Source organism: Pseudomonas sp. HD6422 (assembly GCF_025377065.1).
GTDB lineage: Bacteria > Pseudomonadota > Gammaproteobacteria > Pseudomonadales > Pseudomonadaceae > Aquipseudomonas > Aquipseudomonas putida_U.
Genome location: NZ_JAHWIW010000014.1, coordinates 1 through 115,343 on the forward strand (window position 1 = coordinate 1; position 115,343 = coordinate 115,343).

The 115,343-nt window shown below is 63.8% G+C and carries 97 protein-coding genes, 1 pseudogene and 2 riboswitches (1 of these 100 running past the window's edge); of the genes and pseudogenes, 53 read left to right on the forward strand and 45 right to left on the reverse strand.

Annotation, left to right across the window (positions count from 1 at the left end; genetic code table 11):
* Window positions 1–136: 136 nt before the first annotated feature.
* From phaZ to gshB, 12 genes are all read right to left on the reverse strand, one after another.
* A complete protein-coding gene (gene phaZ, locus KY379_RS12140) occupies window positions 137–988 on the reverse strand; it encodes a poly(3-hydroxyalkanoate) depolymerase (RefSeq protein ID WP_133324846.1) in 852 nt (283 codons plus the stop codon).
* A gap of 61 nt (window positions 989–1,049) precedes the next feature.
* A complete protein-coding gene (phaC, locus tag KY379_RS12145; protein ID WP_261238758.1) occupies window positions 1,050–2,729 on the reverse strand; it encodes a class II poly(R)-hydroxyalkanoic acid synthase in 1,680 nt (559 codons plus the stop codon).
* Window positions 2,730–2,958: 229 nt separating this feature from the next.
* Window positions 2,959–3,336 carry a DUF971 domain-containing protein gene (locus KY379_RS12150; RefSeq protein WP_261238759.1) on the reverse strand — a complete coding sequence of 126 codons (378 nt, stop codon included), beginning with the start codon at window positions 3,334–3,336 and terminating at the stop codon, window positions 2,959–2,961.
* A gap of 137 nt (window positions 3,337–3,473) precedes the next feature.
* Entirely contained in the window at window positions 3,474–4,817 is a 1,344-nt protein-coding gene (gene hslU / locus KY379_RS12155) for an ATP-dependent protease ATPase subunit HslU (RefSeq protein ID WP_133324840.1), read from the reverse strand.
* A gap of 74 nt (window positions 4,818–4,891) precedes the next feature.
* Entirely contained in the window at window positions 4,892–5,422 is a 531-nt protein-coding gene (gene hslV, locus KY379_RS12160; RefSeq protein ID WP_023533032.1) for an ATP-dependent protease subunit HslV, read from the reverse strand.
* A 152-nt stretch (window positions 5,423–5,574) separates the two neighbouring features.
* Window positions 5,575–6,846, reverse strand: coding sequence for a dihydroorotase (locus tag KY379_RS12165; protein ID WP_133324838.1), 1,272 nt, complete (start codon window positions 6,844–6,846; stop codon window positions 5,575–5,577).
* On the reverse strand, window positions 6,843–7,847 hold the full coding sequence (locus KY379_RS12170; RefSeq protein ID WP_133324836.1) for an aspartate carbamoyltransferase catalytic subunit: 1,005 nt from the start codon (window positions 7,845–7,847) through the stop codon (window positions 6,843–6,845). The genes KY379_RS12165 and KY379_RS12170 overlap by 4 nt, the downstream gene beginning before the upstream one ends.
* Before the next feature lie 14 nt (window positions 7,848–7,861).
* Window positions 7,862–8,380, reverse strand: a complete 519-nt coding sequence (pyrR, locus tag KY379_RS12175) for a bifunctional pyr operon transcriptional regulator/uracil phosphoribosyltransferase PyrR (RefSeq protein WP_133324834.1) — start codon at window positions 8,378–8,380, stop codon at window positions 7,862–7,864.
* A 54-nt stretch (window positions 8,381–8,434) separates the two neighbouring features.
* Entirely contained in the window at window positions 8,435–8,860 is a 426-nt protein-coding gene (gene ruvX / locus KY379_RS12180; protein WP_054900324.1) for a Holliday junction resolvase RuvX, read from the reverse strand.
* On the reverse strand, window positions 8,860–9,429 hold the full coding sequence (locus tag KY379_RS12185; protein WP_133324832.1) for a YqgE/AlgH family protein: 570 nt from the start codon (window positions 9,427–9,429) through the stop codon (window positions 8,860–8,862). Before KY379_RS12185 ends, ruvX begins: the two co-directional genes overlap by 1 nt.
* Window positions 9,430–9,552: 123 nt before the next feature.
* Window positions 9,553–10,455, reverse strand: coding sequence for an energy transducer TonB (locus KY379_RS12190; RefSeq protein ID WP_261238761.1), 903 nt, complete (start codon window positions 10,453–10,455; stop codon window positions 9,553–9,555).
* A 91-nt stretch (window positions 10,456–10,546) separates the two neighbouring features.
* Window positions 10,547–11,500 carry a glutathione synthase gene (gshB, locus tag KY379_RS12195; protein WP_133324828.1) on the reverse strand — a complete coding sequence of 318 codons (954 nt, stop codon included), beginning with the start codon at window positions 11,498–11,500 and terminating at the stop codon, window positions 10,547–10,549.
* Between the two features lie 241 nt (window positions 11,501–11,741).
* On the opposite strand from gshB, the gene KY379_RS12200 reads away from it, so the two are divergent.
* From KY379_RS12200 to trhA, 7 genes are all read left to right on the forward strand, one after another.
* On the forward strand, window positions 11,742–12,143 hold the full coding sequence (locus KY379_RS12200) for a PleD family two-component system response regulator (protein WP_133324826.1): 402 nt from the start codon (window positions 11,742–11,744) through the stop codon (window positions 12,141–12,143).
* 47 nt (window positions 12,144–12,190) lie between these two features.
* Entirely contained in the window at window positions 12,191–12,556 is a 366-nt protein-coding gene (gene pilH, locus KY379_RS12205; protein WP_133324824.1) for a twitching motility response regulator PilH, read from the forward strand.
* Window positions 12,553–13,107, forward strand: a complete 555-nt coding sequence (locus tag KY379_RS12210; RefSeq protein ID WP_133324822.1) for a chemotaxis protein CheW — start codon at window positions 12,553–12,555, stop codon at window positions 13,105–13,107. Before pilH ends, KY379_RS12210 begins: the two co-directional genes overlap by 4 nt.
* A 50-nt stretch (window positions 13,108–13,157) precedes the next feature.
* On the forward strand, window positions 13,158–15,182 hold the full coding sequence (locus KY379_RS12215; protein ID WP_230385187.1) for a methyl-accepting chemotaxis protein: 2,025 nt from the start codon (window positions 13,158–13,160) through the stop codon (window positions 15,180–15,182).
* Between the two features lie 10 nt (window positions 15,183–15,192).
* A complete protein-coding gene (locus KY379_RS12220; RefSeq protein WP_261238764.1) occupies window positions 15,193–19,701 on the forward strand; it encodes an Hpt domain-containing protein in 4,509 nt (1,502 codons plus the stop codon).
* Complete coding sequence (locus KY379_RS12225; protein WP_133324816.1) at window positions 19,694–20,167, forward strand: chemotaxis protein CheW; 474 nt, start codon at window positions 19,694–19,696, stop codon at window positions 20,165–20,167. The genes KY379_RS12220 and KY379_RS12225 overlap by 8 nt, the downstream gene beginning before the upstream one ends.
* Window positions 20,168–20,244: 77 nt before the next feature.
* Entirely contained in the window at window positions 20,245–20,862 is a 618-nt protein-coding gene (gene trhA, locus KY379_RS12230; protein ID WP_133324814.1) for a PAQR family membrane homeostasis protein TrhA, read from the forward strand.
* A gap of 10 nt (window positions 20,863–20,872) precedes the next feature.
* Here the strand turns inward: trhA and KY379_RS12235 are convergent, their stop codons facing one another.
* From KY379_RS12235 to KY379_RS12245, 3 genes are all read right to left on the reverse strand, one after another.
* Window positions 20,873–21,592: a 16S rRNA (uracil(1498)-N(3))-methyltransferase gene (locus KY379_RS12235; RefSeq protein ID WP_196171370.1), complete on the reverse strand. Its 720-nt coding sequence runs from the start codon at window positions 21,590–21,592 to the stop codon at window positions 20,873–20,875.
* A gap of 68 nt (window positions 21,593–21,660) precedes the next feature.
* A complete protein-coding gene (locus KY379_RS12240; protein WP_133324810.1) occupies window positions 21,661–23,067 on the reverse strand; it encodes an adenosylmethionine--8-amino-7-oxononanoate transaminase in 1,407 nt (468 codons plus the stop codon).
* A gap of 91 nt (window positions 23,068–23,158) precedes the next feature.
* The gene (locus tag KY379_RS12245) at window positions 23,159–23,656 is read right to left on the reverse strand and encodes a hypothetical protein (protein ID WP_196171371.1); all 498 of its coding nucleotides are present in this window, start codon (window positions 23,654–23,656) and stop codon (window positions 23,159–23,161) included.
* 205 nt (window positions 23,657–23,861) lie between these two features.
* Between KY379_RS12245 and KY379_RS12250 the strand changes: the two are divergent.
* The 3 genes and pseudogenes from KY379_RS12250 to KY379_RS12260 form a co-directional block, all read left to right on the forward strand.
* Window positions 23,862–25,514: pseudogene (locus KY379_RS12250) on the forward strand (FAD-dependent oxidoreductase); the annotation flags it as partial.
* Window positions 25,515–25,746: 232 nt separating this feature from the next.
* A complete protein-coding gene (locus tag KY379_RS12255) occupies window positions 25,747–26,298 on the forward strand; it encodes a cytochrome b (protein WP_196171372.1) in 552 nt (183 codons plus the stop codon).
* A gap of 33 nt (window positions 26,299–26,331) precedes the next feature.
* Entirely contained in the window at window positions 26,332–26,910 is a 579-nt protein-coding gene (locus KY379_RS12260; RefSeq protein ID WP_133324804.1) for a YceI family protein, read from the forward strand.
* A gap of 184 nt (window positions 26,911–27,094) precedes the next feature.
* On the opposite strand, the gene KY379_RS12265 is transcribed toward KY379_RS12260, so the two are convergent.
* The 3 genes from KY379_RS12265 to ahcY all read right to left on the reverse strand — a co-directional run bounded on the left by KY379_RS12265 (window position 27,095) and on the right by ahcY (window position 31,745).
* Window positions 27,095–28,984, reverse strand: coding sequence for a DEAD/DEAH box helicase (locus tag KY379_RS12265; RefSeq protein WP_196171373.1), 1,890 nt, complete (start codon window positions 28,982–28,984; stop codon window positions 27,095–27,097).
* Between the two features lie 341 nt (window positions 28,985–29,325).
* Window positions 29,326–30,252, reverse strand: coding sequence for a methylenetetrahydrofolate reductase [NAD(P)H] (gene metF, locus KY379_RS12270; protein ID WP_261238765.1), 927 nt, complete (start codon window positions 30,250–30,252; stop codon window positions 29,326–29,328).
* 83 nt (window positions 30,253–30,335) lie between these two features.
* On the reverse strand, window positions 30,336–31,745 hold the full coding sequence (ahcY, locus tag KY379_RS12275) for an adenosylhomocysteinase (RefSeq protein WP_133324800.1): 1,410 nt from the start codon (window positions 31,743–31,745) through the stop codon (window positions 30,336–30,338).
* Window positions 31,746–31,765: 20 nt separating this feature from the next.
* Window positions 31,766–31,862: riboswitch (S-adenosyl-L-homocysteine riboswitch) on the reverse strand.
* 186 nt (window positions 31,863–32,048) lie between these two features.
* Here ahcY and KY379_RS12280 point away from each other — a divergent pair.
* A complete protein-coding gene (locus KY379_RS12280) occupies window positions 32,049–32,450 on the forward strand; it encodes an acyl-CoA thioesterase (protein WP_133324798.1) in 402 nt (133 codons plus the stop codon).
* Between the two features lie 52 nt (window positions 32,451–32,502).
* Here the strand turns inward: KY379_RS12280 and KY379_RS12285 are convergent, their stop codons facing one another.
* Window positions 32,503–33,738, reverse strand: coding sequence for a cation:proton antiporter (locus KY379_RS12285; protein WP_133324796.1), 1,236 nt, complete (start codon window positions 33,736–33,738; stop codon window positions 32,503–32,505).
* Window positions 33,739–33,965: 227 nt separating this feature from the next.
* Between KY379_RS12285 and KY379_RS12290 the strand changes: the two genes are divergently transcribed.
* Together KY379_RS12290 and KY379_RS12295 are read left to right on the forward strand one after the other, a co-directional pair.
* A complete protein-coding gene (locus KY379_RS12290) occupies window positions 33,966–34,799 on the forward strand; it encodes an EamA family transporter (RefSeq protein WP_133324794.1) in 834 nt (277 codons plus the stop codon).
* A gap of 27 nt (window positions 34,800–34,826) precedes the next feature.
* A complete protein-coding gene (locus KY379_RS12295; protein ID WP_133324792.1) occupies window positions 34,827–35,213 on the forward strand; it encodes an MAPEG family protein in 387 nt (128 codons plus the stop codon).
* Between the two features lie 63 nt (window positions 35,214–35,276).
* Here KY379_RS12295 and KY379_RS12300 read toward each other — a convergent pair whose 3' ends face one another.
* Complete coding sequence (locus tag KY379_RS12300; protein WP_133324790.1) at window positions 35,277–36,428, reverse strand: murein transglycosylase A; 1,152 nt, start codon at window positions 36,426–36,428, stop codon at window positions 35,277–35,279.
* A 118-nt stretch (window positions 36,429–36,546) separates the two neighbouring features.
* Here KY379_RS12300 and KY379_RS12305 point away from each other — a divergent pair, with 118 nt between their 5' ends.
* On the forward strand, window positions 36,547–36,993 hold the full coding sequence (locus KY379_RS12305) for a c-type cytochrome (RefSeq protein ID WP_133324788.1): 447 nt from the start codon (window positions 36,547–36,549) through the stop codon (window positions 36,991–36,993).
* A 112-nt stretch (window positions 36,994–37,105) separates the two neighbouring features.
* Here KY379_RS12305 and KY379_RS12310 read toward each other — a convergent pair whose 3' ends face one another.
* The 4 genes from KY379_RS12310 to KY379_RS12325 form a co-directional block, all read right to left on the reverse strand.
* On the reverse strand, window positions 37,106–37,498 hold the full coding sequence (locus tag KY379_RS12310) for a DUF1090 domain-containing protein (RefSeq protein ID WP_133324786.1): 393 nt from the start codon (window positions 37,496–37,498) through the stop codon (window positions 37,106–37,108).
* Window positions 37,499–37,592: 94 nt separating this feature from the next.
* Complete coding sequence (gene ligB / locus KY379_RS12315) at window positions 37,593–39,323, reverse strand: NAD-dependent DNA ligase LigB (protein ID WP_261238770.1); 1,731 nt, start codon at window positions 39,321–39,323, stop codon at window positions 37,593–37,595.
* A gap of 144 nt (window positions 39,324–39,467) precedes the next feature.
* Window positions 39,468–40,658 (reverse strand): methionine adenosyltransferase, encoded by a 1,191-nt coding sequence (gene metK / locus KY379_RS12320; protein ID WP_196171377.1) that lies wholly within the window; start codon window positions 40,656–40,658, stop codon window positions 39,468–39,470.
* A 19-nt stretch (window positions 40,659–40,677) separates the two neighbouring features.
* Window positions 40,678–41,670 (reverse strand): ArsR/SmtB family transcription factor, encoded by a 993-nt coding sequence (locus KY379_RS12325; protein WP_133324780.1) that lies wholly within the window; start codon window positions 41,668–41,670, stop codon window positions 40,678–40,680.
* A gap of 258 nt (window positions 41,671–41,928) precedes the next feature.
* Here KY379_RS12325 and tkt point away from each other — a divergent pair, with 258 nt between their 5' ends.
* The 9 genes from tkt (at window position 41,929) to KY379_RS12370 (ending at window position 51,478) form a co-directional block, all read left to right on the forward strand.
* The gene (gene tkt / locus KY379_RS12330; protein WP_133324778.1) at window positions 41,929–43,926 is read left to right on the forward strand and encodes a transketolase; all 1,998 of its coding nucleotides are present in this window, start codon (window positions 41,929–41,931) and stop codon (window positions 43,924–43,926) included.
* Window positions 43,927–44,077: 151 nt separating this feature from the next.
* Entirely contained in the window at window positions 44,078–45,139 is a 1,062-nt protein-coding gene (epd, locus tag KY379_RS12335; RefSeq protein ID WP_133324776.1) for an erythrose-4-phosphate dehydrogenase, read from the forward strand.
* Window positions 45,140–45,151: 12 nt separating this feature from the next.
* The gene (locus tag KY379_RS12340) at window positions 45,152–46,315 is read left to right on the forward strand and encodes a phosphoglycerate kinase (protein ID WP_133324774.1); all 1,164 of its coding nucleotides are present in this window, start codon (window positions 45,152–45,154) and stop codon (window positions 46,313–46,315) included.
* On the forward strand, window positions 46,315–46,563 hold the full coding sequence (locus KY379_RS12345) for a hypothetical protein (RefSeq protein WP_409977268.1): 249 nt from the start codon (window positions 46,315–46,317) through the stop codon (window positions 46,561–46,563). The genes KY379_RS12340 and KY379_RS12345 overlap by 1 nt, the downstream gene beginning before the upstream one ends.
* A gap of 79 nt (window positions 46,564–46,642) precedes the next feature.
* The gene (locus tag KY379_RS12350; RefSeq protein ID WP_133324770.1) at window positions 46,643–46,972 is read left to right on the forward strand and encodes an MliC family protein; all 330 of its coding nucleotides are present in this window, start codon (window positions 46,643–46,645) and stop codon (window positions 46,970–46,972) included.
* A gap of 100 nt (window positions 46,973–47,072) precedes the next feature.
* Window positions 47,073–48,137, forward strand: a complete 1,065-nt coding sequence (gene fba / locus KY379_RS12355) for a class II fructose-bisphosphate aldolase (RefSeq protein WP_133324768.1) — start codon at window positions 47,073–47,075, stop codon at window positions 48,135–48,137.
* A 371-nt stretch (window positions 48,138–48,508) separates the two neighbouring features.
* Window positions 48,509–50,629, forward strand: coding sequence for a putative bifunctional diguanylate cyclase/phosphodiesterase (locus KY379_RS12360; RefSeq protein WP_261238776.1), 2,121 nt, complete (start codon window positions 48,509–48,511; stop codon window positions 50,627–50,629).
* 39 nt (window positions 50,630–50,668) lie between these two features.
* Window positions 50,669–51,169, forward strand: coding sequence for a M48 family metallopeptidase (locus tag KY379_RS12365; RefSeq protein WP_261238777.1), 501 nt, complete (start codon window positions 50,669–50,671; stop codon window positions 51,167–51,169).
* Window positions 51,170–51,181: 12 nt separating this feature from the next.
* Window positions 51,182–51,478, forward strand: coding sequence for a helix-turn-helix domain-containing protein (locus KY379_RS12370; protein WP_010955532.1), 297 nt, complete (start codon window positions 51,182–51,184; stop codon window positions 51,476–51,478).
* A 4-nt stretch (window positions 51,479–51,482) separates the two neighbouring features.
* On the opposite strand, the gene KY379_RS12375 is transcribed toward KY379_RS12370, so the two are convergent.
* Window positions 51,483–51,935 carry a GNAT family N-acetyltransferase gene (locus tag KY379_RS12375; RefSeq protein WP_133324762.1) on the reverse strand — a complete coding sequence of 151 codons (453 nt, stop codon included), beginning with the start codon at window positions 51,933–51,935 and terminating at the stop codon, window positions 51,483–51,485.
* A 221-nt stretch (window positions 51,936–52,156) separates the two neighbouring features.
* Between KY379_RS12375 and KY379_RS12380 the strand changes: the two genes are divergently transcribed.
* Entirely contained in the window at window positions 52,157–52,894 is a 738-nt protein-coding gene (locus KY379_RS12380; RefSeq protein WP_133324760.1) for a substrate-binding periplasmic protein, read from the forward strand.
* A gap of 15 nt (window positions 52,895–52,909) precedes the next feature.
* On the opposite strand, the gene yccS is transcribed toward KY379_RS12380, so the two are convergent.
* From yccS to putA, 8 genes are all read right to left on the reverse strand, one after another.
* On the reverse strand, window positions 52,910–55,093 hold the full coding sequence (yccS, locus tag KY379_RS12385) for a YccS family putative transporter (RefSeq protein WP_133324758.1): 2,184 nt from the start codon (window positions 55,091–55,093) through the stop codon (window positions 52,910–52,912).
* An 84-nt stretch (window positions 55,094–55,177) separates the two neighbouring features.
* Entirely contained in the window at window positions 55,178–56,359 is a 1,182-nt protein-coding gene (locus KY379_RS12390) for an NAD(P)/FAD-dependent oxidoreductase (protein ID WP_261238780.1), read from the reverse strand.
* A gap of 153 nt (window positions 56,360–56,512) precedes the next feature.
* Window positions 56,513–57,850, reverse strand: coding sequence for an ATP-dependent RNA helicase DbpA (gene dbpA / locus KY379_RS12395; RefSeq protein WP_261238920.1), 1,338 nt, complete (start codon window positions 57,848–57,850; stop codon window positions 56,513–56,515).
* A gap of 112 nt (window positions 57,851–57,962) precedes the next feature.
* The gene (mdtD, locus tag KY379_RS12400) at window positions 57,963–59,390 is read right to left on the reverse strand and encodes a multidrug transporter subunit MdtD (protein WP_196171380.1); all 1,428 of its coding nucleotides are present in this window, start codon (window positions 59,388–59,390) and stop codon (window positions 57,963–57,965) included.
* Between the two features lie 109 nt (window positions 59,391–59,499).
* Entirely contained in the window at window positions 59,500–60,831 is a 1,332-nt protein-coding gene (locus KY379_RS12405; protein ID WP_261238781.1) for a TldD/PmbA family protein, read from the reverse strand.
* The gene (locus tag KY379_RS12410; protein ID WP_261238782.1) at window positions 60,831–62,273 is read right to left on the reverse strand and encodes a TldD/PmbA family protein; all 1,443 of its coding nucleotides are present in this window, start codon (window positions 62,271–62,273) and stop codon (window positions 60,831–60,833) included. The genes KY379_RS12405 and KY379_RS12410 overlap by 1 nt, the downstream gene beginning before the upstream one ends.
* Before the next feature lie 32 nt (window positions 62,274–62,305).
* Window positions 62,306–64,108 carry an acyl-CoA dehydrogenase gene (locus KY379_RS12415; RefSeq protein ID WP_261238783.1) on the reverse strand — a complete coding sequence of 601 codons (1,803 nt, stop codon included), beginning with the start codon at window positions 64,106–64,108 and terminating at the stop codon, window positions 62,306–62,308.
* A 251-nt stretch (window positions 64,109–64,359) separates the two neighbouring features.
* Window positions 64,360–68,313 carry a trifunctional transcriptional regulator/proline dehydrogenase/L-glutamate gamma-semialdehyde dehydrogenase gene (gene putA / locus KY379_RS12420; protein ID WP_196171961.1) on the reverse strand — a complete coding sequence of 1,318 codons (3,954 nt, stop codon included), beginning with the start codon at window positions 68,311–68,313 and terminating at the stop codon, window positions 64,360–64,362.
* Between the two features lie 355 nt (window positions 68,314–68,668).
* On the opposite strand from putA, the gene putP reads away from it, so the two are divergent.
* From putP to KY379_RS12465, 9 genes are all read left to right on the forward strand, one after another.
* Window positions 68,669–70,147, forward strand: a complete 1,479-nt coding sequence (gene putP, locus KY379_RS12425; protein ID WP_133324742.1) for a sodium/proline symporter PutP — start codon at window positions 68,669–68,671, stop codon at window positions 70,145–70,147.
* A 106-nt stretch (window positions 70,148–70,253) separates the two neighbouring features.
* Window positions 70,254–71,090 carry a 23S rRNA (adenine(2030)-N(6))-methyltransferase RlmJ gene (locus tag KY379_RS12430; protein WP_133324740.1) on the forward strand — a complete coding sequence of 279 codons (837 nt, stop codon included), beginning with the start codon at window positions 70,254–70,256 and terminating at the stop codon, window positions 71,088–71,090.
* 139 nt (window positions 71,091–71,229) lie between these two features.
* Window positions 71,230–72,987: a carbamoyltransferase gene (locus KY379_RS12435; RefSeq protein WP_133324738.1), complete on the forward strand. Its 1,758-nt coding sequence runs from the start codon at window positions 71,230–71,232 to the stop codon at window positions 72,985–72,987.
* Window positions 72,971–74,101 carry a glycosyltransferase gene (locus KY379_RS12440; protein ID WP_261238784.1) on the forward strand — a complete coding sequence of 377 codons (1,131 nt, stop codon included), beginning with the start codon at window positions 72,971–72,973 and terminating at the stop codon, window positions 74,099–74,101. The genes KY379_RS12435 and KY379_RS12440 overlap by 17 nt, the downstream gene beginning before the upstream one ends.
* A complete protein-coding gene (locus KY379_RS12445; RefSeq protein WP_133325160.1) occupies window positions 74,101–74,997 on the forward strand; it encodes a GNAT family N-acetyltransferase in 897 nt (298 codons plus the stop codon). Before KY379_RS12440 ends, KY379_RS12445 begins: the two co-directional genes overlap by 1 nt.
* Window positions 74,994–76,409 (forward strand): PIG-L deacetylase family protein, encoded by a 1,416-nt coding sequence (locus KY379_RS12450; RefSeq protein WP_261238785.1) that lies wholly within the window; start codon window positions 74,994–74,996, stop codon window positions 76,407–76,409. Before KY379_RS12445 ends, KY379_RS12450 begins: the two co-directional genes overlap by 4 nt.
* Before the next feature lie 34 nt (window positions 76,410–76,443).
* Window positions 76,444–77,400 (forward strand): glycosyltransferase, encoded by a 957-nt coding sequence (locus KY379_RS12455; protein ID WP_133324732.1) that lies wholly within the window; start codon window positions 76,444–76,446, stop codon window positions 77,398–77,400.
* 65 nt (window positions 77,401–77,465) lie between these two features.
* Window positions 77,466–78,239 (forward strand): glycosyltransferase family 2 protein, encoded by a 774-nt coding sequence (locus KY379_RS12460; protein ID WP_261238786.1) that lies wholly within the window; start codon window positions 77,466–77,468, stop codon window positions 78,237–78,239.
* A gap of 45 nt (window positions 78,240–78,284) precedes the next feature.
* The gene (locus KY379_RS12465) at window positions 78,285–79,376 is read left to right on the forward strand and encodes a glycosyltransferase (RefSeq protein WP_261238787.1); all 1,092 of its coding nucleotides are present in this window, start codon (window positions 78,285–78,287) and stop codon (window positions 79,374–79,376) included.
* 2 nt (window positions 79,377–79,378) lie between these two features.
* Here KY379_RS12465 and KY379_RS12470 read toward each other — a convergent pair whose 3' ends face one another.
* The gene (locus tag KY379_RS12470; RefSeq protein ID WP_133324726.1) at window positions 79,379–79,984 is read right to left on the reverse strand and encodes a lipopolysaccharide kinase InaA family protein; all 606 of its coding nucleotides are present in this window, start codon (window positions 79,982–79,984) and stop codon (window positions 79,379–79,381) included.
* Window positions 79,985–80,085: 101 nt separating this feature from the next.
* Here KY379_RS12470 and KY379_RS12475 point away from each other — a divergent pair, with 101 nt between their 5' ends.
* From KY379_RS12475 to hldE, 3 genes are all read left to right on the forward strand, one after another.
* Window positions 80,086–81,261: an O-antigen ligase family protein gene (locus KY379_RS12475; RefSeq protein ID WP_261238790.1), complete on the forward strand. Its 1,176-nt coding sequence runs from the start codon at window positions 80,086–80,088 to the stop codon at window positions 81,259–81,261.
* A 15-nt stretch (window positions 81,262–81,276) separates the two neighbouring features.
* On the forward strand, window positions 81,277–83,085 hold the full coding sequence (msbA, locus tag KY379_RS12480; protein ID WP_133324722.1) for a lipid A export permease/ATP-binding protein MsbA: 1,809 nt from the start codon (window positions 81,277–81,279) through the stop codon (window positions 83,083–83,085).
* A gap of 129 nt (window positions 83,086–83,214) precedes the next feature.
* On the forward strand, window positions 83,215–84,636 hold the full coding sequence (gene hldE / locus KY379_RS12485) for a bifunctional D-glycero-beta-D-manno-heptose-7-phosphate kinase/D-glycero-beta-D-manno-heptose 1-phosphate adenylyltransferase HldE (protein WP_133324720.1): 1,422 nt from the start codon (window positions 83,215–83,217) through the stop codon (window positions 84,634–84,636).
* A gap of 31 nt (window positions 84,637–84,667) precedes the next feature.
* Here the strand turns inward: hldE and KY379_RS12490 are convergent, their stop codons facing one another.
* The 4 genes from KY379_RS12490 to KY379_RS12505 are packed head-to-tail and all read right to left on the reverse strand — an operon-like array spanning window position 84,668 to window position 88,047.
* Window positions 84,668–85,636 carry a metal ABC transporter ATPase gene (locus tag KY379_RS12490; RefSeq protein ID WP_133324718.1) on the reverse strand — a complete coding sequence of 323 codons (969 nt, stop codon included), beginning with the start codon at window positions 85,634–85,636 and terminating at the stop codon, window positions 84,668–84,670.
* A 40-nt stretch (window positions 85,637–85,676) separates the two neighbouring features.
* Window positions 85,677–86,489 (reverse strand): aldo/keto reductase, encoded by an 813-nt coding sequence (locus KY379_RS12495; protein ID WP_133324716.1) that lies wholly within the window; start codon window positions 86,487–86,489, stop codon window positions 85,677–85,679.
* On the reverse strand, window positions 86,486–87,661 hold the full coding sequence (locus KY379_RS12500) for an NAD(P)/FAD-dependent oxidoreductase (protein WP_196171964.1): 1,176 nt from the start codon (window positions 87,659–87,661) through the stop codon (window positions 86,486–86,488). The genes KY379_RS12495 and KY379_RS12500 overlap by 4 nt, the downstream gene beginning before the upstream one ends.
* A 53-nt stretch (window positions 87,662–87,714) precedes the next feature.
* Window positions 87,715–88,047, reverse strand: coding sequence for a DMT family transporter (locus tag KY379_RS12505; protein ID WP_133324712.1), 333 nt, complete (start codon window positions 88,045–88,047; stop codon window positions 87,715–87,717).
* Between the two features lie 86 nt (window positions 88,048–88,133).
* Between KY379_RS12505 and KY379_RS12510 the strand changes: the two genes are divergently transcribed.
* Window positions 88,134–89,024, forward strand: coding sequence for a LysR family transcriptional regulator (locus KY379_RS12510; RefSeq protein ID WP_133324710.1), 891 nt, complete (start codon window positions 88,134–88,136; stop codon window positions 89,022–89,024).
* Window positions 89,025–89,035: 11 nt separating this feature from the next.
* Window positions 89,036–90,307 (forward strand): lipid IV(A) 3-deoxy-D-manno-octulosonic acid transferase, encoded by a 1,272-nt coding sequence (gene waaA / locus KY379_RS12515; RefSeq protein ID WP_261238793.1) that lies wholly within the window; start codon window positions 89,036–89,038, stop codon window positions 90,305–90,307.
* Between the two features lie 5 nt (window positions 90,308–90,312).
* Here waaA and KY379_RS12520 read toward each other — a convergent pair whose 3' ends face one another.
* Complete coding sequence (locus KY379_RS12520; RefSeq protein WP_133324704.1) at window positions 90,313–91,749, reverse strand: TolC family outer membrane protein; 1,437 nt, start codon at window positions 91,747–91,749, stop codon at window positions 90,313–90,315.
* Window positions 91,750–91,909: 160 nt separating this feature from the next.
* Window positions 91,910–92,016, forward strand: a riboswitch (TPP riboswitch).
* A gap of 155 nt (window positions 92,017–92,171) precedes the next feature.
* On the opposite strand from KY379_RS12520, the gene thiC reads away from it, so the two are divergent.
* Window positions 92,172–94,052, forward strand: coding sequence for a phosphomethylpyrimidine synthase ThiC (gene thiC, locus KY379_RS12525; RefSeq protein ID WP_196171969.1), 1,881 nt, complete (start codon window positions 92,172–92,174; stop codon window positions 94,050–94,052).
* A 128-nt stretch (window positions 94,053–94,180) separates the two neighbouring features.
* Complete coding sequence (gene cytX / locus KY379_RS12530; RefSeq protein ID WP_261238794.1) at window positions 94,181–95,464, forward strand: putative hydroxymethylpyrimidine transporter CytX; 1,284 nt, start codon at window positions 94,181–94,183, stop codon at window positions 95,462–95,464.
* On the opposite strand, the gene KY379_RS12535 is transcribed toward cytX, so the two are convergent.
* Window positions 95,433–96,179: an RsiV family protein gene (locus tag KY379_RS12535; protein WP_133324698.1), complete on the reverse strand. Its 747-nt coding sequence runs from the start codon at window positions 96,177–96,179 to the stop codon at window positions 95,433–95,435. The genes cytX and KY379_RS12535 overlap by 32 nt on opposite strands.
* A 185-nt stretch (window positions 96,180–96,364) precedes the next feature.
* Here KY379_RS12535 and KY379_RS12540 point away from each other — a divergent pair, with 185 nt between their 5' ends.
* From KY379_RS12540 to KY379_RS12580, 9 genes are all read left to right on the forward strand, one after another.
* On the forward strand, window positions 96,365–96,982 hold the full coding sequence (locus KY379_RS12540) for an NUDIX domain-containing protein (protein WP_133324696.1): 618 nt from the start codon (window positions 96,365–96,367) through the stop codon (window positions 96,980–96,982).
* Window positions 96,973–97,425 carry a DUF1249 domain-containing protein gene (locus KY379_RS12545; RefSeq protein WP_261238797.1) on the forward strand — a complete coding sequence of 151 codons (453 nt, stop codon included), beginning with the start codon at window positions 96,973–96,975 and terminating at the stop codon, window positions 97,423–97,425. Before KY379_RS12540 ends, KY379_RS12545 begins: the two co-directional genes overlap by 10 nt.
* A gap of 98 nt (window positions 97,426–97,523) precedes the next feature.
* Window positions 97,524–98,327 carry a 3',5'-cyclic-AMP phosphodiesterase gene (gene cpdA, locus KY379_RS12550; protein WP_133324692.1) on the forward strand — a complete coding sequence of 268 codons (804 nt, stop codon included), beginning with the start codon at window positions 97,524–97,526 and terminating at the stop codon, window positions 98,325–98,327.
* Between the two features lie 156 nt (window positions 98,328–98,483).
* Window positions 98,484–99,092 carry a YqiA/YcfP family alpha/beta fold hydrolase gene (locus KY379_RS12555; protein ID WP_261238799.1) on the forward strand — a complete coding sequence of 203 codons (609 nt, stop codon included), beginning with the start codon at window positions 98,484–98,486 and terminating at the stop codon, window positions 99,090–99,092.
* A 35-nt stretch (window positions 99,093–99,127) separates the two neighbouring features.
* Window positions 99,128–101,032, forward strand: coding sequence for a DNA topoisomerase IV subunit B (parE, locus tag KY379_RS12560; protein WP_133324688.1), 1,905 nt, complete (start codon window positions 99,128–99,130; stop codon window positions 101,030–101,032).
* The gene (locus KY379_RS12565; RefSeq protein ID WP_261238801.1) at window positions 101,029–102,015 is read left to right on the forward strand and encodes an esterase-like activity of phytase family protein; all 987 of its coding nucleotides are present in this window, start codon (window positions 101,029–101,031) and stop codon (window positions 102,013–102,015) included. Before parE ends, KY379_RS12565 begins: the two co-directional genes overlap by 4 nt.
* On the forward strand, window positions 102,012–102,530 hold the full coding sequence (locus tag KY379_RS12570; RefSeq protein WP_133324684.1) for a TIGR02281 family clan AA aspartic protease: 519 nt from the start codon (window positions 102,012–102,014) through the stop codon (window positions 102,528–102,530). The genes KY379_RS12565 and KY379_RS12570 overlap by 4 nt, the downstream gene beginning before the upstream one ends.
* A 10-nt stretch (window positions 102,531–102,540) precedes the next feature.
* Window positions 102,541–104,799, forward strand: coding sequence for a DNA topoisomerase IV subunit A (gene parC, locus KY379_RS12575; RefSeq protein WP_261238803.1), 2,259 nt, complete (start codon window positions 102,541–102,543; stop codon window positions 104,797–104,799).
* 174 nt (window positions 104,800–104,973) lie between these two features.
* Window positions 104,974–105,681, forward strand: a complete 708-nt coding sequence (locus tag KY379_RS12580; RefSeq protein WP_261238804.1) for a membrane integrity-associated transporter subunit PqiC — start codon at window positions 104,974–104,976, stop codon at window positions 105,679–105,681.
* 103 nt (window positions 105,682–105,784) lie between these two features.
* Here the strand turns inward: KY379_RS12580 and KY379_RS12585 are convergent, their stop codons facing one another.
* Window positions 105,785–107,230: an AhpA/YtjB family protein gene (locus tag KY379_RS12585; protein ID WP_196171973.1), complete on the reverse strand. Its 1,446-nt coding sequence runs from the start codon at window positions 107,228–107,230 to the stop codon at window positions 105,785–105,787.
* Between the two features lie 135 nt (window positions 107,231–107,365).
* Between KY379_RS12585 and serB the strand changes: the two genes are divergently transcribed.
* Complete coding sequence (gene serB, locus KY379_RS12590; protein ID WP_165976028.1) at window positions 107,366–108,580, forward strand: phosphoserine phosphatase SerB; 1,215 nt, start codon at window positions 107,366–107,368, stop codon at window positions 108,578–108,580.
* Between the two features lie 92 nt (window positions 108,581–108,672).
* On the opposite strand, the gene asd is transcribed toward serB, so the two are convergent.
* From asd to KY379_RS12605, 3 genes are read right to left on the reverse strand one after another with little or no spacing between them, the layout of a single operon-like run.
* Window positions 108,673–109,536, reverse strand: a complete 864-nt coding sequence (gene asd, locus KY379_RS12595; RefSeq protein ID WP_261238806.1) for an archaetidylserine decarboxylase — start codon at window positions 109,534–109,536, stop codon at window positions 108,673–108,675.
* Window positions 109,537–109,545: 9 nt separating this feature from the next.
* A complete protein-coding gene (locus KY379_RS12600) occupies window positions 109,546–110,355 on the reverse strand; it encodes a rhodanese-like domain-containing protein (protein ID WP_196171974.1) in 810 nt (269 codons plus the stop codon).
* 44 nt (window positions 110,356–110,399) lie between these two features.
* A complete protein-coding gene (locus KY379_RS12605) occupies window positions 110,400–111,935 on the reverse strand; it encodes an HDOD domain-containing protein (protein ID WP_133324670.1) in 1,536 nt (511 codons plus the stop codon).
* 131 nt (window positions 111,936–112,066) lie between these two features.
* Here KY379_RS12605 and motA point away from each other — a divergent pair, with 131 nt between their 5' ends.
* Both motA and motB read left to right on the forward strand, forming a co-directional pair.
* Entirely contained in the window at window positions 112,067–112,918 is an 852-nt protein-coding gene (motA, locus tag KY379_RS12610; protein ID WP_133324668.1) for a flagellar motor stator protein MotA, read from the forward strand.
* A gap of 3 nt (window positions 112,919–112,921) precedes the next feature.
* On the forward strand, window positions 112,922–113,956 hold the full coding sequence (gene motB, locus KY379_RS12615; protein ID WP_133324666.1) for a flagellar motor protein MotB: 1,035 nt from the start codon (window positions 112,922–112,924) through the stop codon (window positions 113,954–113,956).
* A 73-nt stretch (window positions 113,957–114,029) separates the two neighbouring features.
* On the opposite strand, the gene rsgA is transcribed toward motB, so the two are convergent.
* A complete protein-coding gene (gene rsgA, locus KY379_RS12620; RefSeq protein ID WP_133324664.1) occupies window positions 114,030–115,061 on the reverse strand; it encodes a small ribosomal subunit biogenesis GTPase RsgA in 1,032 nt (343 codons plus the stop codon).
* Between the two features lie 144 nt (window positions 115,062–115,205).
* Here rsgA and orn point away from each other — a divergent pair, with 144 nt between their 5' ends.
* On the forward strand, window positions 115,206–115,343 hold the 5' end (the start) of the coding sequence (orn, locus tag KY379_RS12625) for an oligoribonuclease (RefSeq protein WP_133324662.1). Its footprint extends 405 nt past the window's final position; 138 of the gene's 543 nt are visible here — the first part of the coding sequence; it begins with the start codon at window positions 115,206–115,208; its stop codon lies off the right edge, out of view.

The window sequence follows — 115,343 nt, forward strand, 5'->3', positions numbered from 1 at the left end:
ACGACCGCGACATTAACGCGGCGAGGAACATTCTCGCGGTCGGGCATGGCCGTCTACCTGTAGGAATCCCCGTCCTTATAGGGCGGGGAGGATGTCAAGGCAACACTCCTTCGACTTCCCCGTTCTGCTTGCGGGTCTAGCCACCGGAAGCAGGGCGCGGGTGCATCACCGCCCGCTGACGCTCTTGCTGGAGAAACTTCATGATGATCGGCGCGACGGCCTCGGCGCGGGTAATCAGGAACAAATGACCGTCGTCGATAATATGTAGCTGGGCGTTGGGAATTCGCCAGGCCAGCAGGCGCATGTTGATCAAGGGAATCAGCGGGTCGTCGTCGCCTGCCAGCACCAGGGTCGGTTGGCGGATCTTGTGCAGCCAATGGATGCTGGTCCAGCCAAGGCCGGCGAACAGCTGCCAGTAATAGCCCATCTTGCCGCCCGAGCGGACCTTGGCTGCATGGTGCAGGGCCAGGTCCGGGTCACGGCGAAAGGCGCCACCGTAGATCAGCGGCGCGATGCGGATGACATGCGATGGCTGCACGTAGCGCCGCGGGCTAGCCATCATCCACAGTACCTTGGGCTTGCCCGGCACCATGAAGGCCCCGGCGGCGGTGGCGGCCAGCACCAGCTTCTTGCAGCGCTCGGGATAGTCGTGGGCGAACTGCTGAGCCAGGGCGCCGCCCCAGGACACCCCGACGGCATCGACCTGGCCGTAGTCGAGGTAGTCGAGCATGCGCGCGGTGAGCTTGGCCAAGCCCGGAAAGCGATAGGGATGGCGTGGTGTCGATGAGCCACCGACCCCCGGCACATCGAATGCGATGACCTCTAGATCAGGGTCGAGCGCTTCGATGAAGGGAAACACCAACTCCAGGTTGGCGCCGATACCATTGAAGATCAGCAGTGGCGTCAGGTGGGGCTTGCCGGGACGTACGGCGGTGCGAATGGATTGGCCATCCAGTTCGACGGTCCTGAAAACATAGGGTTGCGGCATGCACATGACTCTGTGTTGGGTAAAGCGCCGTGGCGCCGTTAGGCCACCACGGCGGCAAGGCTCAACGTTCGTGAACGTAGGTCCCTGGCGCGGACTCGCCGACGGTATAGGTGCGGTTACCCAAACGTGTCGGCGCTTTCTTCAGCTCACCGGCGCGTTCGCTCAGCCAGGCCTGCCAGTGCAGCCACCAGGAGTCGACGTGCTTGACGGCGTTCTCCTGCCAGGCCATCGGGTCGCCTGGGCGGTCGACGCCGGTCATGAAGCGTGCCTTGGGGTTGCCTGGCGGGTTGAGGATGCTCTGGATGTGACCGCTGTTGGACAGCACGAACTCGATCTTGCCGCCAAACAGGTGTGCTGAGCGATAGCACGACGGCCACGGGGTGATGTGGTCGTTGGTGCCGGCCACGCTATAGATGTCGCATTGCACCTGCTTCAGGTCGATGGCGGTGCCGCAGACTTCCAGCGCGTTGGCACGGGTCAGCGGGTTGCTCTTGAACATCTCGATCAGGTCGCCGTGGAAAGCGGCGGGCAGGCGCGTAGTGTCGTTGTTCCAGAACAGGATATCGAACACCGGTGGTTCGTTGCCCAGCAGATAGTTGTTGACCCAGTAGTTCCAGATCAGGTCATTGGGCCGCATCCAGGCGAACACCTTGGCCATGTCGCTGCCTTCCAGGACGCCGGCCTGGTAAGAGTGGCGTTTGGCCGCTTCCAAGGTCTGTTCATCGACGAACAGTGCCACCTCGGTGTCGATCGTGGTATCGAGCACGCTCACCAGCAAGGTCAGGGCGTTGACCTTGTTCTCGCCCAGGGCGGCGTAGTGGCCGACCAGTGCGGTGCAGGTGATGCCGCCCGAGCATGCGCCGAGGATGTTCAGGTCCTTGCTGCCGGTGATCGCCAGCACGGCATCGACTGCCTCCTTGAGGGCATCGATGTAGGTCGACAGACCCCATTCCCGCTGGGCTTTGGTTGGGTTGCGCCAGCTGATCATGAAGGTCTGCTGGCTGGAGCGCAGACAAAAGCGCGTCAGGCTTTTTTCCGGGCTCAGGTCGAAGACATAGAACTTGTTGATTTGCGGTGGCACCACCAACAAGGGGCGCGAATGCACTTGTTCGGTGATCGGTCGATACTGGATCAGCTCCAGCACGTCGTTGCGGAACACCACCGAACCTTCACTGGTGCCCAGGTTCTTGCCGACCTCGAAGGCATCCATGTTCACCTGGCTGGGCATGCCACCGTTGTTGACCAGGTCCTTGGCCAGGTTGGACAGGCCATCGAGCAGGCTCTTGCCACCGGTCTCGAAGAAGCGCTTGACGGCGGCCGGGTTGGACAAGGTATTGGTCGGCGCCAAGGCTTCGGTCATCAGATTGATGACGAACTGGCCACGGCTGATGTCCTGGGGCGGTAGGTCGCTATTGCCAATCCAGTCATGCAGTTCCTTGCGCCAGGCCAGGTAGGTCTGCAGGTAGCGGCGGTACAGAGGGTTGTGTGCCCACGCCGGGTCGCTGAAACGGCGGTCGTCGCCGGCAGGCTGCAGGCTCGACTTGCCCAGCAGCACGTTTTTCAGCTCTATGCCGAAATGCGCCGCGTGCTTGGCACTCAAGAGGGGCTGGCGTACGGCCTGACGCAGCACGGTGCGTGCCGAGCTGAGCAGGTCCTTGCGGCGGATGCCGATGATCGGGTTCAGGCCGAGAGTGTTCGCCGAGGCCTGCCGCTGCAACTCATCGTTGTTCTTGTTACTCATCTACGACGCTCCGTTGTCCTGAGACGAGTACCGGTCGTTCTGCCCGGTACTGCTACTCGGGTTACCAGTGATAAGAAACAGCGGTGTTACTGAGGATTCCGTACAGGACGGCAGGTGATTCCAGTTCCATTGGTTACCCGACTTTGCTCGAATGCGCAAGACTGCCTGTCTGTAAGGCATTCAAACAAATGGCATTAGAAAATGCGCTCTAAATTGAGAAACTGTTGTTTCAGAGCATCAGTTTGACGACCGATTCGGACGGATCGCGGGCCTTTCCGGCCTTGTGTAGTTCGTCGAGGTATTCGGCCCACAACTGTTCCTGGCGCAGGCACAACTGTTCGAGGTATTCCCAGGTGAACAGGCCGCTGTCGTGGCCATCATCGAAGGTCAGCTTGAGCGCGTACTGGCCGGCTGGCTCCAGGCCGCTGAGGCCGACGTTGAGCTTGCCGTATTGCAGGATCGGGTTGCCGTGGCCCTGGACCTCGGCGGAGGGAGAGTGCACGCGCAGGAATTCGGCGGGCAAGTGGTACACCTCGCCGGGGGCGTAGGTCAGCGTGAGGGTTTTCGAGGCTTTGTGCAGGTTGATGGCGGTGGGCAGGCGGGCCATGGGGATCTCTCCTGAGCGTCAAGCTACAAGCTTCAAGCTACAGGAAGTGATATTCAAGCGACCGTGAACATTTTTTGGAATCGAAGCGCTGCAAGCGACGCAGCCCAGCTTGTCGCTTGCAGCTCGCAGCTTGCCGCTTACAGGATGTAACGCGACAGGTCTTCGTTCTGCGCCAGTTCACCCAGGTGGCCGTTGACGTAGGCGGCATCGATGCGGATCGGTGCTTCATCGTGGGCGCTGGCCAGGTCACCGGCACTGAACGACACCTCTTCGAGCAGGCGCTCGAGCAGGGTGTGCAGGCGGCGGGCACCGATGTTCTCGGTCTTTTCGTTGACCTGATAGGCGATTTCGGCCAGACGCTTGATGCCATCCTCGGCGAATTCGATGTTCAGGCCTTCGGTCTTGAGCAAGGCCTGGTACTGTTCGGTCAGCGAGGCGTGCGGCTCTTGCAGGATGCGCTCGAAGTCTTCCGGAGTCAGGGCCTTGAGCTCGACGCGGATCGGCAGGCGACCTTGCAGTTCGGGCACCAGGTCGCTCGGCTTGCTCAGGTGGAAAGCACCCGAAGCGATGAACAGGATGTGGTCGGTCTTGACCATGCCCAGCTTGGTGTTGACCGTGCAGCCTTCGATCAGTGGCAGCAGGTCACGCTGAACGCCCTCGCGGGAGACATCGGCGCCGCCGACGTTGCCACGCTTGGCCACCTTGTCGATCTCGTCGATGAACACGATGCCATGCTGCTCGACCGCTTCCAGGGCCTTGGCCTTGAGCTCCTCGTCGTTGACCAGGCGGCTGGCTTCTTCGTCGCGGACCATCTTCAGCGCATCCTTGACCTTGAGCTTGCGCGCCTTGCGCTTGCCCTTGCCCATGTTGGCGAACAGGCTCTGCAGCTGGTTGGTCATCTCTTCCATGCCGGGTGGCGCGGCGATCTCGACGCCGACGTTGTCGGCGACTTCGATTTCGATTTCCTTGTCGTCCAGCTGGCCTTCGCGCAGACGCTTGCGGAACAGCTGGCGGGTGTTGGAGTCGGTGCTGGTCTGCGCGGCTTCCTCGCTGAAGCTGCTGACCCGGGCCTGGGGCAGCAGGGCGTCGAGGATGCGGTCCTCGGCGGCGTCTTCGGCGCGGTGGCGCACGCGGATGATTTCCTGCTCACGCAGCATCTTCAGCGCTGCGTCGGCCAGATCGCGGATGATCGACTCGACGTCGCGACCGACGTAGCCGACTTCGGTGAACTTGGTCGCTTCGACCTTGAGGAAAGGTGCGTTGGCCAGTTTGGCCAGGCGACGGGCGATCTCGGTCTTGCCGACACCGGTGGGGCCGATCATCAGGATGTTCTTGGGGGTCACCTCGGCGCGCAGCTCGACGGGAAGCTGCATGCGCCGCCAGCGGTTGCGCAGGGCGATGGCCACGGCGCGCTTGGCGTCATCCTGGCCGATGATGTGGCGGTTGAGTTCGTGGACGATCTCGCGGGGGGTCATGGACATGATGAAAATGGTCCTCGAGCGGAGTATTCAGTGTGGAAAAGTCCCGCTGCGAGCGGGACGCCAAAACAACTGATTTACTCGGCCAGGTCCTGCTCCTCGATGGTCAGGTTGTGGTTGGTGAACACGCAGATGTCACCAGCGATGTTCAGGGCGGTTTCGGCGATTTCCCGAGCCGAGAGATCGGTCTTGTTCAAAAGGGCGCGGGCCGCGGCCTGGGCGTAAGCGCCACCGGAACCCATGGCGATCAGGCCGTCCTCGGGCTCGACCACGTCACCGTTGCCGGTGATGATCAGCGAGGCGTCCTTGTTGGCCACTGCCAGCATGGCTTCCAGACGGCTCAGGGAACGGTCGGTACGCCATTCCTTGGCCAGTTCGACGGCGGCACGGATCAGGTGGCCCTGGTGTTTCTCGAGCTGTCCTTCGAAACGTTCGAACAGGGTGAAGGCGTCGGCGGTGGCACCGGCGAAACCGGCGATGACCTGGCCGTGGTACAGGCGACGGACCTTCTTGGCGTTGCCTTTCATCACGGTGTTGCCGAGGGATACCTGGCCGTCGCCGCCCATGACGACTTTGCCGTTACGGCGGACAGAAACGATGGTGGTCAAGGGAGAGTCTCCACGCAGCGGGGCGAAAATGCCTGATGCAGACTCATATGGGGGGAGGGGGGAAGAGTTTCAAGCTTCAAGCTGCAAGCACCAAGAAAAAGCAGATCGGCGGGACCGGCTTCTTCTTGCGGCTTGCAGCTTGCCGCTTCCCTTCAAGCCTCGTGGCAGATGTGCCCATCGACCAAGGTATAGCGCACCGCGCCCGGTAGGCAGTGGCCGATGAACGGGCAGTTCTCGCCGCGTGACAGCCAGCGTTCGCCGGCCACGGTGGACGCTTTGGCATCGAACAGCACCAGATCGGCCGGGCCGCCGACCTTGAGCTCGCCCGCCGGCAGGCGCATGGCTGCAGCCGGGCCGCTGCTAAGGCGGGCCAGCAGGGTCGGCAGGTCGAGCAGGCCGTCCTCGACCAGGGTCATGGCCAGCGGCAGTAGCAGCTCGACACTGCTGATGCCAGGCTCGGTGGCGCCGAACGGCGCTAGCTTGGCATCGCGCTCGTGGGGCTGGTGATGGCTGGCGATCGCCTGGATCACACCTGACTTCACCGCTTCGCGCAAGCCGTCACGGTCGGCAGCGGTGCGCAGTGGCGGTTGCACGTGGTACAGGCTGGAGAACTCACGCAGCGACTCGTCGGTGAGAATCAACTGATACAGCGCCACGTCGGCGGTCACAGGCAGGCCCAGTTCCTGGGCCTGGGCGATCAGCCGTGCGCCGCGGGCGCTGGTGATCTGGGTGAAATGCGCGCGGACGCCGGTTTGTTCGACCAGCAGCAGATTGCGCGCCAAGGCCACGGTTTCGGCGGTTTCGGGGATGCCCGGCAAGCCGAGGAAGCTGGCCATGGCGCCTTCGTGGGCCAGGCCACCCTGGGCCAGGTCGCGGTCCTGGGAGTGGAACACCACGGTCAGGTCGAACGTGGCGGCGTACTCCAGGGCCCGGGCCAGGGTGCGGTTGTTGGGGATTTCCTTGAGGCCGTTGCCGAAGGCCACGCAGCCGGTATCGCGCAGGGCTACCAGTTCGGCCAACTGCTCGCCTTCCAGGCCCTTGGTCAGCGCGCCAATCGGGTAGACCTTGCTGTTGCCGGCCTCGCGGGCGCGGTCGAGGATCAGCTCCGCTACCGCCGAGGTGTCCAGGATCGGTTTGGTCTGCGGCGGGCAGCACAGGCTGGTGACACCGCCGGCCACGGCGGCCCGGGTTTCGCTGGCGATGGTGCCCTTGCGGCTGTAGCCGGGCTCGCGCAGCGACACGCCCAGGTCGACCAGGCCGGGGGCGGCGATCAGGCCACTGGCCTCGATCGTGCGATGGGCGCTGAAACCGGCCGGGGCGGCGCCGATAGCGGTAATACGACCGCCATCGAGGTGCAGGTCGGTGACTTGGTCCAGGCCGCTGTTGGGATCGATGACCCGGGCGCCGAGAATACTGATGTTCACTGGGCGTTCTCCTGGTCGAACTGACGTTGTGCGTTTTGCCCGCTCATGGCCATCGACAGTACCGCCATGCGCACGGCGATGCCGTAGGTGACCTGGTTGAGGATCACCGAGTGGGCGCCGTCGGCCACCGCCGATTCGATTTCCACGCCGCGGTTGATCGGGCCGGGGTGCATGACGATGGCATCGGGCTTGGCCGCGGCCAGACGTGCGGTAGTCAGGCCGAACAGGCGGTAGAACTCGCCCTCGCTGGGCAGCAGGCCACCGGCCATGCGCTCACGCTGCAGGCGCAGCATGATCACCACGTCGACATCCTTGAGGCCTTCGGCGAGGTCGGTGAATACCTTCACGCCGTACTGCTCGATGCCGATCGGGATCAGGGTCTTCGGCCCGATCACGCGGATGTCCGGGCAACCCAGTGCCTTGAGCGCCAGCATGTCGGAGCGCGCCACCCGCGAATGCAGAATATCGCCGACGATCGCCACCGATAGATTCTCGAAGCTGCCCTTGTGCCGGCGAATGGTCAGCATGTCCAGCATGCCCTGGGTCGGGTGCGCGTGACGACCGTCACCGCCGTTGATCACAGCTACGTCGGGGCACACGTGCTCGGCGATGAAGTGCGCGGCACCGGAGTCGGAGTGGCGCACGACGAACATGTCGGCGGCCATGGCCTCAAGGTTACGCAAGGTGTCGAACAGGGTCTCGCCCTTGCTGGTCGAGGAGGTCGATACGTTGAGGCTGATCACGTCGGCGGACAGGCGTTGGGCTGCCAGCTCGAAGGTGGTGCGGGTACGGGTCGAGTTCTCGAAGAACACGTTGCACACGGTCTTGCCGCGCAGCAGCGGGACTTTTTTCACGGCCCGGGCGCCGACTTCGAGGAACGAGTCGGCGGTGTCGAGGATCTCGGTGAGCAGTTCGCGGGGCAAACCGTCGAGCGAGAGGAAGTGGCGCAGCTGGCCCTGGTCATTGAGCTGCAGCGGGCGCTTGGCGTCGATTGGCGTCATCGCGGGGGACTCTTTCAAAGGGCGGAGGCAGAAGCGAGGTCCTGGCGCTCGAGTGCGAGCGGCGTGGGGCCGGTCAATTTTACCCGCTCATGGGCAGCCAGCGACAGGGTGGCACCCAGCACATTGGGACGGATCGGCAGCTCGCCGGCGTCCAGGTCGAGCAGGCAGACCAGCGTCACGCTGGCCGGGCGCCCGTAGTCGAACAGCTCGTTGAGCGCGGCGCGGATGGTGCGTCCGCTCATCAGTACGTCATCGACCAGCACCAGGTGCTGGCCTTCCACCTCGAACGGCAGTTCCGAAGGTTGTACCTGCGGGTGCAAACCGTTCTGGCTGAAGTCGTCACGGTAGAACGATACGTCGAGCACGCCCATCGGGCTGCTGTCGGCCATCTCCTGCTGCAGGGCCTGGGCGACCCAGACGCCGCCGGTGCGGATGCCTATATAGCGGGGTTCGCCGATGCCGCGGCGGGCCAGGTGGGCGCGAAGGTCGACGGCCATCTGCCGGATCAGCTCGGCGGGATTGGGTAGGCTCATTGCGTGCGGGCTCCAGTAAGTGGTCGCGCGCCGGGGTGGCCCGGCGCCAGCGGATTAAGTATTGGCCTCCAACCAGCCCTGCAGCAGCAGGGCGGCGGCGATGGCATCGACCGGATTGTCGCGATAGCTGCCGCGCTGGCCGCCCCGGGCCAGGCGTTCGCCCTTGGCCTCGAAGGTGGTCAGGCGTTCGTCGTGGGTATGTACCGGCAGGTTGAAGCGGCCGTTGAGGCGGCGGGCGAACTTTTCGGCGCGGGCGCTCATTTCGCTGGGAGTGCCGTCCATGTTCAGCGGCAGCCCGACGACGATGGCGTCGGGTTTCCATTCAGCGATGAGTTTTTCCACCTGGGCCCAGTCGGGCACGCCGTTCTGGGCCTTGAGCGTGCACAGCTCACGGGCCTGGCCGGTGACCACCTGGCCGACGGCCACGCCAATCTGTTTGCTGCCATAGTCGAAGCCCAGCAGTAGGCGCAGTTCGGCCATCAGGCGTGACCTGCCTGGCTGGTCAGCAGGCTCAGATTGATGCCCAGACTGGCGGCGGCGGCGTCGAGGCGGCGGTCGCTGGCCAGGTCGAAGATGATCTCGGGGTCGAACGGGCAGTTGAGCCAGGCGTTGTCGGCCAGCTCAGCCTCCAGCTGGCCGGCTTCCCAACCGGCGTAGCCGAGGGTGATCAGGCTCTGCTTGGGGCCTACGCCTTCGGCGATGGCGAACAGCACGTCCTGGGAGGTCGACAGCGACAGGCCCTGTAGCTCGATGGTGGCCTGGTAGGAGCACTCGCTGGTGTGCAGCACGAAACCACGATCGGTCTGCACCGGGCCTCCCTGGTAGATCGGCACTTGCAAGGTGCCGACCGGCGGTGCTTCGTCCGGACGCAACTGCTCGAGAATATCGCCGAGATTCAGTTCCTGGGGACGATTGATTACCAGGCCCATGGCGCCATTGGCGTTGTGCTCGACGATGTACGTGAGGGTCTGGGCGAAGTTCGGATCGGCCATGTGCGGCATGGCGATCAGGAACTGATGCTTGAGATAGCTCGGCGTGAGGGTTTTCATGGGAGATAGTGTGGCGCCAGGTGGCGAGGCTGACAAGGTGGTTGTGCGGCGTTCGGCGGGAGGTCTGCGGCGCTCGATCTCTGCCCCACCGCAAACCTCATCCCGAACGCCCCAACCATTCAATCAGTTGCTCGACAACCGGTCCCCCCGGGCAAAGCGCCAGGTGCGGATGATCTCCAGGCGGTCGAACTCGGCCAGGTCCCCGGTGAACGGCGCGAACGGTGCCGCCAGTCGCACGATGCGCTGCGCTGCCTGGTCGAGCACTGGCTGCCCGGACGATTCCAGCACCAGCACCTCGTACAACGAGCCGTCGCGGTTGATCGACACCATCATCCGCAGGTTGCCGTAGATCTGCTGGCGGCGAGCTTCATCCGGGTAGTTCAGGTTGCCCACCCGCTCGACCTTCTTGCGCCACTCTTCCTTGTACCAGGCGCCCTTGTCGCGCATGGTCGAGGCGGCATTGATGCGATGAATGCGCGGGCGTTTGGCATATAGCTGTTGCTCGTTGGAAAGCTCCGCCTCTAGGCTGGCGATCTGGCTGGACAGCTGCGAGCTGTCAAAATCCGGCGTCGCCGCCGGCTTGGGTTGCGGCTTGCTTTCCTTGGGCTTGGTCTCGACCTTGTGCGGTTTCGCCGCCTGGGTCACCACGGCGGATTTCTTCGGCGTTGGCGGCGGAGCGACCTCGGGTCTGGGGGCCGGCGGCGGGGTGACCTTGTTGATCTTGCTGTCCTGGAACGGCGCCACCTCGGTGGTCTTGGGCACTGCCTTCTTCTCCAGCGTGCCGCTACCCTGCTGGTTGTCCTGGGCCTGGAAATCGGCCTTCTCGGGCGGTTTCTCGCTCTTCAAGGTGGCCAGGGTGATGTCCATGGTGTGACGGACCTGCGCCGGCTTGACCACGGCGAAGCCGACGCCAAGGATCAATGCCAGATGCACCAGCGCCGCCAGAAACAAGGTAAAGCCCAGCCGGTCCACCGGGCGAACGCGGGGTGGCAGCAGGTCGGCGGGGATATCGGCAGGCAGCGTCATCGGGTATCCAGCAACCGCAGGGCGGGGCAGTAGCTCAATCGAAAAGGACCGGCATCATACCCCACTCTGCGGTTTTGCTCCGCGTCGGTGGTCAGCGCGCCTGGAGCTTGCGATCAATGGCATCCATCAGCTTGCCACCGATATCGGTGTTGTAGGCGGCGTCGATCTCGCGGATGCAGGTGGGGCTGGTCACGTTGATTTCGGTGAGGTAATCGCCGATCACGTCGAGGCCGACGAACAGCAGGCCCTTCTCGCGCAAGGTCGGGCCGACCTGGGCGGCGATCCAGCGGTCGCGCTCGGTCAGCGGGCGAGCCTCGCCGCGACCGCCGGCAGCCAGGTTGCCGCGGGTCTCGCCGCTGGCCGGGATGCGCGCCAGGCAGTAGTCGACCGGCTCGCCGTCGATCATCAGGATACGTTTGTCGCCGTCGACGATCTGCGGCAGGTAGGCCTGCGCCATGATCTGCTGGCCGCCATGCTGGGTCAGGGTTTCGAGAATCACCGAGAGGTTGGGGTCGCCTGGGCGGTGGCGGAATACCGAGGTGCCGCCCATGCCATCGAGCGGTTTGAGGATCACATCGCCATGGGTGGTCGCGAATTCACGCAGAATGTCGGCGCGGCGGCTGACCAGGGTCGGCGCCATGCACTGCGGGAACTGGGTGGCGAACAGCTTCTCGTTGCAGTCGCGCAAGCTCTGCGGGCGGTTGACCACCAGCACCCCTTCGCGTTCGGCTTGCTCCAGCAGGTAGGTGCTGTAGACGAACTCCATGTCGAAGGGTGGGTCCTTGCGCATGAGGATCGCGTCCAGATCGGCCAGGGCGGCGTCCTGCTCCTCGCCCAGCTCGAACCAGCGTTGCGGGTCGGCGAACACCTTGAGCGGACGCATCTGCGCGCGGGCCTGGCCGGCGCCCAGGTAAAGGTCGCGCTGTTCCATGTAGAACAGGCTCCAGCCACGGGCCTGGGCGGCCAGCAGCATGGCCAGCGAACTGTCCTTCTTGTAGGAGATGGACGCGATGGGGTCCATGACAATGCCGAGGCGAACGCTCATGGGGTGGTTCCTCTTGGCGGCGCACGGCCGCGATCGATCGAAAGAAAAGTGGCTCAGGGTGGCGCCGTGGACGCCTCGGGTCAAGGGGCGCGGCAGATGGAATGGCCCCTCGGAGTGTGCTAAAAATGCAGCTGCAGGCTCTCAACCGCAAGCCTCGAGACAAGGGCCAGCCAAGCCCGGTGTGCTTTTTCTTGCAGATTGTCGCTTGCACCTTGCCGCTTATATCCACTGGTAGGCCTCTATGGAACAACCCCTGAAGGTGATGGTGATCGATGATTCCCGCACGATCCGCCGCACCGCGCAGATGTTGCTCGGCGAAGCGGGCTGCGAAGTGATCACCGCCAGCGATGGTTTCGATGCCCTGGCCAAGATCGTCGACCACCAGCCTCGGATCATCTTCGTCGATGTGCTGATGCCACGCCTGGATGGGTATCAGACCTGCGCCGTGATCAAGCACAACAGTACCTTCAAGGATATCCCGGTGATTCTCCTGTCCTCACGCGATGGCCTGTTCGACAAGGCCCGTGGCCGGGTGGTCGGCGCCGACCGGTTCCTGACCAAGCCCTTCGGCAAGGAAGAGCTGCTCGATGCGATCAGGGCCCACGTACCCGGTTTCGTCGCTCACGAACAACACGCACCCTGACCGCGCCCGCCCTGGCGCGGCCACTTTTTGCCTGATGGGGAAACAGCATGGCCCGAATTCTGATTGTCGACGACTCGCCGACAGAGATGTACCGACTGACCGCATGGCTGGAAAAGCACGGCCACCAAGTGTTCAAGGCCAACAACGGTGCCGACGGCGTGGCCTTGGCCCGCCAGGAGAAACCCGATGCGGTGCTCATGGACATCGTCATGCCTGGCATGAACGGTTTCCAGGCCACCCGCCAATTGAGCAAGGATCCGGAAACCAGCGCCATACCGGTGATCGTGGTCACCACCAAGGACCAGGAAACCGATCGCATCTGGGCCACGCGCCAGGGCGCCCGGGTATTCTTGACCAAACCGGTGGAAGAGGATGCGCTGATCGCCAAGCTCAAAGAGGTGCTGGGCGCTTGACCACCCGCCCCCAAGGCGCGTCGCTGACCGCCTTCGAGCTGTTGCTGGACATCGATCGGCGTTGTCGCCTGCTGGTGGCCGACCAGCCGCCCCAGGACACTCGGATGCAGAGCTGGAGCGGCATTGGTTTTCGTGTCGCCGGACAGTGGTTCGTCGCGCCCATGGGCGAGGTCGCCGAGGTCCTGCGCGAGCCGCGCAGCAGTCGGGTGCCAGGCGTGCAGCCCTGGGTCTGCGGGGTAGCCAACTTGCGTGGGCGATTGCTGCCGGTGATGGACCTGAGCAGTTTCTTCGGCCTTGGTCCGGCGGCGCCGGGCAAGCAGCGGCGGGTGTTGGTACTGGATCACGAAGATTTGTTCGTCGGCCTGCTGGTCGACGAGGTGCTGGGTCTGCAGCACTTCGCCCTCAGCAGCCTTGAGTTATCGCCCCCGCAGCCACTGCTGCGGGCTGCCGCACGCTTCGTCCAGGGCCACTTCGCCCGCGAGCGCAACTGGGCGATCTTCAGCCCCTTCGCCCTGGCCCAGGCCCCGGGCTTTCTCGACGTGGCGCTATAGGACCTACCAACGTGAACAAGCCGGCCCCCACCGTCGTCGCGCCCTCAGGCATGACCCCGCGCACACGCAGCATCGCGCAGATCACCGTATTGTTCGTGATCCTGATCCTGTCGATCATCCTGCTGTTCGCCAACTTCGCCTATCTCAACACCCAGTCCAATCACGACAAGCAGTACATCGGCCATGCCGGCGAACTACGGGTGTTGTCCCAACGCATCGCCAAGAACGCCACCGAGGCGGCAGCCGGCAAGTCTCTGGCGTTCCGCTTGCTGTCCGATGCGCGCAACGATTTCGAGCGGCGCTGGGGCTATCTGCGCGAAGGCGACAAGTCCACGGGCCTGCCGGCGGCGCCGCCTGCGGTTCGTGATGAGATGGAAGCGGTGGGCCGGGACTGGGAGAACCTGCGCAAGAACACCGACACCATTCTCGCCAGCGAACAGACCGTGCTGTCACTGCACCAGGTGGCCGCGACCCTGGCCGAGACGGTGCCGCAGTTGCAGGTCGAGTACGAAAAGGTGGTGGAGATCCTCTTGCAGAGCGGTGCTCCTGCCAGCCAGGTGGCGGTCGCCCAGCGTCAGTTGCTGCTGGCCGAGCGTATTCTCGGCTCGGTCAACACCGTGCTCGCAGGCGATGACAGCGCCGCCCAGGCTGCCGATGCCTTCGGGCGTGACGCCAGCCGCTTCGGTCAGGTGCTCGATGGCATGCTCAACGGCAATGCGGCCATCCAGGTGAGCCGGGTGGCGGATGCCGATGCGCGGGCGCGTCTGAGCGAGATCGCCGAGTTGTTCCAGTTCGTCGCAGGCTCGGTGGACGAGATCCTCGAGACCTCGCCGGAACTGTTCCGCGTGCGTGAGGCGGCCGGCAACATCTTCAGCCTGTCGCAAACCCTGCTCGACGAGGCCTCGCACCTGGCCAACGGCTTCGAGAACCTGGCCGGTGGGCGCACTCTCGACACCGTCGGCGGCTATGCCCTGGGTCTGCTGGCCCTGGCCTCGATCATCCTCATCGGCTTGGTGATGGTGCGCGCCACCCACCGCCAACTGCGCGAAACCGCCGAGAAGAACGAACGCAATCAGCAAGCGATCATGCGCCTGCTCGACGAAATCGAAGAACTGGCCGATGGCGACCTGACGGTGACGGTGTCGGTGACCGAGGACTTCACCGGCGCCATCGCCGACTCGATCAACTACTCGGTCGACCAGTTGCGCGATCTGGTCGCCACCATCAACCACAGTGCCGTGCAGGTCGCCGCCGCCGTGCAGGATACGCAGAACACCGCCCGCCAGTTGGCCAAGGCGTCCGAGCACCAGGCCGAGCAGATCAGCGAAGCCTCCGAGGCGGTGGGCGACATGGTCGAGTCGATCGACCGGGTCTCGGCGCACGCCTACGAGTCGGCCAAGGTCGCCGAGCGCTCGGTGGCCATCGCCAACAAGGGTAACGAGGTGGTGCACAACACCATCAACGGCATGGACAACATCCGCGAACAGATCCAGGACACGGCCAAGCGCATCAAGCGCCTGGGTGAATCCTCCCAGGAGATCGGCGATATCGTCAGCCTGATCGACGACATCGCCGATCAGACCAACATCCTCGCCCTCAACGCGGCAATCCAGGCCTCCCTGGCCGGCGAAGCCGGGCGCGGTTTTGCCGTGGTCGCCGACGAGGTGCAGCGCCTGGCCGAGCGTTCGTCCTCGGCCACGCGGCAGATCGAGGCGCTGGTGCGCACCATTCAGGCCGACACCAACGAGGCGGTGATCTCCATGGAGCAGACCACCGCCGAGGTGGTGCGTGGCGCGCGGTTGGCCCAGGACGCCGGGGTGGCCTTGGCCGAGATCGAGGGCGTGTCGCAGAACCTGGCCGAGCTGATCCACAGCATTTCCGACGCCGCGCAATTGCAGACTTCCTCGGCCGGGCAGATTTCCCACACCATGGCGGTGATCCAGCAAATCACCGCGCAGACCTCGGCCGGCTCTGGCGCCACTGCCGACAGCATCCGCCACCTGGCACGCATGGCCAGCGAGATGCGCCGTTCGGTGTCCGGTTTCACCTTGCCCCCGCCGCCCGAGCCCCGTTGAGGAGTCGCCCATGGCTGTCGCCGCTGTAAGCCTCGAGCGTCACGAAACGGTCGCCCTGGCCTGGACCAAGGATGCCCTCCTCGACTGCCTGGGGCAGGCCCGCCAGGCCTTGGAACGCTTTGCCGCTGATACCGGCGATCTGTCCATGCTGGCGTTCGTGGTGGACAACCTGCATCAGGTGCAGGGTTGCCTGCGGATGCTCGAGCTGCAGGGTGCCGCGCGCCTGGCCGACGAACTGGAGCAGCTCGCCCGGGCACTGGCAGATGGCCGGGTCAGCCCGCGTGGCGATTGCCTGGGGGCATTGTTTCGAGGCCTGGAGCAACTGCCGGCCTATCTGCAGCGACTGCGCGGGGCGCGCCACGACCTGCCTCTGGTGATGCTGCCGTTGATCAACCAGCTCAGGTCCTGCCGCGGCGTCGAGCCGATGGCCCAGGGCAGTCTGGTCGGCGAGGCCGCGCAACGCCTGGCTGGCGAGGATGACCTGGCCGACCTCGACCTGTCGCTGGGTGCCTGGCGTGAACAACTGCAGGCCGGACCCGGGCGTGATGCGTTGCGCTCGGTGGTGGTGGCGTTGTGCGACGATCTGATGCGCATCAAGGAGCGCCTCGACCAGCAACCCGCGCAGCTGGAGCAACTGCTGGCACCGCTGCGCCACGTTGCCGATACCCTGGCGGTACTGGGCTTCCAGCAACCGCGGCGGGTGATCATCGACCAGGTGTTGGCCTTGCAGGCGCTGGCCCAAACCGAACGCGAGCCCGGCGATGCGGTGCTGATGGACGTGGCGGGGGCGCTGCTCTACGTCGAAGCCACCCTCAACGGCATGGTCGGCCAGATGGAGCAGACTGGCCAAGGCAACCTGCCGGGCTCGGATTTGGTCGAGATCCGCCAGGTGGTGCTGGAAGAAGCGCTGGCCGTGCTGCATCAGGCCAAGGAGTTGATCGGCGATTGCCTGGAGTCCGGCTGGCCGCGCGAGCGCCTGCTGGCGCTACCGGGTTTGTTGCAGCAGGTGCGCGGAGCCCTGACGATGTTGATGCTGCCGGCTGCAGCGGAGCTGTTTGGCGGCTGCGCGTCCTGCGTGCAGGGCTGGTTGCAGCACCTCGAGGAGGAGCCGCCGGACGACGAGCTGACCCACTTGGCCGAGGCTCTCAGTGCCGGTGAGTGCTACCTGCAGTGGCGCGTCGCCGACCCCCTGGCCGATGGCCAGCCGTTCGTCGAGCGGGCTCGTGTCAGCCTGGCGGCCCTGGGCGTGCCGTGTCTGGTCGACAGCTCGATCGCCTTGCCGGCAGCGGGCAAGATCGCCACGCCGGATGCGCCAGAGCCGAGCGCCTCGATCGATGGGTTGGACCGGCAGTTGCTGGACATTTTCCGGCATGAGGCGCTGGGTCACCTGGCCAGTGTCGAGGCGTTCCTCGCCCAGGCCCACGGTGACGATGCTGCGGTCGACGATAGCCTGCAGCGTGCCCTGCACACGCTCAAGGGTAGCGCCGGCATGGCTGGGGTTTTGCCGATCGCCGAGTTGGCGGCCGCCTTCGACCGCTTGGTGCGGGAATATCGCAGCCACCAGGTGACATTGCACCAGGGCGAGCTCAAGTACTTGGCGGTGGCGCTCGATCTGTTCCAGGCTGGCCTGGAGCAACTGCACGTCACACCGTTGGCGCCGATTCCTGGGGCCGCCGAGTTGATCGAGCAGGTCGACCGGGCCCTGGAGGCGCACTTCGGTACGTCTACCGAAACCCGTACCGAGAAGCGCCGTCGCGACCCGCAGCAGACGGCACGATTCCTTGGCCAGGCCATGGACATCCTTCTCGATGCCGAATCACTGTTGTCCGATTGGCAGGAGCAACCCGGCCAACGCCAGGCACTGGAGCCGCTGCTGGAGCAGTTGACGACCTTGGGGCATGCGGCTCACCTGGCCGATCTGTGGGCGATGGATGAAGTCTGCGAAGCGTTGCTCGACCTCTATGGCGCGGTGGAAGAGGGCAGCCTGGCCGCCGACGCTCGGTTCTTCGCCCAGGCCCAGCAAGCGCACGAGACACTGATCGACATGCTCGACGAGCTGGCTGCCGGTCAGGAGCCGACGATGCGCAGGGCCACTGTAGAGGCCCTGCGCGGGCTGCTCGACGAGGGGTTGGCGCCAGATGCGATGGGCGTGGTCGGTGCGACTGGCGTGACTTCGCTCGACCCCATCGATGGCGTTGCCCAAGTCATTGACGAGGACCCGCAGAATCCAGGTGACAAGGCGTTGATGGATGTCTTCCTGGAAGAGAGCGCCGACATCGTGGAGAGCGCCGCGAGTGCGCTGGCGCGTTGGCAGGCCGACCCACGCAATGGCGCCGAGGTAGAGAACCTCATGCGCGACCTGCACACCCTCAAAGGCGTGGCGCGCATGGTCGAGATCAGCGCCATTGGCGATCTTGCCCACGAACTGGAGTTTCTCTACGAGCTGCTGGCGGCGGGTCGCCTGCCGCCGACCCCGGCGCTGTTCTCGTTGCTGCAGAACTGCCATGACCGCCTGGCGCACATGCTCGATGCTGTGCGCCTGGGGCAGCCGTTACACGCTGCCACGGCGCTGATCGACTACATCCGCAACTTCAGCAGCGCCGCCCTGGCCGACAGCGTGGCGGCCCAGGCACCGACCGAGGCGGCACCTGCCGAAGCCCCGACGACATCGCCCGAGCGCGCGGCCGGTGACATGGTCAAGGTCGATGCCGAGTTGCTCGACGATCTGGGCAACCTGGCTGGTGAGCACTCGGTGATTCGCGGGCGCATCGAGCAGCAGGTCAACGATGCGCAGTTCGCCCTCAGCGAAATGGATACCACCCTCGAGCGCATGCGCGACCAGCTGCTGCGCCTGGACATCGAGACCCAAGGCCGCATCACCAGCCGTCAGCCCTTCGAAAGCGATGCCTACGAAGACTTCGACCCGTTGGAGATGGATCGCCATTCGCAGTTGCAGCAATTGTCGCGGGCACTGTTCGAGTCGGCGTCTGACCTTATCGAACTGAAGGAAACCCTGGCTCAGCGCGCTCAGGAAACACAAGGCCTGTTGCAGCAGCAGGCGCGGGTCAACAGCCAGTTGCAGGAGGGCCTGACCGCCACCTTGATGGTGCCGTTCGAGCGCCTGGTCCCGCGCCTGCAGCGGGTGGTGCGGCAGGTGGCCAGCGAGCTGGGCAAGCAGGTCGAACTGGTGGTCGGCAACGCCGAGGGCGAGCTGGACCGCAGCGTGCTCGAACGCATGGTCGCGCCCCTCGAACACATGCTGCGCAATGCCGTCGACCATGGCCTGGAGTCGCGACAGGCGCGCTTGGCGGCGGGCAAGCCGGAGCAGGGCACCATCCACTTGAACCTGCTGCACGAGGGCGCCGACATCGTCATCGAGATGATCGACGATGGCGCCGGCGTGCCGCTGGAGGCCGTGCGCCGCAAGGCGATCAAGCGTGGCCTGCTGGATCCGGCGGCGCAGCTGAGTGACCACGAGATCCTTCAGTTCATCCTGCGCCCAGGCTTCTCCACCGCGGAGAAGATCACCCAGATCTCCGGTCGTGGTCTGGGCATGGACGTGGTGCACGAGGAGGTCAAGCAACTGGGCGGCTCGATGACCATCGAGTCGGCCCAGGGCAAGGGGGCGCGCTTTCTGATTCGCCTGCCGTTCACGGTTTCGATCAACCGTGCCGTGATGGTGCACCTGGGCGAAGAGCAATACGCCATCCCGCTCAACACCATCGAGGGCATCGTGCGGGTGCCGCCTGGCGAGCTCGAAGCCTGCTACCAGCTGGACTCGCCGCGCTACACCTACGCCGGTTACGAGTACCAGCTGCGTTACCTGGGCGAGCTGGTGCAGGGTGTGCCTAGGCCGACCCTGTTGGGCCAGCGCGTGCCATTGCCGGTGCTGCTGGTGCATTCCCAGGAGCAGTCGTTCGCCATCCAGGTCGACAGCCTGTCACCGAGCCGGGAAATCGTGGTCAAGAGTCTGGGGCCGCAGTTCGCTGCCGTTGCCGGGTTGTCTGGCGCGACCTTGCTGGGGGATGGTCGGGTGGTGCTGATTCTCGACCTGCTCGGTCAGTTGCGTGGCCAGCAGCGCCGGCTGGCACGCCTGCCCGGTGGCAGCGGGGTGCAGCGCACGCTGTTCGGGCCGGCGCCACGGCGGCCGTTGTTGGTGATGGTGGTGGATGACTCGGTGACCGTGCGCAAGGTCACCAGCCGGCTGCTCGAGCGCCATGGCATGAGCGTGCTGACGGCCAAGGACGGCGTCGACGCCATGGCGCAATTGGATGTCCATCGCCCCGATATACTGCTGCTGGATATCGAGATGCCGCGCATGGACGGCTTCGAGGTGGCGACGCGCATTCGTGGTGATGCCCGCCTCAAGGACCTGCCGATCATCATGATCACCTCGCGTACCGGCCAGAAGCACCGTGAGCGGGCCATGGCCATCGGCGTCAACGACTACCTCGGCAAGCCCTACCAGGAATCGGTGCTGTTGCAGAGCATCGCCCATTGGAGTCAGCAGCATGCTTGAAATGATCGCCGGTCAGCGCAGCACCCTCACCGGTCTGTTGCTGCCGCTGGGTGACCGCACTCTGGTATTGCCGAACGTCGCCGTGGCCGAGTTGATCGGCCAGCGCAATCTGGCATGCCAGCCAGGGCAGCCGGCCTGGCACCTGGGCTGGATCGACTGGCGGCAGCAGCGCCTGCCGCTGATCGGTTTCGAAACCGCATGCGGTGGCGAGACGCCTTGCGGCGAGCGGGCCCGTATCGTCGTGCTCAATGCCCTGGGCGACACGGGACTGCGCTACCTGGCCGTGCTACTGCAGGACATCCCGCGCTCGTGCAAACTCGACAGCCAGCTCAACTATGTGGATGTGGCGTTGGGCAGCCTTGAGCTGGCGGCGGTGCAGGTGGGCGACCAGATTGCGCGAGTGCCGGATCTGGTGGGCTTGGAAAGATTGGTGCGTGACGCGGATCTGCAATCTGGGTTTGGGTAGGATGGGGTCTGTGCGGGCCTCTTCGCGGGCACGCTCCATGTCAGGAACCCAGCCCATCTCAGGAGGTCTGTGTTTGCATGTACTACGGTGAACGCTTCAATGCCTGGACCCACCTGGTCGGTGCCGTCCTGGCCTGTATCGGGGCAAGCTGGCTGATCGTCGTCGCGGGCTTGCAAGGCGATCCCTGGAAGATCGTCAGCTTCTCCATCTACGGCAGCACCTTGCTGCTGCTCTACAGCATCTCCACGCTCTACCACAGCACTCGCGGGCGGGCGAAGGTGATCATGCGCAAGCTCGATCACCTGTCGATCTACCTGCTCATCGCCGGCAGCTATACCCCTTTTTGCCTGGTCAGCCTGCGCGGCCCCTGGGGTTGGAGCCTGTTCGGCGTGGTCTGGGGATTGGCGGTGATCGGCATGTTGCAGGAGATCAAACCGCGTTCGGAAGCGCGGATCCTGTCGATCATCATCTACGCGGTGATGGGCTGGGTGGTGCTGGTGGCGGTCAAGCCGCTGTTGCACACCCTGGGTGCCGCCGGCTTCGCCTGGTTGGCAGCCGGCGGCTTGTTCTACACCATCGGCATCATCTTCTTCGCCCTCGACAGCCGCCTGCGCCACGCCCATGGCATCTGGCACCTGTTCGTGATCACCGGCAGCCTGCTGCACTTCGTCGCTGTTTCGGTCTACGTGCGCTAGTGCTGGAGGGCTAGAAATCGCCCCACAGTTGCTGCGCCACCGAAAGGGCCACCACCGGCGCGGTTTCGGTGCGCAGCACGCGCGGGCCCAGGCGTGCGGCATGGAAACCCGCAGCCTTGGCCTGATCGACTTCCGCTTCGCTCAGACCACCTTCCGGGCCGATCAAGAACGCCAGCTTGGCCGGCTTGGCATGGCTGGTCAGCGGTTCTGCCACCGGGTGCAGCACCAGTTTGAGCTCGGCCTCGCTGCCCTTGAGCCATTCGGCCAGGGTCAGCGGTGGGTGGATCACTGGCAAGGTCGAGCGTCCGCACTGCTCGCAGGCGCTGATCGCCACTTGGCGCCAATGGGCCAGACGCTTGTCGGCGCGCTCGTCCTTCAGACGCACTTCGCAGCGTTCGCTGACGATCGGGGTGATTTCGTTGGCGCCCAGTTCGGTGGCCTTCTGGATCGCCCAGTCCATGCGTTCGCCGCGGGACAGGCCCTGGCCGAGATGAATCTGCAAGGGCGAGTCGGGCTGGCCGGCAAGCGCCTGGTCAAGGCTGACCCGGACGTTTTTCTTGCCCACCTCGAGCAACTGGCCAAGGTACTCCTGGCCGCTGCCGTCGAACAGTTGCACGGCATCGCCGGGGCCCATGCGCAACACGCGGCCGATGTAATGGGCCTGGGCTTCGGGCAGGTCGTGCTGGCCAAGGCTCAGGGGGGCGTCGATGAAGAAGCGGGACAGTCTCATGGTTCAGCTCGAAATATGGAAGGACGCATGCCCCCTGTGGGAGCGGGTGGGACCGTGGGGAAGCGGGTTCAACCCGGATCGCGAAAGTCGGGATGGAAGTCTGCTGGCACTGCCACGCTCACGCTGCTGCGGGTGGCGATGTCGATGCCTTCGCTGGCCACCTCGGCCAGGAAGTCGATCTGCTCGGGGGTGATCACATAGGGCGGCAGGAAGTACACCACGCTGCCCAGCGGTCGCAGCAGAGCGCCTCGGGTCAGGGCATGCTCGAAGACCTTCAGGCCGCGCCGCTCCTGCCACGGATAGGCGGTCTTGCTGGCTTTGTCCTGGACCATTTCGATGGCCAGGGCCATGCCGGTCTGGCGGATCTCGGCGACATGGGCATGTTCGGCCAGGTGCGCGGTGGCGCTGGCCATGCGCGTGGCGAGTGCTTTGTTGGCCTCGATCACGTTGTCCTGCTCGAAAATGTCCAGAGTCGCCAGGGCGGCCGCGCAGGCCAGCGGGTTGCCGGTGTAACTGTGCGAGTGGAGGAAGGCCCGCAGGGTCGGGTAGTCGTCGTAGAACGCCTGGTACACGGTGTCGGTGGTCAGGCAGGCGGCCAGGGGCAGGTAGCCGCCGGTGAGCGCCTTGGACAGGCACAGGAAGTCCGGGCGGATGCCGGCCTGTTCGCAGGCGAACATCGTGCCGGTGCGGCCGAAGCCCACGGCGATCTCGTCATGGATCAGGTGCACGCCGTAACGGTCACAGGCTTCGCGCAGCAGCTTGAGGTAGACCGGGTGGTACATGCGCATGCCGCCGGCACCCTGGATCAGCGGTTCGATGATCACGGCGGCGATGGTTTGGTGATGCTCCGCCAGGGTCTGCTCCATGGCCGCGAACATGTTGCGCGAATGCTCTTCCCAGCCCATGCCTTCAGGGCGCTGGTAGCAGTCGGGGCTCGGTACCTTGAGGGTGTCGAGCAGCAATGCCTTGTAGGTTTCGGTGAACAGCGGCACATCGCCCACCGACATGGCCGCGATGGTTTCGCCGTGATAGCTGTTGGTGAGGGTGACGAAGCGTTTCTTCGCCGGCTGGCCGATGTTCTGCCAGTAGTGGAAGCTCATCTTCAGGGCGACTTCGATGCATGATGAGCCATTGTCGGCATAGAACACCCGGTCGAGCCCGGCCGGCGTCATGGCGACCAGGCGCTCGGACAGCTCGATCACCGGTTGGTGGCTGAAACCGGCCAGGATCACGTGTTCCAGCTGGTCGACCTGATCCTTGATGCGCTGGTTGATGCGCGGGTTGGCGTGGCCGAAGACGTTGACCCACCAGCTGCTCACGGCATCCAGGTAGCGCTTGCCCTCGAAATCCTCGAGCCATACGCCTTCGCCGCGCTTGATCGGGATCAGCGGCAGTTGCTCGTGGTCTTTCATCTGGGTGCAGGGGTGCCACAGGACCTTGAGGTCACGTTGCATCCACTGATCGTTGAGGCCCATGGGCACTTCTCCTGGCGACGCGGCTTGATTGACCGCGTAAGCCTAAGCAATGCCGGGAGGCAGGACAACCGCCATGGTTCGCTGGGCGTGTTCAGTGGCGGCAGGTAGGCGTCCACCGCAGTCTGCGGATGTGCACGGTGCCGGCCTGAGAGGTGGAGATGGTCAGGCGACGAAACGGCCCCAGGAGCAGATGGCTGGAAGGGCGGCTGAACACGGGGCCGGGGAGGAATTCGGTGTAGCCACTGCCGGTGAGCGTGATCCAGTAGAAGTAGCTCAGCGGTGCCAGTTGCGGATCGCCCTCCAGGCCCTGCGCGTCGGCCAGGTCCCTTAGCTCGCCCTCCCGGTCGCTGACCACGTACAACTCCAGGTGCAGTTGTTCGACCTCCTGATTGAAAGCGATTTCCACGTCGCAGTTCTCGCCAATCACCAGTTCGGTGCCATCCTCGCCGCGGAAGGCCTCGTGCAGGCCGGCGCCGGCGGTGCTGTTGGCGCGGATGCTCAGGCCCGAGTCGGTATGCAACGCCTGACACGGCACGAGACTCTGCTGGCCGACGTGGTCGAAGTCTTCGAACTGCTCCTTGTAGCGCATGCTCCACCCCCCTTTGTTCGGTTGGCAGCCTGTGGGCCAGCATCGCCCGCATGGTCTGTCTGCGCTACTGACAAAAATGCCAGTTGCCAAAGGCACTTGTTGCCGCTGCGCTGGCGAGGTGCCGGTACCTGACGTATTCTTAACGCATCGTCTTTCGAGACCCAGATCTCCCTTTTTTCGCTATTTCAACTCGGAGTTCGCCGACATGGCTGCTGCTTGGGTGCGCCTGTGCGCGTTGGTATTGATCGGTGTGTCCAGCGGCGCCGCGCTGGCGAAGGACAAGACACCCTCGGCAATCGTCGTCGGCGGCGGCCTGGCGGGCTTGACCGCTGCCTATGAGCTGCAGAGCAAAGGCTGGCAGGTGACCTTGCTGGAGGCCAAGTCGGGCATGGGCGGGCGATCGGGCCTGGCCACCAGCGAGTGGATCGGCAACAGCAAGGCGCAGCCGGTGCTCAACCAGTACCTGGACCGTTTCAAGCTTGAAACACTGCCGGCACCTGAGTTCGTTCGGACCCCGGGTTATCTGATCGATGGCGAATACTTCAGCGCCACCGACCTTGCCACCAAACAACCGGCTACCGCCGAAGCGCTCAAGCGCTACGAGAAGACCCTCGATGACCTGGCGCGCTCCATCGACGACCCGCTCAAGCCCCAGGCCAACAGCACGCTGTTCGCCCTTGATCAGATCAACGTTTCCACCTGGCTCGACAAGTTGCAGCTGCCCGCCACCGCCCGCCAGTTGATCAATCAGCAGATCCGTACCCGCTACGACGAGCCTTCACGTCTGTCCCTGCTTTACTTCGCTCAGCAGAACCGTGTCTATCGCGGCGTCAGCGATCGCGACTTGCGCGCCGCGCGCTTGCCGGGCGGCAGTCCGGTGCTGGCCCAGGCCTTCGTCAAGCAGCTCAAGACCATCAAGACCAACTCGCCGGTCACCTCCGTCGTTCAGGACAAGGACGGCGTGACGGTCAAGGTCGGCAGTGTCGGTTACCAGGCCGATTACCTGGTCATGGCCGTGCCACTGCGCGCCCTGGCCAAGATCCAGATGATCCCTGGGCTGGACAGCCAGCATCTGGCGGCACTCAAAGGGACCAACTACGGGTGGCGCGACCAGTTGATGCTCAAGTTCAAGAAGCCAGTCTGGGAAAGCCGTGCGCGCATGTCCGGCGAAATCTTCAGCAACGCAGGCTTGGGCATGTTGTGGATCGAACCGGCGCTCAAAGGCGGCGCCAATGTGGTGATCAACCTGTCCGGCGATAACGCTCGCCTGTTGCAGGCATTTGGTGACAAGCAGATGGTCGACCAGGTGCTCATCCGCCTGCATGCCTTCTATCCACAGGCCCGCGGCTCGTTCACCGGCTACGAGGTCAAGCGCTACAGCACCGATGCGGGTACCGGGGGTGCCTACCTGGCCTATGGGCCGGGGCAGATCAGCAAGTATTGGCGGCTGTGGGAGCGACCGGTGCAACGCGTGGCGTTCGCCGGTGAGCACACCGACGCCATGTACCCGGGAACCCTGGAGGGCGCCCTGCGCAGTGGCCAGCGCGCAGCCGGCCAGGTCCAGGACTTGCTTGCCGGCAAGTCGTTCGAGCCGGAGAAAGCCGCTCCGGTGGCCGCCACGCCAGCCGCCAACGCAGCCAAGGGCAAGGGTGGTTTCTTCTCCAACTTGTTCGGGAGTGATTCAGAGCCGGAAGGCAAGGCCGACAAGGCTGACAAGGCGCCTGCCAAGGCCGAGCCTGCCAAGCGCGAAGAAGCCCAGCGCGAGGAGTCCCGGCAGGAGAAGCCAGGGTTCTTCTCGCGGCTGTTCGGCACAGCCGACAAACCTGAGGCCAAGCCTGCGCCGGTCACCCCGGCCAAAGCCAGCTGATCGCTCCTCGCCCCGGCGCCTGCAAGCCTTGTCAGGTGCCGGTTCGGTGGGGATGAGGCGGTACTGGCAACCTCATTTCCCAGCGCTATCGTTAATGTTTCCTTAACGGGACACCTGCAGACTTGCTATCGGATTTCTTGATGATCCGAAGCAGTTTTTTCCGCTTTTATTCGATACGTTTCGCGTTAGTCTGTGCACAGCTTTCACGGGGAAACAGGTCAACATGCAACTGCGCAATTCACCCTCTCGCTACGGCGTGGTCAGTATCGTCCTGCACTGGGGCGTGGCTCTGGCGGTCTTCGGCCTGTTCGGCCTGGGCCTGTGGATGGTCGGGCTCGACTACTACAGCCCCTGGCGCAAGGCCGGCCCGGATCTGCACAAGAGCATCGGCCTGGTGTTGTTGGCGGTAATGACGCTGCGTGTGGTCTGGCGCTTCATCACCCCGCCGCCGCCGGCACCGGCCAACCATGGGGCATTCACCCGTGTGGCGGCCAAGCTGGGGCACCTGGCGCTGTACCTGGGGCTGTTCGCGGTGATGATCGCCGGTTATCTGATCTCAACCGCCGATGGCGTTGGCATCCCGGTATTCGGATTGTTCGAGGTCCCTGCGCTGATCAGTGATCTGCCTGACCAGGCCGACCTGGCCGGTGAGATCCACTTGTACCTGGCCTGGGCGTTGGTGATCTTCGCCGTGCTCCACGCCCTGGCTGCCCTAAAGCACCACTTCATCGACCGTGACGCGACCCTGACCCGCATGCTGGGCCGCAAAGCTTGATTCTCAACTCAATTGCATAGGAAGGAAGTAAGGATGTTGAAAAAGACTTTTGCCGCTCTGGCGCTCGGTACCGCACTGCTCTCGGCTGGCCAGGCCATGGCTGCCGAGTACAAGATCGACAAGGAAGGCCAGCACGCTTTCGTCGACTGGAAGATCAGCCACCTGGGCTACAGCTTCATCCATGGCACCTTCAAGGACTTCGACGGCACCTTCAGCTGGGACAGCGCCAAGCCAGAAGCCAGCAAGATCAGCGTCGATCTGAAAACCGCCAGCCTGTGGTCGAACCATGCCGAGCGTGACAAGCACATCGCCAGCGCCGACTTCCTCGACGTGAAGAAGTATCCTGAGGCCAAGTTCGTCTCCACCGCTGTCAAATCGACCGGCGACAAGACCGCTGACGTGACTGGCGACCTGACCTTGCATGGCGTGACCAAGCCGGTCACCTTCAAGGCCACCTTCAACGGCGAAGGCAAGGATCCATGGGGCGGCGAGCGTGCAGGCTTCAACGCCACCACCACGCTGAACCTGAACGACTTCGGCATCAAGGGCCCAGGCCCGACCTCGCAGACCCTGGACCTGGATATCAGCCTCGAAGGCGTGAAGCAGAAGTGACATTGCCTCGGCAATGAAAAACGCCGCCCATTGGGCGGCGTTTTCGTTGGTCCTGGAACCGTTGGCATCGTTATCCGGCCTTTCGCGGGCAAACCACACAAGTACAGTGCCGACCTCAAGGCGTGCACGCACCTGCGGGAGCGGCCTTGCCCGCGAAGGGCTGCGAAGCAGCCCCGGTTACCTGTCAGCCCTTGCGGGTAAGCAGCGCAGGACGCTCGCCGCGTGGGCGGCTCGGCAGGTCGTCCAGTTGCTCAGGCGTCGGATAACGATCGAGCTTGGATTCCTTGCGGATAATCACGGGTTGATGCTGCTCGCGACCACTGCGTACCGCTGGCTCCTGGCGCGAGGCCTCGTCGCGACCCGCCGGACGGTTGCGACCGCCGCCACCATCGCGACGGGCACCGCCGCCGGTGTTGTTGCGAGGACGTTTGTCACCGCCGCCGCTGCGTGCCTGACCACCGCCGTTGCGGCCCTGGCCACCGCCGTTCTTGGCGCGTTGACCGCCGCCCTGCGATTGACCCTGGCCTTGACCTTGACCGCCTGGACGACGGTTGCGGCCTTGGTTCTTGGCATTCTGGTAGGGGCTGACGTAATCGGCGCGGTTACCGAAGTTATCGATCTCGTCATCCAGGAACTCCTCCGGATCTCGATCGGCTGGCACCTTGGGCAGCCCGGCCTGGGCGCTCTGCTGCTGCTGGCGGGGCTTCTTGTCACGCGGTTTGCGTTGTTGCGCTGGTTTGTCGCCAGACTTTTCCTTCTCGGCGGGCTTGTCGGCAGCCTGCTGCTTGGCTTTGCCTTTGTCCTTGCCCTTGTCCTTGCGGCCACCGTTGGCTTCTTTACCGCCGTCACCGCGTGCCTGCTGGTTGCGACCGCGGCCGTTGTTCTGCGGACGCTCACGGACTTCAGGCTTCTCGGCTTCGACCTGGCTGGCATCGAAGCCCATCAGGTCGCCGTCGGCGATTTTCTGCTTGGTGACGCGCTCGATGCTCTTGAGCAGCTTTTCTTCATCCGGCGCCACCAGCGAAATCGCCTCGCCCGAACGACCGGCACGGCCGGTGCGGCCGATACGGTGAACGTAATCCTCCTCGACGTTGGGCAGCTCGAAGTTGACCACATGGGGCAACTGGTCGATGTCCAGGCCGCGGGCGGCGATGTCGGTCGCCACCAGTACACGCACGCTGTTGGCCTTGAAGTCGGCCAGTGCCTTGGTGCGGGCGTTCTGGCTCTTGTTACCGTGAATCGCGGCGGCGGTCAGGCCGTGCTTTTCCAGGTACTCGGCCAGGCGATTGGCGCCGTGCTTGGTTCGGGTGAACACCAGCACCTGTTCCCAGGCACCAAGGGTGATCAGGTGCGCCAGCAGTGCACGTTTGTGACTGGCTGGCAGACGGTAGACACGCTGTTCGATGCGCTCGACGGTGGTGTTCGGCGGCGTGACCTCGATGCGCTCCGGGTTGTGCAGGAGCTTGTCGGCCAGGTCGGTGATGTCCTTGGAGAAGGTCGCCGAGAACAGCAGGTTCTGGCGTTTGGCCGGCAGGCGGGCAAGGACCTTCTTGACGTCGTGGATGAAGCCCATGTCGAGCATGCGGTCGGCTTCGTCGAGTACCAGGATTTCCACATGGGCCAGGTCGACCTTGCCTTGACCGGCCAGGTCGAGCAGACGGCCCGGGCAGGCGACCAACACGTCGACACCCTTGGCGATGGCCTGGATCTGCGGGTTCATGCCGACGCCGCCGAAGATGCAGGCGCTGACCAATGGCAGGTCACGGGCATAGACCTTGAAACTGTCGTGGACCTGGGCGGCCAGTTCGCGGGTCGGGGTCAGGACCAGTACGCGCGGTTGGCGCGGGCCGTGACGCTGGGATTTGTCAGGGTGGCCGTCCGGGAACAGGCGCTCGAGGATCGGCAGGGCGAAGCCGCCGGTTTTACCAGTACCTGTCTGTGCGGCAACCATCAGGTCGCGGCCTTGCAACACGGCGGGAATCGCCCGCTGTTGCACCGGAGTCGGCTGGGTGTAGCCCGCAGCCTCGATAGCGCGGACAAGAGCCTCGGAGAGACCGAGGGAAGCAAAGGACATGGGCAATCCTGTTCTCGTGTGGGCTGGGCCCGTAGGGATGTTCTGCCTGGCGCGACGGGCATCGGTGGGATGCGATCGCGTCCGGTCCAGCTGGGCTTTCACTGCGCATCCGGGAAGCGGAGGGCGGACGCAGGCTGCGTCGCTGCTGATCGGGATGCCTGTTGCTAGGCCGAGCGTCCGGGCGTGAGCCGGGCGGGAAGGCCCGAGTATAACAGAGCTATCGGGCTGTGCTGCGTTCCTGCTGCTCAACGGCGACAGGAAGTTCGCCAACAGCGTCACTGGCCGCGGCAGTATGGGCGACAATGGCCCTGGCGCGGGGCCAGGACCCTTGCCGGGGTCGCTTAGCGCGGCAGCTTCAGGTTGTTCCAGATTGCCAGGCTCGGCTCGGCCTGGTTCAGGGTGTAGAAGTGCAGTCCTGGAGCTCCGCCCTGCAGCAACTGTTCGCACATGCGGGTGATGACTTCCTCGCCGAAGGCCTGGATGCTGGCGGTGTCGTCGCCGTAGGCTTCCAGTTGCTTGCGGATCCAGCGTGGGATCTCGGCGCCGCAGGCGTCGGAGAAGCGTGCCAGCTTGCTGTAGTTGGTGATCGGCATGATGCCGGGCACCACCGGAATGTCCACGCCCAGCTTCTGTGCCCGCTCGACGAAATAGAAGTAGCTGTCGGCGTTGAAGAAATACTGGGTGATGGCGCTATCGGCACCGGCCTTGACCTTGTGCGCGAAGTTGGCGAGGTCGCTTTCGAAATTGCGCGCCTGTGGGTGCATCTCGGGGTAGGCGGCGACTTCCAGGTGGAAGTGATCGGCCGTTTCCTGGCGGATGAATTCGACCAGGTCGCTGGCATAACGCAGTTCGCCGCTGGCCATGCCCATGCCCGAAGGCAGGTCGCCACGCAGGGCGACGATGCGCTTGATGCCAGCGGCCTTGTACTCGGCCAGCAGCGCGCGCAGATCGTCCTTGCTGTCGCCGACGCACGACAGGTGCGGGGCGGCAGGGACTTTCACCTCATTTTCCAGCTGCAGCACGGTGTTCAGCGTGCGGTCGCGGGTAGAGCCCCCGGCACCGTAGGTGCAGGAGAAGAAGTCGGGGTTGTAGGTGGCCAGTTGGCGGGCGACACCCATCAGTTTTTCGTGACCGGCATCGGTCTTGGTCGGGAAAAACTCGAAACTGTAGCGGCGTTCCTGGGACATCAGGTGTTCCTCTAGCAGCAAGCTTGAAGCGGCAAGCTGCAAGTAAAAGCCAGGTCGGTGAAGGCCGACCTGGCTTGGCATGATTCAAGATTTCGGAGTTCGGGCATCAAGTGGCAATGGCATGAGCTGCCTTGGCTTGCCGCTTGAAGCTTCGAGCTTGCCGCTTAGTAGCGGTAAGCGTCCGGCTTGAACGGGCCTTCGACGGTGACGCCGATGTACTCGGCCTGCTGCGGGGTCAGCTGGGTGACCACGCCGCCGAAGCCGCGGACCATTTCCAGGGCCACTTCCTCGTCGAGTTTCTTCGGCAGCACTTCCACGGTCAGGCGCTCGGCTTTCTTGGCGGCTGGCAGTTCGGCGAACTTCTGCTCGAACAGGAAGATCTGGGCCAGTACCTGGTTGGCGAACGAGCCGTCCATGATGCGGCTTGGGTGACCGGTGGCGTTGCCCAGGTTCACCAGGCGGCCTTCGGCCAGCAGGATCAGGTAGTCGTCGTTCTGCGGATCGAAGGTGCCAGCACCGGTACGGTGGATCTTGTGCACCTGCGGCTTGACCTCTTCCCAGGCCCAGTTCTTGCGCATGAAGGCGGTGTCGATCTCGTTGTCGAAGTGGCCGATGTTGCAGACCACGGCACGCTTTTTCAGGGCCTTGAGCATGTTGGCATCGCAGACGTTGACGTTACCGGTGGTGGTGACGATCAGGTCGATGCGGCCCAGCAGGTCGGCGTTGATGCCGGCTTCGGTACCGGTGTTGATGCCGTCCTTGAACGGCGAGACGACTTCGAAGCCGTCCATGCAGGCCTGCATGGCGCAGATCGGGTCGACTTCGGTGACCTTGACGATCATGCCTTCCTGACGCAGCGACTGGGCCGAGCCCTTGCCCACGTCACCGTAGCCGATCACCAGGGCCTGCTTGCCGGACAGCAGGTGGTCGGTGCCACGCTTGATGGCGTCGTTGAGGCTGTGACGGCAACCGTACTTGTTGTCGTTCTTGCTCTTGGTGACCGAATCGTTGACGTTGATCGCCGGGACTTTCAGCTCGCCTTTGGCCAGCATGTCCAGCAGACGGTGCACGCCGGTGGTGGTTTCTTCGGTCACGCCGTGGATCTTTTCCAGCATGGCCGGGTATTTCTTGTGCAGGATCTCGGTCAGGTCACCGCCGTCGTCCAGTACCATGTTGGCATCCCATGGCTGGCCATCCTTGAGGATGGTCTGCTCGATGCACCACTCGTATTCCTGCTCGGTTTCACCTTTCCAGGCGAACACCGGGATGCCTGCGGCGGCGATGGCGGCAGCGGCCTGGTCCTGGGTCGAGAAGATGTTGCAGGACGACCAGCGGACCTCGGCACCCAGGGCGACCAGGGTTTCGATCAGTACGGCGGTCTGGATGGTCATGTGGATGCAGCCCAGGATCTTTGCGCCCTTGAGCGGTTGCTCGGCTTGATACTTGCGGCGCAGGCCCATCAGCGCGGGCATTTCCGATTCGGCGATGATGACTTCCTTGCGGCCCCAGTCGGCCAGGGAAATGTCGGCGACCTTGAAGTCGGAAAAACCTGCAGGCGTGTTTACAGCGCTCATGAGAGCCTCCATTCGTAGTGTGCGAATGGGCGCCGTTGTGCGTTAAGCGTCCGCGTGAGCGGACAACGCCCCATCCGAGCCTGACAGGCCGAGCCTGCTGCAGCGCCCCTCGGGTGGGTGGCGGGCATGGCCGCGCCCAGCCGAGGGGCGTCGCCATGTGAAACGGCAGGGATTATAGCCGCGCCGTCGGCCAAGCCCAAGGTTTTCCGTCGATTAATCGAGACGATAGTCGATCTTCAATGGAGTGCTGGCGACGGCTCTGCCATCATGGTTGCATGTCAGGCAAGCAGGTCAGGAGAACAGATGAACTTTCATACCCGCAAATGGGTTAAACCCGAAGACCTCAACCCCAACGGCACCCTGTTCGGCGGCAGCCTGTTGCGTTGGATCGACGAGGAAGCGGCGATCTACGCCATCGTCCAGCTAGGCAATCAGCGCGTGGTCACCAAGTACATCTCGGAGATCAACTTCGTCAGCGCCTCGCGCCAGGGCGACATCATCGAGTTGGGCATCACCGCCACCGAGTTCGGTCGCACCTCCATCAGCCTCAAGTGCGAAGTGCGCAACAAGATCACTCGCAGGCCCATTCTCACGGTCGACAAGATGGTCTTCGTCAATCTCGGCGAGGACGGCCTGCCGGCGCCACACGGGCGCACCGAGATCAAGTACATCCAGGACCAGTTCCCGGACTCCGCCGTGGAGTGACGTCCGCCCATGGCGCTTCGCGGGCAAGCCCGCGAAGAGACCAGAACCTATCTCAGGGCTGGGCGCTGACGTTGCGTACCACGCGGCCGATGCTCAGGCCCTGCACCAGGATCGACGACAGCACCACGATGTAGGTGATCGACAACAGCAGGTCGCGTTCCTCGCCCTGGGGTAGCGACAGCGCCAGGGCCACCGACACTCCGCCGCGCAGGCCTCCCCAGGTCAGCACCCGGATCGTGCCCTTGGGCACCGAACGCCAGCGGCGCAGCAGAACGATCGCCGGTGCCACGGTGAGCAGGCGCGACAGCAGCACCGCCACCGCCAGCACACCGCCTGCCGCCAGGTGCAACCAGTTGAACGGCAGCAGCAACAGTTCCAGGCCGATCAAGGCGAACAGCAAGGCGTTGAGCATGTCGTCGATCAATTCCCAGAAGCCATCCATGTAGCGCCGGGTCATGTCGTTCATCGCCAGGTTGCGCCCCAGGTTGCCGATGATGAGGCCGGCCACCACCATGGCGATCGGTGCCGATACGTGCAGCTCATAGCACATCGCCGAGCCGCCGATGACCAGGGCCAGGGTCAGCATGACTTCGACCTGGTATTGCTCGACACTCTTGATCATGCGGTAGGTGGCATAGCCGATCAGGCCACCGAACGCGACGCCGCCGATGGCTTCGTGGGCGAACAGCAGTGCCGTTTCGCCGATAGTGGGGGTTTCGCCGAGTTGGACGATGCCCAGCAGTACGGTGAACACCACCACCGCTGTGCCATCGTTGAACAGCGACTCGCCGACGATCGTGGTCTTCAGCGGTTTCGACGCGTTCGCCGTGCGCAACGCGCCCAGTACGGCGATCGGGTCGGTTGGCGAGATCAGGGCGCCGAACAGCAAGCAGTAGATGAGCGGTACCTGCCAGCCGAACAGGGCGAACACCCAGTGCGCGAGAAAACCGATCACCACGGTGGCGATCAGCACCCCGAGCGTCGCCAGCAAGCCAATCGGCCAACGGTAGCTGCGCAGGTCGGAGAGGTTGACGTGCAGGGCGCCGGCGAACAGCAGGAAGGCCAGCATCCAGTGCATCAGCAGGTCATTGAAGTCGATCTGGTTCATCAACCCTTCGACCCGCGCCTCCAGACCTGGGAAACCGACCAGGCTCAAGCCCTGGAGAATCAGAGAGAACAGCAGCGCCGTGACCATCACGCCGATGGCAGGCGGTAGGCCGATGAAGCGGTAGTTGACGTAGGTGAGAAGGGTGGTGAGGCAGATAAACGCAGCAACGAGTTCGAGCATCCCAAGTCCTGTAACAGTGGCTTCCAAGTCATAGCCCGAATCGCTCGGGCAGTTCTTTGATGATCTGGCGAAGGGACCGGGACACACGATTTGACCGGATTTGTTGGAAACGTTCTGTTTGGCGCTCGATCTCAAACGCGGCGAGGGCCTCTCGCCGTGCTCGCGGAAGCACCACCCACCCGAACGCTATATATTCACCTCTCCAAACGTCACAAGGACCCGCAGACGTGCTGGCAACTTCCCTGGTCTTGGTCGCCGCCCTGTTGCACGCGACCTGGAATACCTTGATCAAATTCAGCGGCGAGCGTTTGCTGGTGATTGCCAGCATGGATTCGGTGGCGCTGGTCTTCGCCGTCATCGCCGTGGCCTTCGTCGATCTGCCGCCGGCGGAGATCTGGCCGTGGCTCCTGGCCTCGGCGTTTGCCGAACAGCTCTACCGTTTTCTGCTGATCCAGGCGTATCGGGTGGGGGACCTTGGTCTGGTCTATCCTCTGATGCGCGGGCTGTCGCCGCTGGTGGTGCTGGGCTTGACCCTGACCTTTGCCGGCGAATCACTCAGCGGTCAGCAGATCATTGGCATCCTGCTCATCCCGTGTGGCATGGCTTGCCTGTTGTGGCAGGGCGGGGGTGGAGATCGGTTGCCGTGGTCGATGCTGCCGGTGGTGGCCCTGATTGGCCTGTGCATCGGTTGCTATACCTGGTTCGACGGCCAGGCCGTTCGTTTGTGGGGCAAGCCTTGGGATTACCTGGTGTGGCTAACCCTGCTCAGTGCCTGGCCGTTTCCAGTGTTGGCCTGCGTCGCACGGCGCGCGCCGTTCGTGCTGTTCTGGCGTACCCAATGGCGCCTGGGCGTGGCGGTCGGTGTATGCGTATTGTTCAGCTATGCCCTGGTCCTTTGGGCCATGCACCTTGGCTCGGTGGCGGAAGCTGCGGCGCTGCGCGAGCTGAGTGTGATCCTGGTGGTACTGCTGGGCATGCGTTATCTCAAAGAACCTTTCGGCGGCCCCAGACTCCTAGCTTGCGGGCTGGTCCTGGCAGGCATGCTGGTGATGAAGCTCTAACCCATTATCCAACAAGGAGTCCTGAGCATGACCGTCGCCCTGTGGTGCATTCTGATCGCGCTGCTGTTGAACCCCCTGTGTGCCTTGATCGCCAAGGTGAGCAGCGGCCGCTTCGGCCTCAAGGACAACCACGACCCGCGAGCCTTCCTCGACACCTTGTCAGGGCTGCCTCGGCGTGCCCATGCCGCCCAGCAGAACGGTTACGAGGCGTTTCCGGCGTTTGCCGCTGCGGTGCTGGTCGCCGATATCGTCGGCAATGCCGAGCAGGTGACCCAGGATGTGCTCGGCGTGCTGTATATCACCAGCCGCTTGCTGTACATCATCTGTTACCTGGCGGACTGGGCGGCGTTGCGCTCGCTGACCTGGTTTGCCGGGTTGGCGTTGATCGTATCGTTCTTCGTGGTTTCCATCTGAATCGCGGCGCTCTGTTCGCGGGCTTGTCGGAGCGCCGAACCGCCGCGAACAGAGCGACACGACTCAAAGTACTTTAGGTACTTCCGGCAGCGGCTTGCCTTTTGGCCACAGCATCCAGATCTGGCCTTGCTGCTTCATGTTACCGGCCAGTTCACCGGCCTCTGGTCCGGTTCCCCAGAACAGGTCCGCACGCACCTCGCCGCTGATCGCGCCGCCGGTGTCCTGGGCGCCTACCGGGCGAACCACGGGCGAGCCGTCGGGGCGTGTCGTCGATAGCCACAGCAGGCTGCCCAATGGGATCACCTTGCGGTCGATGGCCACGCTGTAGCCAGCGGTCAGTGGCACGTTGAGCGAGCCACGAGGCCCTTCGTTGCTGTCCGGGCGAGTGCTGAAGAACACGTAGCTGGGGTTGCTGGCCAGCAGCTCGGGGACGCGCTGCGGGTTGGCCTCGGCCCAGGCATGGATGCTGCCCATGCTGACGTCTTCTTTTTTCAGCAGACCTTGTTCCACCAGCCAGCGCCCGATGGGCCGATAGGGGTGTCCGTTCTGGTCGGCATAGCCCACGCGCAGTTGCCGGCCATCTTCCAGTTGGATCCGCCCCGATCCCTGGATCTGCAGAAACTGCAGGTCCATCGGGTCGGTCAGCCAGGCCAGCACCGGGGCCTTGGCACCTTCGCGGTTGATCACCTCGGCGGTGTCGTATGGCTTGAGTACGCGGCCTTCCAGTCGCCCACGCAGGCGTTTGCCCTTGAGCTCCGGATAGACGCTGGCCAGGTCCACCACGATCATGTCGTCCGGCACGCCATAGACCGCCACATGCGCGGTTTCGCTGCGGGTCAGGCTGCCCGGGTAGACTGGCTCGTAGTAACCGGTGATCAGACCGTTGGCATCGTTCTGTGCCGAACGCAGGCCGTACACTTCCAGGCGCTCCTGCAGGAAGCTGCGCACCTGCTGGGCGTCCACTGGCAGGTCGGCAGCGGCGGTGCAGGTCTCGGCCCACACTGCGTCGCGTTTGAGTTTCTCGCAGCCATTGCGCCAGGCTTGGAAACCGGCGACCAGGTCGCTGTCGCTGACGCTCGGTAAGTCTTGCCAGGTGGCGTGGCTATAGGTGGCGACGGCGTGAGGCTCGGGTTTGGCTTTGTCGCTGCCATTGCAGCCCGCCAGCAGGGCCAGGGCCGGGAGTGTCCAGGCAAGGTGACGCAAGGCTGATTTCATGTCGGTGTTCCTGTGCGTGGCGAAGATGAAGATTCGCCCCTGTTATTCATATGGCTATTGGCCTTTGGCTGCTTGCCAGCGATACTGGCCGCCCTTTGCCCAGGCCTGGATGACCGTGATGTTCAAGCGATTGACCGTGATACTGCTCGCCGCGCTGAGCCTGGCTGCCTGTGGCGGTGTCGACCCGAACTCGCCCCTGGGCAAGCGCAAGGCGATCTTCAAGGCCATGCTCCATACCAGCGAGGACATGGGCGGCATGTTACGCGGTCGCCTGCCATTCGATGGGGTGAAGTTCGCCGAAGGCGCGCTGAAGCTCGATGGTCTGGCCCATGAGCCCTGGCAGCATTTTCCGCAGGTGAAGGATACCGGTGAAAGCAGTGCTCGTGCCGAGGTGTGGGAAAAGCAGGCACGGTTTCAGGAACTCGCCCGGCAACTGGAAAGCGTAACCGGTGAGTTGGTCGAGGTGACGCGTGAGCAGCCGCTGCTGGCGTCCGAGATGAAAGCGCCGATGGACAAGGTCGAGGCGGCTTGCAAGGCCTGTCATCGTGAGTTTCGTAATCATTGAGCAGTTGCACGATCGCCGGCAGCCTGCCCCCAGAACTGCGTAGGCTTCGAGCGCGCCGCAGTCGTTGGGGGCCAGCTTGCCGGCGATGAGAGCCTGATGGCTGGAGCCTGCTTCAGCGGTCCAGATCGTCGACCGCTTCCTGCAGCTCTTTACGGGCCTCGGCAAGCTTGTCCTTGCGCTTGTTGATCTTCTCGGCGTCGCCTTTCTTTTCAGCCTTCTTCAGATCGTATTCACGCTCGGCCACCTCGTGGCGCGCTTCTAGAACCTTCTGCTCGCGTTCTTTGCGCAGGCTGCTGTCGGTGCAGTGCTTGACGCCGTCCAGAGCCTTTTCGAGGCCGTCGACCTGGGCGTCGTTGTCAGCGGCGCGGGCCTCTTTCAGCTGGTTCTCGATAGCGCTGCGCTTGGCGGCGCAACCGGTCAGGCCGGGGTCGGGCTGGGCGGCTTGAGCCAGGCCAGCGGCGAGCCCGAGGGCAGTCAGCAGGACGAAAGTGGAAATACGTTTCATAGGGCCTCCTTGACGGGGCGGTGCAAAAAAGTGGGGAAATCCTGCCTGGGTTTTGCTGATTTAGGAACCCTTGGTGGGCATTTGGAGTGAAGATTCAGAATTTTCCTAGCTCTCTTGTAGGAACTGATGGCTTGGTCCTGAGCTGCTTCTGTTGGAATCCGTCGACACCCTGTTCACCTAGCGCAAGCGCGATGGCTTGCACCGACGGTTCGGCGAAAAATGCCGCCAGCCGGGCCGCACGGGACTGACCGATACCTGGCAAGGTTTGCCAGTCCTGTACGCTGCGTTGGGCGAGCTGCTGCCAATCGCCCTGCAGCACACTGTTTCGCGGCAGGGGGACACCGAGGCCGCGCAGCCACTGCTCGAATGGACGCGCGCGGGCGAGCTCGGCCAGTGCCTGCAGCTTGGCTGCGCGGGCGCTGTCGAAACCCGCCAGCGTTGCCAGGTGCTGGCTGTCGAGCGTCAGCCAGTCGGTCATGTCCGTCACTTGCCCGGCTTGTACCAGGTGCCGCCAGGTGCCCTGGCCCAAGCCGGGCAATGCCAGCCCCTGCTTACCACTGAGCCAGGTCAAACGGGCTATGAACTGGGCTTCGCAGCGCTCGCTGGTTTGCCAGCAGGTAAGAGCGCCATGCTGCGTGGGGTCGGGCGATGCGACTGGCTGGCGCTCGCTGGCGCGGTGCACCACCTGCTCGAAACGGGGGATGGTCAATCCGGCCAAGCTGACGGCGACCTGATCGCCGGGGCGGATGTCGAGCGCCTGCCAGCGGGCCAGCGAACCCAAGCTGACCTGGCTGATGCGGCGGTCATCCAGCATCACGGGCTTGAGCTTCAAAACCGGGGTGATCTGCCCGGTGCGACCGATGCGAAAGTCGACGTCACCGACTTCGGCCAGGGCCTGGGCGAAGGGGTACTTCCAGGCTGCGATCCAGTATGGGGCGCGGGCCTGCCAGCGCTGTGCGGGAGGCCGGCTGTCCTGGCGCAGAATCACCCCGTCGGTGGCGAAAGGCAGCGCTGACCGGTACCAGTGCTGGCGCCACTCAGCGGCCTCTTGTGGGGTGCTGATGGCCCTGCTGTAACGCAGGCTGTCGGCAAACCCCAGGGTGGCCAGTTGTGTCAGGCGCTCGGCCTGGTTGTCCGGCCCGTGTGGCCAATCCCAGACGAACAGGCCGATGCGCGTACCTTGCTCGTGCCCCAAGCGCTTGCGGGCCAGTAACCCTGCCACGCTGCCGCGGGCGTTGGCACTGCCGGCCTGGGCCTGGACATGCGCCTGCAGGCGCAGATAGAGCTCGCCTTGCAGCACGAGGTCCAACGCCTGCGGCAATTGCCGGGGCAGGGTGCCGAGGTCGCCGATATGGCGGCTCCAGTCATGGCCGTGAACTCCATCGCCGCGGCTGAGCAGGCTTTCCAGCCTACCCTTGCGATAGATCAGGGTGACAGCGACGCCATCGACCTTGGGCTGAATCCAGACGCCTTTCTTGCCGGCCATCCAGCGCTCCACGGCCTGGCTGTCGGGCAGCTTGTCGACCCCGGTGTGTACGACCGGATGGCTGATCGGGCCGCCGGCGCTGGCCAGAGGTGGCCGTGCGCCAGCGAGGCTGAAGCAGCGTTGTAGTTGCCGCAGGCGGCTCTGGCTCTGGTCGTAGATGTCGTCGGGCACCTTGGATAGCCCCAGGCGATGGTATTGGTCGTCCCAGTAGCCCAGGGTTTCGCGCAGCCGTCCGGCCTCGGCTTCGGCCTGTTCGGGGGTGTGCTCGGGGCATTGTGTGGCATGGGCGCTGAGCAGCGGCAGCATCAGCAGAAGGCACAACAGAAGTGACAGTGGCATTGCCTGCGTCCTTGCATGGCGGGTGGAACCGTCAGACTAGGCGGTCGCCCGGGGACAAGGTCGGCAGCTTTGTCAGCCGATATGTCATGAAAAAAGCCCCTGCCAATTGCTTGGCAGGGGCTTTCTCAGGCGGCTGTAGGAAACTTACAGGCCGGCTGCATCACGCAGCGCCTGGGCACGGTCGGTGCGCTCCCAGGTGAAGGTGGTGAAGGTGTCGTCGCCCACGGTCTTCTGCTGTGGGGTACGGCCGAAGTGGCCGTAGGCGGCCGTCTCCTGGTACATCGGGTGGAGCAGGTCGAGCATGTTGGTGATGGCGTATGGGCGCAGGTCGAAGCACTCGCGGACCAGTTGCACGATCTTGTCGTCGGAGACCTTGCCGGTGCCGAAGGTGTTGATCGAAATGGAGGTCGGCTGGGCCACGCCGATGGCGTAGGACACTTGGATCTCGCAACGCTCGGCCAGTCCGGCGGCGACGATGTTCTTGGCGACATAGCGGCCAGCATAGGCAGCGGAGCGATCGACCTTGGACGGGTCCTTGCCGGAGAACGCGCCACCGCCGTGGCGGGCCATGCCGCCGTAGGAGTCGACGATGATCTTGCGACCGGTCAGGCCACAGTCGCCCACCGGGCCGCCGATGATGAAGTTACCGGTCGGGTTGATGTGGTACTGGGTGTCCTTGTGCAGCAGTTCGGCTGGCAGGGTGTGCTTGACGATCAGTTCCATGACCGCTTCCTGCAGGTCTTTCTGCGAGACCTCGGGGTTGTGCTGGGTCGACAGGACCACCGCGTCGATGCCGACCACCTTGCCGTTCTCGTAGCGGCAGGTGACCTGCGACTTGGCATCCGGGCGCAGCCAGGGCAGCAGCTTGGATTTGCGGGCTTCGGCCTGGCGCTCGACCAGACGGTGCGAGAAGCAGATGGGCGCGGGCATCAGCACGTCGGTTTCGTTGCTGGCGTAGCCGAACATCAGGCCCTGGTCGCCTGCACCCTGGTCTTCCGGCTTGGAGCGGTCGACGCCCTGGGCGATGTCCACCGACTGCTTGCCGATGATGTTCATCACGGCGCAGGTGGCACCGTCGAAGCCGACGTCGGAGCTGTTGTAGCCGATGTCGATGATCACCTTGCGGACCAGCTCTTCCAGGTCGACCCAGGCCGAAGTGGTGACTTCGCCGGCGATGATGGCGACACCGGTCTTGACCAGGGTTTCACAGGCAACGCGGGCATATTTGTCCTGGGTGATGATAGCGTCCAGGACCGCGTCGGAAATCTGGTCGGCGATCTTGTCCGGATGCCCTTCGGACACGGACTCGGAGGTGAAAAGGGAGTATTCGCTCATCTCGACGGGTTCCTAAAATTTACCGGTGGTGAGTGTCGCCAGCCGTCCGCTGAAAATGGCGGACCTGGATCTGGAAACCGTTACGCAAGCCCACATAGAGGCTGTCCCCGGGGGCTAGCCCCGCTGCGTTGGCCCAGCGGGCCAGTTCGTCCTGCTCGAAGCCCAGCCAGAGATCGCCGCAGGCATCCCGCGCCCAGCTCTGGTCATGGCTGCACAGCTCGGTGATCAGCAGGCTGCCGCCCGCCGCCACCCGTTTGGCCAGCAGGCGCAGGGCCAGGGCCGGGTCGCTGAAATGGTGCAGCACCATGTTCAGCACAACGCAGTCGGCTTGCACATCCGTTGCACCCAGTGCATCGGCCAACTGCAGGTTTACGTTTGCCAGGTTCTCGCGTTCGCACACCTGGCGTGCCAGCTCGAGCATGGTCGGACTGTTGTCCAGCGCGGTCACCTGGGCGAAGCGGCGGGCCAGGTCCGGCAGGAAACCGCCGTCACCCGGGCCGACCTCCAAGGCGCTGGCGGTCGGTGCGAAGCTCAGGTTGTCGAGCAGCGCCAAGAGGCTCTCGCGGTACTGCGGCAGCCCGGCGATCAGGTCCTGCTGGGCGCGGAATTTCTCCTCGACGCGCAGGAAGAAGTCCTGGCTGGTGGCCGCGCGGCGCTGCTGCACCTGGGCGATCCGGGCCTGGACGTCTTCGGGCAGGACCAGCTCGTCGACCTCTTCGAGCAGCGCCGCATGCAGGCGGCCGCCCAGGCGCAGGCTATCGGGCAGCGCACGGCGGTAGAAGATGGCATTGCCCTCGCGGCGGGTGGCCACCAACTCGGCCTGGGCCAGCACTTTCAGGTGGTGGCTCATGCCAGACTGGCCGACGCCGAAGATCTGCGCCAGCTCCAGCACGCCGAACGAATCGCTGGCCAGCGCGCGCAGGACGTTCAGGCGCAACTCGTCGCCACTGGCCTTGCACAGGGCGGCCAGTGCGTCGCTTTGCTGGGGGGCAGGGTGCGCACGAAGGTTCATGAGGCGGCAGTCTAGTCAGGCCGCGTGGGCGCTGCAAGGCCAATATCAAAAAGTTTTGATATTGCGCGATGGGTGGCATCGAAGAAGGCTTCATTGGCTGTCAATATGTATCGCCAGAGACTTTTCTTACAGATTCCGCTGAAATCACAGGAAAATCGCCCAACCGCGACCATCCGTCATTGCCCCCAGGCCCGCTGTGGGCGAAAATGGCGACCTTTTTTCGTTTCACTACCTCATTCAAGCCCCAGGAGATTAGCGATGCCCAGCCGTCGTGAGCGTGCCAACGCCATTCGTGCCCTCAGCATGGATGCCGTGCAAAAGGCCAACAGCGGCCATCCAGGTGCCCCCATGGGCATGGCGGATATCGCCGAAGTGCTTTGGCGCGACTATCTGAAGCACAACCCGAGCAACCCGGATTTCGCCGACCGTGACCGTTTCGTGCTGTCCAACGGCCACGGCTCGATGCTGATCTATTCGCTGCTGCACCTGACCGGCTACGACCTGTCGATCGACGATCTGAAGAGCTTCCGCCAGTTGCACAGCCGCACCCCGGGTCACCCGGAATACGGCTATACCCCAGGTGTCGAGACCACCACCGGCCCGCTTGGCCAGGGCATCGCCAACGCCGTGGGCTTCGCCCTGGCGGAAAAGGTCCTGGCGGCTCAGTTCAACCGTGAAGGCCACACCATCGTCGACCACCACACCTACGTGTTCCTTGGCGACGGCTGCATGATGGAAGGCATCTCCCACGAAGTCGCGTCGTTGGCTGGCACCCTGGGGCTGAACAAGCTGATCGCCTTCTACGACGACAACGGCATCTCCATCGACGGTGAAGTGCATGGCTGGTTCACCGACAACACGCCGGCGCGCTTCGAAGCGTACAACTGGCAGGTGATCCGCAACGTCAACGGTCACGATGCCGACGAGATCAAGATGGCCATCGAGACGGCGCGCAAGAGCGACCGTCCGACCCTGATCTGCTGCAAGACCATCATCGGTTTCGGCTCGCCGAACAAGCAGGGCAAGGAAGACTGCCACGGCGCGCCACTGGGCAACGACGAAATCGCTCTGGCCCGCAAGGAACTGAACTGGAACTACGGCCCGTTCGAAGTTCCGGCAGAAATCTACGCCGAGTGGGACGCCAAGGCCGCCGGTGCCAAGGCCGAAGCCGAGTGGAACCAGCGCTTCGAAGCCTATGCCAAGGCCTACCCGGAACTGGCGGCGGAGTTCAAGCGCCGTGACAGCGGCGAGCTGCCGGCCGACTTCAGCGAAAAGGCCCAGGCCTATATCAATGAAGTCGCTGCCAAGGGCGAGACCATCGCCAGCCGCAAGGCCAGCCAGAACACCCTGAATGCATTCGGCCCGCTGCTGCCCGAGTTCCTCGGCGGCTCCGCCGACCTGGCCGGCTCCAACCTGACCCTGTGGAAAGGTTGCAAGGGCGTCGAAGCCAATGACGCCAGCGGCAACTACGTGTTCTATGGCGTGCGTGAATTCGGCATGACCGCGATCATGAACGGCGTTGCCCTGCACGGCGGTCTGGTGCCTTACGGCGCGACCTTCCTGATGTTCATGGAATACGCCCGCAATGCCGTGCGTATGTCGGCACTGATGAAGCAGCGCGTCATCCACGTCTACACCCACGACTCCATCGGTCTGGGCGAAGATGGCCCGACCCACCAGCCGATCGAGCAGCTGACCAGCCTGCGCAGCACCCCGAATCTGGACACCTGGCGTCCAGCCGACGCGGTCGAGTCGGCCGTGTCCTGGAAACACGCCCTGGAGCGCAAGGACGGCCCATCGGCGCTGATCTTCTCGCGCCAGAACCTGCAACATCAACCACGCGATGCCCAGCAGATCGCCGATATCAGCCGCGGTGGATACGTGCTCAAGGATTGCGCGGGCGAGCCTGAGCTGATCCTGATCGCCACCGGTTCGGAAGTGGGGCTGGCCGTCCAGGCCCAGGCCAAGCTGACCGAGCAGGGTCGCAAGGTACGTGTGGTGTCGATGCCGTGCACCAGCGTATTCGACGCCCAGGATGCGGCCTACAAGCAGTCGGTACTGCCGGTGGAAGTCGGTGCGCGCATCGCCATCGAAGCAGCGCATGCCGACTTCTGGTACAAGTACGTCGGCCTCGAAGGTCGTATCATCGGTATGACCACTTATGGCGAGTCGGCCCCGGCTGCCGCGCTGTTCGAGGAATTCGGCTTCACCCTGGAGAACATCCTGGGCACCGCCGAAGAGCTGCTGGAAGACTGATGTAAAGATCTGCGAGCGGTGTCGCTCCTGTTCGCGGGCAAGCCCGCTCCCACAGGGTTTCTTGCAACCTCTGTGGGAGCGGGCTTGCCCGCGAATGCGACACCACAAATGCTGCAGACAACCCACAACGATCTGTTCCGCGAGCCAACGAATGCCCCACCCGCGTCCCTATAAAGTTGCACTCAACGGTTACGGCCGCATCGGTCGTTGTGTCCTGCGCGCACTGTTCGAGCGAGGGGCGAAGGCCGGATTCGAGATCGTCGCACTGAATGACCTGGCCGATCAGGCCAGCATCGAATACCTGACTCGCTTCGACTCCACCCATGGGCGTTTCCCCGGTGAGGTGAAGGTCGATGGCGATTGTCTGCATATCAATGGCGACTGCGTGAAAGTGTTGCGCAGCGCCACGCCAGAGGGCGTCGACTGGGCGGGCCTGGACATCGACCTGGTGCTGGAGTGCTCCGGCGCCTACCACACTCGCGCCGATGGTCAGCGTTTCCTGGAGGCCGGCGCACCGCGCGTCCTGTTCTCCCAGCCCATGGCCAGCGAGGCCGATGTCGATGCCACGGTGGTCTACGGAATCAACCAGGATTGCCTGAACGGTAGCGAGCGTCTGGTCTCCAACGCCTCCTGTACCACCAACTGCGGCGTGCCGTTGCTGCGGGTGCTGGATCAGGCGTTCGGCATCGAGTACGTGCAGATCACCACCATCCACTCGGCGATGAACGACCAGCCGGTGATCGACGCCTATCACCACGAAGACCTGCGCCGCACGCGCTCTGCCTTCCAGTCGGTGATTCCGGTCTCGACGGGGCTTGCGCGCGGCATCGAGCGCCTGCTTCCGGAACTTGCCGGGCGAATCCAGGCCAAAGCGGTACGCGTACCGACCGTCAACGTCTCGTGCCTGGATATCACCCTGCAGACTGCGCGTGACACCAGCGCCGCCGAAGTGAACCAGGTACTGCGCGAGGCTGCGCTGCATGGCCCGCTGCAAGGTCTGCTGGCCTACACCGAGCTGCCGCATGCCAGCTGTGATTTCAACCACGACCCGCATTCGGCGATCGTCGATGCCAGCCAGACCCGCGTCTCCGGCCCACGCCTGGTGAACCTGCTGGCTTGGTTCGACAACGAATGGGGGTTCGCCAACCGTATGCTCGACGTTGCACAGCACTACCTGCACGTCGTCAACCCAACCCGCACCAAACAGCCCTGAAGGACTGCATTCATGACCGTGTTGAAGATGACCGACCTCGACCTGCAAGGTAAGCGCGTACTGATCCGCGAAGACCTCAACGTACCTGTGAAGGACGGCGTGGTCGCCAGCGACGCGCGTATCCAGGCCGCGCTGCCGACCATCAAGCTGGCCCTGGAGAAGGGCGCGGCGGTCATGGTCTGCTCGCACCTGGGTCGCCCGACCGAAGGCGAGTTCTCGGCCGAGAACAGCCTCAAGCCAGTGGCCGAGTACCTGACCAAGGCCTTGGGCCGTGAAGTACCGCTGGTTGCCGATTACCTCGAAGGCGTCGAGGTCAAGGCCGGTGACCTGGTGCTGTTCGAGAACGTGCGCTTCAACAAGGGCGAGAAGAAGAACGCCGACGAGCTGGCACAGAAGTACGCCGCCTTGTGCGACGTATTCGTCATGGACGCCTTCGGCACCGCGCACCGCGCCGAAGGTTCGACCCACGGCGTGGCCAAGTTCGCCAAGGTCGCTGCTGCCGGTCCGCTGCTGGCGGCCGAGCTGGACGCACTGGGCAAGGCACTGAAGGCGCCGGCCAAGCCGATGGCGGCCATCGTCGCCGGTTCCAAGGTGTCGACCAAATTGGACGTGCTGAACAGCCTGAGCTCGGTCTGTGACCAGCTGATCGTCGGTGGCGGCATCGCCAACACCTTCCTCGCCGCCGCCGGTCACCCGGTCGGCAAGTCGCTGTACGAAGCCGACCTGGTCGACACGGCCAAGGCCATCGCCGCCAAGGTCAGCGTGCCGCTGCCGGTCGATGTGGTAGTCGCCAAGGAATTCGCCGAGAGCGCCGAGGCTACCGTCAAGGCCATCGCCGACGTTGCCGCCGACGACATGATCCTCGACATCGGCCCACAGACCGCCGCCAACTTCGCCGAGCTGCTGAAGTCGTCCAAGACCATTCTGTGGAACGGCCCGGTCGGCGTGTTCGAGTTCGACCAGTTCGGCAACGGCACCCGGGTGCTGGCCAAGGCCATTGCCGAAAGCGCTGCGTTCTCCATCGCCGGGGGTGGCGATACCCTGGCCGCTATCGACAAGTATGGCGTGGGCGCGGATATCTCCTACATTTCTACCGGTGGCGGTGCGTTCCTCGAGTTCGTCGAGGGCAAGGTTCTGCCTGCCGTGGCAATCCTGGAAGAACGGGCCAAGGCCTGATAATGGCAGCGCCTGGCAAAGGGAGCGACCTGATGGTCAAGCTGTTGCCTTTGATGATCACCGCCGGTCTGCTGGGCGCTTGCTCCGGCAGACCGCCCGCGGAAGACTCGGCACATCCGCCCAAGGGCGGTTGCTACCAGTCGCAGTGGCAGGCCGAGACCGTGCCGGTGATCAACAAGCGCGTGGGCCCGGAGGGCCTGGAAAAGTACGATGAAGAACACCAGCGCCAGGCCCCGGGTTGCCCTTGATCGGTAACCGGGCAACCTAATCGGCATTTGGTGGTCTTGAACACAGGGGCCGCACCGCAGCCCCCAGCGGAGTAATGTGATGAAAGCGCTACTGGCCTCGATGGCCCTGGCGACATTGGCAGGATGCTCGCTGCTGCAGCCGGCGCCAGAAGCACCGGCTGACGATTGGACCCGCTGGGTCTGCGACACCCAGGCTGAAGTGCTTTGGCGCTTCGCCGACGCGCAACGCGACGCGGTCGACGTGCGCCTCGGCGGCGGCGACCAGGTCTATCGGCTCAAGTCCGAGCCGGGCGCTTCGGGCGCGCTGTACAGCGATGGCGTGCTGGCGTTCCACACCAAGGGTGAGGAAGGCCTGGTCTACTGGGTGGCGACCAACGATCTGATTGGGCGGGGCTGCAAGGCACCGTGACTGGCCGGGCCGTATCGATGGCCCACACTACTTGAACAGCAACCGCCCCTGCGGCAGGCTTGCACGAAACAAACGACGCTTGTCGGGAGAGAGATACACAATGGCACTCATTAGCATGCGCCAGATGCTGGACCACGCCGCCGAGTTCGGTTACGGCGTTCCAGCTTTCAACGTCAACAACCTCGAGCAAATGCGCGCCATCATGGAAGCCGCCGACAAGACCGACTCCCCGGTCATCGTCCAGGCGTCGGCCGGTGCGCGCAAATACGCCGGTGCGCCGTTCCTGCGCCACCTGATCCTGGCGGCCATCGAGGAATTCCCGCACATCCCGGTGTGCATGCACCAGGACCACGGCACCAGCCCTGACGTGTGCCAGCGCTCCATCCAGCTGGGCTTCAGCTCGGTGATGATGGACGGTTCGCTGAAGGAAGACGGCAAGACCCCGTCCGACTACGACTACAACGTCCGTGTGACTCAGCAGACCGTGGCGTTCGCCCACGCCTGTGGCGTGTCGGTAGAGGGCGAGCTGGGCTGCCTGGGTAGCCTGGAAACCGGCCAGGCTGGCGAAGAGGACGGTATCGGCGCCGAAGGCACCCTGGACCACAGCCAGATGCTGACCGATCCGGAAGAGGCCGCCGACTTCGTCAAGAAGACTCAGGTCGACGCCCTGGCCATCGCCATCGGCACCAGCCACGGTGCCTACAAGTTCACCAAGCCACCCACCGGTGACATCCTGGCGATCGACCGCATCAAGGAAATCCACAAGCGCATCCCCAACACGCACCTGGTGATGCATGGTTCGTCCTCGGTACCGCAGGACTGGCTGGCGATCATCAACGAGTACGGTGGCCAGATCAAGGAAACCTACGGCGTACCGGTCGAAGAAATCGTCGAAGGCATCAAGTACGGCGTACGCAAGGTCAACATCGATACCGACCTGCGCCTGGCCTCGACCGGTGCCATTCGCCGTTACATGGCCCAGCATCCGAGCGAGTTCGACCCACGTAAGTTCTTCGCCGAAACCGTGAAGGCCATGCGTGACGTGTGCATCGCCCGTTACGAAGCCTTCGGCACCGCCGGCAATGCCTCGAAGATCAAGCCGATCTCCCTGGAAGGCATGTTCCAGCGTTACGCCAAAGGTGAACTGGCCGCCAAGGTCAACTGATCGGCTCTCGCCGCTCAGACCCCGAAAACCCGCAGCGATGCGGGTTTTTTTTGGGCTCTTCACGGAATGTTGGGAAAGAGTGGCGGCGATTGGCTTAGCGGCAGATTGGTGAGAGCCACCAGGTGCTTGTCTTGGGGGTTGAGGCGGCGCTCGATCTCACAGGCGCCAAATACCTTACGGCAGGCATTAAATAGGTTTCTTCCGCGCAAATGGATTGCACCAACATGAAGTTGGCAAGCTGACCGTTAGTCGGCTAATTTCATAGTTGATGGCGGATTGCCATTTGGTCGCGTTGCGAGTTTCCTGGCCACCGCTAAAGTAAACAATCGGATCCAATTGCAAGTCGAAGTCGATCTAACAAGAGACGCAGCATGGATGGCGCTAACCCTCACCCCCCGGAAAACCGTTCGGTCCTTCTGGTGGTAGACGATTACCCCGAGAACCTCATCAGCATGCAGGCTTTGCTCGCCCGTCAGGATTGGCAGGTGGTAACCGCCAGCTCAGGTATGGAAGCCCTGAGCGCATTGCTCGAATATGAGGTCGATCTGGTATTGCTGGATGTACAGATGCCGGAAATGGACGGCTTCGAAGTCGCCCGGTTGATGCGCGGCAGCCAGCGCACCCAGCTCACCCCAATCATCTTCCTCACCGCCAACGAGCAGTCCGAGGCCGCCGTGCGCAAGGGTTACGCCAATGGCGCGGTGGATTACGTATTCAAACCCTTCGACCCGCAAATCCTCAAACCGAAGGTGCAGGCCCTGCTGGATCAGCAGCGCAACAGACGCATGCTGCAGCGGCTCACCCGCGAGCTGGAGGCAGCGCACGCCTTCAATGCCTCGATTCTGGACAACGCTGCCGAGGGCATCCTGGTCGTCGATGTGCAAGGCACCATCGGCTTTGCCAATCCCGCGATCTGCAGGCTGCTGGACACGTCCGTGGAGCAGCTCCGGGGCAGCCACCTGCTGAGCCTGTTGCCGGTACCGGAAGGGACTGCCTGGAGCGAATCGGACTTCTTCAGGGCCTTCCAGGCTCAGCAGATCTTCCGGGTGCATGATGCCCAGTTGCGCACCCGGAGCGGGCAACTGGCGCCAGTAGCGTTGTCGTGCGCACCGTTGCCGGCCGAGCAGCGAGCGATGGTGGTGACCGTGCTCGACATGTCGGCGGTACGCAACCTGCACCAGCAACTGGAGTATCAGGCGGTGACCGATCCGCTGACCGGTCTGCTCAACCGAAGAGGCTTCTACCAAGCGGCCGAGGGCGTGTTGCTGCGCAACGAGCGTTCGGAAAAAGCGCAGGCGTTGATGTACATGGACCTGGACGGTTTCAAGCGGATCAACGATTCGCTTGGCCATGAGACCGGCGATCACGTGTTGCGCTGGGTTGCCGAGCAGTTCAAGGACTGCCTGGGCAGCGAGGCTCTGCTGGCGCGAATGGGCGGTGACGAATTCACCGCACTGTTCGATGGCCTGCCGTACCCCGAGCTGGCCGGTCGATACGCCGAAAAACTGCTCGAGCGCATGTCGGTGTGCCAGCAGGTCAATGGGCTGGAGCTCAGCCTTGGTGTCAGTATCGGCATCGCCACTTATCCGGACTGCGGTGCCACGGTCGAGGGCTTGTTGCGTGCGGCCGACGCCGCCATGTACGCGGCCAAGCAGGCCGGGCGCCAGCAGTATCGCTTCTATGACCAGGAACTCAACGGCCGCGCGCGTTCGCGGCTGATGCTCGAGACCAGCGTGCGCAGCGCCATCGAGCAGCACGACTTCAGCCTGGTCTATCAGCCCCAGGTGGGCTTTGCCGATGGTCGCCTGCGCGGCTTCGAAGCCTTGTTGCGTTGGCAGCATCCGAGTGTCGGCGATGTGCCGCCGGGGCTGTTCATCCCCTTGCTGGAGGAAGCGCGGCTGATCAGCCGCCTGGCCAGCTGGATCTACCGCCAGGGGGCTGCGCAGCGACAGGCCTGGTGCGAGCGCTTTCCAGCGGATCTGGTGCTGGGCATCAGTTTGAGCAGAGCACAGTTCACCATGCCCAACCTGGTGGAGGAGCTGCGTCAGGTCATCGAGACATGTGACTTGGTGCCGTCGCAGCTGGAAGTCGAGATTGCCGAGACCTCGTTGATGTACAACATCGATGCTGCGGTGAAGCAGGTGCATCGCCTGCGCGACCTGGGGGTGCGGGTCGCGCTGGACGATTTCGGCGCTGGCGACTGTTCGCTGCGTATGATCCGCGACCTGCCCATCGACACCCTCAAGCTCGACCGCCATCTGGTGGCCCGGCTGCCGGATTCGGAGTTGGACACTGCACTGGCGCGCAGCGTCATCGGCCTGTGTGACGAGTACCGCATCACGGTGATCGCCGAAGGCGTGGAGACACCGGCCCAGGCTGCCTGGCTCAAGGCCAATGGCTGTGCCTACGTGCAGGGCTTCCTCGTTGCCCACCCGTTGACCGCCGTGGATGCCGGCAACTTTGCGCCGATTTTCCCCTGGCCAGCCTGCTAGTTGGATAAACTCGCGTCTGTTATCCAAGAACGTCGGGCCATGACCGTCTTACGCTATTTGCAAGCCTACCCGCCGCACCTTCAGGAGCAGGTCCGCCAGATGATCGACAACGATCGACTGGGCGAGTACCTGCAGCGGCGCTATTTCGAGCGTCACGACGTGCAGAGCGACCGGGCGTTGTACGAGTATGCCCAGGGCCTGCGCCAGCAGTACCTGCGCAGCGCGCCGAACCTCGACAAGGTGCTGTTCGACAATCGTCTGGACCTCACCCACCGGGCCCTGGGGTTGAATACCGCGGTGTCGCGTGTGCAGGGCGGCAAGCTCAGAGCCAAGAAGGAAATCCGTATCGCCTCGCTGTTCAAGGAGGCCGCGCCACAGTTTCTGCGCATGATCGTCGTGCATGAACTGGCCCACCTGCGCGAGCGCGATCACAACAAGGCGTTCTACCAGCTTTGCCAGCACATGGAGCCGGACTACCACCAACTGGAATTCGACCTGCGCATCTACCTGACCTATCGGGAACTGCCGGGCCACGCTTGAGGACCACGCAGCATGGAAGTGAGCAAGACCAAGAGCAGTTTCTATCGGCGCCTTTACGTGGCCTGGCTCATCGATAGTCAGACTGCGACCAGTGTGCCGGCGCTGATGGAGGCCACCGGCATGCCGCGGCGCACGGCGCAAGACACCATCGTCGCGCTGGCCGACCTGGACATCGTCTGCGAGTTCGAGCAGCAGGAGGGCGCGCGCAATCACGCCGGGCACTACCGCATCCATGATTGGGGGGCGATCGACAAGCAATGGATCATCCGGCACCTGCGGCAGATCCGCGAGGTGCTGGGCTACCCGTGAACGCTTAGCCTTTGCGCATGCCGATGTGGGGGATGCCGTCCTCGAGGTATTCCTCGCCAGCCACTTCGAATCCATGTTGGGCATAGAAGCCCTTCAGGTGGGCCTGGGCCGAGAGATAGACCGGCGTGCCGGGCCAGCAGTGCCCGGCGGCTTCCAGGCCCTTGAGCAACAGCGGATGACCGAGCTTTTCGCCTCGTGCCCGCGGTGACGTCACCACCCGGCCAATGACCACATCGCCACCCTGGGACTGCGGGTCGAGCAGGCGCAGGTAGGCCACCAGTTGGTCATCCTGCCAACCCATCAGGTGCAGGGTATCGCCGGTCAGGTCCTGGCCGTCGACTTCCTGGTAGGCGCAGTGTTGTTCGACCACGAAGACTTCGGTGCGCAATTGCAGAATGGCATAGAGCTGTTCCTTGCTCAGGTCGGTGTGATGCTTGCAGATCCATTCAGTGGACATTGAAGTAACTCCTCGGAAAGACGAGCGATCATCGCAAATCGAGGCGGCGACGACGAGCCGATCGGTGCTTCAAGCCATGTCGATCCAGGGCCGGACAACGAGTCGGCCAAAATAGAGGCTAATTGACATTAATGGCCGCTGCCCAACGGGATGGCTTTGTGTAACCTCGTGGTCTGGCGTTTCCCTCCACAGCATCTCCCCTGTTGCAAAAGGACTTGAACATGAAGTCACTGCTTTGTGTATTGGGCCTGTTGAGCATAATGCTGTCGCCTCCGGCTCCGGCCAGCGACACGCTGCGGCTGGTGGCAGATAACTGGCCGCCGTTCACCGATGCCAGTATGCCAGGTGGTGGTTTGGCCACCCGCATCGTCAGCACGGCGCTGACCCGCGCGGGGTATACCTGCGTCACCGAGGAAGTGCCTTGGGCGCGGGCGCTGATGGGCATCGGCGAAGGCCGTTACGATGTACTGGTCAATGCTTGGTACAACGATTCGCGTACCCGTATCGGGCACTTCTCCAAGGCGTACCTGAGCAACCGGGTCCGTCTGCTCAAGCGCAAGGGTGACAGCTTCCTTTATCGACGCCCGGCCGACCTGTATCCGCACAGCATCGCCGTGGTTCGTGACTACGCCTACACGACACAATTCGACGGTGATGCCCGGTTACGCAAGGTCGAGGTGCGCTCATTCTCGTCCGCCGTGCGCATGCTGGCGGCTGGGCGTGTCGATCTGGCGGTGGAGGATGAGCAGGTTGCCCGTTTCCATTTGCAGCGCGAGCCGGCCTGGGTGCGCGATGCGGTCGAGTTGGTGGAGCCGCCGCTGGCGGAGAATACCCTGCATATCCTGGTGAGCCTGAAGCACCCGGGGCACGAGGAGATCATCGAGCGCTTCGAGCGGGCCATCGCTGCAATGAAGGCCGATGGCAGCTACGCGCGGTTGTCGCGCCAGTACGGCTTCTGATTGATGTCCGCTTTTTCAAGTCGGCGCACTTTCCTTGATCAGGTGCGCAGCCATGGTGCGCAGCGGCGCCAATTGTCGACAGATCAATGCCAGCTGGGTCTGCACCAGGCGTTGATGCTCATCCAGCTCATCGGGCATCTGCTCCAGCTGATTGGCCAAGGCTTCTTCGGCATCGCTGTGGATCGCTACCGGCAAGCGCGCCGCCAGGCCATTGGCGATCTCATCGAGGCTGTTGGCCAGGCTCTGCGCCGCGCCATCGATCAACTGTTCCTGGACCTCGGCCGGTAGCGCCGTATCGCGGTGGGCGCCAAGGCCGGAAAGATAGCTGAGCAAGGTATGCGACAGCACCAGGAAGCGGAAACCGACGTCGGCTTCCTTGCGGAAGTGCCCAGGCTCCATGAGCATGTTGGCCAACGTGGTGGACAGCGCCGCGTCGGCGTTGTGGGCGTTGCGTCGGGCCAGGCGGTAGGCCAGGTCGTCGCGTTTGCCATGGGCGTACTGCTGCATGATCTGGCGCAGGTACACGCTGGCGCAGGCGAGGGTGTTGGCCAGCGCCTTGTTCAGGCGCCGTCCCTGCCAGTCGGGCAGGAACAGGAACACCGCCAGGATGGCGATCAGACTGCCGACCAAGGTATCGAACAGCCGCGGCAGGAACAGGCCGTAGCCATCGCCGATCTGGTTGAAGCAGAACAGCACCATCAGCGTGATCGCGGCGGTAGCCAGGGTATAGCGGGTGGTACGGTTGACGAAGAACACCACCCCTGCGACCACGGCGAACAGCGACTGGATGATCGGATTGGGGAACAGGTCGAACAGCGCCCAGCCCACGGTCAGGCCGATGGCCGTGCCGAACACCCGCTGCACCAGCTTGCGCCGGGTGGCGCCGTAGTTGGGTTGGCAGACGAACAGCGTGGTGAGGATGATCCAGTAGCCCTGGGTCGGGTGGATCAGATGCACCATGCCATAGCCGATCGACAGCGCCAATGGCAGGCGCAAGGCATGCCTGAACAATAGCGAAGTGGGAGTGAGCTGGGTGCGTAGACGCGTCCAGACGTCCTTGAGGGTGCGCGGCGAACGGTCCAGCAGGCTGCTGTCGCTGGCGTCGGCGAGGCTGTCGGGGTTGCTGGCGGCACTGAGCAGGCGGTCGAGGGTGGCCAGGTTGGCTGCCAGTGCGCGCAGCGAGCGCAACAAACCCCGCCAGGCGGGATTGTTCTGTTGGCGTAGGTGTTCGAGTGAGGCGTTGAGGTCTTCCAGGGCATCGGCGAAGCGGGAGTCGAGGACGAACGGCTGACGCAGGCGGATCGACCGCCCCAGCTCCTGGCAAGCCGAGCCCTGCTGGCGCAGCAGGCGCTGGCAGCGGAACATCACGTCGCTGTGGAAGAACGCCTCGGCCAGGGCGTTGTAGGGATAGTGCGAGGCGCTGACCCGCTCATGGATGTCCTGGGCCAGAAAGTACAGTTTCAGGTAGCGGCTGACCTTGGAGTTGGGCTGGCTGTTGCCGACGCGGTGCAGAATGATTTCCTTGGCGGCGTTGAGCGCCGCCACCACCTTGCCGTTCTGCTGTGCCAACTCCAGGCGCCGAGCCTCGAGGTCAAGGTTGCGGATCGGTTCGAACAGATTGGCCTTGAGCTTGAGGTACAGGCCCAGCTCCTGGAACAGCTTGGCCAGGCTCTGCTGCACCGGTTGATTGGAAAACAACAGTTGCCACACTACCGACAGCAGGCCGTACCAGGCTGCGCCGGCCACCAGCAGCATCGGCTCGTGCCAGAAATCGCTGACCTGGCCGCCCCGCTGGTCCACGCCGATCATGGTGTATACCGAGGTGATCAGTGTGGCCGAAGCGATCGCCCCATAGCGTTCGCCGAGCGCGCCGAGCATGGTCAGGCCGAATGCGGCCAGGGCCAGGGCGATGACGAAGATCCAGGGGTAGGGGAACAACAACTCCACCGCCAGGGCGGCGATGGCGAAGCACACCAGAGTCACGGCCAGGGCGCTGAGACGCCCTTGCCAGCTGTCGTCGGTTTCGGCCAGGGCGCTGGCGATGATGCCCAGGAACAAGGGAATCAGCAGCCCCATCTCGTCCTGGTACCAGCACAGCGCCATGCTGCCGGTAAGCGCAACCGTTACCCGGATGCTGTAGCTGAACTTGTCTTGGCCCCACAGGCGACGCAGTGACTGACGGAACGAGCTCGATGACATGATGGCCTGCTGGGCAGTGATCGATTGAATGCATGAGCGCACAGACCAGCAAGAAGCGTTCCGTGCTGCTCGATGGACTCTACTCTACACGAACTGCGCGGCGGCGTTGGCAGAGGCCCAGGCCCACTGGAAATTGAAACCGCCCAAGTGGCCGGTGACGTCGAGCACTTCGCCGATGAAGTACAGGCCCGGGCTCTTCAGCGACTCCATGGTCTTGGACGACACCTCGCGGGTATCGACGCCGCCGAGGGTCACTTCGGCGGTGCGGTAGCCTTCGGTGCCGGCCGGCACCAGTTGCCACGCGGCCAGTTTATCGGCGATCTGCGTCAGCTCTGCCGGGGTGTACTGCTTCATCGGCCGCGAGTCGAACCACTGTTCGGCCAGCAGGTTGGCCAACTTGCGGGTGAACACCTCGCCGAGCACCGTCTTCAGCTCGCTGTTGCCTCGTTCGGCCTGCTGTTGTTGCAGCCATTGCAGGGCGTCGTGGTCAGGCAGCAGGTTGAGCTCCAGCGTGTCGCCTGCTTCCCAGAACGACGAGATCTGCAGGATCGCCGGACCGCTGAGGCCGCGGTGGGTGAACAGCAGGTTTTCCCGGAAACTGGTGCCATTGCAGCTGGCGATGCAGTCCAGCGAGGTGCCGGAAAGCTCTGTGCACATTGCCTTGAGTTGCGGCTCGGTGATGGTGAACGGCACCAGTCCTGCGCGGGTCGGCAGCAGTGTATGGCCGAACTGGCGCGCCACTTGATAACCGAAACCGGTGGCGCCGAGGGTCGGAATCGACAGACCGCCGGTGGCGATCACCAGTGACTGGCAGGCGAACGGGCCGACGCTGGTCTGTAGCAGGTAACCGGCTTCGGTTTTTTCGATGTGCTCGATGCTGGTGTGCATGCGCAACTGCGCACCGGCCTCGTCGCATTCGCTCAGCAGCATGTCGAGGATGTCGCCGGCCTTGTTGTCGCAGAACAGCTGGCCGAGCTTCTTCTCGTGATACGGCACCCCGTGCTTGGCTACCAGCTCGATGAAGTCCCACTGGGTGTAGCGGGCCAGGGCCGACTTGCAGAAGTGCGCGTTGTGCGAGAGGAAGTTGCCGGGTTCGGTGTACAGATTGGTGAAGTTGCAGCGCCCGCCGCCGGACATGAGGATTTTCTTGCCAGGCTTGTTGGCGTGGTCGAGCAGCAGTACCCGGCGGCCACGGCGGGCGCTTAGCTGAGCGCACATCAGGCCCGCGGCGCCAGCGCCGATGATGATCACGTCGGTGGTGTGCACGGTGTTACCTCTTGAATGTTTCTGGGGCTGCTGTGCCGCCCATTCGCGGGGCAAGCCCGCTCCCACAGGATCTCAATGATCCTTCAGACGGGGGAGTACCTGTGGGAGCGGGCTTGTCCCGCGAATGGCCCGTGCAGCGGCCGCAAAGAATGATCAGACGATACGAACCTTCAGCGATCGACCCTTGATCTTGCCGCTGTTGAGTCGCTGCATGGCCTGTTTGGCCAGCGCGCGCTCGACGGCGACAAAGGCCTGGAAGTCGAAGATGGCGATCTTGCCGACCTGCTTGCCGGGGATATCGGCGTCGCCGGTCAACGCACCGAGGATGTCGCCTGGGCGCAGCTTGTCCTTGCGCCCGGCAGCGATGCACAGGGTGCTCATGACCGGCAGCAACGGCTCACCACCCTTGTTCTTCAGGCTCTCAAGCGGGTCCCAGCGCAGCGGACTCTTCTGCAGGTCTTCGATGGCCTGGGCGCGGTGCCCTTCGGCCGGGGCCACCAGGCTGATGGCGATGCCTTTCTCGCCGGCACGGCCGGTACGGCCGACACGGTGCACATGAATTTCGGCATCGCGGGCCAACTCGACGTTGATGACCATGTCCAGACCGTCGATGTCCAGGCCACGGGCGGCCACGTCGGTGGCCACCAGCACCGAGCTGCTGCGATTGGCGAACATGGTCAGCACCTGGTCGCGATCACGTTGTTCCAGGTCGCCATGCAGGGCCTGGGCGACGATGCCTTTGGCCGTCAGGTGAGCGACAACATCTTCGCACTGCTGCTTGGTGAAGCAGAACGCCACGCACGATTGCGGGCGGTAGTGGCCGAGCACCCGGGTGACAGCCTCGAGGCGCTGCTGCGGGTCGATCTCGATGAAGCGCTGTTCGATCTGGTTGTCGGCGTGCAGGCTCTCGACCTTGACCTGCTGCGGCTTGCGCATGAAATCGGCGGCCAGTTGCTCGATACCGGCCGGATAGGTGGCGGAGAACAGCAGGGTCTGGCGGCGCGACGGGGTCTTGCCGATGATGCTGGCGATGGCATCGAAGAAGCCCATGTCGAGCATGCGGTCGGCTTCATCGAGCACCAGGGTGTTGAGTCCATCGAGCACCAGGGTGCCCTTGTCCAGGTGTTGCTGGATACGCCCTGGCGTGCCGACGATGATGTGCGCACCGTGCTCCAGAGAGGCGATCTGGGGGCCGAGCGAGACACCGCCGCACAGGGTCAGGATCTTGATGTTGTCTTCGGCGCGGGCCAGGCGGCGCAGCTCCTTGGCGACCTGGTCGGCCAGCTCGCGAGTAGGGCACAGCACCAGGGCCTGGCAACCGAAGTAGCGTGGGTTGATCGGATTGAGCAGACCGATGCCGAATGCCGCGGTCTTGCCGCTGCCGGTCTTGGCCTGGGCGATCAGGTCCTGGCCCTTGAGAATGACCGGCAGGCTTTGCGCCTGAATCGGTGTCATCGAGGCATAGCCGAGGGCGTCCAGGTTGGCCAGCATGGCGGCGGACAGCGGCAGGGAGGCGAAGGCGGTGGAGTCGGTGGTCACGAGGCGGGCCTGCGGTGCGAAGCGAAAAATCTCGCACAGTCTACCAGCCTCATGGCCATTCGCCCTACGATTCCATGTGCGCTTCCGGACGACGGGCACGCCTTCCGTCCGTCGGCGACAACTGCAGGAAGATCGCCGCTGCCAGCATGGCCATGACGCCGATGGTCACGAAGGTCAGTTGGAAGGCCCCCAGCGTGCTATCCACACCTTCGGCGCTGCCGGCTGCGGTGAACCCTCCGAGCAGTGCACCGGCGCACGCCACACCGAGGCTCAGCGACAGCTGCGCGACCACCGACAGCAGGCTGTTTCCGCTGCTGGCGTGTGCATCGTCGAGGTCGATCAGGGTCACCGTGTTCATGGCCGTGAACTGCATCGAGTTGACCGCGCCGAGCAGGCCGAGATGGATGAGCAGCACGGCATAGGGCGTTTGCTCGTCCACCAGCCCGAGGCTGGCCAGGAGCATACCGAGCAGCAAGGTATTGGCGGTGAGGATGATGCGGTAGCCGAAGCGCTCGATCAGTGGCCGGGCTATGGACTTGGCGACCATCGCCGCCGCCGCCAGCGGGATCATGCTCATGCCAGCCTGGGCCGGCGAGTAGCCCAGCGCCACCTGCAGCAGCAGCGGAACCAGGAAGGGCAGGGCGCCGCTGCCCAGACGGGCGAACAGGTTGCCGAGGATGCCGATGGCGAAGGTCCGTACGCGGAACAGGCTGGGCGAGAACAGCGGTTGGGGATCGCGCCCGGCGCGCAGCCAATAGGCCGCCAGGCAGGCCATGCCGGCGAACAGCAGCAGCATCACCCGCAGGTGCGGCAGGTGCAGTTCGCCCAGGCCCTCCATGGCGATGGTGATCAGCACCATCGCCGCGCCGAACAGCAGGAACCCTGGGCCGTCGAAGGTGGTACGTTCGGCGCCGCGCAGGTCAGGGATGAACTTCCACACGGCATAGCAGCCCAGGACGCCGACCGGCAGGTTGAGCAGGAAGATCCAGTGCCAGCTGAGAATCTCCACCAGCCAGCCGCCCACCGTAGGGCCCAGCAGTGGCCCGAGCAGGCCGGGGATGGTGATGAAGCTCATGATCCGCACCAGGTCGCTGCGGGGGTAGGCGCGCAACACCACCAGGCGCCCGACCGGAAGCATCAGCGCCCCGCCCAGACCCTGCACGACCCGCGCGAAGATCAGAAAACCCAGGCTGTTGGCGGCGGCGCACAGCAGCGAGCCGAAGCTGAACAGCAAGATCGCGCTGAAGAAGATGCGCTTGGTGCCGAAGCGGTCGGCGATCCAGCCAGAGGCCGGGATGAGCAGCGCTACGGTGAGCATGTAGGCGATGATCACCCCCTGCATGCGCAGCGGGTCTTCAGCCAGCGAGCGAGCCATGGCCGGCAGCGCGGTGTTGAGGATGGTGCCGTCCAGCGATTGCATGAAGAAGGCGATGGCCACCACCCAGGGGATCCAGCGGGCAGTGACAGGGTCTAGCGGCGTGCGTTCGGGCATGACGTCCTCGTTTGTCAGTGCCGGCCCTTTCGCGGGGCAAGCCCGCTCCTACATGGATTGCGTGATCATCCTGGAGCGGGCTTGCCCGCGAAAGGGCCGGTGGTGCCAATCACAATGTCAGGGTCAGCCCTTTGACCAATGCCCCCGGCAAATGACTCGATCCGGTACTGCGCTGTCCATAGGTACTGGTCGACAGAATCATCTCGCGCTCCTGGGTCAGCGCTTCCAGCTCGCTGCCCAGCAGGTTGTACAGGCTGTCATCGAAGCGCATGGTGCTCACCGGCCCCTGGATCTGCCCGTTCTCGACCCAGAAGGTGGCGAAACGGGTCAGCCCGGTCATGCGCGCGGCGGGTAGGTCCGAGTAATTGAGGTACCAGAGGTTGCTGATGTACAAACCGGTGCCGAGTCGCTCGAGTATCTCGGCGTTAAGCAGATTGCCTGCGGCCAGGCTCAGTGCGCAAGGCGATTCGTAGCGGTCGGCGCCATTGCCCTGCAGTGCGAACTCGGCGGCGCTGCGGGCACTGATCAGTCGTTCGTGGGCCTGGCCGTGGTCGATCAGAGAGACGTCCAGACGTGGCGAGCCTTCGTCGGAAAACGCCGGGCTCAGCGACCCACTGACCTGCTCGGCGAAGCTGACCTGCGGGCTGAGCGTCGCATCGCCGTTGTACAGGCGCTGCAAGGCGCTGTTGCCGGTGGCCAGGGCCTGTGCCGAAAACCCGCCCCAGCACAGCATGCCGGCGATTTCGTCCATGGCCGCCGGGGCCAGGTAGGCGCGGTAACTGCCGGGTTTCAGAGTGATGGCTGCAAGGCCGAGGAAGCCCAGTTGTTCGCGCGCCTGACGCAACCTCGCGGTGAAGTCCACGGCGTTCCAGGCCTGGCCGGCATAGTTGGCTTTAACGGCTTGGCCATTGGCGTGGAACAGGCTCCAATCGAAGTTGAAGCTGTTCGCCTGGTGCCAGCCGAAGGCTCCGAACGAACTGGCGAAGCCGCGGCAGATCGGGCCCGCTGCATAGATGCCGACCAGATCAAGGTCGCCGGCCTCGCGCTCGACCAGTGCCAGCACCTCGTCCAGCTCGGGCAGCGGGTGCTGCTGCTGGCTGTGGGTGTGCCAGGCACTCTCGTTCAGACTCAGGTAAGGGTCGAGCGCCAGCAGTAGCAGGGTCTGGCGCAGCTGCTGCAACGCGTCGTCCAGACGCTGCCGGTCCAGTTGCGCGTCGTCGCTCAAGGTCACCTGCTGCTGCGCCTGGCGCCCCTCGCGCACCAGCCGCAGTTGGGCGCTGGCCTGGGCAACCGTGCCGGCCTGGCGCACCTTGGCGTGGTTGAAGCGGACGAACTGCGACTGCTCGGCACTGAAGCCGAGGGTGAACTGCTCGCCTGGAAGCAGGGCCGCGTGCAGTGCGCTGACCAGTGCTTCGAAGCGGTGGCGTGGGGTGTCGCTCATCAGGCGTCTCCTCCGAATACATCGATCTGGCGGAATACGCAGGCGGGCGAGGCGTGGCCGACGCGCACCACCTGGTTGGGTTCGCCCTTGCCGCAATTGGGTGTGCCGAGCACTTCGAAGGTGCTGTGGTCGCCGACTGCCGTCAGGTTGCGCCAGAACTGCGCGGAGATGCCGCGGTAGTTGGGGTTCTTGACGATACCCTTGAGCTCGCCGTCCTCGATCACTTGACCCCACTCGCAACCGAACTGGAACTTGTTGCGGGCATCGTCGATGGACCAGGAGCGGTTGTTGCTCATCAGGATGCCGTGTTCGATGTCCTCGATCAGCTGTTGTAAGGTCCGATCGCCGGGTTCGAGGTTGAGGTTGGCCATACGGTCGATCGGCGCCCGGTTCCAGCCACAGGCGCGGCTGTTGGCCACGCCGCCCAGGCCGGAGCGCAACTGCGACAGCGCACCACCCAGGGGACGTACCAGCAGGCCGTCACGGATCAGGAACTGCTTGCTGGCCGGCGTGCCGTCATCGTCGTAGCTGTAGCTGGCCAATTCCTGCTCCAGGGTCGGGTCGAAGGTGACGTTGAGCAGATCGGAACCGTAGCGCAGGTGGCCGAAGTCGCTGGCCTTGACGAAGCTGGTGCCGGCGTAGTTGCGCTCGTCGCCGAGAATGCGGTCCATCTCCAGCGGGTGGCCGATGGATTCATGGATCTGCAGCATCATCTGATCGGGCATCAGCAGCAGATCGCGCGGGCCGCTTGGCGTATTGGGCGCCAGCAGCAGTTGCAGGGCCTGGTCGGCAATCCGCGGGGCGGCGCCGATCAGGCCGCAGCGGTGGATGACCTCGAAGCCACCTTGCTGGCCGAAGTTGCTCAGCCCCAGGCTGCGACTCTGGCTGTCCTTGCCATCACTGGCGGTCACGCTCAGGCCGGGGAACAGGAAGCGATGGGCATGGCGCAACTCGGCGCCGGCGGAGTTGAGGTAGGTCTGTTCGACCAGGCTGATGTCCAGGCTCGCCAGCCAGTCCACCAGGCGGCTGTCCCTGGGCACGCTGGCCGACTCGCTGGCCAGCAGGCCAAGGCAATCGGCGATGCCGGGCACGGCCTGGTCGAGGTTAGGCGAAAGGTGGTCGTGACGGGCACTGGTTACCGCTTGTCCGCGCAGGTCGAGCAGGCTGTGTCTGGCGATCTGCCGGGCCAGTGCCTCGGCCTGTTCCAGCGCCCGCTGCAAACCTGCCTGAGACAGATCGGCGGTGGCCGCATAGGCCTCGACGCCATCGACCCGCACCGTCAGCATGGCGCCTTCGTCCTGGCTGAACGAGGGCGGTTCGGCGACATTGCGCCGCACACAGAGTGCCTGATGCGATTGTTTGACGTGACGTAGGGAAAACACTTCGGCCTTGCTGCGCAGCGCGTTGAAGCGCTGGCGCAGCAGGGCGCCGGAATCGAACATGGGACAAGCCTCCGTCTACACGGTGGCTCCCCCTAGAACCACCCGTCTTGCATTTCGAGACAAGTGTCGTCGCGGGCCTCGAGCAATGCCAGGTCATTATGGCAGCCAGGCACCTCCCAGGTCAGGAAATAACGCGCGGCCTGCAGCTTGCCCAGGTAGAAATCGCGATCGGCGTCGTTGCCCTGAAGCAGGCCGAGTTCGGCGTGGATCGCTTGCTGCAGCCAGCGCCAGCCGATCACGCAATGACCAAATGCCTTGAGGTACAGGGCGGCGTTGGCCAATGTCGCGCTGACCTTGCCCTGTCCCAGGTCGCCCAGCAGGGCCAGGGTCACGCCTTGCAGGCGATTGACCAGCTGTTCCAGGGGCCGGCGCAGGGCGTCCAGGTTGGGGTGGTGGCTGGCGCGCTCGGCGGTGGCGGCGATCAGGCGGATCAGTTGCTTGAGCCCGGCCCCGTCACGCTGAGCCAGTTTGCGGCCGAGCAGGTCGAGTGCCTGGATGCCCTCGGTGCCTTCATGGATCGGGTTCAAGCGGTTGTCGCGGTAGTACTGCTCCACCGGATACTCGCGGGTGTAGCCGTGGCCACCGAGGATCTGGATGGCCAGTTCGTTGGCTTTCAGGCAATAGGCCGAGGGCCAGGACTTGACGATGGGCGTCAGCAGATCGAGCAATACCTGGGCTTGCTGGCGTTCGGTCAGGTCGGCCGCGGTGTGCGTGTCATCGAACAGACGCGCAGCGTAGAGGCCCAGGTCGAAGGCGCCTTCGACGTAGGCTTTCTGCGCCAGCAGCATGCGCTTGACGTCGGCATGCTCACTGATCGCCACCGGCGGGCTTTGCGGGTCCTTGTTGTCCGGCAGGCGGCCTTGCGGCCGTTGACGGGCGTACTCCAGCGAGTAGAGGTAGCCGGCATAGCCGAGCATCACTGCACCCATGCCGACACCGATACGGGCCTCGTTCATCATCTGGAACATGCAGGCCAGGCCCTGGTGCGGCTGGCCGACCAGATAGCCGACGCACTGGCCGTCGTCACCGAAGTTCAGCGCCGTGGAGGTCGTGCCGCGCCAGCCCATCTTGTGGAACAACCCGGCCAGCACTACGTCGTTGCGCGGGCCGAGGCTGCCATCGGCGTTGACCCGATACTTGGGCACGATGAACAGCGAGATGCCTTTGACCCCGGGCGGGGCGTCCGGAAGCTTGGCCAGGACCATGTGGACGATGTTCTCCGACAGTTCGTGGTCGCCGCCGGAGATGAAGATCTTGTTGCCCTTGATGTGGTAGGTCCCATCGCCCAGCGGTTCGGCGCGCGTGCGGATATCGGCCAGCGAGGATCCGGCGTGCGGCTCGGTCAGGGCCATGGTGCCGAAGTAGCGACCCTCGATCATGGGCTGCAGGAACAGACGCTTCTGTTCATCGCTGCCGAAGCTCTCGATCAGATTGGCCGCGCCCATGGTCAGGAACGGGTAGGCCGTTGTGCCGGCGTTGGCGGCCTGGAAGTGAGCGAAGCAGGCCTGGGAGACCAGGCTGGGCAGTTGCATGCCGCCGACGTCGAAGTCGCGGTTGGCGTTGAGGAAGCCGGCGTCGAGAAACGCTTCGATGGCCGGCTTGACCTCGGCAATCAGCTCGGCCCGGCCCTCGACGTAGCGAGGCTCGTTTTCATCGGCCTTGCGGTTGTGCGGGGCGAAGTACTTTTCGGCGACGGTGCGGGCAGTCGCCAGCGCTGCGTCGAAGGTTTCGCGGCTGTGCTCGGCGAAACGCGGGCGCTGGGTGAGGGTTTGGGCGTCGAGAACTTCGTAGAGTTCGAAGGCCAGGTTGCGGGCGCTGAGCAGGGTCTCGGGCATGGGAGCGGTCCTGGGACGGGGATGCTACGAGTCTAGGCGGGGCGTGGAGGCAGGGGGAGGTTAATAGGTTTGGGTGATATGGGTATAGAAAGGGTGGGGCATGCAGGTGCATGCCTTGATGCTTTCAGCGCCTGTGAAATCGAGCGCCGCGCGGGCGGCGCTCGATCTGGCAGGCGCCAAACCTCTCAAGGCGTACACCATGAAAAAGGAGAGCCGAAGCTCTCCTTTCTCTGTCCAGCAACCGCCCACCATCAACCGATGGTCATCAGGCTCGCGTTCCCGCCAGCGGCCGCGGTGTTCACACTCACCGCGCGCTCGATGACCAACCGCTCCAGCGCAATCTGGTGATCGCCGCTGGACAGCCCATGCACACCGACGATGGCACCGGCGCGCTTGGCCACCTGCTGGCAAACGCGGCGCAGTTGGTCCGAGTCGCCATGATGGAGCACAGCGTCGAATGCCACTTCGTCCTTGTTCCAGTCCGCTACCAGCTTGACCTTGGCCTGCAGCTCCTTCGGCAGGCGGCCACGCAGAGCCTTGCCGGGCTCGCCGTCGACCCATACTGCCGAGCTGCCCACCGCCAGTACGGCGGCGAACTGCGCCAGCAGATCAGCCTCGTTGTCTGCCAGGCACAACACGTGCTCGCGGGGCAGGATGGTGTAGCTGTTGCGCTCGCCGGTCGGACCGGGGAGCAGGCGGGCGATGCCGCTCTGCGACTGGCCGGCGAACTGATCGCACAATGCGGCCAGGTCGGCTTGCTGGTTGCTCTGCGCCCAGTCCTTGAGGACGTGCAGCGGCTTGATCAGTTGATCGTGCAGGGCGCGATCCGGCTGGCCGGCGCCGTCCTGTTGCTGGAAGTGGCGACCGATCGCGTCCGCCGGGCGGGTCGACAGCAGGCGGTACAGGTACAGCGGGCCACCTGCTTTCGGACCGGTGCCGGACAGACCTTCACCGCCAAACGGCTGCACGCCGACGACCGCACCGACGATGTTGCGGTTGACGTACATGTTGCCGGCGTTGGCTTTCTCCACCACCTTGGCGATGGTCTCGTCGATGCGGGTATGCACGCCGAGGGTCAGGCCGTAGCCGGAGTCGTTGATCTGCTGGATCAGTTGGTCCAGGTTGCGGCGGTTGTAGCGCACCACGTGGAGGACAGGGCCGAAGATCTCGCGCTTGAGCTCGTCGAAGCTCTCCAGTTCGATCAGGGTCGGCATGACGAAGGTGCCGCGCTTGACCTCGGCGGCATCGGCGATGGCTACCTGGTAGACCGAGCGACCTTTTTCGCGCATGCCCTGGATGTGCTTCTCGATGCCAGCCTTGGCTTCGGCATCGATCACCGGGCCAATGTCCACGGCCAGGCGGTCGGGATTGCCCAGGCGGCTTTCGGCCATGGCGCCCTTGAGCATCTCGATCACGCGGTCGGCGGAATCTTCCTGCAGGCACAGCACGCGTAGGGCCGAGCAGCGCTGACCGGCGCTGTCGAAGGCCGACGACACCACGTCGATGACCACTTGCTCGGTGAGTGCCGAGGAGTCGACGATCATCGCGTTCTGGCCACCGGTTTCGGCGATCAACGGGATCGGACGGCCCTGGTTGTCCAGGCGGCCGGCGACATTGCGTTGCAGCAGACGGGCGACTTCGGTGGAACCTGTGAACATCACGCCTTTGACGCGCTCGTCACCGACCAGGCCGGCACCGACGCTTTCGCCCTGGCCTGGCAGCAGTTGCAGCACGCCCTCGGGAATGCCGGCTTCGAGCAGCAGGCGCACTGCTTGGGCAGCGATCAGCGGGGTCTGTTCGGCAGGCTTGGCCAGTACCGGGTTGCCCGCGGCCAGTGCGGCCGCGACCTGGCCGGTGAAGATCGCCAGTGGGAAGTTCCACGGACTGATGCACACCACTGGACCCAGTGGGCGATGCGCGTCATTGCTGAAGTCGTTGCGTGCCTGCACAGCGTAGTAACGCAGGAAGTCCACTGCCTCGCGCACTTCGGCGATGGCGTTGGCGAAGGTCTTGCCGGCTTCGCGGATCAGCAGGCCCATCAGCGGCTGGATCTCCGCTTCCATCAGGTCGGCGGTACGCTCGAGGATCGCGGCACGCTCGGCCGGTGGAGTGGCCTGCCAGATCGGTGCGGCGTTGAGCGCGCACTGGATGGCATTGTCGACGTCGGCCACGGTGGCTTCGTGCACGTGGCCGACCACGTCACGGTGATCTGCAGGGTTGAGTACCGCAATTGCTGGGCTTTCGCTGGCGGCGCACGCCAGCAGCGGGGCGGCTTTCCAGTCGTTGTGAGCGGTGGCCAGCATGGCGCAGGACAGCGACGCCAGGCGGTGTTCGTTGGCCATGTCGATGCCCGCCGAGTTGGCCCGTTCGCTGCCGTACAGCTCGCGAGGCAGCGGAATGCGTGGGTGCGGCAGGCCGATGCCGCCTTCCTGGGTAGCCATGCGTTCGATGCTGACGACCGGATCGGCCACCAGCTCCTGAATGGAGATCGAGTGGTCGGCGATACGGTTGACGAACGAGGTGTTGGCGCCGTTTTCCAGCAGACGGCGAACCAGGTAGGCCAGCAGCGTTTCGTGAGTGCCCACCGGGGCGTAGACGCGGCAGGGGCGGTTCAGTTTGCCTTCGGAGACCTTGCCGACCACTTGTTCGTACAGCGGTTCGCCCATGCCGTGCAGGCACTGGAACTCGTACTGGCCGGGGTAGTAGTTCTGCCCGGCGATATGGTAGATCGCCGACAGGGTGTGGGCGTTGTGGGTGGCGAACTGCGGGTAGATGGATTCCGGCACGGCCAGCAGTTTGCGGGCGCAGGCCACATAGGACACGTCGGTGTAAACCTTGCGGGTGTAGACCGGATAGCCTTCCAAGCCCTCGACCTGCGCGCGCTTGATCTCGCTGTCCCAGTAGGCGCCTTTGACCAGGCGGATCATCAGACGGTGACGGCTGCGCTTGGCCAGGTCGATGACGTAGTCGATGACGTACGGGCAGCGCTTCTGGTAGGCCTGGATGACGAAGCCGATACCGTTCCAGCCAGCCAGAGACGGCTCGAAGCACAGGCGCTCGAGCAGGTCGAGCGACAATTCCAGGCGGTCGGCCTCCTCGGCATCGATGTTCAGGCCGATGTCATATTGCTTGGCCAGCAGGGTCAGCGACAGCAGGCGCGGGTACAGCTCTTCCATCACGCGCTCGTACTGCGCGCGGCTGTAGCGCGGGTGCAGGGCGGAGAGCTTGATGGAGATGCCTGGACCTTCATAGATGCCACGGCCATGGGAGGCCTTGCCAATCGAGTGGATCGCTTGCTCGTAGGAGGCCAGGTACTTCTGTGCATCCTGTTCGGTCAGCGCGGCTTCGCCGAGCATGTCGTAGGAGTAGCGGAAGCCCTTGGATTCGAAGCGGCTGGCGTTGGCCAGGGCTTCGGCGATGGTTTCGCCGGTGACGAACTGTTCGCCCATCAGGCGCATGGCCATGTCGACGCCCTTGCGGATCATCGGTTCGCCACTCTTGCCGATGATCCGCGTGAGCGAAGCGGACAGGCCGGATTCGTTGTGGGTGGAGACCAGCTTGCCGGTCAGCAGCAGACCCCAGGTCGCGGCGTTGACGAACAGCGACGGGCTGTTGCCCAGGTGTGGCTGCCAGTTACCGTTGCTGATCTTGTCGCGGATCAGGGCGTCGCGGGTGCCCTTGTCGGGGATGCGCAGCAGTGCTTCGGCCAGGCACATCAGCGCCACGCCTTCCTGGGACGACAGGGAGAACTCCTGCAACAGCCCCTGGACGATGCCGGCACGTCCACCGGCGCTCTTCTGATTGCGCAGCTTCTCGGCAATGCCGGCGGCCAGCTTGTTGGTGGCCTCGGCCTGCGCCGTGGTCAGTCGCGCCTGCTCCAGAAGCATGGGCACCACTTCCTGCTCGGGGCGGCGATAGGCGGCGGTGATGGCCGAGCGCAGGACCGACTGCGGCAGGATGCTCTCGGCGAACTCGAGGAAGCACTGATGGCCATGGTCCGGCTGGATGTCACCGACATCGTCGGCTAGGCTGCTGGCATGGCCATCGAGTTCAGACAGAGTGGCGCCACCCTCGAGCTTTTCCAGGTAGTTGAAGATCGCTTGCTTGATCAACCAGTGTGGTGTGCGGTCGATGGATTGTGCAGCGGTCTTGAGTCGCTCACGGGTGGGGTCGTCGAGTTTGACACCCAGGGTGGTCGTCGCCATGTCTTATCCTCGTTATTGCCACGGCTGTGGCCTTAGCTGGCGCCAAGATTAGCGGGAGGCGAATTCGGGTGCAACTAGGTGCAACCGGAAATTTTGACGGTCGGGGTGCAACTCGTCAGTTGCCTCAATCTACAACGGAAAAATGCTCAGGCTCAGTGCGTTTTTTTCTTAAAAACACCTTTTTTGCTCCATAAAGGAGCAAAAAGTAGGTTATTTCGGAAAAAATGCTTACGGTGCAACTGCTTGTAGAAAAGGGGTTGCACCTTGTTTGCGTTGTTGCATAGGATGCGCCGCCTGGGTGCAACCATCCTCAGGTGGTTGTACGTGAGATAAAAACAAACGCCAGGGCACACGTATGGGCAATCCACTCACGATCACCTTCGTGATCTACATCGCGGCAATGGTGCTGATCGGCTTCGCGGCCTATCGCTCCACCAAGAACCTTTCCGACTATATTCTCGGCGGTCGTAGCCTCGGCAGCGTGGTTACCGCGCTCTCCGCCGGCGCTTCCGACATGAGCGGCTGGCTGCTGATGGGCCTGCCGGGGGCCATCTACTTCTCCGGCCTGTCCGAAGCCTGGATCGCCATCGGCCTGACCGTCGGCGCCTATCTGAACTGGCTGTTCGTCGCCGGGCGCCTGCGCGTGCAGACCGAGCACAACGGTGATGCACTGACTCTGCCGGACTACTTCGCCAGCCGTTTCGAAGACAGCAGTGGCCTGCTGCGCATCATTTCGGCGGTGGTCATCCTGGTATTCTTCACCATCTACTGCGCCTCGGGCATCGTGGCTGGTGCGCGCCTGTTCGAAAGCACCTTCGGCATGTCCTACGAAACAGCCCTTTGGGCGGGTGCGGCGGCGACCATCGCCTATACCTTCATCGGTGGTTTCCTGGCGGTGAGCTGGACCGACACCGTGCAGGCGACGCTGATGATCTTCGCGCTGATTCTCACCCCGATCATCGTACTGATCTCCACTGGCGGCTTCGACACCACCATGCTGGCGATCGAGGCGCAGAATCCGGCGAACTTCGACATGCTCAAGGGCGCCACTTTCATCGGCATCATTTCGCTGATGGGCTGGGGTCTTGGCTACTTTGGCCAGCCGCACATCCTGGCGCGTTTCATGGCCGCCGATTCGGTCAAGTCGATCGCCAAGGCGCGTCGCATTTCCATGACCTGGATGATCCTGTGCCTGGCCGGTACCTGTGCCGTTGGCTTCTTCGGTATCGCCTACTTCTCGGCGAACCCTGAGCTGGCCGGTCCGGTGACCGAAAACCACGAACGCGTGTTCATCGAACTGGCGAAGATCCTGTTCAACCCGTGGGTCGCGGGTGTGCTGCTGTCGGCGATCCTGGCGGCGGTCATGAGCACCCTGAGCTGCCAGCTGCTGGTCTGCTCCAGTGCGCTGACCGAGGACTTCTACAAGGCCTTCCTGCGCAAGAACGCGACCCAGGGCGAGCTGGTCTGGGTAGGTCGCCTGATGGTGCTGGCCGTGGCGCTGATCGCCATTGCCCTGGCCGCCAACCCAGAGAACCGCGTTTTGGGCCTGGTGGCCTATGCCTGGGCCGGCTTCGGCGCAGCGTTCGGTCCGGTGGTGCTGATTTCGGTGCTGTGGAAAGGCATGACCCGCAACGGCGCCTTGGCCGGTATCGTGGTCGGTGCGGTCACCGTGATCCTGTGGAAGCAGTTCGACACCCTGGGGCTGTACGAAATCATTCCTGGCTTCCTGTTCGCCAGCATCGCCATCGTGCTGGTCAGCAAGCTGGGCAGCCCGTCGCAGTCGATGGTGCAGCGCTTCGAAGCGGCGGATACCGCCTATCACGCTGACAAGTAACTCACGCTGAACGGCGGCGGCCCCATCCAGGGGCGCCGCCGATCGGCAGCCAGGCCTGACTCCGCCTGCAAGGCAAGGTAAACTTGCCCTCCCCGCAGGAGTTGCCATGAACTATCGTCACGCCTTCCACGCCGGCAATCACGCCGACGTTCTCAAGCACATCGTGCTGACCCGCCTCATCGCCCTGATGTCGCGCAAGGAACAACCGTTCGCCTACCTCGATACCCATGCCGGCCTGGGTCTTTATGACCTGCAAGGCGATCAGGCGACCCGCACCGGTGAGTACCTGGAAGGTGTCGCACGGTTGTGGAATCGCGACGACTTGCCGGCGATGACCGCTGACTATCTGCGCATCATCAAACGTCTGAACGCCGACGGCGAGTTGCGTTACTACCCCGGTTCGCCCGAGTTGGCGCGGCGCCTGATGCGTCAGCAAGACCGAGCCCTGCTCAACGAGAAGCATCCCGAAGACGGGCCGCTGCTCAAGGAGAACATGAAGAAGGATCCTCGCGTGGTCGTGCACCTGGGCGAGGGCTGGCACGTGCCGCGGGCATTGCTGCCTGTGCAGGAAAAGCGCGCGATCATGCTCATCGACCCACCGTTCGAGCAGGCCGACGAGCTCAAGCGCTGCACGCTGGCGATGAAGGAAGCGATCGGCCGCATGCGTCAGACCGTCGTCGCCATCTGGTACCCGATCAAGGATCAGCGCACGCTGACCCGTTTCTACCAGGACCTGACCAGCACCGGTGCGCCCAAGCTGCTGCGGGCCGAACTGTACGTGCATCACCAGGACAGTCCACAGGGCCTCAACGGTTCCGGCCTGGCCATCGCCAACCCGCCTTGGGGGCTGGAAGAGGAACTGCGCGAGTTGCTGCCCTGGTTGGCCAAGGAGCTGGCGCAGAGCGCTGGCAGCTTCCGCATGGACTGGTTGATCGCCGAATGATCCACCACTGAAGCTCCGATGGGGCGGGCTCGCCGTAAAGCAGTGTCTCCGCTGATCTTTGCGTTATAATCCCGCTCTTTAGCCGCCACCCGCCCAAGAGGCCGCTGGCGCATCTCTACCGAATGAAGAGGCTCATCCCTTGGCATTGACGATTCTTGGCCTGTCCGGCGCCCTTAGCCATGACCCTTCCGCGGCGCTGTACATCGACGGCAAGCTGATTGCCGCCGCCGAAGAAGAGCGCTTCGTGCGTGACAAGCATGCGAAGAACCGCATGCCCTACGAGTCGGCGAAGTTCTGCCTGGAGCAGGCCGGCATCAAGCCGTCCGACGTCGACGTGGTGGCCATTCCGTTCGCCCCGATCAGTCTGTTCGGCAAGGCCCGTTGGCACTATGCCAAGCGTTACTGGTATGCCCCGGATCGCGCGCTCGACGCCATCCTGATGGGCAATCGTCGTTACAAACGCTACCGCAAGAAGATCGTCTGGTGCCTGGAGCAGCTCGGCTTCGACCCGAAGAAGGTCAAGATCGAGCCGGTCGAGCACCACCTTGCCCATGCGTCCAGCGCCTACCACTGTTCCGGTTTCAAGGAAAAGACCGCGATCCTCGGTATCGACGGCAAGGGTGAGTACGCCACCACCTTCTTCGGCTACGGCGAGAACGGCAAGATCCACAAGATCAAGGAATTCTTCGACCCGGATTCGCTGGGTGGCCTGTATGGCGCGATCACCGAGTTCCTTGGCTTCGAAATGCTCGATGGCGAGTTCAAGGTCATGGGCATGGCCCCGTACGGCGATGCCAGCAAGTACGATTTCTCCCGTTTGGCCAGCTTCGAGAACGGCGAGCTGGTGATCAACACCGAGTACGCCAACGTCATCGGCCTGCGTCGTTATAAAGAGAAGGGCAAGGGTTTCTACTTCTCGCCCAAGCTGATCGAATGGCTGGGGCCCAAGCGCGAAGGCGACATCGCCGACGAGCCTTACATCCATTACGCGGCGAGCATGCAGGCGCTGTTCGAGAAGCTGGCGCTGCAGATGATCGATCACTACCTGGGCGATACCCTGCGTGAAACCGGCAAGCTGGCGTTCGCCGGTGGCTGCGCGCTGAACGTCAAGCTGAACCAGAAGATCATCGCTCGTTCGGACGTCAAGGAGCTGTTCGTCCAGCCGGCCTCCGGCGATGCCGGTACTGCGGTCGGCGCTGCGGCCTATGTATCCCACGCCCGTGGCGTACCGGTCGAGAAGATGGAGCATGTCTATCTCGGCCCTGCCTACTCTAACGAAGACGTGATCGCCGCCTGTGCCCGTCATCCGAACGCGCCGAAGTGGCGCAAGCTGGACGACATGCCGCAGCGCATCGCCAAGATCATGGTCGACGGCAACCCGGTGGCCTGGTTCCAAGGGCGCATGGAGTTTGGTCCGCGCGCACTGGGCGGTCGCTCGATCATCGGTTGCCCGAGCGTGCCGGGCGTGGCCGATCGCATCAACGAGCAGATCAAGTTCCGTGAGCGCTGGAGGCCTTTCTGCCCGTCGATGCTCGACACCGTCGCCCCGCAGATGATCAAGGTCGACCATCCGGCACCGTTCATGACCTTCACCTTCGAAGTCGCCGAAGAATGGAAGACCCGGGTACCGGAAGTGGTCCACGAGGACGGTACTTCGCGCGCCCAGGTGCTCAAGCGCGAGTACAACCCGCGTTACTACGACATGATGAAGGCGTTGGAAGACCTGACCGGTAACGGTGTGTCGCTGAACACCTCGCTCAACCGCCGGGGCGAGCCGATGATCTGCTCGCCGACCGATGCGTTGAACATGTTCTTCGGTTCGGACCTGCAGTACCTGATCATGGAAGACATCCTGGTGGTCAAGGACGGCGCGGCCCTGTATGACCAGCCGCTCTGAACCGCGCGTCCTGCAGTTCTGCCATGGCTACGACGGGCCGTTCCTCGACTGCGCCCGTCAGTACGCCAGCCTGTTCCAGGGCAGCGGCTACAAGGTCACCACGGTGTTTCTCACCGGCGCTGCCGACCCGCAGGTAGCCGCAGGCTGTGCCTCGGATGAGGTGCTGTTCCTCGAATTCAGCTCCAAGGCCGTGCGCGGCCTGAAGCTGGGGGCGATTCGTGCATTGCGCAAGATTGCCGCCGAGCGCAACTTCAACTTCTGTATCGCCCATCGTTTCAAGCCCATCTACGTGGCCTTGTTGGCCACCCGCCTGCCGGTGATCGGCGTGCACCATGCCTTCGGTGACTACCAGCGCAAAGGCCGTCAGGTATTCGCCAACCTGTTCCGTCAGCGCCTGAGCCTGCTCGGTGTGTCGGATGCAGTGCGTGACGACATGCGCCGGTGCCTGGCGCAATGGCCGGCTGAGCGGATTCAGACGTTGTACAACCGCATCGACATCCGGGCGCTGCAGGCCAGCCTGGTGTCCCGTGCCGAAGCGCGTGCCGCGTTGGGCCTGGATACCCAGGCGTGGGTGGTCGGCAACGTCGGGCGTCTGCACCCGGACAAGGACCAGGCGACCTTGCTGCACGGTTTCGCCCAGGCCTTGCCCGAGTTACCGACCGGCGCTCGACTGGCGATACTGGGTCAGGGGCGCCTGGAGGACAAACTCAAGGCCCTGGCCATGGAGCTGGGCATCGCCGGCCAAGTCGATTTCTTTGGCCAGGTGCCCGATGCACGACGCTATTTCCAGGCGTTCGACGTGTTCGCCCTGAGTTCGGATCATGAGCCGTTCGGCATGGTCTTGCTCGAAGCCATGGTGGCCGGTGTGCCGCTGCTGGCCACTGCTTGCGGTGGAGCGCGTGAGGTGGTCGAAGGCGTTGGCGTGCTGTTCCCGCTGGGCGATGCCGCGCAATTGGCCCAGGGTTTGGTGCACATGTCGGGGCTGGATGCCGAGCAACGTCAGCTCTGTGCCGAGCGCATGCTGCAGCGTCTGCAGGAGCGTTTTTCCGACCATGCCGTGCGGGAAGCCTTCTGGCAACTGCCGCAGGTGCGTGCGCTGGTGGACCAGGCATGATGCTCAATCGTCTGCAAGCGTTTCGCGAGCGCGGCTGGACGCCGATCGATGCGGCGGCCTATGCCGATGCCTGGGCGCGTTTTGGCGGCAGTGTCGCCAGCCATCCACTGGTGGTCGAGGAGCTAGCCAATCTGGCGCAGATTCCGGTGCGCTACCTGGGCTGGTTCCAGTCGGGTGAGCTGAAGGCTGCGCTGCCTGCCTGGGGGCGTCACTTGGCGTTGTCCAAGGAGGTGCTCAAGCGCGCCGGCAAGAAAGGCCTGTTCGATCTCGGCAACGCCGAAATCATTCTCCCGGCAGCGCCCCAGGCCGCTGCGCCGTTGCGCCATGCCGGACGCTATCTGTCCGAGCTGAACCAGGGGCGTTTCGTCGGCCTCAAGCCGCAGGCCGAGCAACTGGCCATGGCGCGCGCCCATGAAGACCTGTCGAAGAAGTTTCGCTATAACCAGCGTCGCGAATTGCGCCTGCTCGAAGAAGCCGGCGGGATGGTCAAACCGATCGGTGATTTCAGCGCTGCCGAGATTGCTGCGATGTACTGCGATCTGTTCCAGCGCCGCTGGGGCTTCCCGGCAACCGGAGCCGAGCGCATGGCTGAGGTGGTGGAGCGTTTGCGTGCCTTGCTGATCGGTTCGGTGCTGTTGCTCGAAGACAGGGCCATCGCCATCCAGCTGGTGTATCGCGTCGAGGCGCCGGAGTGGATCAGCGTCGAGTACGTCAATGGCGGGGTCGATCCCGAGACCAAGGCGTTCAGCCCCGGCAGCGTGCTGAGCTTCCTCAATACCCAGGCGGCCTGGGAAGACGCCCGGGCATGCAGCAAACCGTTGCGGTTCTCCTTCGGTCGTGCCGATCGCGAGTACAAGGACCGTTGGTGCAACCCTGTGCCGGTGTTTCAGGTGTGAATCGCAAGCAGCAACTCCTCAAGCGCCACCGGCGCAATAAACGCCTGGGCCTGCTCGCGGCGCTGCTCGCGTTAGGGTTGCTCGGCGTGTTCGGCGGGTGGTGGTTGCCGGTGTTGCTTGTGCCGTTGCTCTGGGCAGCGCATGAGGCCTGGTTCGCCGATCACCTGTTTTACGCGCCTGGCGAGGACTATGCCTACGATTTCGGCGAGCAGAGTGTCGAGTCTGCGGTGAGCCTGCGCGATGGCAGGCTCATTACCGACGTCGCGCTCTCGGGTGAAGAAACCCTGGTGCTGGCACTGCGGGTGAAGAGCACGTGGCTGGGGCGTTTCCTCGATCCGCGTGTCGAACTACTGGCCGGCACCGAGGGTGACCGGCAGACTTTCGAGCGTGGCGTCGACGGCCTCCGCTATCTGAACCTCACCGGCCTGGGCGCACCACTGCAGGCCGGTGAGCTGCGCCTGCGCGGTCGTCACTGTCGGCTGCTGGGCGAGCCGCGGCTATGGGTCACCCCGGGCGTCGAGCTGCGCCGCCGGCGGGTGATGGTCATCGCGCCCCATGCCGATGATGCCGAACTGGCGGCCTATGGGCTGTACAGCCAGGCCGAGGAAACCTGGGTGGTCACACTGACAGCCGGTGAGATCGAGGCCGAGCACTACCAGCGCATGGGCTTGGACAGCGCCGATGCCGCGCGGCTCAAGGGCCGTTTACGCGCCTGGGACAGCATCGCGGTGCCTCGCTGGGCCGGCGTGCCGGAGTCGCGTTGTATCCAGCTGGGCTACTTCTGCCTGCAACTACCGACCATGCAGGCCGCGCCCGACGTCCCAGCCGCTTCACGTGAAGCCGAGTTGGGCGATATCCGTGCGTTTCGCCAGTTCAACCCGTTCCCGCTGCCAGGTGATGCCGATGGCGCCCCGACCTGGAACAACCTGCTGGCCGACCTGCGCGCCTTGCTGGCCTTGGCCAAGCCGCAGGTGCTGGTGATGCCGCACCCGCAGCTCGACCCGCATCCCGACCATGTCTGTGCCCAGGCGGCGGTGCTCGAGGCCCTGCAAGGTCTGGCCTGGCAGCCGCAGACACTGCTCTGCTACGCCAATCACCTGCACGACAACGACCGCTGGCCGATGGGTGATAGTGGTGACGGTGTGGCCCTGCCGCCTCAGCTTGAGGCTGTGCAGCCCTGGGCGCCGTGCAGTCTGGTCCTGAATCTGGCCACCCAGCGTGACAAGGCAATGGCCTTGGGCATGATGCACGATTTGCAACCACCGGCTCCGTTCAAGCGTCGGTTGCGTCGCTTGCTTCAGCGCTGGCTGGCAGGCCGTCGCGCGTCGCCCTACGGTGAGAATGAGTTTTTCCGCAAAGCCGTGCGTCGCCACGAACTGTTCTGGCGGCGCGATGTGAACAACGACCTTTGATTGACCGCGATGGCGTGAGTGCCCAAGGAATGCAATGAGAGTCCTATTTCTGGTGCAGCAGGAGCAACGGGCGATTCTCGACCGTTTGTACGATGGCGTCGCGGCCAACTGCGAATGCGACATCCGTTGGGTCAGTGACGAAGACCAGCGTAACCTGCGTCGCTATTTCAAGCGTGAGGTCGACGTAGCGCGTTACGACCGCATCTTGTTCTTCCTGCGTTTCAAGAAGGAAATGCGCCAGGCGTCGTTCATCAGCACCGTGCCCAACCTGGTGATTCTCGAGCACGATGCCTACCAGAACTACATCCCTTGCAAGTACACCGGCAAGTTCAGCGCGCACTACCGCAAGATGCCATGGGCGCGGGTGATCAGCTCTGGCTATAACGTCAGCGAGCGGCTGCGCCGGGAGGGCTTCGATGCGGTGTTCGTGCCCAAGGGCTACGACGAGCAGTTGCTCAGCGACCAGGGACGCGAGCGTGACATCGAGCTGGCGTTCGTCGGCAGTACCGGTAGCGTCGCCTACAGTGGCCGCAAGGCGCTGCTCGATGAGCTGGGTCGTGTGGAAGACCTGGTGGTGACCAAGACCAATTCGGGTGAAGACTACTGCAACACCCTCAACCGCATCCGCTTCTTCGTCAGTGCCGATGTGGGCATGGGCGAGTACATGATCAAGAACTTCGAAGCCATGGCCTGCGGTTGCGTGTTGTTCGCCTTCGACCAGGGCGAGGAGGAAAACCGTGCCCTGGGCTTGCAGGACATGCACAACATCGTTTTTTACAAAGATATTCCTACGCTACAACAGAAACTTCGTACACTGCGTTCGGATTTAGGCCTGGCTCAGCAGATTGCAGAGAATGGTCGCCGTTTGGCAGTATCTCGGTTTGCGTTCGGCCAGGTCGGTCGTAGTATCGTTGAACATATGCGCCCCGACCTGAGGCCGCATCCGCCACTCTCGGCCTGGCAGCGCCTGCGCCTGCGCCTGGGAGTCTGATAACAGTGCTTTGATGCCCACGGACTGGGTATACAAAGTCGCCTGCTGTAACTCGGAGGGAGTCCGTGCGTTTTTCTGATGACAGTGACATCACGCTGGTGGTCACCAGCTGTGGCCGCTTCGACCTGCTCAAGGACACCTTGGCCAGCTTCGATCGTTACAATACGGCACCGATCCGGGAGGTGTTCATCACCGAGGATTCCGGGGACGATGCGGTGCATGCGGCTGTCCCGGAACACTGGAAAAACCACTGCACGGTGTTCGTCAATCGACCCAAACTGGGTCAGCTGCCTTCCATCGACCTGGCCTACAGCCACGTCAAGACCCCCTATATTTTCCATTGCGAGGACGACTGGCAGTTCTATCGCCAGGGTTTCGTCGAGGACTCGCGGGCGATTCTCGAGGTCAGCCCGAACCTGCTGCAGGTGTGGCTGCGCAGCCATGCCCATGACCTGGCGATACATAGCCCGTATATCCACCTGGGCGACCGGCAGGTCATTGCCGGTGTCCCTTGCTACCCACTGCTGTCCGAGAAGGCCGACTGGCAGGCTTTCTCGCTCAACCCGGGCCTGCGCCGTTTGAGCGATTACCAGCGCTGCGCGCCATTTGCCGCCTATGCTGGTGAGAAGGCACTTTCCCGACGCTATTCGGAGCTGCAACTGACGGCGGTCACCCTGGAAGGTGATGCGGTGTTGCACACGGGGTTCGGTAACCATGTGACCTTGCCGGAAGAGGTGCAGCGCAAGGCCAAGCGGCGTCAACGCGATCGGATCAAGTTGGCGGCAACGTTGGTGGTCGGTGCGCTGATCGGTACGGGAATCACCCTTCTTGTTCAATGAATATGCTGTCCCACCTGGCTTGTGCGGGAGAGGGGCGCTGACCCCATGAACATCGTCAACGTGATGTGGGCGGGTGGCTCGCCCTACATGTCGGTGCACAAGGTGCATCGCCAGGTGTTGTCACTGGTCGGCTCGGACGTGCGGATCAGCAATTGGCTGCTGACCGGCGAGGGCTTGTGCCATGGCCTGGGCTCGACGCTGGAGTGGCGCATGCCGCAACGAGCGCTCAAGGGGCGAGGCATGTGGCGCCTGATCCGGCCGTGGCTGCGGTATCGCCTGGGCAAGGCGCTGATCGAAGCCAAGGCCGATGTGGTACTGATCGACGGGGTGGGGGTTGCCCGCATGGTGCTGCCATTGCTGCGGCGCCTTCCTGACCTGCGCGCCAAAGTCATGTTCCATGGCGAAACGCGCCTGAGTCCGGGTGATGTACGTCTGATCAACGGCCTTCCGCCCGGGCGCGTGGCGCTGGCGGCCGTTTCACGGACCTTGGCCGAACACCTCGGCCAGATCCTGCAACGCCCGGTGCAGACCTTGCGCATGGCTCACGAGCCGCGGGCATTCAGCGCCAGCCTGATGAGCCGCGAGCAGGCGCGCCAGGCACTCGAACTACCCCTGGAAGGCGGTCCGGTGTTCGGCGCTGTCGGGCGGCTGGTGGAGAGCAAGGGCTTCGAGATGCTCATCCAGGCATTCGCCCTGGCGCATGCACGGCTTCCGGATATGCGCCTGGTAGTGCTCGGTGATGGCAATGAGCGGGCTCGTCTGCAGGCCTGCATCGAGGCACGGGGGATGGCTGATTGCATCACCCTGCACGGTCATCGCAAGGACATGCAGCAGCTCTACCGTGCCTTCGACTGGTTGCTGGTACCATCCCGGGCCGAAGGTCTGGGTCTGGTGGTGCAGGAGGCGGTGTTAGCCGATGTGCCGGTGATCTGCAGCGAACTGCCGGTATTTCGCGAGCAGTTGCAGGATGGCGGGTGCTACCTGCCGGTCGGCGATGTGCAGGCCTGGGCCGGGGCGATCCTGCAGGCGGTCGAGCGCCGTCCGCAGGAGTGTGTCCGTCAGCAGCGCCAAGCCCTGGACCCTGAGGCGTCGTGGCAAGCGTTCCGGGAAGGCTCCGAGCGCTTGCTGCGGGATTGAGCTCAGGCGCCCAGCAAGGCTGCCTGGAAGTCGGCGAGCGGAAAGCGTTCGCCGAGTCTCTCGCGCTCGATGTAGCGCACCATGTGTTGCACGTTGCGGCGAATCATGCGGGCGGGCAACGGCGCGCGCAGGAAGCGCATATCGGCGACATCGATCAGGCCCAGGCGATCGTCGGGCGTCACCACGACGTTGCCCAGGTGCAACGAGCGGAAATACACCCCTGAACGGTGCAGTTGGCGAATCAGCTCGACCAGCCGTGGCAGGTATACCTCCCAGCTGAAACTTTCTTCCCGGGCCATCTGCAGCAGTGTCCGTCCAGGAAGCGGACGATACAGCACCGCGGTGCGGCCTGGCAGGTCGAGCTTGTGATGGCTGATCACTTCCAGGGTCGGGATGCCCAGTTGCGTCAGACGCTGGGCGTTATCGATGAAGCGCTGCGAGTAGGGACGCAACAGGGCGGATGAAAATAAGCGTTTGCGACGAAAAACCTTGAGGATATTGCCATCGCCAAGCAGGTAGACTTTGGCGCCGTAACTATCCGCCTCCAGAATCTGGGCGCCAAGTGTCAGCTGATCGAAGTCGACCTGAGGTAGCCGGGAGCATTGCATGGATAGGGGCCTTGTCTCTGGCAAGCAAATTGACCGGCAATAATGCCGAAAATAACGCGGCAGCACCATGATGGTGTCTTGATGATTCACCGGGGGGATGGATGTTGTATCAAAAGAGCTGGGCGCGTGCTTGGCTAGGATTCGGCTTGGTATGGTTCCTGGGTGCGATCGCTTTGGCACCCAGCAACAAGATCTACCAACAGGGCATCATTCTTTTCCTGTGGTTACCGACCTTGATCATGGCGTGGTCAGGCAGGCGAGTGCTTTTACAGGCCTGGCGATTGCAACCAGCCTTGTGGGCCAGCGTTTTGCTTTTGTTGGTCTGGAGCGCCCTGAGTTTGCTCTGGTCGGCGACAGATGAAGGTGGACGCGACGGCAAGCGCCTGGTCTACATACTCCTGTTCCTGATGGCATTCCCCTTGCTGGCCCAAGCCGGGCTTTCGCGGGTACGTTGTCTGCTTCAGGTCGGCGCCGGGCTGCTTGCCATCGCCGCATTGGTGTCCATTGTTCTGTTCTATGGCATCCATGGACGGGCCTGGCTGGCGCGGCTCCAGGGAATCGGCGAAATTTCCCATCCCATTCTCGGCGCCTACGTGATCGCGGCAGCGGTGCTTTGTTTGCTCCATAAACTGCCTCGCCAACGTGGCGCCCAGCTTGCCTGGGGATTGGCACTTGCAGCGCTGGGGGCTTTCGTGGTGCTGAGCCAGAGCCGGGGTGCGGCTGTCGCGTTGGTACTGACGACGATGGCCAGACCGCTTTGGTATCGCAACCGTCAGAGCCAGGTATTTGCCGGATTGGCCATCGTTGCCACCTGTATCGCGTTCTTCCTGATGTCTGACGTGATCTTGAGACGTGGTGCTTCTCACCGGCCAGAGATCTTCGAGGCTGCGCTGCAGATGATTGGGCAGCATCCCTGGGGTGGCTTGGGACTGGGCAGCGTTTATCAGGTCGTCGTCGGCCGATCTCAGTTCGATCACACCCACAATATGTTCACCCACGCGGCAGTGGAGTTGGGGGTGCCGGGAATGGTGCTCTGGGTAGCGGTGTGGTTGTTCGCGTTTGCAGAAATCGTCCGAGCCCGTCATACGGGTATGGGTAAGGCCTTGCTAGGCCTGTGGCTGTACTCAACCCTGGCCATGCAGTTCGACGCCGCGAGCCTTACCGATACGCCACGCGCCGAATGGTTCATCAGTTGGTTGCCGGTTGGTCTGGTCATGCTATTGCCATGGGGGCGTGCCGAAAACAAAGCCTGTGGTAAAATTTCCGGTTCAACCTGAACAGCGAGCTCGATGATGGCCGAAACACCGCGACCGGCGGAGCACAACTCCAGCCTGAAGATCTATTTCCGGCTGTTGAGCTACGTGAAACCCTATGTCGGCATTTTCCTGCTGAGCATCATCGGTTTCGTGATCTTCGCCTCGACCCAGCCGATGCTGGCCGGGATCCTCAAATATTTCGTCGATGGCCTGAGCAATCCGCAGGCGGTCCTGTTCCCCAACGTGCCTTACCTGCGTGACCTGCAGCTGCTGCAGGCCGTGCCTTTGCTGATCATTCTGATCGCTGCCTGGCAAGGCTTCGGTTCGTTCCTCGGAAACTATTTCCTGGCCAAGGTCTCCCTGGGCCTGGTGCACGACCTGCGTGTGGAGTTGTTCAACAAACTGTTGGTGCTGCCCAATCGCTACTTCGACAACCATAACTCCGGGCATCTGATCTCGCGGATCACCTTCAACGTGACCATGGTCACCGGTGCTGCCACCGATGCGATCAAGGTGGTCATCCGAGAGGGACTGACCGTGGTGTTCCTGTTCGGCTACCTGGTGTGGATGAACTGGCAGCTGACCATGGTGATGCTCGCCATCCTGCCGGTCATCGCGATCATGGTCAGCGTGGCCAGCAAGAAATTCCGCAAGCAGAGCAAGAAGATCCAGGTAGCCATGGGCGATGTCACCCACGTTGCCTCGGAAACCATCCAGGGTTATCGGGTGGTGCGCAGTTTCGGCGGTGAAACCTACGAGCAGAAGCGCTTCCAGCGTGCCAGCCAGAGCAACACCGACAAACAGCTGAAGATGACCAAGACCGGCGCCCTGTATACCCCCATGCTGCAGTTGGTGATCTACACCGCCATGGCTGCGCTGATGTTCCTGGTGCTGTTCATGCGTGGCGATTCGTCGGCCGGTGAACTGGTGGCCTACATCACCGCCGCCGGCCTGCTGCCCAAGCCGATCCGCCAGCTTTCCGAGGTCAGCTCGACCATTCAGAAAGGCCTTGCCGGCGCCGAGAGCATCTTCGAGCAGCTCGACGAAGCCCCTGAGGTGGATACCGGCACGGTCGAGAAGGACCGCGTGGAAGGCCGCCTGGAAGTGCGCAACCTGAGCTTCAGCTACCCCGGCACCGACCGTGAAGTGCTCAGCGACATCAGCTTCGTGGCCGAGCCCGGACAGATGATCGCGCTGGTGGGCCGCTCAGGCAGCGGCAAGTCGACCCTGGCAGCGTTGATTCCGCGCTTCTATCACCATGACCAGGGACAGATCCTGCTCGATGGCCTGGAAATATCCAAGTACCGACTGCGCAACCTGCGGCGCCATGTGTCCCAGGTGACCCAGCATGTCACGCTGTTCAACGACACCGTGGCCAATAACATCGCTTACGGTGACCTGGCCGGAGCTCCGCGTGCCGATATCGAGGCGGCAGCGGCCGATGCCTATGCCAAGGAGTTCGTCGACAAACTGCCCAAGGGCTTCGACACCGAAGTGGGCGAGAACGGCGTGCTGCTGTCCGGTGGTCAACGCCAGCGTCTGGCGATTGCCCGGGCTCTGCTGAAGAATTCGCCGTTGTTGATCCTCGACGAGGCCACCTCGGCCCTGGATACCGAGTCCGAGCGACATATCCAGGCCGCCCTGGATCACGTGATGAAGGGCCGCACCACGTTGGTGATCGCCCACCGCCTGTCGACCATCGAGAAGGCCGACCTGATCCTGGTCATGGACCAGGGGCGTCTGGTGGAACGCGGCACCCATGCCGAGTTGCTGCAGGCCAACGGTCACTACGCCCGTCTGCACGCCATGGGGCTGGACGAGCCGGAAAAGGCCGACATCACCTGAAGCATCATTACGGGGCCGGAACACGGCCCCGATCGTCACCGGGAGTTTCCACAGCCCAACAGCCAGTAAGGCTTGCGCCGGCCCTGTGCTAATATCCTGCCCCTGTTCATTATTTCTTTTGGGTTGCCCATGAAGTTGTCCATGCCGCGTTTCGATCAAGCCCCGGTACTGGTGGTCGGCGATGTCATGCTCGACCGCTACTGGCATGGCGGTACTTCGCGTATTTCGCCGGAAGCGCCGGTGCCGGTGGTCAAGGTCGATCAAATCGAGGACCGCCCCGGTGGCGCGGCCAACGTCGCCTTGAACATCGCTGCCCTCGGTGCGCCGGCCTCACTGGTTGGCGTCACCGGCCAGGACGAGGCCGCCGAAAGTCTGGCCAACAGCCTCCAGGCCGCTGGCGTTCGCTCGTTGTTCCAGCGCATTGCGCATCAGCCGACGATCGTCAAGCTGCGGGTCATGAGCCGTCATCAGCAACTGCTGCGCATTGATTTCGAGCAGCCGTTCGCCACTGATGCGGTGTCATTGGGCACCCAGGTCGACAGCTTGCTCGAAGGCGTCAAGGTGCTGGTGCTGTCCGACTACGGCAAAGGCGCCCTGAAAGACCCACAGGGCCTGATCGAGGCGGCCCGCGCCCGTGGTATTCCGGTGCTGGCCGACCCCAAGGGCAAGGACTTCACCATCTACCGTGGTGCGAGCCTCATCACTCCGAACCTCAGCGAGTTCGAAACCATCGTCGGTCGTTGCGCCGACGAGAACGAGTTGGTCGCCAAGGGCCTTCAACTGCTGCAGGATCTCGACCTGGGCGCACTGCTGGTGACCCGCGGCGAACATGGCATGACCCTGCTGCGTACCGGTCAACCCGCATTGCACCTGCCGGCGCGGGCCCGTGAAGTGTTCGATGTCACCGGTGCCGGCGATACCGTCATCTCCACCCTCGCCGTGGCCATCGCGGCTGGCGAGGACCTGCCCCATGCCGTCGCCCTGGCCAACCTGGCTGCGGGAATCGTGGTCGGCAAACTGGGTACCGCGGCCATCAGCGCCCCGGAGTTGCGCCGCGCGATCCAGCGCGAAGAGGGCTCCGAGCGCGGGGTGCTGGGTCTGGAGCAACTGCTGCTGGCGATCGACGATGCGCGCGCGCACAACGAGAAGATCGTGTTCACCAATGGTTGCTTCGACATCCTCCACGCCGGGCATGTGACCTACCTGGAGCAAGCTCGTGCCCAGGGAGATCGCCTGATCGTCGCGGTCAACGACGACGCTTCCGTCAGCCGCCTCAAGGGGCCAGGTCGTCCGATCAACAGTGTCGATCGGCGCATGGCCGTGCTGGCTGGACTGGGAGCGGTGGACTGGGTCATCAGCTTCCCCGAGGACACCCCGGAAAATCTGCTGGCCGAGGTCAAGCCCGATGTGCTGGTCAAGGGCGGCGACTACGGCATCGACCAGGTGGTCGGGGCTGATCTGGTGAAGGGCTATGGCGGTACCGTGAAGGTGCTGGGGCTGGTTGAAAACAGCTCGACCACGGCCATCGTCGAGAAAATCCGCAAGAACTGACGCTATCGGGGCCGCGCAGCGGCCCCGACGTTCATTTGTGTATCGAAGTCCGCGCTCGCGCCAGCAGTGCCCGAGCCTTGTCGCCAAAGCGTTGCAGGTGCGACGAGCGATTCGGCTTGGGTTCTTCCAGCCCTTGCTGCTTCACCCAGTCCTTCCAGCGAATCCGCTCATCCTCGACCACCCACCCCTCCTGCCGGGCAAAGCTTTCGGCCAGGTACAGCCCGCGTGTGCTGGCGCGTACCAATTCGTCCCGGCGCAAGGTATACAGCTCGGCAAGCGGCTGTCCGTCCTTGAGCGGCATCAGGTACAGGTCAGGGCGTTTGCGATTGAGGCGGGCCACCAGTTGATCGCCTTCCAGGCGTTCGTCGACGTGAAACAGGCTGAGCTTCTTGGCCTCCCGTGGCACCTGCAAGCGCATGTCGTAGATCAGCTGCAGTGACGCCGTAGGCAGATGAACGTAGGCCCGTGGTCGTTCCAGCAACATCAGGTTGGCGCAGTGCACGGGACGGGCGGCGCCGGACTGGGGCGTCAGCACGAAAGGCAGGGTTTCACGGTAATGCAGGGCCGCGGCATAGGGGGCAGGCAGCCAAGTGTCATTGAAGCGACCGCCCAGCCAGCCTTCAGGTGTCTCCAGCAGGCATTCTTCGGCCACCTCCTGCACGGCTGTGTGCAGTGGCAGGTTCAACTCCTGAGCCGGGACGTAGCCGGAAATCAGCTTGAGCACCACGTCGCCTCGGTCCTGGCGCCGCTGGCGGACCAGCACCCAGAAGTCGCGGTTTTGCCAGTGCAGGGTCAGACGCACGGAAACCCCAAGGTTGGCCAATTCGGTGACGAAGCGTTGTGGATCGGGCAGTTGGATGGCACGCCGGCGTTGCTGGGTCTGGCTGAAATTCAGCGGCATGCCGATGCTCTGGTAGGCCAGTCCTTCCGGGGTAGCCTCGACATGCAGAGGCAGGGTCTTGAAATTGCTCGGATTCTTGCGGATCAACGTTCGCGGCACGAGGCTCCTCCTTGCGTCGGTGCGCCCTGGCGGGCGCGGCTCAATGCTGGCCCAGGATGCGGGCGACGGTGGCCACGTTATGGGCCAGATGCAGCGGATTGATGGTGCCGACGATAGCACTGCTGACGCCTGGATGGGAGAACAGCAACTCGAAGCTGGCCTGTACCGGGTCCACTCCCGGCGCCAGGCAGATGTGTCCGCTGGCCAGAGCCTTCTTTACCAGAATGGCCTTACCGTGCGCGGCAGCGTAGTCCAGTACCGGTCGCTCGGCCTGCTCGTTGAGGTTGTAGGTAACCATGGCGCAATCACCCTGTTCCAGTGCCTTGAGGCCTCCTGCGGCGGTTTTGCCGGAGAAACCGTAGCCAAGAATCTTACCCTCGCGCTTGAGCTCGGCCAGGGTCTGGTAGACCTCCTGTTGCTCGAGGATCGCCAGATCGTTACCGTCGGAATGCACCAGCACCAGGTCGATGCGGTCGGTTTCCAGACGTCGCAGGCTGCGCTCTACCGAGCGGCGGGTGTGGGCGGCGCTGAAGTCGAAGTGCGAAAGTCCGTTGTCGAACTCTTCACCGACCTTGCTGACGATCACCCACGCGTCGCGTTGGCCGCGCAGCAGTGGACCCAGTCGCTCCTCACTGCGGCCATAAGCCGGTGCAGTGTCGATCAGGTTGATCCCCAGGTCGCGGGCCTGGTTCAACAGCAGACCAGCCTCGTCGTCGGCGGGAATGGTGAAGCCGCTGGGATACTTCACGCCCTGGTCGCGGCCGAGCTTGACCGTGCCCAGGCCGAGGGGCGACACCTGGAAGCCGGTGCTGCCCAGGGGGCGGTGGAAGTCGTGCAGGGTCGGCAGGCTCATGGCAGCAAGCGCTCCCAGGCCGGCACGCCGAGGGTCGGACGCGGCAGGTCGGCGAGCTCGGGCTGGGCCGTGGGGCGCACGCCATCGCGTTCCAGGCTGGCCAGGACACGGTCGCTGAAATCCGGTGCCAGCGCCAGTTTGGTCGGCCAGCCGACCAGCAGGCGTTGCTGTTCAGCGAGGAAAGCGTTGTCCGGACGCACCAGGCCCGTTTGCGCGGGCTCGGCGCGGTCGACGCGTAGGGTGGCCCAGCGCACCTGACCCTGGTCGACCCATGGCAGCAGGTTGGCGATTTCCTTTTGCGCGGCGGCGATCTGCGCCGCAGGCTCGCGGGCCACGCCATCGGCTTCGGCCAGATCTCCGCCGAGGTACCAGACCCACTGGCCATCGGCTGCCGGATGGGTCGTGACGGTCACACGTGGCTTTGGCCCGCCGCCCAGGCAGTGGGCATACAGGGGTTTGAGGTTCGGCCCCTTGGCCATGACCATGTGCAGTGGCCGCAGTTGCATGGCCGGCTGCTCCAAGCCCAGGGCGTGCAGGATATCTGCGGTACCGCCGCCGGCACTGAGCACGATACGTTGCGCGCGGATCTGCCGAGCGTCGACGCTCAGGCCGACCAGTTCGTCCCCCTCGCGCAGGGGCTCGATGCGCTCGCCAGCCAGCAGGCTATCACCGGCCAGGTCTGCCAGGTTGGCCAGCAGGCTCGGCACGTCGATCACCAGCTCGGAAAGGCGATACACCTTGCCCTTGAACGCGCGGTCCTGCAGAGCGGGAGGCAGTTGCTCGCCCTTGACCTGTTCGACCCGGCTGCGCACGGCCTTGCTGGCGAAGAAGCTGGTCAGGTTGCCGGCCAGGGTGCCGGGCGACCACAGATAGTGGGCATCGGACAGCAGCCGGGTAGCGCTCAGATCCAGCTCACCGTTGCCGGCCAGGGCCTCGCGCCAGCGTCGGGGCATGTCGGCGATGGCCTCCGAGGCGCCGGTCAATGCGCCGTGCAAGGCGTACTTGGTGCCGCCATGGATGATACCTTGGGACTTGACCGTCTGTTCGCCACCGAGGGTGGCGCGTTCCACCAGTACCGTCGAATAGCCCAGGCGACGCAGCCGGGCATTGAGCCAGAGGCCTGCGACCCCGGCGCCGACGATCAGCACGTCAGTGGAAATGGCAGATGGCATGGCAGTACCTCGAAGACTGGGACAGCTGGCAAGTATACAGGGTGTGCGAACGATCAGTGTCCGACGGTCTTGGAGAACACCTGGATCACCACCACGCCGCCGACGATCATGGCCATGCCCAGCATGGCCGGGACGTCCAGTTTCTGCCCGTAGATCACCAGCGCTACGGCGCTGATCAGCACGATGCCCAAGCCCGACCAGATGGCGTAGGCGATTCCCACCGGAATGCTGCGTACCACCAGGGTCAGCATCCAGAAGGCGACGGCATAGCCACATACCATCAACAGCAACGGCAGCGGCGTGCTAAGGCCCTTGACCGCCTTCATGGACGCAGTGGCGATGACTTCGGCGCAAATGGCGATGGCCAGGTAGGTGTATGCATTCATGGTGGGAATCTCCAGGGACTGGAGCGTATTCTAGAGGTAGCTGGTATGGGGTAAAGTCATTACCTATCTGTTCAGGAGATAGGTCGATGCCTCCCCAGTGGAATCTGGAACAACTGCGCACCTTCGTGCGTGTCGTGGAGTTGCGCTCGTTCTCCGCCGTCGCCCGTGAGCAGCACAAAGCGCAATCGGCGATCAGCAACGCCATCGCGCTGCTCGAAGCGGACCTTGGCGTCGCCTTGTTCGACCGCAGCAGTGGGCGGCAGCCGAAGCTGACCGAGAACGGCGCTGCTCTGCTCGAAGATGCCCATGAACTGTTGCGCCAGTGTGAGCGCCTTGAAGGCCGGGCGCTGGCCCTGATGCGTGGCCAGGAAGCGTTGCTGCGCGTGGCTCAGGATGAAGCCATGCCTTATCAACCGGTAATCGACAGCCTGGACGAGTTGGCCAGCCGTTATCCGTACCTGCAGGTGCAACTGGCCAGTGGTGCCCAGGGCGATGTCGCCCGCAAGTTGGTAGAGCGGCGCGCCGACCTGGGGCTGTTCTTCAATCATGAGCGGATGCCTGCCTCGCTGGAGCGGCGGGCCCTGGGCAGTGTGGAAATGGTCACGGTGTGCGCGGCCGGCCATCCCTTGGCCGGGCAGGGCAGAGTGACCTGCCAGCAGTTGGCGCGTTACCGCCAGCTGTTGATCACGCCGCAGGAAAGTGGCTACCCCGGGGGAGAGGTGGTCAGTCCGCAGGTCTGGCGCGCCGACAGTTTCTACGCCATGGCCGAACTGCTGATGCGTGGCTTGGGTTGGGCCTGGCTGCCGCGTCACGTGGTGCAGTACCCCACCTATCAGGCGCACATGGTGGAGCTCGATTGCGAGTGGTGTCCGCCGGCGCTGGTGGTCGAGCTGGCCTGGCGTCGCGACGAGCCGCTGGGGCCCGCCGCGCAATGGTTGGCCGAGCGCTTTGCGGTGCACCTGCGCGCGATCGGTTAAACTCCGCCGCCATGAACAGAACTCTCTATACCTTGCTCTTCCACCTGGGCCTGCCACTGGTTGCGCTGCGCCTGTACCTGCGTGCGCGCAAGGCGCCGGCCTATCGCCAGCGTATCGCCGAGCGCTTCGCTTGCAACCTGCCGCCGATGCAGCAGGGCGGGATCTGGGTGCATGCTGTGTCGGTGGGCGAAAGCATCGCCGCGGCGCCGATGGTGCGCGCGCTGCTCAAGGCCTATCCGGGCATGCCGATCACGCTGACCTGCATGACCCCGACCGGCTCCGAGCGAATTCGCGCGTTGTTCGAAGGCGAGCCGCGTGTACAGCATTGCTACCTGCCCTACGATCTACCCTGGGCCGCGGCACGCTTCCTCGACCATGTCCGTCCGCGTCTGGGCATCATCATGGAAACCGAACTGTGGCCGAACCATATCCATCAGTGTGCCAAGCGCGGCATTCCCGTGGCTTTGGCCAACGCGCGCTTGTCCGAGCGTTCGGCGCGCGGCTATGCGCGTTTTGCCAAGCTGACCCGACCGATGCTCGCCGAAATGAGCCTGATCGCGGTGCAGACCGAAACCGAGGCGCAGCGTTTTCGTGACCTGGGCGCACGGCCCGAGTGCGTGCAGGTGACCGGTTCGATCAAGTTCGACCTCAAGGTCGACGAGCAGCTGGTGCCACGGGCGCGCGCGCTGCGTGAGCAGTGGGGCGCTACCCAGCGCCCGGTGTGGATCGCTGCCAGTACCCACGAGGGCGAGGATGCGTTGATCCTGCAGGCGCACCGGCAGTTGCTGCAGGTGCATGGCGATGCGCTGCTGATTCTGGTGCCTCGTCATCCTGAGCGTTTCGCTGCGGTGCATACGTTGTGCAGCGAGCAGTTCACCACGGTGCGACGCTCTTCAGGGGCGGCGGTGGATGCGCAGACCGCGGTACTGCTTGGCGACACCATGGGCGAATTGCTGTTTCTATATGCCCTGGCTGATATCGCCTTCGTCGGTGGCAGCCTGGTCGCCACCGGAGGCCACAATCCGCTGGAGCCGGCGGCCCTGGCCCTGCCGGTGATCATGGGGCCGCATGTGTTCAACTTCCAGGAAATCAGCGCGATGTTGCGTGAGGCAGGGGCGTTGCAGCAGATCGACGATGCCGACGGCCTGGCCGAAGCCGTACGGCGCCTGATCGAGCTGCCGCAGGATACGCGGCGGATGGGCGAGGCGGGCAGGGCGGTCATGCAGGCCAATCAGGGCGCCTTGCAGCGCTTGCTCGATGGCCTGGACACGTTGATCGCCTGACGGCGCTATGGCCTGCGCTCGAAATTCTTCGCCGCTGCCGCCGCCAGGTCCGGAGGCAGGAAATCCTTGTCCGGGTTGTAGTCCGCCTTCAGATAGCGTTTGAGGTCTTGCAGGTCCTGGGGGCTCAAGGTCCCTGCCGCTTGCTTGAGGCTCAGGTTATCGAGAATGTAGTCGTAGCGGCTGTTGTTGTAGTCGCGCACCGAGGTGTACAGCTGGCGCTGAGCGTCCAGCACGTCGACGATGTTGCGGGTACCGACCTGATAGCCGATCTCGGTGGCCTCCAACGCGCTCTGGTTGGAGATGATCGATTGCTTGCGTGCCTGCACCTGTTCCACGTCGGTGTTTACCGCGCGGTGCAGGTTGCGGGTGTTCTCCACCACCTGGCGGCGCAGACTTTCGCGCTGTTGCTCGCTCTGGTTCAGACGCTGGTAGGCCTCGCGCACTTGCGAACTGGTCAGGCCACCGCTGTAGATGGGGATGTTCAACTGCAGGCCGATGCTGGTCTGCTCCACGTCGCCGCTGTAGCGCACCCCTGGTTGCGGCGCCGGGTTGGTGAAACCGAGGCTGTCGTTATCGCCCTTTTGATAGCGCGCCACGGCGTCCAGCGTGGGGGCGTGCCCCGCCTTGCGCTGGCGTAGGGTTTCCTCGGCAGCGTCGACGGCATAGTTGGTCGCCAACAGGTTGAGATTCTGCCGCGCCGCTGTTTCGACCCAGGCCTTGGCGTCATTGGGCGTTGGCACCTGCACCGGTAGGGTATGAACCACGCCCTGGATCGCCGTGTACTCGCGGTTGGTCAGTGTCACCAAAGCCTCGAAGGCATCCTGTACCTGACGCTCGGCGATGATTCGGTTGGCCCGCGCGGTGTCATAGCTGGCCTGGGATTGCAGTACATCGGTCTTGTCCGACAGCCCGACGTCGAAGCGCTCGTTGGACTGATCGAGTTGACGCTTGAACGCGGCTTCCTCTGCCTTGGTCGCGGCCAGGTTGTCCTGGGCGCGCAGTACGGCGAAATAGTTCTGCGCCGTCTGCAGGATGAGGTTCTGCTCGGTGGCCGAGAGTTCAAGGGCCGCCTGTTCGTTGACCGCTTCGGCCGCTTGCAACTGGAACCAGCGGTCGGCGCGGAAGATCGGCTGCGACAAGGTCGCGCTCCAGGAATTACCACTGCGGTTCGAGGTGATGGAGGGCTCATCGAGCTTGGTGCGAGTGTTCATCATCTCGGCACCGGCCGACAGGTTCGGAAGCAAACCGGCCCTGGCCTGGGGGACCACTTCGCGCCGGGCGCCATAGTCGGCGCGGGCAGCCGCCAGGTCGGCGTTGTTGGTCACCGCTTCCTGATAGACGCTGACCAGGTCGGTCTTCACTGTCGTAGGCACATCCGCTGCCCATACCACTGCGTTGGACGCACAAGACACGGCTATGGCCAGTGAAAGTTTGCGCAGCATAGAGGCAATCCTTGTACGAAATTAATTACTGAACTGTTGAGTATTGAATGACTGGCCAGTGTAGTGCCATGGGCTGTTGGCAACAATCGTAGTGCCTCCCTTTCATCACCTCTTGTTTTTAGTCGCTTGGCTTTGCCGACCACTCCAGTCTAGACTGCGCATGTTCTTGTCGGGGTGCCTTGAAGCAAAGGCTGAGATCGCAAAGTTGCGGATCCCGTTGAACCTGATCAGGTTAGCGCCTGCGTAGGGAACAAGATTGCTCGCCTTCCCGGGGAGCCTCTTGTGCCAGGTCCGGGAATGTCGCAGCTCCAGCAGCTTCAGGCACTCCATGTATCCGGCACTGCACTCGTCACAGAGTGCGTCCGCGCCTTTCAGGTTCACCCCGACATCCATCCGCTAGGAAGCTGTCTGGAGAGCCTGTGATGAGCAAACAAGAAAAAACGATCAACCTCAGCGAGTCGGCGCAAGTCGATCAGCAGTCCGTGCAACCCTTCCCGCGTTCGCGCAAGGTCTATGTCCAAGGCTCGCGCCCGGACATCCGCGTGCCCATGCGCGAAATCAGCCTGCACGACACCCCGACCGACTTCGGCGGCGAGAGCAATGCCCCGGTGCTGGTGTATGACACCTCGGGCCCCTACACCGATCCCAACGTGATCATCGATGTGCGCAAGGGCCTGGCCGACGTGCGTTCTGCCTGGATCGATGGCCGTGGCGATACCGAACGCCTGGGCGGCCTGAGTTCGGACTTCGGCCAGCAGCGCCTGAACGATGCCGAACTGGCCAAGCTGCGCTTCGCCCACGTGCGCAACCCACGGCGTGCCAAGGCCGGCGCCAATGTCACGCAGATGCACTATGCCCGCCAGGGCATCATCACGGCCGAGATGGAATACGTCGCCATCCGCGAGAACATGAAGCTGCAGGAGGCCCGCGCTGCGGGCTTGCTCGACCAGCAGCACGCCGGGCATAGCTTCGGCGCCAGCATCCCCAAGGAAATCACCGCCGAGTTCGTCCGTGAGGAGATCGCCCGCGGTCGTGCGATCATCCCGGCCAACATCAACCACCCGGAATTGGAGCCGATGATCATCGGCCGCAACTTCCTGGTGAAGATCAACGGCAACATCGGCAACAGCGCCTTGGGTTCCTCGATCGAGGAAGAAGTGGCCAAACTGACCTGGGGTATCCGCTGGGGCTCGGACACGGTCATGGACCTGTCCACCGGCAAACACATCCACGAGACTCGCGAGTGGATCATCCGCAACTCGCCGGTTCCGATCGGCACCGTGCCGATCTACCAGGCCTTGGAAAAGGTCGGTGGAGTCGCCGAGGACCTGACCTGGGAGCTGTTCCGCGACACCCTGATCGAACAGGCCGAGCAGGGCGTCGACTACTTCACCATCCATGCCGGCGTGCTGCTGCGCTATGTGCCGTTGACCGCCAAACGGGTGACCGGCATCGTCAGCCGCGGCGGTTCGATCATGGCCAAGTGGTGCCTGGCGCATCACAAGGAAAACTTCCTGTACACGCATTTCGACGAGATCTGCGAGATCATGAAAGCCTATGACGTCAGCTTCTCGCTGGGCGACGGTCTGCGCCCGGGCTCGATCGCCGACGCCAACGACGCGGCGCAGTTCGGTGAGCTGGAAACCCTCGGCGAACTGACCAAGATCGCCTGGAAGCACGACGTGCAGTGCATGATCGAAGGCCCGGGCCACGTGCCGATGCAGTTGATCAAGGAAAACATGGACAAGCAGCTCGAGTGCTGCGACGAAGCGCCGTTCTACACCCTTGGCCCGCTGACCACCGACATCGCGCCGGGCTACGACCACATCACTTCGGGCATCGGCGCGGCGATGATCGGTTGGTTCGGTTGCGCCATGCTTTGCTACGTCACGCCCAAGGAGCACTTGGGCCTGCCGAACAAGGACGACGTCAAGACCGGAATCATCACCTACAAGATCGCCGCGCACGCCGCCGACCTTGCCAAGGGGCATCCGGGCGCGCAGATTCGCGACAATGCGCTGTCCAAGGCGCGTTTCGAGTTCCGCTGGGAAGACCAGTTCAACCTTGGTCTGGATCCGGACACCGCACGCGCCTTCCATGACGAGACCCTGCCCAAGGAATCGGCCAAGGTTGCGCACTTCTGCTCGATGTGCGGGCCGAAGTTCTGCTCGATGAAGATCACCCAGGAAGTGCGCGAATATGCCGCCAAGATCGAGACCGTGGACGTGACGGTGGAGCAGGGCATGCGTGAGCAGGCCGAGCGCTTCCGCCAGGAAGGCAGTCAGCTCTACCACAAAGTCTAAGGCGCAAAACCCTAGCCCTGTGGGAGCGGGCTTGCCCGCGAACGGGACACCGCGGTGGCTTCTTCGCGGGCAAGCCCGCTCCCACAGGGACGCGTGTTTACTTCAGATTTCTTCCGGCGAATGAAAAAATGACCACCCCCAGCCACTTCTCACCCGACCACGCGGTTCCCGCGAGCCAGCGCCTGTTCGGCGCCCGCGACCTGTTCTCGCTGTGGTTTTCCCTTGGTATTGGCCTGATGGTCCTGCAGGTCGGCGCGTTGCTCGCTCCCGGCCTGGGCCTGTCCGGCGCGCTGTTGGCGATTGTCCTGGGTACCGGCGTCGGCGTGCTGCTGTTGGCCGCGGCTGGTGTGGTCGGCAGCGATACCGGGTTGTCGGCCATGGCCACTTTGCGCCTGAGCTTAGGTGGCCACGGCGCGCGCCTGCCGGCGGTGCTCAACCTCCTGCAGTTGGTGGGCTGGGGATCTTTCGAGATCATCGTCATGCGCGATGCCGCCAGCCTGCTGGGCGCGCGGACCTTCGGCGAAGGCAGTGCCTGGAACAGTCCGGTGCTGTGGACCCTGTGCTTTGGCGCCCTGGCCACCTTGCTGGCAGTCAGCGGGCCGTTGGCGTTCGTGCGCAAGGTGCTGCGTAAATGGGGGATCTGGCTGCTGCTCGGCGCCTGCCTGTGGCTGACCTGGAACCTGTTCGTCAAGGCCGACCTCGCTGCCCTGTGGGGGCGTACCGGGGACGGCTCGCTGTCGTTGGCGGTGGGTTTCGACATCGTCATCGCCATGCCGCTTTCGTGGTTGCCGCTGATCGCCGACTATTCGCGTTTCGGCCAGTGTGCCAGCCGGGTGTTCGGTGGTACCGCGTTAGGCTTCTTCCTTGGCAATGCCTGGCTGATGAGCCTGGGTGTGGCCTACACCCTGGCGTTTGCCGCCGATGGCGAAACCAATGCGCTGCTGCTGGCCCTGGCCGGTGCCGGTCTGGGAATCCCACTGCTGTTGATTCTGCTCGACGAGTCGGAAAACGCCTTTGCCGACATTCATTCTGCGGCGGTGTCCACGGGCCTGCTGGTGCGCCTCAAGGTCGAGCACCTGGCGCTGGCCATCGGCGTGCTGTGTACCCTGATCGCGTTGCTGGCGCCGCTGGCCCAGTACGAGAACTTCCTGTTACTGATCGGCTCGGTGTTCGCGCCACTGTTCGGCGTGGTGCTGGTCGACCACTATCTGATGCGCCGCCGCCGCATGCCAGCACGAGTGGCGGGCCTGCATTGGCCTGCGCTGGTGGCGTGGGCGGCAGGTGTCGCGGCGTATCACCTGATCGCCGCACAGGCGCCGGACTTCGGTGCGACCCTGCCAGCCTTGCTGCTGGCAGGTGCGCTGCATGCGCTACTGGGTGTCAGCCGCGGCCGGGAAACAGCTCGGGCTTGATCACGCCATTGAGGCGTGGGTACGGAATCTTCAGCTCGACGTGGCCCATGGAGTAGGGCGCGATGGCATAGACTTCGTACTTGACCACCACCGCGCCGTACGTCAGGGCGACGTGCGGCGAGCGCTTGAACGGCCAGGTTTTGACGAATTCGGCGTCCTTGTCCATGCCCACGCTGATCAGCCAGGCCTTGTGCGACTCTTCTACGGTTTTCCAGAAGGTCTCTTCCTGGCCGGGCACCAGCATGTCCTGCAGGGTCAGCACCTTGTCCAGCTTGCGCGAGTAGTTGATGAAGCCGCGCCCTGGCATGCCGTGGGCGCCGCCGCTGTCGAGGTAGCTCGACAGTTCGATGATCACCAGCCCGTCATGCTGCTCGCGTACCTTGGCCTGCAGGTAGCTGCTGTTGCGCTTGTCGGCGTTGGCCAGGTACTGCTGTTCGTAGGCTTGCAGGGTCGCCGGAGCGGCGCCGTGCTGGTTGTCCTCGGTCAGTTGCAGCAAGCGTTTTTCGACGATGCCGTCGAGCTTGGGCAGGGCCGGGAAGTGGATGGTGTCGATATTGACCAGCGGGCAGTCGCTTTCGCTGCAGCCGGGTTTGACATGCTCCCAGGCATCGCGCTTGACCTCGAGCGGAGCCCGGTAATTGGGCGTGAACAGGCTTTGGCAGGCGCCCAGTGCCAGTGCCAGCACGGCCACGGAAGTCAGTTTGACGAGCGTCATGATGATCCTTGCAGAACAGGGAAAAGTCGGCCTTTGACCGTCTGCGCGGCCTTCAGTTCGCCACTAAGCTAACAGAGTAGGCGCTCGCTGTCCCGACCGTGCGAACGGTCGCCCAAGGGGGGTGAAACGTGAAAGCGTGCAGAGTAGGATGGCGCGATGCGGTAAACGAGGTAGCGAGGATTTTCATGTCGGATACGTTGAATTCGGTACCCAGGACGGTCGAGATCGTCGAGCGGGCCAACTGTTTCCAGGGCTTCTACAAGCTCGACAAGGTGCGCCTGCGTCATGAGCTGTTCGCCGGTGGCTTGGGCCGCGAGATCAGTCGTGAGCTGTTCGTGCGCCACGATGCGGTGTGCGTGTTGCCTTATGATCCGCTGCGTGACGAAGTGGTCTTGATCGAACAGTTCCGGGTCGGCGCCATGGACAAGGTCGACAACCCTTGGCTGATCGAGATGGTCGCCGGGCTGATCGACAAGGATGAGCAGCCCGAGGAGGTTGCCCACCGCGAGGCCGAGGAAGAAGCAGGCCTGGTCTTCAGCGCCTTGTGGCCGATGACCCGTTACTTCCCGTCGCCCGGCGGCAGTGATGAATATGTGCATCTGTTCCTTGGCCGTTGCAGCAGTGAAGGGGCCGGTGGCCTGCATGGCCTGGAAGAGGAGGGCGAGGACATCCGTGTGCGGGTGTGGTCATTCGAAGACGCCCTGCAGGCGGTGCGTGATGGGCGCATCTGCAACGCCGCGACCATCATCGGCCTGCAATGGCTGGCGCTGAACAAAGACGAAGTCCGAGGTATGTGGAAGTGAACCTGTTGCGTGAGCGTTATCGGGTCGACCTGGCCGGGTTGCAGGCAGCCTGCGAGGCCAATTACGCCCGGCTCATGCGGTTGTTGCCCGACATGCGCACCACCCAGAGCTCACGGCGCATCGGCATGGCCCAGGGCGACCAGATGCTTGGCGTGCTGGTGCTCGATGTGCTGTTGGCCTGTCCGTACACCACCACCTTGCGCGTGCGCCAGGAGCACAGCCTGCCCTGGTTACCGGTGCCGCAAATGGAGGTGCAGGTGTACCACGACGCACGCATGGCCGAGGTGGTCGGTGCCGAGCATGCCAGGCGGCTGCGCAGCATTTACCCCTACCCCAACGAAGCGATGCACCAGCCCGACGAGAAGGCCCAGCTCAACCTGTTCCTCGGCGAATGGCTGAGTCACTGCCTGGCCTGCGGTCACGAACTGGCAAGCGTGCGCTGAAATGTGACGCTGTGCTCGTAACAGAGGGTGTGCTGGCTGTTTTCTGACGACCGTTCGCCCGCCATAATTGCCGCTGAATCCGTTCGAGGAGACGGCCGTTGCCGCACCCAGATCCACTCCAGGCCCCCGTGCACGTCGTGCAGTTGACCGATGCCCATCTGTTCGGCGATGCGACCGGTACCCTGCTTGGCCTAAATACCCGCGACAGCCTCCGCCATGTGATCGCCCAGGTTCGTCGCGAGCAGCCGCGCATCGACCTGTTGCTGTGCACCGGCGACCTATCGCAAGACGGCAGCGTGGCGTCCTATGAGGCGTTTCGTCAGTTGACCGGCGAAATCCAGGCGCCGACCCGCTGGTTGCCGGGCAACCACGACGAGGCCAGGGTCATGGCCGAAGTCGCGCCGGAGCTGGTCCAGGCGGTCACCGATATCGGTGCCTGGCGTGTGGTGATGCTCGATTCGTCGGTACTCGGCGCCACCCATGGCCTGCTGGAACCTGATCAACTGGCCTTGCTCGACCAGGCCCTGGCCTCGGCAGCAGGGCGTCACTGCCTGGTGTGCTGCCACCACCAGCCGGTCGACATTGGCTGTGCCTGGATCGCGCCGATCGGCCTGCGCAATGCCGATGACCTGTTGCAGCGCCTGAAAGGTTATCCACAGGTCAAGGCGTTGCTCTGGGGGCATATTCATCAAGCGTGGGATGAGCAACGCGATGGCATGCGCTACCTGGCTACGCCATCGACCTGCATCCAGTTCGCGCCGGGCAGCGAGGACTTCAAGGTGAGCGAGGAGCTGCCGGGGTATCGCTGGCTGCGCCTGCATGCTGACGGTCGCCTGGAAACGGGTGTGGAGCGTGCCCGAGACTTCGAGGTGCGGCTCGACTTCGACAGCCCCGGCTATTGAGGTGGAGCCATCACCGGCTTGCCGGCGATCGGGCCGCTGCGCTTGAAGAATATGTTGCAAGACAATCGAGCCAGCACCAAAACCCGGTGAACACGCTACACTGCGCGTCCCAGCGCCCGCCTGTCGGGGCGCGAAGCCAAAGACACCGGGGGCAGCATGTCGGGTTCCATCCTCTATATCCATGGCTTCAACAGCTCGCCGTTGTCGACCAAGGCTCGCCAGCTTGAAGCGGTGATGCAACAGCTTGGCCTGGCCGAGCGGTTGCGCGTGCCCGAACTGCACCATCATCCGCGCCAGGCTATCGCCCAGCTCGAGGCCTGCATCGCCGAGCTCGGTGCGCCCTTGCTGGTCGGCAGCTCGCTCGGCGGCTACTATGCCACCCATCTGGCCGAGCGCCACGGCCTCAAGGCCCTGCTGATAAACCCGGCGGTGACGCCGCACAAGCGTTTCGATGGCTACCTCGGCACCCAGCGCAACCATTACAGTGGTGAAACCTGGGAGCTGACTCTGGACCACGTACAGGCGCTGGCCGAGCTCGAAGTCGCGCCGCCCGCCGACCCCGACCGCTACCAGATATGGTTGCAGACCGGGGACGAAACCCTGGATTATCGCCACGCCGAGCAGTATTACCGCGGTTGTGCCTTATGTATCGAGGCCGGTGGCGATCATGGCTTCCAGGGCTTCGCCGAACGCCTGCCGGCTCTGCTGGCATTCGCCGGAGTTGCCCCAGGGCGGTATTCAGCGCTCGATTTTTCTGTATTTTGACCTTTTTGCATTCACCAGACTGACGACGAGAACCCATGGCCAATCCCAGCGCTAGCGCCTATAACGCAGACGCCATCGAAGTCCTCTCGGGCCTTGACCCGGTCCGCAAGCGGCCGGGCATGTACACCGACACCAGCCGGCCCAATCACCTGGCCCAGGAAGTCATCGACAACAGCGTCGACGAAGCCCTGGCCGGCCACGCCCGCTCGGTGCAGGTCATCCTTCACGCCGACCACTCGCTGGAGGTCAGCGACGACGGCCGCGGCATGCCGGTGGACATCCACCCCGAAGAGGGCGTCTCGGGGGTCGAGCTGATCCTCACCAAGCTGCATGCCGGCGGCAAGTTCTCCAACAAGAACTACCAATTCTCCGGCGGCCTGCACGGCGTGGGTATCTCCGTGGTCAACGCCCTGTCGACCCAGGTGCGGGTGCGCGTCAAGCGCGACGGCAACGAGTACCAGATGACTTTCGCCGATGGCTTCAAGTCCAGCGAGCTGGAGGTGGTCGGATCGGTCGGCAAGCGCAACACCGGCACCAGCGTCTACTTCAGCCCCGATCCCAAATACTTCGATTCGCCCAAGTTCTCCATCAGCCGCCTCAAGCATGTGCTCAAGGCCAAGGCCGTGCTGTGCCCGGGGCTGTTGGTCAGCTTCGAGGACAAAGCCAGTGGTGAGAAGGTCGAATGGCATTACGAGGACGGCCTGCGTTCCTACCTGGTCGACTCGGTCAGCGAGTTCCAGCGCCTGCCTGACGAGCCGTTCTGCGGTAGCCTGGCCGGCAACAAGGAGGCTGTCGACTGGGCCTTGCTGTGGTTGCCCGAAGGGGGCGACAGTGTCCAGGAAAGCTACGTCAACCTGATTCCCACCGCCCAGGGCGGTACCCACGTCAATGGCCTGCGCCAAGGCCTGCTCGACGCCATGCGCGAGTTCTGCGAGTTCCGCAACCTGCTGCCGCGCGGTGTCAAGCTGGCCCCCGAGGACGTGTGGGAGCGCATCACCTTCGTGCTGTCGATGAAGATGCAGGAACCGCAGTTTTCCGGGCAGACCAAGGAGCGCTTATCGTCCCGCGAGGCGGCGGCGTTCGTCTCCGGCGTGGTCAAGGACGCGTTCAGCCTCTGGCTCAACGCCCATCCCGAACTGGGCATGCAACTGGCCGAGCTGGCGATCAGCAATGCCGGGCGGCGCTTGAAGGCCAGCAAGAAGGTCGAGCGCAAGCGCGTCACCCAGGGCCCGGCGTTGCCTGGCAAGTTGGCCGACTGCGCCGGGCAGGACCCGATGCGCGCCGAGCTGTTCCTGGTCGAAGGTGACTCCGCCGGCGGTTCCGCCAAGCAGGCCCGTGACAAGGAATTCCAGGCCATCCTGCCGCTGCGTGGCAAGATTCTCAACACCTGGGAAGTGGACGGCGGCGAAGTCCTGGCCAGCCAGGAAGTGCACAACATCGCTGTGGCCATCGGCGTCGATCCAGGCGCTAACGACCTTTCGCAACTGCGCTACGGCAAGATCTGCATCCTCGCCGACGCCGACTCCGACGGTTTGCATATCGCCACCCTGCTGTGCGCACTGTTCGTCCAGCACTTCCGTCCGCTGGTCGAGGCCGGGCACGTCTACGTGGCCATGCCGCCGCTGTACCGCATCGACCTGGGCAAGGAAATCTACTACGCCCTCGACGAAGCCGAGCGCGATGGCATTCTCGATCGCCTGGTGGCCGAGAAGAAGCGTGGCAAGCCCCAGGTCACTCGCTTCAAGGGGCTGGGCGAGATGAACCCGCCGCAATTGCGCGAGACCACCATGGACCCGAACACCCGGCGCCTGGTCCAGCTGACCCTGGACGATCTGCAGGGCACCACCGAGATCATGGACATGCTGCTCGCCAAGAAGCGCGCCGGTGATCGCAAGAGCTGGCTGGAAACCAAGGGCAACCTGGCCGAGGTCCTGGTTTGATTCGTCTGCTGTTAGCTGCCTGCCTTGCCCTGGTTGCCCTGACGTGTCAGGCCAGCGAGTGGCCGCAGTTGAAGTTGACCGCCGAGCACCCGATCGAAGGCATGCGCGGCGGCAATCTTTCCGGCCTGGCGTTTTGTCGTGGCAGCTTTTGGGGCGTTTCGGACCGCGATGACGACCGTATCTATCGCTACGACCAGCAAGAAGCGGTCTGGCGCGCCGAGCCGTTGATATTCACCCCCCCGCCAGTCCCTGAAAGTGGCCTGCCCTGGGGCTTGAAGGCGCGGAGCTGGGCGGCGGCGCTGGTGCGCGGCGGTGATCTGGATTTCGAGGGCATCACCTGCGACCAGAGCGACAACCTCTATCTGGTCAGCGAAGCCCATGCTGCCGTTCTGCAATTGCCCCTCGAAGGCGAGCCCAACTGGCTGAAGATCGACCCGGTGATGATGCGCCAGGCTCGTGCCAGCGGCATGCTGCTGAACTTCAATGCCCTGTTCGAAGGCCTGGCCATCAACCCAGCCGGTGACCGCTTGTGGTTGGCGGCCGAGCGTGAGCGACGGGGCCTGGTGGTGATCGAGCGACAGCAATCGCTATGGAACTGTGGGCGCAGCTGCGTGTTGCTCAGTGAAGCCGGGGTCGAGATGCAGCCACCGCAGATGCCCAATCCACGGCCACTGTCCCGGGACTTTTCCGACCTGGCGATGTTCGAGGGCAAGCTGTTCACCCTCGAGCGCAACGCGTTTCGTGTGTGCCGCCGCGATCCAGACACCGGCAAGGTCGAGCGCTGCTGGTCGTTCGCCGCCGATGCCCTGGTCCCCGAGCGTCGCTACGATCAGCCGTTCGGCCTGGCCGAAGCGCTGGTGATCGACGCCAAGGGCGCATGGATCGGCCTGGACAACAACGGCAGCGACCGCGCCGATGGTGAGACTCGGCCGATCGTCTGGCGCTTTGCCGCGCCCGAGGGCGGCTGGAGCGCCCAGCCATGACCCAGCCAGCGGGCAAGCGCGCCGGCAAGGTGCTGATGATCGTGGCCTGGGCCGCCGCGCTGTTCCTGGCTACGCGCTTCTTCGGCCAGTGGGAGGAGCGCCAACGCAACCCCAATGCACAGGTGCAGTCCGAGCACGGCGATGGTTTCATCGAGGTGCGGCTGCTGGGCAATGGCCAGGGCCATTTCGTGCTGGACGGTGCGATCAATGGCCAGGTCGTGCATTTCATGCTCGACACCGGCGCCACCGACGTGGCCATTCCCGAGGCCCTGGCCAACGAGCTGGGCCTGGCGCGCGGCAGCCCGGTCATCCTGAGTACCGCCAATGGTCGCACCGAGGGCTATCGCACGCGGCTCGACAGTGTGCAGCTTGGCGATATCCGCCTGCACGGCGTCCGTGCCCTGGTGGTCCCGGGCCTGGACGGGCAGACCGTACTGCTCGGCATGAGCGCCCTGAAACAACTTGAATTTACCCAGCGCGGCGGCACCATGTTGCTGCGCCAGAACCTGAAATGACGAGGCCCGCATGAGCGACTCACTGGAACTCAGCCTGGACGGCGTCGAACGCCGCTCGCTGGCTGACTTCACCGAACAGGCCTACCTCAACTACTCCATGTACGTGATCATGGACCGGGCACTGCCGCACATCGGCGACGGCCTCAAGCCGGTGCAGCGACGCATCGTCTATGCCATGAGCGAGTTGGGGCTCGATGCCGATGCCAAGCACAAGAAGTCGGCGCGTACCGTCGGTGACGTGCTCGGCAAATTCCATCCCCATGGCGATTCGGCCTGCTACGAGGCCATGGTGCTGATGGCGCAGCCGTTCAGCTACCGCTATACCCTGGTCGATGGCCAAGGCAACTGGGGTGCTCCGGACGATCCAAAGTCGTTCGCCGCCATGCGCTACACCGAGGCGCGCCTGTCGCGGTATTCCGAGGTGTTGCTCAGCGAACTGGGCCAGGGCACCGTGGACTGGGTGCCGAACTTCGACGGCACGCTGCAGGAGCCGGCGGTGTTGCCGGCACGTCTGCCCAACATTCTGCTCAACGGCACCACGGGTATCGCCGTGGGCATGGCCACCGACGTACCGCCGCACAACCTGCGCGAGGTTGCCAGCGCCTGCGTGCGGTTGCTCGATGAGCCCAAGGCCACCCTCGAGCAGCTCTGCGAGCATATCCAGGGCCCGGACTACCCGACCGAGGCCGAGATCGTCACGCCGCGTGCGGAAATCCTCAAGATGTACGAAAGCGGCCGCGGCTCGATCCGCATGCGTGCCGTCTACCGTGTCGAGGATGGCGATATCGTCGTCACTGCGCTGCCGCACCAGGTCTCCGGGGCCAAGGTGCTGGAGCAGATTGCCGCGCAGATGCAGGCCAAGAAGCTGCCGATGGTGGCCGATCTGCGCGATGAGTCGGACCACGAGAACCCCTGCCGCATCGTCATCATTCCGCGCTCGAACCGGGTCGATGCCGATGAATTGATGCAGCACCTGTTCGCTACCACCGACCTGGAAAGCAGCTACCGCGTCAACGTCAACATCATCGGTCTCGATGGTCGGCCGCAGTTGAAGAACCTGCGGGCCTTGCTGCTGGAATGGCTGCAGTACCGTATCGGTACCGTTCGTCGCCGCTTGCAGCATCGTCTGGAGAAGGTCGAGAAGCGCTTGCACCTGTTGGAAGGTTTGCTCACCGCGTTCCTCAACCTGGATGAAGTGATCCACATCATTCGTACCGAGGATCACCCCAAGCAGGCCCTGATCGCCCGTTTCGACCTGACCGAGATCCAGGCCGACTACATCCTCGAGACTCGTCTGCGCCAGCTCGCCCGCCTGGAAGAGATGAAGATCCGCGGCGAGCAGGACGAACTGCTCAAGGAACAGGCCAAGCTGCTCGCGCTGTTGGGCAGCGATGCCAAGCTGCGCAAGCTGGTTCGCAGTGAACTGATCAAGGATGCCGAAACCTATGGCGACGACCGCCGTTCGCCGATCGTCGAGCGTGCTGAAGCCAAGGCCCTTTCTGAAACCGAACTGATGCCGACCGAGCCGGTGACCGTGGTGCTTTCGGAAAAAGGCTGGGTGCGCTGCGCCAAGGGCCACGATATCGACGCCACCGGCCTTTCCTACAAGGCCGGCGATGGCTTCAAGGCTGCTGCTGCCGGACGCTCAAACCAGTTTGCCGTGCTCATCGACTCGACCGGGCGCAGCTATTCCCTGGCCGCCCACAGCCTGCCGTCGGCCCGTGGCCAGGGCGAACCGCTGACCGGCCGTCTGGCGCCGCCGCCGGGGGCGACCTTCGAATGCGTGCTGCTCCCCGAAGACGACGCGCTGTATGTGGTGGCATCCGACGCCGGCTACGGCTTCGTGGTCAAGGGCGAGGACCTGCAGGCCAAGAACAAGGCGGGCAAGGGCCTGCTCAGCCTGCCTAACGGCGCCAAGGTCATCACCCCGCGACCGGTGGCCAATCGCGACCAGGACTGGCTGGCGGCGGTCACTACCGAAGGCCGTCTGCTGGTGTTCAAGGTCAGCGACCTGCCGCAACTGGGCAAAGGCAAGGGCAACAAGATCATCGGTGTGCCGGGAGATCGCGTCGCCAGCCGTGAGGAATACGTCACCGACCTGGCGGTGCTCGGCGAGGGCGCGACACTTGTATTGCAGGCCGGTAAGCGTACGCTATCTCTGAAGCCGGACGACCTGGAACACTACAAGGGCGAGCGGGGCCGGCGCGGCAGCAAGCTGCCACGGGGCTTCCAACGGGTCGACGGATTGCAGGTGGAAGGTCCGGCATGATCCGCCAGACTGCCTGGAACGGCAATTTCAGCGTCGTTCCGGGCAGAAATGCTGGAGTCGGGCGGCTATTTCGCGGATGATAGTGCCCTTGCGGTGCCAGCGTGGCTGTGTGCCCAAATGAATCTAAGTCAGTATCATTGCGGTTTGCTGATTAGCGACCGCCTGGACGGGATGATGAAATTTCTGCGCCTTCCATTTGCGCTGTTGATGACGGGTTTGCTGGGGTTGGGCGGATGCAGCATGCATCAGCCGGTAGCCTTGTACCAACTCGACAGCGGTGATCCTGGTCAGCCTTCGCAAAGCGCGGGCATGGCCGTGGTGCTCGGCCCGGTATCGATCGCCGACTACCTGCAGCGTGAGACCTTTCTGCAGCGTCAGGCCGATGGCAGCCTGAGTTCGGCGACCGACGGTCGCTGGGCCGGTAGCCTGTCGTCCGATATCGACCAGTTGCTGGTTCGTCAGCTGGCCTGGCGGCTGGACAGCCAGCGTGTCGTGCTGGCACCGGCAAGCACCGGCTTCACGCCGGACGTGCAAGTGCTGTTGTCGATCACCCGCCTGGACTCCGGCAAGAACCAACCGGCAGTGCTCGATGCCCAATGGCGTCTGCTCGACCGTCGTGGCCATGTGCGCGACAACCGTATCGTGCACCTCGAGCAACAGCACGAGGGCAGCGAGTCTTCGCAGGTGCAGGCCCAGGGCCAGCTGTTGCAGAAGCTGGCCGAGCAGTTGAGCTCGGCGGTCAAGCCTTTGGCCAATCAGCCGGCCATCGCTGAAGAAACGCCGAAGAAGCCGGCACCGGCGCAGGTCAAGAAGGCACCGGAGAAAGCCAAGATTCCAATGGCTTCGCCGATTCGCACGGACATGGAGGTGTATCGGTTCTGACCGAACGGATACCCACAAAAAAGCCCGCATCATTGCGGGCTTTTTTGTGGGTGTACGGCAGGGTCATTCAGTTCGAGCGCCGAAGCTCACCGCGTATTGGCAGTCAGCTCTTGCGCTCATCCAGTCGTGCCAGTTGTCGTTCCAGCATCGACGGGTACGGCTCCATCAATCGCTCCACACAGCAGGCTCCTTCAGGGCTGGCAATCGGGCGGATGCGTGCGCGTTGGCGGATCAATGCGTCGTCGCTGATCTGCCGCTCGACCAGCAGCAAATTGCGGCTGTGCTGTGACAAGGCCAGAGCGTCCTGGGCCTTTTCGGTCATCAGCACGTCGACCAGTTCCAGCCCCTGCAGGTCATCACCGTGCACCAGGCCCAGCTGCAGTTGCAGGGTGATGCCGCTGTCGGCTACCTCGATCTGCAAGGCATGGCCCAAGGCGCGCAGCAGCTCGCCGCAGCAAATGGCGTTGGTCAGGTAGTCTTCGCCGCTGTCGCGGCTGTGGAACAACACCAGGGTACTGCCATCATTGAGCGTGTGGGTTTCGCCTTCGTACAATGAGGCGGCCTGCTCCAGGCAATCGCGATAACGCTCCAGCAACTCGGTCAGGCGCGTGCGTGGCAGGCGCCGCAGTTGTTCCTGGGAACCCAGTTGCACGGCCAGCACGGCGCTGTTCTGCGGCTCGTCGGACTCGACCAGGGCCGCTTTGGGCGCGGGCTCGTCGCTGTCCAGCAGGCCGGCAAAGGCCTCGTCATCGTCCTCGTCGGCCTGGGCCGTGGCACGCGGCGCCGGGGGCTGCTGGTCGTACAGGTCGTCGAAGTCGCCTTCGTCTTCCTCGTCCTCCTCAGGCTCCGGTGGCGGAGGCGGTGCCAAGCGGGCGTGCAACTGACGCGCCAGGTCGCCGATCTCGTCCTGGCGGTCGATCGCCGGGGTATAGGGGTGTGGATCCCGCAGCCAGACGCGCAGTTGCAGCAGCGGCGTGGTGATGTAGCGACCTTGGCGCAGGCTCAGGCTCAAGGCCAGGGCCAGCAGGATCGCGGCGAGGATCCCCATGCTCTGCAGGCTGATCAGCATGGGCTGCTGGAACTGGCTCATGTCCAGGCTGATGCGCAGTTGCCCGGCGGTGACGTCCTGGAAGGTGATCTTGGTCTGGAACAAGCCCTCGGCTTCGCCCAGCAGGCTGTTGCGCGGACGCTGGCCGGCCTCGGCGAGGATGCGGTTGTCGACGCTGTAGATCGCTGCGTGGGCCACCAGAGGGTTTTTCACCAGGTTGCCGAGCAGCACATTGAGGCTGAGGATGTCGTTGGACACCAACAGTTCCGTGGCCGAGGTCGCGGTCTGGGTGGTCAGGCTCTGGCCGAGGGCATCGGCCTGTTCATGCATGGCCTGCTTGAACTGCAGGCCCATGACGCAGGCATAGATCACCAGCGCCAGCGCGACCAAAAATATGTTGGTGCTGGCGATGCGCAGTGCCAGGGGAACGCGGCGTTGACGCAGGGCACGGAAGATCATCAGGAAGAAGTTGTCTGGCTTGACGGGCGTGGGCCGGTTCACAGAGCGCGGCTCTTAATGGCAGAAAAGTGTTGCGCAGTATAGCGAGCCATAATTTGTCGGCAAAGTAGCGTTGGTGCCCGATGGTCATGGAAAATCGGTAGAATGCGCATTTTTCATCGAAGTCGGAGCCAGGTTGTGCGCGAAATCGTCCTGATCAACATCACCGGTGAGGACCGTCCCGGTCTTACCGCCGCCCTGACCGGCGTCCTGCTCCAGGGCGGTGTGAACATCCTCGACATCGGCCTAGCCGTCATGCACGGCACCTTGTCGTTCGGCATCCTGGTCGATATCCCGGATAACGAAGTGGCTACCAACCTCCTGCAAAGCGTGCAGGCCAAGGCGCACGAGTTGAACCTGCAAGCCCGCTACACGCCGATCTCCGAAGCCGATTATCAGCATTGGGCCGATGGCCATGGCGAGGCGCGGCACATCGTGACGGTGCTCAGCCGCAAGATCAAACCCGAGCAACTGCAGCGGGTGAGTGCGGTGATCAGCCAGTATGGCCTGACCATCGAGCGCATCGAGCGCCTGTCTGCTCGCGTGTCGCTGGATAATGAAAGCGTGAAAGGCAAGTCTGCCCTGGAGATCTCCGTGCGTGGCGTGCCGAGCGATGCTCAGGCCCTGCGCAGCGAATTCTTCGCCCTGGCCGAAGCGCTGAATATCGACATCGCCTTCCAGAAGGACGACCTGTTCCGTCGTAACCGCCGCCTGGCGGTGTTCGACATGGACTCGACGCTGATCGAGGCCGAAGTCATCGACGAGCTGGCCAAGGCCGCTGGAGTCGGCGAACAGGTGGCGGCCATCACCGAGCGGGCGATGCGCGGCGAGCTGGATTTCCGTGCCAGCTTCAAGGAGCGCATGGCGCTGCTCAAGGGGCTGGACGTTGGTGTCCTGGATCAAATCGGTGCTTCGCTGCGTCTGACCGAAGGCGCCGAGAACCTGTTCGCCGAGCTCAAGCGTCTGGGTTACAAGACTGCGATCCTGTCCGGTGGCTTCACCTACTTCGCCAAGCAAGTGCAGGCGCGCCTGGGCATCGACTACGTATTCGCCAATGAGCTGGAAGTGGTGGATGGCAAGGTCACGGGCGTTGCCGTGGAGCCGATCGTCGACGCCCAGCGCAAAGCCGAGCTGCTGCAGAAGCTGGCCGCCGATGAGGGCCTGCAGCTTCAGCAGACGATTGCCGTGGGCGATGGCGCCAACGACCTGCCGATGCTGGCCCTGGCCGGTCTGGGCGTGGCCTTCCGCGCCAAGCCGCTGGTACGTCAGTCTGCCAAGCAGGCGATCTCGACCTTGGGCCTGGACGGCGTGTTGTACCTGCTGGGGCTTCGGGATCGTGAGGCGCGTGGGTAAGGGGTTGCTTCGAGTGCTTTGGCGCCTGTGAGACCGAGCGCCGCCCGCGCGGCGCTCGGTCTCACAGGCGCAGAAAGTACCGCGCCAAACCTTCAGGCCTGGGCAGGCGTTGCCAGCAATTCACCCATGCGCACCGCTGAGCTTGCGCCGAGGGTCTGCGCCCACTTCACCTGCTCGGGGCCGAACAGCACGATCGCGGTGGAGCCCAGCTTGAAGCGGCCAAGCTCGGCACCTTTTTCCAGATGGATCGGCGTGCGGCTGCCTTCGTCATAACGGAATGTCTTGATCTCGCGCTTGGGCGGCGTGACCAGCCCGGCCCAAACGGTCTCGATCGAGGCGACGATCATCGCGCCGACCAATACCACGGCCATCGGCCCACGTTCGGTGTCGAACAGGCACACCACGCGCTCGTTACGGGCGAACAGCTCCGGCACGTTCTCGGCGGTGGTCTGGTTGACCGAGAACAGACGGCCCGGTACGTAGACCATTTCGCGCAGGGTGCCGGCCAGCGGCATGTGCACCCGGTGGTAGTCCTTTGGCGACAGGTACACGGTGGCGAATTCGCCACCCATGAACGGCGCTGCCAGGGCCGGATCGCCGCCCAGCAGCTCCTGGGCGCTGAAGCTGTGGCCCTTGGCCTGGAAGATGCGACCGTGTTCGATCGGGCCAAGCTGGCTGATCGCGCCATCGGCTGGGCAGAGGATGGCGCCCGGCGTTTCGTCCAGCGGGCGGGCGCCGGGCTTCAGGGCGCGGGTGAAGAAGGCGTTGAAGTGCTCGTAGGCGGTGAGGTCTTCGACCACGGCCTCGCTCATGTTCACCTGGTAGCGCTTGGCGAACCACGCGGTGAAGGCATTCTTGAACCAGCGTACGCGGCACTCGGCAATGCAGCCGGCCAGGCGCGACAGTAGGTGGTGCGGCAGCAGGTACTGGCTGATGATGAACAAACGGGATTTCATGCAGGTTCCTTAGACTTCTACAGGCGTGTCCGGGTGGTTGCCCCATTCGCTCCACGAGCCGGCATACGCCTTGACCCGTGGGTAGCCGAGGGCCTTGGCCACCAGGTAAGTGAAACCGGAGCGGCGGTGGGTCTGGCAGTGGGTGATCACTTCCTTGTCCGGGGTGATGCCCAGGCGCTCGAGCACTTCGGCGATGTCCTTGCGGATGCGCAGGTGGTCATTGAGGTCCATGCCGGCGGTCCACTCGAAGTTGACCGCGCCAGGTATATGGCCGCCCTTGGCTGCCAGGACCTTCTCGCCATTGTATTCCTGCGGCCCACGGGCATCCCAGATGACCAGGTCATCGTCGCCCAGGCGGCTCTGCAGGTACTCGCGGGAAGCCGTTGGTTCGCTGTGCAACCGCAGCCTCACCGGGGTGTTGCCCGCTGGGGGCACTTCGGTGGTGAGCTTGTCCGCCGGCCAGGCCTGGATGCCGCCGTTGAGATAGTGGTGGGCCTTGTGACCGATGACGTCGAGCAACCAGATGAAGCGCCCGGCCCAACCGCCGCCCTCGTCATCGTAAACCACGTAGACGGCATCGTCGCGATGACCGAGCTCGCTGAACAGCTTCTCCAGTTCACCCAGAGGCGGCAGCAGGCCAGGAGCAGGCGGCTGGCCAAGCTGGGTGCGCTTGCCTTCGACGAAACGGGCGCCGGGAATGTGCCCGCTGATGTAGCGGTTGATGCTGCTCAGGTCGACCAGGATCAACTGGGGGCAATCCAGGCGCGGCAGCAGGTCCTCGGGCTCGATCACCAGAGGCAAGCCGGAAAAGTCAGTCATCCACGTTCTCCGATGTGGAAAGAGGGGCGATTGTAGCGCAAGGCTCAAGGGTTGCGGCTGGCGAAAAGCGCCAGGGCCCGCTCGATGCATTGCGCGGTCTTGCCGAACGCCTGCACGCTGACATCGGCCAGCGGCTTTCCGCCCTGGTCGGCCACGGCCAGCATCAAGACCTGGTCATCCACGGCCAGCGAACGCAACAGCAGGTGCTCGCCGCTGAACAGTGTGCGCAAGGGGGCGGGCAGCAGGGCGGCGAACTGGGCGTGGTTATCGGGGGTCAGTCGCAGCTGCGCGGCCTTGCTCAGCAGCTTTTGCAGCAACTTGTTCTGCGGTACTTGCAGGGCGATGGCCTCCGCTTCCTTGGGCAGCCCGCTGGCTTGCTGTACGCGCAGGTAATCGCAGGTTCGATCCAGGCTCAGCAGCAGGATGCGCTGCATGCCGCAGGCCTGCAGGGCCTCGCGGGCCTGGCTGGCCAGGTGCACCGCATTGGCGAATGGACTGGGTTGTGCCAATAGCTCCTGACACAGCTTGCGCCAGCGTGCCAAGTCGTCGCTGCCGGGCGGCGGTGGGGTGAGCATGTCGGGGTGCGGGCGGCGCTGCTGCCAGGGCCAGATCAAGGCTTCGGCGGGGTGGAATACGGCGTACCGGGCATGGTGACGGGCACTCGCGGCAGCCTGCTGATGCACCTGCTGCTGCACGTCGTCCAGCGATGTCTGCAGGTACAGGGCAGTCAGCAGCTGCCAGCGCAGCAAATGGGGATTGTCCCAGCCCACTTGTGCGGCCAAGGCCAGGTTGTTGGCCAACAATACGGTATTGGCGGGCTGGTTGAACCAGCGGCGCAGCCCCGGCTCCTCGTCCAGGCGGTGCTGTTGGCTGAGTTCGTCCGAATCGCGGGCGATATTCAGCACCAGCGCCAGTTGCTCGCGCTCTTCGAGCAGCAGCCGGTAGCCCTGGGTGACCCACTGGGGCAGGCGCCAATGCTCGGCCACAGCCCGGCACAGAGCCATGATGCGCACGCCAAACAACTCGTGCTCCACCTGCGCGGCGTCCTCGCCCTTGTGGATAACCCGCAGTTCCCAGGTGTCGAGTAATTTGGGGTAGGCCAGGGCCAGCGGCCATAGCGGTGCCAGAAACAGCAGACTGCCCCAGTGGATCTCCTGCCACAGCCGCGCCAGGCGGCTGGCGAACAGGCCGCTGGCCTGTTGCGCAGCGTGCTGGCTGATGAGCAGGAACTGGCACAGGACCGGCGGCAGTTCTTCGTCTGGCAGTGAAGGCAAGCGCTTGAGCAATTGTTCGGTGCGCGCCAGGCCCAGACGGTTGAGGGCGATTTCCAGGCTTTCGGCCGGCTCGGCCTGGCTTGGATTGCCGGGATGGTTGGCTTCGCGCATCACCGAGAGCACCAGAGCCGGGCTGTCCTGCATCAGTTCGGCGATGTCGCGCAGGGACCGTCGGCTGTCGTTGATGGCGGCCATTACCCGGTCATGACTGTGTTTCGGCACCGGCAGGCGAATGCCGTCGAGTACCGTTACCCAGGTCTTCAACGTGCGCGGAATCTCAGCAGGTACCTTAGTTTCAATTGGCATTTTGACATCAGTCCGAACTGGCTTTTCGCTTTGAGTGGCTATAGTCTGGCGCAGTTCTGCCGATAAGTAGAAGAAGAGTTTTAAAGCTCCCGTCCCCCGACCCTGACCACGACTGCAAGTGCTTTGAACCTATGGCTAAAATTATCGGCATCATCGTCGTATTCGCGAGCGTGCTCGGCGGATACGTTCTTTCCCACGGCAAGATTGCGGCGCTGATCCAGCCATTCGAAGTGCTGATCATCGGCGGCGCGGCCTTCGGTGCGTTCCTGCAGGCCAACCCCGGTTACATGACCATGCATGTAATCAAGAAGTCGATGAAGATGTTCGGCTCGCGGTTTACCCATAGTTACTACATGGAAGTGCTGGGCCTGGTCTACGAAATCCTCAACAAGAGCCGTCGCGAAGGCATGATGGCGATCGAGAGCGATATCGAAGATGCCGCGGCCAGCCCGATCTTCGCCAAGTATCCATCGGTGCTGGGCGATGAGCGCATGACTGCGTTCATCTGCGACTACCTGCGCATCATGTCCACCGGCAACATGGCGCCGCACGAGCTCGAAGGCCTGTTCGACATGGAACTGTTGAACATGAAGGAAGAGCTCGAGCACCCGTCCCATGCGGTCACTGGCATCGCCGACGGCATGCCCGGCTTCGGTATCGTCGCGGCGGTACTGGGCATCGTGGTGACCATGGCTTCGCTGGGGGACGGCGACCAGGCCTCGATCGGTCTGCATGTGGGTGCGGCGCTGGTCGGTACCTTCTTCGGTATTCTCGCGGCCTATGGTTTCTTCGGTCCGCTGGCCAAGTGCCTGGAGCACGATGCCAAGGAAGAGATCAACCTCTACGAGTCGATCAAGGCGTCGCTGGTGGCCTCGGCCTCTGGCATGCCACCTTCGCTGGCGGTGGAATTCGGCCGCAAGGTGCTGTACCCGAAGCATCGCCCGAGCTTCTCCGAGCTGGAACAAGCGGTTCGTGGTCGCTGAGTCATGGAGAACAATCAGCCGATAATCATCAAGCGCGTCAAGCGCTTCGGCGGCGGTCACCATGGCGGTGCCTGGAAGATCGCCTTCGCCGACTTCGCCACGGCGATGATGGCGTTCTTCCTGGTGCTCTGGCTGCTGTCCACGGCCACGCCCGAGCAGAAGATCGCCATCGCCGGCTACTTCAAGGATCCGATCGGCTTTTCCGAAAGCGGCACGCCTTACGTCATCGACCTGGGCGGTTCGCCGCAGTTGGCGCCGGAAAAGACCATCAACCCGGAAGAGAAATCCGAGCCTACACCCGACACCAGCATGCAACTGGACAAGGACCAGGTCGAAACTCTGGCCGAGCAGGTCGAGCGCGAACGCCTGGAGCTGCTGTTGCAGGAATTGCAGAACAAGGTGGAGGAAAATCCCGAGCTGCAGAAGTTCAAGGATCAGATTCTGTTCGAGATCACCCAGGACGGCTTGCGCATTCAGATCATGGACGCCGAGAACCGGCCGATGTTCGATCTCGGCAGTGCGCGCTTGCAGCCGTATTTCGAGGACATCCTGCTGGCCATGGCCGACACCATCAAGGCGGTGCCGAACAAGATCAGCATCAGTGGCCACACCGATGCCAAGCCGTATGCGGGTACCGGTGACTTCGGCAACTGGGAGCTGTCGGCCAACCGTGCCAACGCGGCGCGTCGGGCACTGGTGGCCGGGGGCTATCCGGACGAGCAGGTGGCGCGGGTGGTCGGCTATGCCTCGTCGTCGCTGTTCGACCGCAAGAATCCGTTCAATCCGGTCAACCGGCGCATCGATATCATCGTCCTGACCAAGAAGGCCCAGCGCGATATCGAAGGCAAGCAAGGCGCTCCGGAGACACCGCCTGCGTCTGAAGCCACGCCACCAGCCCCCTCCACGGCGCCCACATCGCCTGGCGCTTCGGCGGCGCCGGGGGCGAGCGACACGCCGATGCAGCCGCGTGAGCTGCGCCAGAAGCTGAATATCTTCGAGGATGGCGTGTTGAAGATGGACGACGCCAAGGATCAATGAAGACGCTGAAATGAAAGAAGGGGCTGCGCTGCAGCCCCTTCTTTCATTCTGGCCCGGCGGCCGGGCGTCGAGCTCAGTAGCTGTCTTGGGTGAGGCTGGCGATGATCGAGCGGTAGCTGTTCATCCGCTGTGGCTTGATCCGGCCATCGTCCAGGGCCTTGAGCAGTGCGCAGCCTGGCTCCCGGTCATGCTTGCAGTCGCGGAAACGGCAGGTGCCGAAAAGGTCGCGGAACTCGATGAAGCCCGCTTCGACGTCATCGCGGCTGACGTGGGCCAGGCCGAACTCGCGAATCCCTGGCGAGTCGATCAGGTCGCCGCCGTTGGGGAAGTGGTACAGGCGGGCCGTGGTGGTGGTATGCGTGCCTTGGCCAGACCATTCGGACAGGTCGCCGACTCGTGTGCCGGCGTCCGGCAGCAGGCTGTTGACCAGCGACGATTTGCCCACCCCCGACTGCCCGACGAATACGCTGATGTGCCCGTCCAGCATCTGTTGCAGGCGTTGCATGCCGTCGCCTTGATGGGCCGAGACTTCCAGCAGCGGATAACCCAGTTCGCGGTACACCTCGAGCAGTTCGTGCAGGCCTGGGCCATTCTGCTCGTCGATGAGGTCGGCCTTGTTCAGCAGCAGAAGGGGGCGGATGCCGGCATGCTCGGCTGCCACCAGATAGCGGTCGATGAGGTTGGGGTGCGGTTCAGGTGCCGGGGCGAAGACGATCACGATCAGATCGACGTTGGCCGCGACCGGCTTGAGTTGACCGTGATTGTTCGGCCGGCACAATTCGGTGCTGCGGGGCATCTGCGCGACGATCACGCCGATACCCTGGTTGCCAGCGCGCCAGACCACGCGATCACCGGTGACCAGCGCCGGCAGGTTGGCCCGCAGGTGGCAACGGAATACCTGGCCGGCCGACTCGCCGTCCTGGGCCTCGACTTCCACCTGCACGCCGAAGTGGGCGATCACCAGGCCCAGTTGCTCCGGCCCCAGGTCGCCGCCCTCCAGTTCCTGCAGCAGATGCTGTTCGCGCTTGGCGGCGCGTGCGGCGCGTTCGTTCTGGATCTTTTCGATACGCCAGTTCTGGCGGCGGTTGAGCTGGCGTTTGGCCATGAAGGTTCCGTGTCGGCGGGGCGGTAAGAAAACGGCTGGCAGTTTAGCACGCAAAGCCCGAGACCTGCGGCCTGACCTGTGGCGGCGCGAATGCACCTTGGCGTGCGGCTAGGCTACTATAGCGGCCTATACGAGGAGCCTTTCATGCACAACCCACAGAACCTGATCTGGATCGATCTGGAAATGACCGGGCTCGACCCGGACAGCGACGTCATCATCGAGATGGCGACGATCGTCACCGACAGCGAGCTCAATACCCTGGCCGAAGGCCCGGTGATCGCC

Excerpts from the sequence above, each read along its gene's own strand:
- KY379_RS12255 (WP_196171372.1), top strand. The coding sequence starts at position 25,747 with ATGCAACTGCGCAATTCACCCTCTCGCTACGGCGTGGTCAGTATCGTC.
- KY379_RS12380 (WP_133324760.1), top strand. The coding sequence starts at position 52,157 with ATGAAGTCACTGCTTTGTGTATTGGGCCTGTTGAGCATAATGCTGTCG.
- phaC (WP_261238758.1), bottom strand. The coding sequence starts at position 2,729 with ATGAGTAACAAGAACAACGATGAGTTGCAGCGGCAGGCCTCGGCGAAC.
- KY379_RS12415 (WP_261238783.1), bottom strand. The coding sequence starts at position 64,108 with ATGCCCGAGACCCTGCTCAGCGCCCGCAACCTGGCCTTCGAACTCTAC.
- KY379_RS12495 (WP_133324716.1), bottom strand. The coding sequence starts at position 86,489 with ATGAGCCTGCCGACCCTGCACGACTTCCACCGCCCCCTGGGCAGCACC.
- KY379_RS12430 (WP_133324740.1), top strand. The coding sequence starts at position 70,254 with ATGAACTATCGTCACGCCTTCCACGCCGGCAATCACGCCGACGTTCTC.
- gshB (WP_133324828.1), bottom strand. The coding sequence starts at position 11,500 with ATGAGCGTTCGCCTCGGCATTGTCATGGACCCCATCGCGTCCATCTCC.
- KY379_RS12370 (WP_010955532.1), top strand. The coding sequence starts at position 51,182 with ATGGAAGTGAGCAAGACCAAGAGCAGTTTCTATCGGCGCCTTTACGTG.
- ahcY (WP_133324800.1), bottom strand. The coding sequence starts at position 31,745 with ATGAGCGCTGTAAACACGCCTGCAGGTTTTTCCGACTTCAAGGTCGCC.
- hslU (WP_133324840.1), bottom strand. The coding sequence starts at position 4,817 with ATGTCCATGACCCCCCGCGAGATCGTCCACGAACTCAACCGCCACATC.
- KY379_RS12325 (WP_133324780.1), bottom strand. The coding sequence starts at position 41,670 with ATGAACCTTCGTGCGCACCCTGCCCCCCAGCAAAGCGACGCACTGGCC.
- KY379_RS12150 (WP_261238759.1), bottom strand. The coding sequence starts at position 3,336 with ATGGCCCGCCTGCCCACCGCCATCAACCTGCACAAAGCCTCGAAAACC.
- KY379_RS12240 (WP_133324810.1), bottom strand. The coding sequence starts at position 23,067 with ATGGGCCTCAACGATCAGTGGATGCAACGTGACCTCAAGGTCCTGTGG.
- KY379_RS12170 (WP_133324836.1), bottom strand. The coding sequence starts at position 7,847 with ATGACGCCAATCGACGCCAAGCGCCCGCTGCAGCTCAATGACCAGGGC.
- KY379_RS12360 (WP_261238776.1), top strand. The coding sequence starts at position 48,509 with ATGGATGGCGCTAACCCTCACCCCCCGGAAAACCGTTCGGTCCTTCTG.
- motB (WP_133324666.1), top strand. The coding sequence starts at position 112,922 with ATGGAGAACAATCAGCCGATAATCATCAAGCGCGTCAAGCGCTTCGGC.
- msbA (WP_133324722.1), top strand. The coding sequence starts at position 81,277 with ATGGCCGAAACACCGCGACCGGCGGAGCACAACTCCAGCCTGAAGATC.
- KY379_RS12185 (WP_133324832.1), bottom strand. The coding sequence starts at position 9,429 with ATGAAAACCCTCACGCCGAGCTATCTCAAGCATCAGTTCCTGATCGCC.
- KY379_RS12475 (WP_261238790.1), top strand. The coding sequence starts at position 80,086 with ATGTTGTATCAAAAGAGCTGGGCGCGTGCTTGGCTAGGATTCGGCTTG.
- phaZ (WP_133324846.1), bottom strand. The coding sequence starts at position 988 with ATGCCGCAACCCTATGTTTTCAGGACCGTCGAACTGGATGGCCAATCC.
- KY379_RS12265 (WP_196171373.1), bottom strand. The coding sequence starts at position 28,984 with ATGTCCTTTGCTTCCCTCGGTCTCTCCGAGGCTCTTGTCCGCGCTATC.
- fba (WP_133324768.1), top strand. The coding sequence starts at position 47,073 with ATGGCACTCATTAGCATGCGCCAGATGCTGGACCACGCCGCCGAGTTC.
- tkt (WP_133324778.1), top strand. The coding sequence starts at position 41,929 with ATGCCCAGCCGTCGTGAGCGTGCCAACGCCATTCGTGCCCTCAGCATG.
- KY379_RS12535 (WP_133324698.1), bottom strand. The coding sequence starts at position 96,179 with ATGACGCTCGTCAAACTGACTTCCGTGGCCGTGCTGGCACTGGCACTG.
- KY379_RS12220 (WP_261238764.1), top strand. The coding sequence starts at position 15,193 with ATGGCTGTCGCCGCTGTAAGCCTCGAGCGTCACGAAACGGTCGCCCTG.
- KY379_RS12455 (WP_133324732.1), top strand. The coding sequence starts at position 76,444 with ATGAGAGTCCTATTTCTGGTGCAGCAGGAGCAACGGGCGATTCTCGAC.
- trhA (WP_133324814.1), top strand. The coding sequence starts at position 20,245 with ATGTACTACGGTGAACGCTTCAATGCCTGGACCCACCTGGTCGGTGCC.
- KY379_RS12570 (WP_133324684.1), top strand. The coding sequence starts at position 102,012 with ATGACCCAGCCAGCGGGCAAGCGCGCCGGCAAGGTGCTGATGATCGTG.
- KY379_RS12225 (WP_133324816.1), top strand. The coding sequence starts at position 19,694 with ATGCTTGAAATGATCGCCGGTCAGCGCAGCACCCTCACCGGTCTGTTG.
- KY379_RS12605 (WP_133324670.1), bottom strand. The coding sequence starts at position 111,935 with ATGCCAATTGAAACTAAGGTACCTGCTGAGATTCCGCGCACGTTGAAG.
- putA (WP_196171961.1), bottom strand. The coding sequence starts at position 68,313 with ATGGCGACGACCACCCTGGGTGTCAAACTCGACGACCCCACCCGTGAG.
- KY379_RS12405 (WP_261238781.1), bottom strand. The coding sequence starts at position 60,831 with ATGAGCGACACCCCACGCCACCGCTTCGAAGCACTGGTCAGCGCACTG.
- KY379_RS12410 (WP_261238782.1), bottom strand. The coding sequence starts at position 62,273 with ATGTTCGATTCCGGCGCCCTGCTGCGCCAGCGCTTCAACGCGCTGCGC.
- hldE (WP_133324720.1), top strand. The coding sequence starts at position 83,215 with ATGAAGTTGTCCATGCCGCGTTTCGATCAAGCCCCGGTACTGGTGGTC.
- parE (WP_133324688.1), top strand. The coding sequence starts at position 99,128 with ATGGCCAATCCCAGCGCTAGCGCCTATAACGCAGACGCCATCGAAGTC.
- KY379_RS12375 (WP_133324762.1), bottom strand. The coding sequence starts at position 51,935 with ATGTCCACTGAATGGATCTGCAAGCATCACACCGACCTGAGCAAGGAA.
- KY379_RS12365 (WP_261238777.1), top strand. The coding sequence starts at position 50,669 with ATGACCGTCTTACGCTATTTGCAAGCCTACCCGCCGCACCTTCAGGAG.
- KY379_RS12200 (WP_133324826.1), top strand. The coding sequence starts at position 11,742 with ATGGAACAACCCCTGAAGGTGATGGTGATCGATGATTCCCGCACGATC.
- ruvX (WP_054900324.1), bottom strand. The coding sequence starts at position 8,860 with ATGGCCGAACTGCGCCTACTGCTGGGCTTCGACTATGGCAGCAAACAG.
- KY379_RS12300 (WP_133324790.1), bottom strand. The coding sequence starts at position 36,428 with ATGAAATCAGCCTTGCGTCACCTTGCCTGGACACTCCCGGCCCTGGCC.
- KY379_RS12520 (WP_133324704.1), bottom strand. The coding sequence starts at position 91,749 with ATGCTGCGCAAACTTTCACTGGCCATAGCCGTGTCTTGTGCGTCCAAC.
- KY379_RS12235 (WP_196171370.1), bottom strand. The coding sequence starts at position 21,592 with ATGAGACTGTCCCGCTTCTTCATCGACGCCCCCCTGAGCCTTGGCCAG.
- KY379_RS12295 (WP_133324792.1), top strand. The coding sequence starts at position 34,827 with ATGACCGTCGCCCTGTGGTGCATTCTGATCGCGCTGCTGTTGAACCCC.
- KY379_RS12445 (WP_133325160.1), top strand. The coding sequence starts at position 74,101 with ATGCTCAATCGTCTGCAAGCGTTTCGCGAGCGCGGCTGGACGCCGATC.
- thiC (WP_196171969.1), top strand. The coding sequence starts at position 92,172 with ATGAGCAAACAAGAAAAAACGATCAACCTCAGCGAGTCGGCGCAAGTC.
- motA (WP_133324668.1), top strand. The coding sequence starts at position 112,067 with ATGGCTAAAATTATCGGCATCATCGTCGTATTCGCGAGCGTGCTCGGC.
- pilH (WP_133324824.1), top strand. The coding sequence starts at position 12,191 with ATGGCCCGAATTCTGATTGTCGACGACTCGCCGACAGAGATGTACCGA.
- KY379_RS12350 (WP_133324770.1), top strand. The coding sequence starts at position 46,643 with ATGAAAGCGCTACTGGCCTCGATGGCCCTGGCGACATTGGCAGGATGC.
- dbpA (WP_261238920.1), bottom strand. The coding sequence starts at position 57,850 with ATGCTGGCCAACCTGGACGCCCTCGGCTATGCCTCGATGACACCGATT.
- KY379_RS12540 (WP_133324696.1), top strand. The coding sequence starts at position 96,365 with ATGTCGGATACGTTGAATTCGGTACCCAGGACGGTCGAGATCGTCGAG.
- KY379_RS12340 (WP_133324774.1), top strand. The coding sequence starts at position 45,152 with ATGACCGTGTTGAAGATGACCGACCTCGACCTGCAAGGTAAGCGCGTA.
- KY379_RS12260 (WP_133324804.1), top strand. The coding sequence starts at position 26,332 with ATGTTGAAAAAGACTTTTGCCGCTCTGGCGCTCGGTACCGCACTGCTC.
- KY379_RS12310 (WP_133324786.1), bottom strand. The coding sequence starts at position 37,498 with ATGAAACGTATTTCCACTTTCGTCCTGCTGACTGCCCTCGGGCTCGCC.
- KY379_RS12470 (WP_133324726.1), bottom strand. The coding sequence starts at position 79,984 with ATGCAATGCTCCCGGCTACCTCAGGTCGACTTCGATCAGCTGACACTT.
- KY379_RS12465 (WP_261238787.1), top strand. The coding sequence starts at position 78,285 with ATGAACATCGTCAACGTGATGTGGGCGGGTGGCTCGCCCTACATGTCG.
- yccS (WP_133324758.1), bottom strand. The coding sequence starts at position 55,093 with ATGTCATCGAGCTCGTTCCGTCAGTCACTGCGTCGCCTGTGGGGCCAA.
- asd (WP_261238806.1), bottom strand. The coding sequence starts at position 109,536 with ATGAAATCCCGTTTGTTCATCATCAGCCAGTACCTGCTGCCGCACCAC.
- KY379_RS12245 (WP_196171371.1), bottom strand. The coding sequence starts at position 23,656 with ATGCGCTACAAGGAGCAGTTCGAAGACTTCGACCACGTCGGCCAGCAG.
- parC (WP_261238803.1), top strand. The coding sequence starts at position 102,541 with ATGAGCGACTCACTGGAACTCAGCCTGGACGGCGTCGAACGCCGCTCG.
- KY379_RS12190 (WP_261238761.1), bottom strand. The coding sequence starts at position 10,455 with ATGACGCTGCCTGCCGATATCCCCGCCGACCTGCTGCCACCCCGCGTT.
- epd (WP_133324776.1), top strand. The coding sequence starts at position 44,078 with ATGCCCCACCCGCGTCCCTATAAAGTTGCACTCAACGGTTACGGCCGC.
- KY379_RS12285 (WP_133324796.1), bottom strand. The coding sequence starts at position 33,738 with ATGCTCGAACTCGTTGCTGCGTTTATCTGCCTCACCACCCTTCTCACC.
- ligB (WP_261238770.1), bottom strand. The coding sequence starts at position 39,323 with ATGCCACTGTCACTTCTGTTGTGCCTTCTGCTGATGCTGCCGCTGCTC.
- putP (WP_133324742.1), top strand. The coding sequence starts at position 68,669 with ATGGGCAATCCACTCACGATCACCTTCGTGATCTACATCGCGGCAATG.
- cytX (WP_261238794.1), top strand. The coding sequence starts at position 94,181 with ATGACCACCCCCAGCCACTTCTCACCCGACCACGCGGTTCCCGCGAGC.
- metK (WP_196171377.1), bottom strand. The coding sequence starts at position 40,658 with ATGAGCGAATACTCCCTTTTCACCTCCGAGTCCGTGTCCGAAGGGCAT.
- mdtD (WP_196171380.1), bottom strand. The coding sequence starts at position 59,390 with ATGCCCGAACGCACGCCGCTAGACCCTGTCACTGCCCGCTGGATCCCC.
- KY379_RS12500 (WP_196171964.1), bottom strand. The coding sequence starts at position 87,661 with ATGCCATCTGCCATTTCCACTGACGTGCTGATCGTCGGCGCCGGGGTC.
- rsgA (WP_133324664.1), bottom strand. The coding sequence starts at position 115,061 with ATGGCCAAACGCCAGCTCAACCGCCGCCAGAACTGGCGTATCGAAAAG.
- KY379_RS12215 (WP_230385187.1), top strand. The coding sequence starts at position 13,158 with ATGACCCCGCGCACACGCAGCATCGCGCAGATCACCGTATTGTTCGTG.
- KY379_RS12580 (WP_261238804.1), top strand. The coding sequence starts at position 104,974 with ATGAAATTTCTGCGCCTTCCATTTGCGCTGTTGATGACGGGTTTGCTG.
- KY379_RS12440 (WP_261238784.1), top strand. The coding sequence starts at position 72,971 with ATGACCAGCCGCTCTGAACCGCGCGTCCTGCAGTTCTGCCATGGCTAC.
- KY379_RS12555 (WP_261238799.1), top strand. The coding sequence starts at position 98,484 with ATGTCGGGTTCCATCCTCTATATCCATGGCTTCAACAGCTCGCCGTTG.
- KY379_RS12505 (WP_133324712.1), bottom strand. The coding sequence starts at position 88,047 with ATGAATGCATACACCTACCTGGCCATCGCCATTTGCGCCGAAGTCATC.
- KY379_RS12305 (WP_133324788.1), top strand. The coding sequence starts at position 36,547 with ATGTTCAAGCGATTGACCGTGATACTGCTCGCCGCGCTGAGCCTGGCT.
- pyrR (WP_133324834.1), bottom strand. The coding sequence starts at position 8,380 with ATGAGCCTACCCAATCCCGCCGAGCTGATCCGGCAGATGGCCGTCGAC.
- metF (WP_261238765.1), bottom strand. The coding sequence starts at position 30,252 with ATGCCAAGCCAGGTCGGCCTTCACCGACCTGGCTTTTACTTGCAGCTT.
- waaA (WP_261238793.1), top strand. The coding sequence starts at position 89,036 with ATGAACAGAACTCTCTATACCTTGCTCTTCCACCTGGGCCTGCCACTG.
- KY379_RS12280 (WP_133324798.1), top strand. The coding sequence starts at position 32,049 with ATGAACTTTCATACCCGCAAATGGGTTAAACCCGAAGACCTCAACCCC.
- KY379_RS12510 (WP_133324710.1), top strand. The coding sequence starts at position 88,134 with ATGCCTCCCCAGTGGAATCTGGAACAACTGCGCACCTTCGTGCGTGTC.
- KY379_RS12600 (WP_196171974.1), bottom strand. The coding sequence starts at position 110,355 with ATGACTGACTTTTCCGGCTTGCCTCTGGTGATCGAGCCCGAGGACCTG.